Source organism: Lysobacter sp. M2-1 (assembly GCF_022662495.1).
Lineage (GTDB): Bacteria > Pseudomonadota > Gammaproteobacteria > Xanthomonadales > Xanthomonadaceae > JAKPBU01.
The window spans coordinates 1-115,343 of sequence record NZ_JAKPBU010000009.1; the positions used below are offsets into that span (position 1 = coordinate 1).

Genomic DNA, 115,343 nt, shown 5'->3' on the forward strand with positions numbered 1-115,343 from the left:
TTCCTTCGGGTGGGGGGGGCACCCCCCCTCTTTTGGGTTTATGGGGGGGGGGTTTCCCCCCCCCCCTACGTTACCCGCGCGATGCGAGCTGCGACAGACGCTGCACCGCCACCGACGCGGTCGGGTAATCCAGCGCCTTCTGCGCCGCGACCTCATTGAGCATCGACAGGGTGAAGCGCAGGGTCGGATCGTCGCGCTGCAGCCATGCCTGGACCTTGGCATCGGGCGTGGCGCCCGGCATCGACAGCACCTGGTCGGTCAGCTTGCGCAGCTGTTCGGCCAGTTCGTCGCGCAGCACGCCGCGGGCGACCGCATGCCAGCGGCCTTCCACCATCAACGCCTCGATCTGCTCCTGCAGCCAATGCGCGCGCACCGCTTCGCCGACCCGGAAATACACTTTCGCGACCTCCACAGGCCTGGACTTGCGCTCACGCGCGAGTTCGATGATGTCGGCGCTCGGTTCCAGGTACGGAATCGCCGCGAGCTGACCGCCCAGGTCGGCCGGCATGCCCTTGTCCTTCCACCGGCGCAGCGAGGTCTCGTAGTCCGGCCGCAGCGAATCGGGCAGGATTCCCTCGCCGCGACGGATGTCGCGGATGCCGTCGTGGTAGCGGTCGACCGCGGTCCGGATGTCCGGGATCGTCCCCGGGCGCGACAGCAGCCAGCGGGTGAACGAGCGCTGCATCTGCCAGATCACCAGCAGAGCATCGATCTGCACCGACTCGGCGACCGCGCCATCGAGCGCATCGATCTGCGTCCACAGCTCGCGTGCATCCAGCGTTTCGCGGGTAATGGTGAACGCCTTGGCCACTTCGCCCGGGGTACGCCCGCTGTCTTCCTGCATGCGCAGCAGGAAGGTGGCACCCATGCGGTTGATGGTGGAATTGGTGACCGCGGTGGCGATGATTTCCCGCTTCAGGCGATGGCCTTCCATCGCCTTGGCGTATTTCTTCTGCAGCGGCTCGGGGAAGTAGCGCACCAGTTCCTTGGACAGGTACGGGTCTTCCGGGACATCGGACTCGAGCATCTGCTGGAACGCGACCAGTTTGGAATACGACAGCAGCACCGACAGTTCCGGTCGGGTCAGGCCCTGGCCCCGCGCCTTGCGTTCGGCGATCTCGGCGTCGGAAGGCAGGAACTCGATCTGGCGGTCGAGCAGGCCCTGTGCCTCGAGCGTGCGGATGAAGTGCTGCTTGGAGCCCAGCCGGGTCAGGCTCATGCGTTCCATCAGGCTGAGCGCCTGGTTCTGGCGATAGTTGTCGTGGAGCACCAGGGCCCCCACCTCGTCGGTCATCGCCGCGAGCAGCTTGTTGCGCGCATCCAGCGCCAGCTTCTTCTGCTGTACCTGGCTGTTGAGCAGGATCTTGATGTTGACCTCGTGATCCGAGGTATCCACGCCAGCCGAGTTGTCGATGAAGTCGGTGTTGAGCAGCACGCCGTGCAGCGCTGCCTCGACGCGGCCCAGCTGGGTCAGGCCCAGGTTGCCGCCCTCGCCCACCACCTTGCAGCGCAACTCGCTGCCGTTGACGCGCAGCGCGTTGTTGGCGCGGTCGCCGACGTCGGCATTGGTTTCGCGGCCGGCCTTGACGTAGGTGCCGATGCCACCGTTCCACAGCAGGTCTACCGGCGCCTTGAGGATCGCGCTCATCAGTTCCGCCGGGCTCATCGCGCTGGCGCCGCCGTCGATGCCGAGCGCGGCGCGGGCCTCGGCCGAGATCGGAATCGACTTGGCCGAGCGCGGCCATATGCCGCCGCCCTTGCTGATCAGCTTGGCGTTGTAGTCCTCCCAGCTCGAACGCGGAAGCTTGAACATGCGCGCACGTTCCTTGAACGACGCGGCGACCTCCGGATTGGGGTCGATGAAGATGTGCCGATGGTCGAACGCCGCGAGCAGGCGGATGTGCCTGGACAGCAGCATGCCGTTGCCGAACACGTCGCCGGACATGTCGCCGATGCCCACGCAGCTGAAATCCTGGCTCTGGCAGTCGCGGCCCATCGCACGGAAATGGCGCTTGACCGATTCCCACGCACCCCTGGCCGTGATGCCCATACCCTTGTGGTCGTAGCCGACCGAACCACCGGAGGCGAAGGCATCGTCGAGCCAGAAGCCGTGCGCCTGGGCGATCCCGTTGGCGATGTCCGAGAACGTCGCCGTTCCCTTGTCGGCGGCCACCACCAGGTACGGATCGTCCGCATCGTGGCGGACCACGTTGGCCGGATGCGCCACCTTGCCGTCGACCAGGTTGTCGGTGATGTCGAGCAGTGCGTTGATGAAGCGCTTGTAGCAGGCCACCCCTTCGTTGAACCACGCATCCCGGTCGACCGATGGATCGGGCAGCTGCTTGCAGAAGAAGCCGCCCTTCGAACCCACCGGCACGATCACGGTGTTCTTCACCATCTGCGCCTTGACCAGGCCCAGCACCTCGGTGCGGAAGTCCTCGCGGCGGTCGGACCAGCGCAGCCCGCCGCGCGCTACCGGGCCGAAGCGCAGGTGCACGCCTTCAAGGCGCGGCCCGTATACGAAGATCTCGCGATAGGGCCTGGGCTTGGGCAGGTCGGGCACGCGCGCCGAATCGAGTTTGAAGCTGATGTAATCGGCCGGGCCGCCGTCCGCGCGTTTCCCGTCGCGGTACTGGATGTAGTAGCTGGTGCGCAGGGTGGCATCGATCACGCCGATGAAGCTGCGCAGAATGCGGTCCTCGTCCAAGCTCGACACGCTGCTGTCGAGCAGCGCCTTGATCGCGGCGCGCACTGCCTCGTAGCGTTCTGCCCGATCCGGATGCGTCCCTTCCGTGACCGGCTTGAGCAGCTTGTCCATCGCAGCATCGCCGGCGGTGATCCGCACGAGCTGCTCGCCCATGCGTGCTTCGGCCGCGCGTTGGGCCTGCTTGCCTTCGCCGGCGGGATCGAAGCGACTCTCGAACAGCTCCACCATCAGCCGCGCGATCAGCGGGTGGCGGGCGAATGTCTCCTCCACATAGGCCTGGGAGAACGGCACGCCCAGCTGCTGCAGGTATTTGCTGTAACCGCGCAGCATCGCCACCTGGCGCCAGTTCAATCCGGCAGCGAGGATCAGGCGGTTGAATCCGTCGTTTTCGGCCAGGCCGCGCCAGACCTGCAGGAACGCATCCTCGAACTGCGCATCGATCGCGTCGATGTCGATTTCGCTGCGCGCGCCCTTGGCCGGTGCGAGCTCGACCTCGAAATCCTGGATGTAAACCGGCTCGGTCGCCCCGCCCTCGCCCGGCAGCTCGATCCGGTAGGGGTGTTCGGAAAGCACTCGCAGGCCCATGTTCTCGATCATCGGCAGGGCGTCCGACAGCGGAATGTCATCGAGCTGACGGTAGAACTTGAAGCGCAGTCCGCCGACGCCGCGGTGGCTGCGATGCAGGCTCAGCGCGAGATCCTCTGGCGAGCGCAGCGAATCCAGGTGACGGATGTCGGCGGCGACCAGCGCCGGCGAGACCTCCTGGATGTAGCCCGCCGGCAGGGCGCGGCCGTAGCGGCTGGCCAGTTCCAGCCCGCGTTCCTCGCCGTGTTCGGCCACCAGGCGTTCGCGCAGATCGTCCTGCCAGTTGCGCACGATGCTGGCCAGGTCGGCTTCCAGCTTGGCCACGTCGACCTTCGCCGTCTCGCCGGGTCGCGGGCGCACGATGACATGCAGCTGCGCCAGCGGCGAGTCGCCCACCTGCACGGTGCTGTCGACGCGGTCCGCATGCAGCGAATCGCGCAACAGGTGCTCGATGGCCAGGCGCACATCGGTGTTGTAGCGCTCGCGCGGCAGGTACACCAGCGCCGACCAGAAACGGCCATAGCGGTCCTGGCGCAGGAACAGCTTGCTGCGCACCCGTTCCTGCAGGCCCAGGATGCCGGTGGCGAGCCGGTAGAGTTCGGCTTCGTTGGCCTGGAACAGCTCGTCGCGCGGCAGCGATTCGAGGATGTGCCGAAGCGCCTTGCCGCTGTGGCCGCCGGCCTTGAACCCGGACTGGCGCATTACGTGCTCGAAGCGTTCGCGCACGATCGGGATATCCCAAGGTCGCCGGTTGTAGGCGCTGGACGTGTACAAGCCGATGAAGCGCTCCTCGGCGATCGGCCTGCCCCTGGCGTCGAAGCTGAGCACGCCGATGTAGTCCATATAGCCGGGCCGATGCACGCTGGCGCGCGAATTGGTCTTGGTCAGGATCAGCGCATCGACCGAGCCGGACTGCGGCATGTGATGCGCGGCCAGCGACTTCAGCGGTCGCGGCTTGCCCGGTTCGGCGCCGCGCAGCAGGCCCAGGCCGCTGCCCTCCACCGCGCGCAGCACCTCGACCTTGTCCTTCTTGACCACTTCGTACTCCCGGTAACCGAGGAAGGTGAAGTGATCGTCGGCCGCCCAACGCAGGAATTCCTGGGCCTCGCGTCGCCCTTCATCGGAGACCGGCAGGTGGCGCTCGATGATGTCGTCGGCCACTTCGATCATCCGCTCGCGCATCGCCGGCCAGTCCTCGACGATCGCGCGCACGTTCGCGAGCACGCTGCGCAGCCCGGCCTCGAGCCACCTGGCATCGTCCGCGGATTGGCGATCGATCTCCAGGTGCATCAGCGATTCGGGCGACCCGCTGCCGATCGCGGTCATCCTGCCCGCCCTGTCGCGCGCGATCTGCAGCACAGGATGGCCCAGCACATGCACGCCAATGCCCTGCTCGGCCAGCGCCATGGTCACCGAATCCACCAGGAACGGCATGTCGTCGTTGACGATCTGCACCACCGTGTGCGGCGTTTCCCAACCGTGCTGCTTGAGGGTGGGATTGAACAGGCGCACGGCGGGCGACCCGGGCTTGCGGTTGCGCGCGAATTCCAGGAAGTCGTTGGCCAGCGCGGCCCAGCCTTCCGGCGTATGCAGCGGAAGCTCATCCTCGCCCATCCGGTGGTAGAAGGCCTGCGCGAACGCGGCGGCATCCTCCTGGCGGGTCTTGCCAGCCAGTTTGCGGATCGCAGCGAAGACGGGGTCGAGCAGCAGCGGCTTCTCCGGCTCTTTCCTTTCAACCTTGCGACGCACGGCGGAAGTCTTGGCAATCATGTTCGGAGACCTGGGAGAAGGGTTGGAGCTGCCTTTTATTTCAAGCTGGATGCGTGCAGCGTTTGAAGCGGAAAACCCGCGGGGGGGGGGGGCGGGGGGGCCCCCCCCCCCCGGGGGCACGGGCAGCATAAGCGACAGGCGGAAATGGGGGACGACACCCCGGCGGCGGCCTTGGAGGACCGCCGCCCCGCGGATGCTCGGACTGCATCTGCTACTGGCGAAATGGGCGAAGACACGCCGTTGAGTAGGGCCTCAGCGCAATCCCGTTTCATGTCGTGCGATCACCAGCCGCTGGATCTCGCTGGTGCCCTCGTAGATCTCGGTGATCTTGGCATCGCGGAAGTAACGCTCGATCGGCATTTCCTTGCTGTAGCCCATGCCGGCGTGGATCTGCACGGCCTGGTGCGCGATCCACATCGCCGCCTCGGACGCGGTCAGCTTCGCAACCGCGGCTTCGGTGGTGAAACGCTCGCCGCGACCCTTCTTCCAGGCCGCACGCAGCGTCAGCAGCAGGGCCGCGTCGAGCTTGCACTTCATGTCGGCGATCTTGGCCTGGGTCATCTGGAAAGCGCCGATCGGCTGGCCGAAGGCCTTGCGCTCGCGCACATAGGCTAGCGTCGCGTCGTAGGCGGCTCGGCCGATGCCGATGGCCTGGCTGGCGATCCCGATACGGCCGGCATCCAGCACGCCCATGGCGATCTTGAAGCCATGACCTTCCTCGCCCAGCACCTCCTCGGGTTGGGCGACATAGTCGGCGAACTCGATCTCGCAGGTCGCCGAGGCGCGAATCCCGAGCTTGGGCTCGGTCTTGCCGCGATGCAGACCGGCGCGATCGCCGTCCACCAGGAACGCGGTGATGCCGCGCGCCGCCTTGTCCGGATCGGTCATCGCGAACAGCACGAAATACTTGGCGACCGGACCGGAGGTGATCCAGCTCTTCTTGCCATTGATCAGGTAGGTTCCGTCGGCCTGCCTGGTGGCGCGGCATTTCATCGCGGTCGCATCGGATCCCGATTGCGGTTCGGTCAGGGCGAAGGCGCCGATCTCGGCCCCTTCGGCGATGGCGCGCACGTACTTCTGCTTCTGTTCCTCGGTCCCGTGGGTCAGGATTCCGTTGCAGAACAGCGAGTTGTTCACCGACATGATGGTCGAATGCGCCGCGTCGCCGGCCGCGATCTCGATCATGGCCAGCACGTATGCGATCGGGTCCATCCCGGCGCCGCCGTATTCGGTCGGCACCTCGATGCCCATCAGGCCGTTTTCGCCCAGTAGCTGGATGTTCTCCAGCGGGAACTCGCCAGTCCGGTCGAAATGCTCGGCGGCCGGTGCGATCTTCTCCCGGGCGATGCGCCGGGCCACGTCCTGGATCATCAGTTGCTCTTCGCTGTAACCGAAATCCATGAACGCTCCGCCAACCATTGCTGCAGGGCCGCACATTTTAGGGGCCCGCGCCCTGAAACGGTAATTGGCCCTTTGCGCGCGCCTGGCGTGTGCCCTGCTCCGGCCCTTTCTTGACGCTCGCGCCGCACCGGCATAGCATTCATCCTTATATCGCGATAGGAAGATATCTATGGACCTGGAGGGCTGGTCGGGGGTGCTCAAGACCTTCGCCGACGCGACCCGGGTGCGGTTGCTCGCGCTGCTGGAGGGGGAGGAGCTGACCGTCGCCGAACTGTCGGCGATCACCCGGCTGGCGCAGCCGCGGGTATCGACCCATCTGGCCCGGCTGAAGGAAGCCGGGCTGGTGCGCGACCGGCGTTCCGGCGTCTCCGCCTATTACCGCTTCGACGAAGCGGCGCTCGACCCCGCCCAGCGTGCGCTCTGGCAGGCCCTGAGCGTAGGCAGCGACGATCCACTACTGCGCCAGGACGCCGAGCGCGTGCCGGCGGTGCTGGCCGCGCGCGCCGCGGACGCCAACTGGGCCGACAGCGTGGCCGGCGACATGGAGCGGCACTATTCCCCCGGCCGCACCTGGGAGGCGCTCGCGCGTACCGCCCTGCCCCTGCTCGAACCGGGCGATGTCCTGGATATCGCATCGGGCGATGGCGTGCTGGCCGAGCTGCTGGCCCCGCATTCGGGACGTTATGTCTGCGTCGATACCAGCGCGCGCGTGGTCGCCGCCGCCAGCGAGCGTCTGCGCGGGCATCGCAATGTCGAGGTGCGCGAGGGGGACATGCATGCCCTGCCCTTCGAGGCAGCCAGTTTCGACCTGGTCGTGCTGATGCACGCGTTGACCTACGCGGCGCGGCCCGCCCAGGCCGTCTCCGAAGCGGCGCGCGTGTTGCGGCCTGGCGGCCGGCTGCTCCTGAGCAGCCTGGCCCGGCACGAACACAAGGTTGTGGTGCAGGCCTATGGCCATGTGAATCTTGGATTCACGCCCAAGGAGATGCGGCGCTTCATGGAGAAAAGCGGCCTGCGCGTGGCCTCATGCGAGACCGTCACTCGCGAAAAACGCCCACCGCATTTCGAAGTGATCTCGCTGATCGGAGTCAAACCATGAAACAGCTTCCCTGGCTCCATCCCGAACGCGTCGCCAAGCTCGAGGCTGCCCTCGCCCAGCGCATCCTGGTCATCGACGGCGCCATGGGCACCATGATCCAGCGCCACGAGCTGCAGGAAGCCGATTACCGGGGCGAGCGCTTCGCCCGCGGCTACGATGCCTTATTCGCCGCCGACGGCCATGCCCACGGCGACGGCTGCGGTTGCGAAGCGCACGACCAGCGCGGCAACAACGACCTGCTCACCCTGACCCGCCCCGACATCATCCGCAGCATCCATGCGGACTACCTCCAGGCCGGCGCCGACCTGATCGAAACCAATACCTTCAATTCGACCTCGATCTCGCTTGCGGACTATCGCCTGCAACACCTGGTGTATGAGTTGAACCGGGAAGGCGCGGCGCTCGCGCGCGCGGCCTGCGACGAAGCCGAGGCGAAGGACCCGGCTAAGCCGCGGTTCGTGATCGGCGTGCTGGGCCCGACCAGCCGCACCGCGTCGCTCAGCCCGGACGTGAACCGCCCCGGATTCCGCGCCACCAGCTTCGACGAACTGGCCGAAGCCTACCGCGAGGCCACGCGCGGTCTGATCGACGGCGGCAGCGACGTGCTGATGGTCGAAACCATCTTCGACACCCTCAATGCCAAGGCCGCGCTGTTCGCGATCGAAGAAGAGTTCGACGCCCGCGGTGCGCGCCTGCCGGTCCTGATTTCCGGGACCATCACCGATGCCTCCGGGCGCACGCTGTCGGGCCAGACCGCGGAGGCGTTCTGGTACTCGCTGCGGCACGCGCGCCCGCTATCGATCGGGCTCAACTGCGCGCTCGGCGCCAAGGACCTGCGCGCGCATGTGGATGTGCTCGCGCAGGTAGCCGATACCTATGTCAGCACCCATCCCAACGCAGGCCTGCCCAATGCCTTCGGCGGCTACGACGAGACGCCCGAGGACATGGCGGAGGTACTGCAGGAATTCGCCGAGGCCGGATTGCTCAATCTGGTCGGCGGCTGCTGCGGCACCACGCCCGACCACATCCGCGCGATCGCCGAGGCGGTGCGGGGCGTCCCTCCGCGGCAGTTGCCGCAACTGGAAGCCGCCGCCTGATTCCCTCTCAGGTGCCCGCTGATGTCGTTCGTCCTGAGCGTATGCGCGCAGCGCAGAAGTCGAAGGACGCCCTTCGCGAAACACGCCCTTCGACTCCGGCCGTTCGGCCCTACGCCCAGGACGAATGGAACCCAACGCTGAAATGACCGCACTCCCCCGCCAGACCCGCCTCTCCGGCCTGGAACCGCTGCAGATTACGCCGGAATCCAACTTCATCAACATCGGTGAGCGCACCAACGTCACCGGCAGCGCGCAATTCAAGAAGCTGATCCTGGAGGGTCGCTTCGACGAGGCCATCGTGGTCGCGCGCCAGCAGGTGGAGAACGGCGCCCAGGTGCTCGACGTCAACATGGACGAGGGCATGCTCGATTCGGAACGGGCGATGGTCGATTACCTGAACCTGATCGCCGCCGAACCCGACATCGCCCGTATCCCGGTGATGGTGGATTCCTCGAAGTGGAGCGTGATCGAAGCCGGCCTGAAGTGCCTGCAGGGCAAGGGCATCGTCAATTCGATCTCGATGAAGGAAGGCGAAGCCGAGTTCCTGCGCCAGGCGCGGCTGGTGCGCCGCTATGGCGCGGCGGTGGTGGTGATGGCATTCGACGAAGCCGGCCAGGCGGACACGGTCGAGCGCAAGGTCGAGATCTGCTCGCGCGCCTACCGGCTGCTCACCGGCGAAATCGGCTTCCCGCCCGAGGACATCATCTTCGATCCCAACGTGTTCGCGATCGCCACCGGCATCGAGGAGCACGACGATTACGCGGTGGCGTTCATCGAGGCGACCCGGGAGCTCAAGCGCCGCTTCCCCTACAGCCACGTTTCTGGCGGCGTGTCGAATGTGAGCTTCTCGTTCCGGGGCAACGAACCAGTCCGGCAGGCGATCCATGTGGTGTTCCTGTACCACGCCATCCGGGCGGGCATGGACATGGGCATCGTCAACGCCGGCGCGCTGCCGCTGTACGACGACCTGGATCCCGAGCTGCGCGAGCGGGTCGAGGATGTGGTGCTCAACCGGCGCAAGGACGGGACCGAACGGCTGCTGGAGATCGCCGACAGGTTCAAGGGGAAAAAGGGCGAGAAGCGGGTCGAGGATCTCGCCTGGCGCGAGAAGCCGGTGCGCGAGCGGCTCTCGCACTCGCTGGTGCACGGCATCGACCAGTACATCGACGCCGACACCGAGGAGGCGCGCGCGCAGGCGACCCGCCCCCTGGACGTGATCGAAGGCCCGTTGATGGACGGGATGAACGTGGTCGGCGATCTGTTCGGCGCCGGCAAGATGTTCCTGCCGCAGGTGGTCAAGTCCGCGCGGGTGATGAAGAAGGCGGTGGCCTACCTGCTGCCCTTCATCGAAGCCGAGAAGCTGCGTACCGGCGACACCGCCAAGAACAACGGCCGGATCGTCATGGCGACGGTCAAGGGCGACGTGCACGATATCGGCAAGAACATCGTCGGCGTGGTGCTGGCGTGCAACAACTTCGAGGTGATCGATCTCGGCGTGATGGTCCCGGCGCAGACCATTCTGGACAAGGCCAGGGAAGTCTCGGCCGACATCATCGGCCTGTCCGGGCTGATCACGCCCTCGCTGGAGGAGATGAGCCATGTCGCGCGCGAGATGAAGCGGCAGGGCTTCTCGCAACCGCTGCTGATCGGCGGCGCGACCACGTCGCGCGCGCATACCGCGCTGAAGATCTCGCCGCACTACTCATCGCCGACCGTGTGGGTCAAGGACGCCTCGCGCGCGGTCGGCGTGGCGCAGTCGCTGGTGAGCGTGGACATGCGCGGCAAGTTTGTCGCCGCCAACGAGGCCGATTACGCCGAGATCCGCGAGCGGCACAGGAATCGCGGCGAAGGCAAGCGGCTGGTCAGTCTGGAGAAGGCGCGCAACCAACGCTTCGACGGCGGCTGGGACGACTACGTCCCGCCGGTACCGAACCAGCCCGGACTGCATGTGTTCGATGACTATCCGCTGGACGAACTGCGTCCGTACATCGACTGGTCGCCTTTCTTCAATGCCTGGGAACTGGCCGGGAAATACCCGGCGATCCTGGACGATGCGGTCGTCGGGCCGCAGGCCCGGGAGTTGTTCGACGATGCCAAGGCGATGCTCGACCGGATCATCGCGGAACGATGGCTGCGGGCGAAGGCGGTGTTCGGCCTGTGGCCGGCGCACAGCGTCGGCGACGACGTCGTGTTGTCGTCCGGCGACGGAGAAACCACGACCCTGCATTTCCTGCGCCAGCAGGTCGACAAACCCGCCGACCGGCCGGACTTCTGTCTCGCGGATTTCATCGCCCCGCAAACGTCCGGCACGCAGGACTGGATCGGCGGGTTTGCGGTGACCGCCGGAATCGGCATCGACGCCCACGTCGCACGTTTCGAAGCCGACCACGACGACTACAACGCGATCCTGCTCAAGGCGCTGGCCGACCGCCTGGCCGAAGCGCTGGCCGAGCGCCTGCACCAGCGCGTGCGCAAGGAGTTCTGGGGCTATGCCGTGGACGAAACGCTGGACAACGAGGCCCTGATCGCAGAGAGGTATGCCGGGATCCGCCCCGCCCCGGGTTATCCGGCCTGCCCCGAACACAGCGAGAAGGCCACGCTGTTCCGACTGCTCGATGCCGGCGGCAATGCAGGCATGACGTTAACCGAAAGCTTCGCCATGCTGCCCACGGCTGCCGTCTCGGGCTACTACTTCAGTCACCCGCAGAGCCAGTACTTCGTGGTCGGCCGGGTCTCGAAGGAGCAGGTCGAGGACTACGCACGGCGCAAGGGCGTGCCGGTCGCCAAGGCCGAGCGCTGGCTGGCGTCGAACCTGGATTACGACCCGGAATAAGGACAGCTGGCAGTTGCAGCCCCGTAGCGCGCTGCGGCGCGTTGGGCAATGCGGTGAGCGGGAGGCGATCGCGGCGCGATCAACGTGATTCCGCGATAAGGCGCCGGCGCGCGCCGGCCTCCGATGCCCTCACCACACCAGGTCGTCGGGTACCTGGTATTTCGGGTTGGCATACGGATCGTCGGATGCTGGAGCGTCCGGATCGACCCGCAGCGCCACCGCTGCCGGAAGGATCGTTTCGGCCTGGGCCAGGACTTCCGCGGTCACCAGCAGATAACGACCGTCGAGTTGCAGCACCCCCAGTTCACCGGCATTGAGCCGGATGAGCTGTTCCGGGGTCACGTACACCCGCTTGATCTTGCCGCCGTAGGGAAAATGGCGCGCGATCTCGGCTTCGGCCACGTTCAGCGCCTTGTCCTTCAGCAGCTCGGCCAGGCGCGCCTTGGCTTCGCGACGCAGGCGCGCAGCTTCCTGCTTCTGGCGCTCGGCCTCGATGCGTTCCTGCTTCTCCTGCTGCGCACGGATCGCGTAGGCCTTGGCCAAGTCCATCTCGCTGGTTTTCGCCGGCGCTCGCGGCTTTCCCGCGGACGTGCCTGCGGAATTCGGCTTGCCCGGCTTTCCCTGGCGCCGCCTGTCCTCGTCACGCGGGTGCTTTGGCCCAGGCCTGGATGCAGGTTTCGCAGGTTTGGGGGCAGGCTTGAAGCCGAGCCCGAGCAGTTGATCGCGCAGCGAGTCGCTCATCGTGGTGCCGGCGTCGTCAGATCAGTAATGAGGAGGCGGGGGTTCATCGGCGGGGTCGCCGCCCACCCCACCACGCCCGTGAGCCAGTTCCGACAGCACCCTGCGCAGCAGCGACGCGCTGTGCTCGGCTTCGCTGCGCGCCACCGCCAGCGCATCGCTCAGCTCCTGCAGTGCCTGTTCCTGGAACGCGAGCCGCGTTTCCAGTTCGGTGATCCGTGTTTCCAGATCCGTTGTCATGCTCAAGCGATCGCGATGGACCGACCGCGGCCGATGCCCCAATAGGCGAGGCCCGCGGCTTCGACTTCGGCCGGATCGTAAAGATTGCGTCCGTCGAAAATCGCCGCGTCGGCGAGCCGCGTCTTCAGCGCCAGGAAATCGGGACTGCGGAACTGCTTCCATTCCGTCACCACCAGCAGCGCATCGGCGCCGTCCAGCGCCTCGGATCCGCTCTTGCACAGGGCCAGGTCGCTGCGCTCGCCGTAGATGCGCGTGGTCTCGTGCATCGCTTCCGGATCGAAGGCGCGCACCGTTGCGCCGGCGGCCCATAGCTGCTCCAGCAGCCGGCGGCTGGAAGCCTCGCGCATGTCGTCGGTGTTCGGCTTGAATGCCAGGCCCCAGAGCGCGAAGGTCTTGCCTCTCAGGGCCGCCTCGCCGCCGTAGTGCCGGACCATCAGCTCGAACAGGTGGCTCTTCTGCCGATCGTTGACCGCTTCCACCGCGTCGAGCAGTTCGGCGCGGTAGCCGTTCTGCTGCGCGGTGCGCGCCAGCGCCTGCACGTCCTTGGGGAAGCACGAGCCGCCGTAGCCCGCGCCGGGATAGATGAAATGCCAGCCGATGCGCGGATCCGAACCGATGCCATGGCGCACATGCTCGATGTCCGCACCGACCTTCTCGGCGATGTTCGCGATCTCGTTCATGAAACTGATCTTGGTCGCAAGCATTGCATTGGCCGCGTACTTGGTCAGCTCGGCCGAGCGCACGTCCATCACCACGATCCGATCGTGATTGCGGTTGAACGGGGCATACAGGCGCTTGAGCTGCTCGACCGCGCGCGGGCTGTCGGCGCCGATGACGATCCGGTCCGGACGCATGCAGTCTTCGACCGCGGCGCCTTCCTTGAGGAATTCGGGATTGGACACGACGTCGAAACCTACCTGCACGCCGCGCCGTTGCAGGACGCCCGCGATCTGCGCGCGCACCTTGTCCGCGGTCCCCACCGGCACCGTGGATTTGTCGACCACCACCGCATGGCGTTCGAGGTGTTCGCCGATGGTTTGCGCCACCGCGAGTACGTACTGCAGGTCCGCGCTGCCGTCTTCGTCGGGCGGCGTGCCGACTGCGATGAAGATGGTCTCCGCATAGGCGACGGCAGCGGGCGCGTCGGTCGTGAAACGCAATTTGCCCGTGGCATGGTTGGACTTGACCAGCGGTTCCAGCCCAGGCTCATAGATCGGCAGGATCCCGCGGTTGAGGCCGTCCACCTTCGCCTGGTCGATGTCGACGCACACGACATCGTGTCCCACTTCCGCAAGGCAGGTGCCGGTGACCAGACCGACATAGCCGGTGCCGAAGATAGTGACTCGCATCTGCATCTTTCCTCAAAACGAGGCGCCGGACGGAACCGGCGCCGGAACGCACTGGATCTTCCGGATCGCTTACTGCGCCGCCGAAGGCGGCTGCTTGACGATGTCGAGCAGTTCCACTTCGAACGCGAGCGTCGCGTTCGGGCCGAACGGCGCGCCCGGCGGCGGGTTCTCTCCGTAGCCCAGCTTGGACGGAATCCATAGCTTGTACTTGCTGCCAACCGGCATCAGCAGAATGCCCTCGCGCCAGCCCGGGACCACCTGCGCCAACGGAATCATGGCCGGTTCGCCGCGATCGTAGGAGCTGTCGAAGACCTTGCCGTCGAGCTCGGTGCCCTTGTACTGCACGCTCACCACGTCGCTTTCCTTCGGCTTGGCGCCCTTGCCTTCGGTGATGACCTGGTACTGCAGGCCCGAAGCCGTGGTCTTCACCCCCGGCTTCTTCGCATTCTCGGCCAGGAACTTCGTTCCGGCCTCTGCGTTCTTGCGACCCTTGGCCATCATTTCGGCGATCTGCTTGGCGCGCATCTTCTCGCCGAAGGCGATCTCGACCTGGCTGGCCTGCTCCTCGGTCATCAGCAGCTTTTCACCGGCCAGCGAGGACTTGATCGCGCGGGCGATGGTGTCGACGCTGACGTCGTCCTTGAGCGGCTCGAGCTGCTTGGCCATCCGCATGCCGATCATGTAGCTGGCCTGCTCCTTGTCCGTGGGCAGGCCGGCAATCTTGAGCGCCCCGTCGTCCTTTCCGTCGGCAGCCTGTGCCTTGTCGGCGGCGGGCTCGGCCGGCTTGTCGGCCGCCTTGTTGCAGGCCGCCAGGAAGGCGAACGTGGCGAGCGCCAGAATGGCGGTACGCATGCGCAGTGGTGAATTCATCGCGATATTGACTCCGGTTGGCGGCCGCCAGGGCCGCAGAATCGCAGGGTGCAGGCGGGCCGCTGAACGCGGCCCTGCGCAGGGGTGGGCGTTACAGAATGCCCATGAGTTCCACGTCGAACACGAGCACGGCGTTCGGGCCGATCGGACCACCGGGCGATCCCTGTGCACCATAGCCCAGCTCGCCGGGGATCCAGAAACGGTACTTCGCGCCGACGGGCATCAACGCCAGGCCTTCCTGCCAGCCCGCGATCACCCCGCCGAGCGGAAATTCCGCCGGCTGGCCGCGATCGTAGGAACTGTCGAACACGGTGCCGTCCAGCAGCGTGCCGCGATAGTTCACGCGCACGTTGTCGCCGGGCTTGGGCCGTGGGCCGGTGCCCTGGCGCAGCACCATGTACTGCAGACCCGAAGGCGTGGTGAAAACGCCCTTGACGGCCTTGTTCCCGGTCAGGAACGTCGTGCCTTCGGCCTTGTTCTTCTCGCCCAGCGCCGCGGCCTGGGCCTGCAGCTTGCCCTGGATCCGCTGCGAGAACGCCGCACGGGTCGCATTGGCCTCCTCGTCGCCAAGCAGCGGCTTGCCGCCGGCCAAAGTCGAGCGCAGCGCCTGCATGAAGACCGCGAAATCGATCTCGTCGGCGATCGGTGCCAGCGAGCGTCCGACGTCCGCGCCCACCAGCAGGCCGACCTTGTCCTTGGCCGGCGCGGCCACCGGGGTGCCGGGCGCCTGACCGGGCGGCGTCTGTCCGCGCCGCGCGGCAATCGTCTGCATCAGCGCCTGCCCCACCTGACGGGTCTGGGCCTCGTCGAGCAGCGGTTTGCCGCCATCGAACGCGTTGCGCACCGCACGCTCGAACGCCGTCAGGTCGATGTCGCCCTTGACCGGCTCGATCGAACGCCCGACATCCATTCCGACCATGTAGCTCACCTTGTCGCGTTCGCTGGCGAGTTCGGCCTTGTCCCCCGGTCGAGCCGGTGCCGGGCTTTGCGCCGCAGCGCCGAACGCCGCGGCCAGGCCCATCGCGAGCGCAACCAGACCGCGCATGTATGACTTCATCGACAACTCCATAAAGGTGTGGCGCATCGCACGAGGCGACGCGATCAGCTGCGTATTCTCGCGGCTGCAGGTTGCAGCGGCAATCTCCGCCTCAGCGGGCCGGAGCTGGTGCCTGCGGATGTGGCGCCTGCAGCGCAGCTTCGATTGCGGCCACCAGCGCGGGATCGTCCGGCGCGGTCTTGCTGCCGTAGCCGGCGATCAACCGTCCGTCGCGGCCGATCAGATACTTGTGGAAGTTCCACTGCGGCTCCTGTCCGCTGGCCTCGGCGAGATCGCGATACAGCGGCGTGGCCTGTTTGCCCACCACATGCACCTTCTCGAACATCGGGAATTTGACCCCGTAGGTGAGCGTGCAGAACTGCTGGATCTGTTTCTCGTCCTCGAACTCCTGGCTCTTGAAGTCGCCGGACGGGAAACCGAGCACGGCGAATCCCTTGCCACCGTACTTCGCATGCAGCGCCTCGAGACCCTCGAACTGCGGCGTGAAGCCGCATTTGCTCGCGGTATTGACCACCAGCAGCACGTTGCCGGCGTAGGTCTGGCGCAGATTGACCGGCGCTTTCCCCGCGAGCGGCCGGAAATCGTGATCCAGCAACGCCTCGCCAGCCAGGGCGGGCAGCGCCGCCAAGCTCATCAATGCGACGCAAATCATTGATTTAAAATGCATTTCTTCCCGTATCAGTCAACTATAAGGCAAGTATGACTTTAGTTGGGCGGAATTGTTCACCGCCCCGCTTGACTGCCTGTGTTTTGGTGTTATAGTTTAATACAACACCAGTCAAGGAACACGCCATGAACGCCCTGGCCCGTACCCGGCACAAGCTTCACAACAGCCTCATGGGCTTGTTGGCTGTCGCCACCGTCACGGCGTTCGGCCTGATGGCCGTCCGTCCCCTGCCCTCCGCTCCGGCTGGTGTAGTCCGGACCCAAGTGGAGGCGACCACGGCCACCGTGCCCGGGACCGAGGTGGCGGTCCAGGCAACCGGGGATGCCCTCGAAATCACGGTGGAGTCGGCGGTCAAGGACCTCGAAGCCGGCGCCGCCGCCGAACCGCGCAAACCGCTCAAGCCAACCCGCCGCAGCCGCCAGACCCTGGCGATGCCCTATTTCTCGTTCGCAGCGCGGAGCTGACCTCATGACCGCGATCCAATGGAGCGATGGCGCTCCGATCTACCGCCAGCTGAAGGAGCGCGTCATCGCGATGATGCTCGATGGCGTGCTCAAGCCCGGCGACGCCCTGCCGTCCGTGCGCCAGGTGGCCGCCGAATATCAGCTCAATCCGATCACCGTCTCGCGCGCCTATCAGGAGCTCGCGGACGAAGCACTCGTCGAAAAACGTAGGGGACTGGGGATGTACGTAACCGATGAAGCATCGAAGAAGCTGCTCGGCAACGAGCGCGAACGCTTCCTGCGCGAGGAATGGCCGCTGGTGCTCGAGCGCATCTCGCGCCTGGGCCTGAGCCCGGCCGAACTTCTGGATCCGAACAGCAAGTGGAGCACGAAATGAGCATGCCCATGAACGGCGGCGCCATCGTCACCGCCAGCGGCCTGCGCAAGGCCTACAAGAACAAGCTTGCACTGGATTCGACCCGGTTCACCATCCAGCCCGGGCGCATCGTCGGCCTGATCGGCCCCAACGGCGCGGGCAAGACCACAGCGCTCAAGGCGATCCTCGGCCTGATCCCGTTCGAGGGCGAACTCAACGTCCTCGGCCGCGATCCGCGGACCCAGCGCGACGAGCTGATGAACGATGTCTGCTTCATCGCCGACGTGGCGGTGCTGCCGCGCTGGATCCGGGTGCGTGAGGCGATCGAGTTCGTCGCAGGGGTGCATCCGCGCTTCGACCACGCCCGCTGCGACCGCTTCCTGGCCAATACCCAGCTCAAGCCGCAGATGCGCGTACGCGAACTGTCCAAGGGCATGATCGTGCAGCTGCATCTTGCCCTGGTGATGGCGATCGACGCCAAGCTGCTGGTGCTGGACGAACCGACCCTGGGACTGGACATCCTCTACCGCAAGCAGTTCTACCAGCGTTTGCTGGAGGACTATTTCGACGACCAGAAGACCATTCTCATCACCACCCACCAGGTGGAAGAGGTCGAGCACATCCTCACCGATGTGATGTTCATCCGCGACGGCAAGGTAGTGCTGGATGCGCCGATGGAAGTGGTCGGCGAGCGCTTCACCGAGGTCCTGGTGGAGGGCGCCCATCTGGATGCCGCGCGCGCGCTCAAGCCGATCGACGAGCGCGCCCTGCCCTTCGGCAAGACCGTGATGCTGTTCGACGGCCCGCCACAGTCGCAGCTCTCCGCCTACGGCGAAACCCGCACACCCGGCCTGGCCGACCTGTTCGTCGCCACGATGAAGGGAACCTACGCATGAACGCCACGATCCGAAACGAAATGGGCGCGGCCGACGGCATGCCCGATGACGGCGCGCCGCGGGCGACCTTCGCACCCGCACACCGCACCCACGTGTTCAAGCGCCTGCTGCAACGCGAGTTCTGGGAGCACAAGGGCGGCTTCTTCTGGGCGCCGCTGGTGGCCGGAGGCATCTTCCTGCTGCTGGCGCTGATGGGTATCGCCGTGGGGGAGGTGGCCAAAAGCCGGATTCCCGACCACGCCGAGGTCAATCTCGACGGCGGCAGCTTCCAGATCGCCGGCCTCGACCTGGGGCAGATGACGGACAAGATGTCGCCCAAGGACCTGGCCGAACTGGGCAAAGGCCTGGATCTCGCGCTGTTCATGGCCACGAGCTGGCCCCTGATCGTGCTCGCCTTCGTGGTGTTCTTCTACTGCCTGGGCGCGCTCTATGACGATCGCAAGGATCGCAGCGTGCTGTTCTGGAAATCGCTGCCAGTGTCCGACCGCGACACCGTGCTGTCCAAGGTGGCGAGTGCCGCGGTGGTCGCGCCGCTGCTGGCGATCGTCGCCGGGCTGATCACGATGTTCGGTTTCCTGGTGGTCTTGAGCGGCGTGGTCCTGGTGCACGGCGGCAATCCGGTCACGCTGGTGTGGGGACCGGCCAGCCCGCTCAAGCTCGCTGCGCAGCTGGCCGCCACCCTACCCGTGTATGCGGTCTGGGCGCTGCCGACGATCGGCTGGCTGCTGCTGTGCTCGGCCTGGGCCCGCAGCAAGCCATTCCTGTGGGCGGTGATGATCCCGCTGTTCGCGAGCATCTTCGTCTCCTGGTTCGACCTGATGCGATTGTTCAACCTGGACACGGGCTGGTTCTGGAAGCACGTGTTCGGCCGCCTGCTGTTCAGCGTGGTCCCCGGCAGCGACCTGTTCTACCGCGGCGACACCTTGGAGTTCTCTAACGATGGCATGGAAAACATCGACCAGATGCTGTCGGTGCAGACCGCGTACGCCGCCTTCCTGCGACCGGAAATCTGGGTGGGCGTGGCCGCCGCCGCGGTCATGATCTTCGCCGCCATCCGCCTGCGCCGCTGGCGCGACGAGGGGTGAGGGAGCGCGACCAGCGGATGCCGTGAATGGCGTCTGCTGCGCCCGGCCAGGGACGGTTGGGCCGGATCCGAAACGAATGTGGCTCGCCATGGATGACAGCGAAGAGCCGTGGAAGTGGCGACCTTCAAACGACCGGACACCCATCAATTGAACAGGGAAGACAGAACCGAAATGATGCGATCAGTCCTCCAGACGATACTCGCCGCGATCGCGCTCACGGCAGCCTCCACGGCCCTTGCTGCGGAGGCCGCTCCCGATGCCGAATTCCTGTTCGTCGGCAGCTATCACATGGGCAACCCGGGCCAGGACGTGCACAACATGCAGGCCGACGACGTGACCTCGGAACGGCGGCAGGGCGAAATCCGCGAGGTGGCCCGCATGCTCGAAGCCTACAAACCGACCAAGGTAATGGTCGAGGTGGACACCGCGAAGCAAGGCGAGCTGCAGCAGCGATTCGACCAGTCATGCGGCGGATCTCGCGCGCTGACCCGCAACGAAGTCGAGCAGCTGGGGTTCCGGATCGCCTGCGACATGCGGCTGGCGGGTGTTGTCGCCGTCGACTGGAATGACCTGGGGCCGATCAGGGACGAAGACAGCATCAACTATCTCAAGGCGGTCGAACGGCACGGACAGCAGCAGACGTACCAGGAACATCTCGCCATCGGCGCGGCGACCAATGCCCAGGACCAGCGGACGCTGGAACAGGGGACCGTGCTGGACATGCTTGAGCGCCTGAACTCGCCGACCTGGCTTGAAGCCAACGGCCGCGCCTATTACCGGATCGGGATGCTCGGCACGCCGCAGGACCCGATCGGCGCCAACTGGGTGCAGCTCTGGTACGGCCGCAACCTGATGATCTTCAACAACATCGCACGCCGGACCGAGCCGGGCGACCGCATCCTGGTCATCTACGGTGCCGGACACGGAAACCACCTGCGCCAACTGGCCGCGGATTCTGGCGTCTACCGGGTCCACGACCCATTGGCCTGGCTTTCCGGCGATCCTGCAGACAGCACAACGCACACCAGCTCACGGAGCCTGCCATGAAAGCATTCGCCATCGTCGCCTTCGCCGCCGCCCTGCCCCTGCTCGGCGCCTGCGACGAACGCAGCAGCACGCCACCACCGGCACCCTCGGCCAATGCGGCGAAGCCGGTACCCGAAACGGTGATCGGCCGCAGCGTGGAAAAGGCCATGGACAAGGCGCGCGCCAAGCTGGCGACCGAGAACATCAGCCTTACCGACTTCCATGTCTCCGGCCACCACAATGGCATCACCGTCACCACCGACGAGGATCCGAACGACGGCCGCCCCAAAGCGGAGATCACGCCGCAGGGCGACCTGCTGATCGATGGCCGCAGGATCGAGGCGAATGCGCAACAGCACGCCTTGCTGCTGGAGTACCGCAAGCAGATAGAAGCTGTCGCCGGGGCCGGCATGGATATTGGCGTCCAGGGCGCCGAACTCGGCGTCAAGGCCGCGACCGAGGCGATCAAGGGGATCTTCAGCGGCAATCCGGAAGACGTGGAACAGCGGGTCGAGGCCGAGGCGGAGCAGATCAAACTGTCCGCGAGGAAGCTGTGCGACCAGCTGCCGGCGATGCTCGAGACCCAGACCGCGCTGGCGGCGGAGATGCCGGAATTCAGGCCGTACGCGACCATGGATCAGGACGACATCGACGACTGCTACGACGACGAAGACACCAACATCGCGCAGGCGCGCACACAGGTCCAGCGCCAGACCCGCGAGGAAATCCGCACCCGCATACGCGAGTCGATCCAGGCCGCTGCCCAGGGGTCCGGCGCGGTCAGGGACGATACCGGGATGGATGCAGCCGCCGAAGCCGAGGAAGCGTCCATCGAGAACGAAACCCGGCAGTAACCGCGACGAACCGATCCCGCAAGCCGTCGAGCGCCGCCAGTTCTACCCCGCGCCGCCCGCCGGTTTGCCGTGAATGCCGCCGCGGGTCAATGCGGCCGGATCGAGCAGCTTGCGCAGTTCCGCTGCAGTCAGGCCGCTGTCCTCGAGCGCCACGTCGAAAACCGGGCGCGCTTCCTTGTAGGCACGCTTGGCGATGGCCGCAGCCTTCTCGTAACCGATCACCGGATTGAGCGCCGTCACCAGGATCGGATTTCGATCGAGCGCGGCCAGCACTACGTCGTTGCGCAATCGCAGGCCTGCGATCGCCGAGTCCGCCAGCAGGCGCATCACGTTCGACAGCAGGCCGATCGAATCCAGCAGGTTGGCGGCGATCAGCGGTAGCATCACGTTGAGCTGGAAATTTCCGCTCTGGCCGGCGATGGAGATGGCCTGGTGGTGGCCCATGACCTGGGCACAGACCATGCAGGTCGCCTCGGGAATGACCGGATTGACCTTGCCCGGCATGATCGAGCTGCCGGGCTGCAACGCCGGCAGCTCGATCTCGCCCAGACCTGCCAGCGGCCCTGAGTTCATCCAGCGCAGGTCGTTCGCGATCTTCATCAACGCCACTGCGAGCGCGTTCAACTGCCCCGACAGTTCGACCAGATCATCCTGCGCGGCCAGGCCCTCGAACTTGTCGGCGGCGGACTCGAACCGGGTTTTGGTCAGGGTGGTGAGCGCTTTCGACATCGCATTTCCGAATCGCCGGTCGGCATTGATGCCGGTGCCGATGGCAGTCCCGCCGATCGGCAGCCTCCGCACACGCTTGAGGGTGTCGGACAGCCGGGCGTCCGCCGAGGCCAGTTGCGACGACCACGCACCCAGCTCCTGCGCAAAGGTCAGCGGCATCGCGTCCATCAGATGAGTGCGGCCGGTCTTGACCGCGCGGGTGAATCCACGGGCGCGACCGTCGATGGTCCTGCGCAGGTGCCGCAGCGCAGGCGCCAGATCCTCGAGCACGCCCAATTGCGCCGATACCCGGATCGCGGTGGGCACCACGTCGTTGGAACTCTGGCCCATGTTGACGTGATCGTTGGGATGCACGCCCTTGCCCGCGCGCGACGCCAGCGCTGCGATCACCTCGTTGGCGTTCATGTTGCTCGAGGTGCCGGAGCCGGTCTGGTAGATGTCGATCGGGAACTGCGCGTCGTGGCGGCCTTCGGCCACTTCCAGGGCAGCGGCGCGGATGGACGCGGCGCGGCCTTTCGGCAGATGGCCGAGCTGCGCGTTGACCTGTGCCGCCGCGGCCTTGACCAGGCCCAGCGCCCGGATGAAGCCGCGCGGCATCGGGCGCCCGGAAATCGGGAAGTTCTGCACCGCACGCTGGGTCTGCGCGCCCCACAGCGCGTCGCCGGGCACGCGCAGTTCGCCCATGCTGTCGTGCTCGACCCTGTCGTCGGGAATTCGGGACGAGCTGGCCTGGGAAGACCGGGCCTTGGAAGATCGGGGCTTGCGCTGCGCCATCGATACGCTTCCTGGAGGACGACCACGCCAGCATACGCCGGTAGAATTGCCGCTTCCGCCTCGCAATCCCTGCCATGCCCGCCGATATCGAAACCCAACTGCTCGCCCTGTCCCCGCTCGACGGCCGTTATGCGGGCAAGGTCGACGCGCTGCGTCCGATCTTCTCCGAGTACGGGCTGATCGCCGCGCGCGTACGCGTGGAGATCGAATGGCTGCTGGCGCTGGCGGAAGAGGCCGGAATCGCCGAGCTCGCGCCGCTCACCGGTGCGCAGGCAGCGCGGCTGCGCGAGTTGGCCGGGACCTTCTCGGTCGCCGACGCGGCGCGCGTGAAGGCGATCGAGCGCACCACCAACCATGACGTCAAGGCGGTCGAATACTTCATCAAGGAACGCCTGGCCGACGATGCCGAACTCGGCCCGTCGCTGGAATTCGTGCATTTCGCCTGCACCAGCGAGGACATCAACAACCTCAGCTACGCGCTGATGCTGGCGCGGGCGCGCGCGGACGTGCTGCTGCCCGCGATCGACGGCCTGGTCGCGAAACTGCGCGAGATGGCGCATGCGCACGCGGATCTGCCGATGCTGGCCCGCACCCATGGTCAGACGGCCTCGCCGACCACCGTCGGCAAGGAGCTGGCGAACGTCGTCGCGCGCCTGGCACGACAGCGCGAGGTGCTGGCCAGGCTGCCGATGCCGGGCAAGATCAACGGCGCTGTCGGCAACTACAACGCACACGTCGCCGCTTATCCGGAAATCGACTGGCCGGCATTTTCACGGCGATTTGTCGAATCGCTGGGCCTGTCCTGGCAGCCGTACACCACCCAGATCGAACCGCACGACGGCATCGCCGAGACCTGCGACGCGATGAAACGCATCTCCACGATCTGCATCGACCTGTGCCGCGACGTCTGGGGCTACATTTCGCTCGGCTATTTCAGGCAGGCGGTCAAGGCCGGCGAAGTCGGCAGCTCGACCATGCCGCACAAGGTCAACCCGATAGATTTCGAGAACGCGGAAGGCAATTTCGGCGTCGGCAATGCGCTGTTCGAACATTTCGCCGCCAAGCTGCCGGTCAGCCGCTGGCAGCGCGATCTCACCGACTCCACCGTGTTGCGCGCGCTCGGCACCGCGTTCGGCCATGCGCTGATCGGCTTCGATGCATTGATGCGCGGCCTGGACAAGCTCAGCGTCAACCCCGAGCGCCTGGCCGCCGACCTCGACGCCAGCTGGGAAGTGCTGGCCGAGGCGGTGCAGACGGTGATGCGCCGTTATGGCCTGCCCAGCCCGTACGAGCAGCTCAAGGCCCTGACCCGCGGGCAAGGCATCGACGAGGCATCGATGCGCGCGTTCATCGGCTCGCTGGATCTGCCGGCCGATGCGAAACAGCGCCTGCTCGACATGACGCCAGGCAGCTACACCGGCCTGGCCGGGCGGCTGGCGGGCGGCATCTGAGCACGCCATGCAGCTGCTGCTCAACATCGACGTACCCGACATCGCCACGGCGGAAACGTTCTACTGCGCCGCCTTCGCGCTGACGGTGGGCCGCCGCTTCGGCGACGATGCGGTCGAACTGCTCGGCGGCACCGCGCCGGTCTACCTGCTGCACAAGCCCGCCGGTTCGACCGGTGCCGCGGACGCACAGCGCGACTACGCCCGCCACTGGACGCCGGTGCACGGCGACGTGGTGGTCGAAGACCTGGACGACGCCCTCGCCCGCGCGATCGCCGCGGGCGCGCTGCAGGAAGGCGCCACCCGCGAAGCAGGCTGGGGGCGCATCGTGCAACTGGCGGATCCGTTCGGCCACGGCTGGTGTCTGATCGAATTCAGCGACGTCGGTTACGACGCCATCGCGACATGAGCAGACGCTCCGCCAGCGTGGGGCCGCGTGCGGGAAAAACGGTCGGGTCGGCGGATCGGGAAGGCCCATCGCACGCCTCCCGCGTCGACGTGCCGATCGAAGTCCAGGGATCCCATGCATCGCCGCTCGGCATGCCAGCGGCGGATTTCCTGCGCGAGTACTGGCAGAAGCGACCGTTGCTGATCCGCAACGCTTTCCCGGGCTTTGAATCCCCGCTCTCCCCGGAAGACCTGGCAGGGCTGGCCTGCGAGGACGGCGTGCTGGCGCGGATCGTGGCCCACGAGCCCGAACACGACAAATGGATGCTGCGACACGGGCCGTTCCCGGAGGAAATGTTCCCGGCCATGCCGCACCACGACTGGACCCTGCTGGTGCAGGACGTGGACAAATGGGATGCCGACGTGCGCGCCTTGCTCGACCGCTTCGACTTCCTGCCGCGCTGGCGCATCGACGACGTCATGATCAGCTTCGCCGCACCGGGCGGATCGGTGGGGGCCCATGTCGACCAGTACGACGTGTTCCTGCTGCAGGGCCTGGGGCATCGCCGTTGGCAGATCGACAACCGTGCAGCAACGACTGGAATCGCACCGCCGGTGCATTTCCGCCTCGACGTGGAGCTCAGGCTGCTGCAGCGCTTTACCCCCGACCACGAATGGGTGCTCGGCCCGGGCGACATGCTGTACCTGCCGCCTGGCGTGCCGCATCACGGCGTGGCCGAGGACGCCTGCCTCACCTATTCCATCGGCATGCGGGCGCCGAGCGCGGCGGAATTGCTGGGCGATTTCGTGGACACGTTGGCCGGCGAGGCCGACGAGGCGCAGCGCTATCGCGATCCTGACCTCGCGCCGCCAAAGGACACGAACGAGATCGATGCCGCGGCGATGGAGCGCGCGATCGAAGCCCTGAATGTGTTGCGCATGAACGACCCCGAGCGCCTGGGCGACTGGTTCGGCCGGTTCATCACCCTCTACCGGAGCGCAGGCGAGGCCGCGCCGCCGCAGGAGACGCGTTCGCGCATCGAAATCGAATGGGACCTGCAGCAAGGGGCCGTCCTGCATCGGCACCCATGGACGCGGATGGCCTGGCGACGCAGCGGCAAGCAGGCGCGCCTGTACGCCGCCGGACAGGACTTCGCGCTGCCGGTGCGCGACGCGCAGCGGATCGCCGCTGCCGATTCACTGGACCGCGACACGTACACCGCGCTGTCGGATGCCGGCTGCGACGTGGTCCAGGCGCTGCTGGGCGAAGGCCACTACGCCCTGGTGCTGCCCGAGGCCGACTGAGCACCGATTGGACCTGTAGCTGCGCCTCCCCGGACGCAACCGGATTTGATCCACTTGTCGCGCCTGAGAGGCGCTCCTACAGTGGGGGCATGCGCGATTTCAGCGTCGAAGCCGTGGACTACGCGAGCGCGGGCCCCGACCTGCATGCGGTACGCGAGGCGGTGTTCGTGCGCGAACAGGCGGTGCCTCCCGAACTCGAACGCGATCGCGCCGATCCCGCCTGCCTGCACGTCCTGGCCCGCGATGTCGAGGGCATCCCGATCGGCGCCGCCCGCCTGGTCCCGCCGTTCGTCGCGGTGGGCAGCGGCGATGAAGCCGATGCCGAAGCCATGACAGCATCGCTGGATCCGGCGCCGCGGATCGGTCGCATGGCGGTACTCGCGGCGTGGCGAGGCCGTGGTGTCGGCGAGGCCATGCTCGAGGCGCTGACCGGACTCGCGCGCGAACGCGGCTGGCTCGAGCTCAGCCTCAACGCGCAGGCGTCGGCGATCACGTTCTACAGCCGCCTTGGATACCTGCCGGTGGGCGCGCGTTTCATGGAAGCCGGGATCGAACACCAGCCAATGCGCCGCAAGCTGGACGGCGCCAGCGCCATCGCAACCCGCGACGCGGCGGTGGCCATCGTCACAGCCCTGGCCCATCGGGCGCACCGGCGGCTATGCATCTACACCCGGGCCCTGGATCCCGGGCTGTTCGACGCGATCGAGGTGGTCGGGGCCTTGCGCAGCCTTGCAACGCGCGGCGGTGGGATCGAAGTGCGGATCCTGCTGCAGGACGCCGCCACGCCCCAGCGCGCGCATGCACCCCTGCTCGGCCTGGCCCAGCGCCTGTCCAGCGTGGTGCTGCTGCGCGAGGTGGACGATCCCGTCGACCGCGCGTACGCCTCGGCCTTCGTCGCCAACGATGGCGGCGGCTACTACTTCCGCGGCCTTGGCCACCGCTTCGACGGCGAGGCCGATCTGGATGCGCCCGGCCGTGCGCGTCAGCTGCGCGAGGAATTCGGCCGTGTCTGGGAGCGTGCACGTCCCTGTTCCGAACTGCGCGCGCTGGGCCTGTAGCCGCTCGCCCATCGATCTGCAGGCCGACCGGGCGCCCGGACTTGCGCCAGCGCCACGACGGCCGCACGTACATCACAACAATGATGCGCTGCGACAAGGCCTCCGGGTATAATTTCGAACCTTGCGCGTCGTCGTTTGCGCGACCGCAATAATCCCGTCGAATCAACTACTTGCATTCGACCGCCTCCCCGCCGCACGCCGACCAAGCCGCAAAGTGGACAACCTCCTGCAGCAGTTCTCCCAATCCTCGCAACTCGGCGCCAACGCCGCCTACATCGAGGACCTGTACGAGCAGTACCTGGTCAATCCCGACAGCGTCGGGCCGAAATGGAAGAGCTATTTCGACGGTTTCAAGGGTCGTGAGGCGGGCGACGTACCGCATTCGGCGGTCATCGACGCCGTGGCCGCCGCCGGTCGTGCCGCGACGAAGGGCGCTGGCATCGCAGCCGTCCAGACGGGACCCGGCGACGAGCGCGAGCGTGGTGTCGGCAAGCTGATCACCGCCTACCGTTCGCGCGGACACCTGGCTGCGAAGCTCGACCCGCTCGGGATGCTGGCCGAATCCGAGGCGCCCGACCTGGCGCTGGGTTTTCACCGGCTGTCCGAAGGCGACCTGGACGGCGAGTTCAGCACCGGGGGCGTGGCCGGACGCGAGCGGATGAAGCTGCGCGACCTGCTCGCCCTGCTCAAGGCCACCTACACCGGCTCGATCGGCGCCGAGTTCATGCACATTTCCGACGCCGAACAGCGGCGCTGGATGTACGAGCGGCTCGAAGCCGCCGGCGGGGATTTCGCGCGTACGGACGAGGACAGGCGACGGATCCTCGAACGCCTGACCGCGGCCGAGGGCCTGGAGCGCTACCTGCACACCAAGTACGTCGGCCAGAAGCGCTTCTCGCTGGAAGGCGGCGACGCCCTGATCCCGCTGCTCGACAATCTGGTACGCCGCGCCGGCAGCGACGGGGTCAAGGACATCGTGATCGGCATGGCCCACCGCGGCCGCCTCAACGTGCTGATCAATACCCTGGGCAAGTCGCCGCGCAAGCTGTTCGACGAGTTCGAGGGCAAGTTCGAGCACAGCAACGACGATCGCGCGCATACCGGCGATGTGAAGTACCACATGGGCTTCTCCGCCGACGTCCAGACCCCGGGCGGCCCGGTCCATCTCGCGCTCGCCTTCAACCCCTCGCATCTGGAAATCGTCGACCCGGTCGTCGCGGGCAGCGTGCGCTCGCGCCAGCAGCGCCGCGGCGACAAGGCGCGCAGGCTGGTGCTGCCGGTGCTGCTGCACGGCGACGCCGCCTTCGCCGGCCAGGGCGTGGTGATGGAACTGTTCCAGATGTCACAGGCGCGCGGCTTCGCGGTCGGCGGCACCGTACACATCGTGATCAACAACCAAGTTGGCTTCACCACCAGCGACCGCCAGGACGCGCGCAGCACCCTGTACTGCACCGACGTGGCCAAGATGGTCGGCGCGCCGGTGCTGCACGTGAACGGCGACGACCCAGAGGCGGTGGTGTTCTGCGCCGAACTGGCCTTCGACTTCCGCCAGCGCTTCGGCAAGGACGTGGTGATCGACCTGGTCTGCTATCGCCGCCACGGCCATAACGAGGCCGACGAACCGGCCGCGACCCAGCCGCTGATGTACCAGACCATCCGCGCGCACAAGACCCCGCGCGAGCTCTACGCCGACCGGCTGGCCGCTGCGAATACGCTGAAGGACGGGGAAGCGCAGGCCGTGGTTGACGGCTACCGCGACAAGCTCGATGCGGGCGAAGTCACCACCGAAGTCGCCACGGTCAAGCCCGACGAGTTCACCATCGACTGGTCGAAGTACCTGTCGGGCAAGCTCTCCGATCCGGTCGATACCCGGGTCGCTCGCGGCAAGCTCGATGCCCTGGCCAATGCGATCAACACCATTCCGGCCGAAATTGTGCTGCATCCGCGCGTGGCCAAGATCTACGACGACCGCCGCAAGATGGCGGCCGGCGAGCTGCCGGGCGACTGGGGCTTCGCCGAGAACCTGGCCTACGCCACCCTGCTCGACGAAGGCGGCAAGCTGCGCCTGGTCGGCCAGGACAGCGGCCGTGGCACCTTCTTCCACCGCCATGCGGTCCTGCACGACCAGAAGACCGACCGGTATTACCTGCCGCTGCGCGAACTGGTGAAGAACCCAGAGGACGCGACGATCATCGATTCGCTGCTCAGCGAAGAGGCGGTGATGGCGTTCGAATACGGCTTCTCCACCGCTGATCCGTCCACGCTCGACATCTGGGAAGCGCAGTTCGGCGATTTCGCCAATGGCGCGCAGGTGGTGATCGACCAGTTCATCAGCTCGGGCGAAGCCAAGTGGAACCGCCTATGCGGCCTGGTGCTGCTGTTGCCGCACGGCTACGAAGGCCAGGGCCCCGAACACAGTTCCGCCCGGCTGGAGCGCTTCCTGCAGCTGTGCGCGCTGGAGAACATGCTGGTTTGCGTGCCGACCACACCGGCGCAGGCCTTCCACATGATCCGCCGGCAGATGCGCATGGCCACCCGCAAGCCGCTGGTGGTCATGACGCCCAAATCGCTGCTGCGCCACAAGCTGGCCGTGTCCTCGCTGGACGAGCTGGCCAACGGCAGCTTCCAGCTGCTGATTCCCGATGCCAGCGCCGACGCCAAGACGGTCAAGCGCGTGGTGCTGTGTTCCGGCAAGGTCTATTACGACCTGCTGGAAGAAGCGCAGAAGCGCCAGCTCAAGGACGTTGCGATCCTGCGCGTGGAACAGCTGTATCCGTTCCCGCGCAAGGAACTCGCGGCCGAACTCGGGCGCTACGCCAAAGCGACCGACGTGGTCTGGTGCCAGGAAGAGCCGCAGAACCAGGGCGCCTGGTACCAGATCCAGCACCATCTGCAGGCCTGTCTGCAGTCGAAGCAGGCGCTGCACTACAGCGGCCGTGCGCGTTCGCCGGCGCCGGCTGTCGGCCATTTCAGCGACCACGTCGCCGAGCAGCAGCAGCTGGTCGCCGACGCGCTGGTCAATCCGCTCAACGGCAAGCAGTTCGTCGCCGAATAAGCCTTCGCCCAATTCCGCATCCCCCGAATCGATCTTCCAGGACGCCCCCATGGCCACCGAAATCAAAGTCCCCGTCCTCCCCGAGTCGGTTTCCGACGCCACCATCGCCGCCTGGCACAAGCAGGTCGGCGACGCGGTCAAGCGCGACGAAAACCTGGTGGACCTGGAAACCGACAAGGTCGTGCTGGAAGTGCCTTCGACGGTCGACGGCGTGCTCAAGGAAATCAAGTTCGAGGCCGGCGCCACCGTCACCAGCCAACAGGTCATCGCGGTGATCGAGGAAGGCGCGACCGCCGCTGCGGATGCGTCGAAGTCCGAGGCGCCCAAGGCCGATGCCGCCGCCAAGGCCGAACAGGGTCCCGCCGCGGGCGCGCAGGAAGTGCAGGCCAAGCCGACAGCCGCCAAGGCGGAGGCCGCCGCCCCTGCTTCGACCAGGCCCGCGCCGGCCGCCGCCAGCGATCTGCCGCCGGGCGCCAAGTTCACCGCGACCAAGGAGGGCGTCGACCCGGCCCAGGTCGAGGGCACCGGCCGCCGCGGCGCGGTGACCAAGGAAGACATCGTCAACTACGCCAGCGGCAAAACCGCCGGTGTCGGCGGTGGTGCCCGTCCGGAAGAACGCGTGCCGATGACCCGGATCCGCAAGCGCATCGCCGAGCGCCTGATGCAGTCGAAGAACTCGATCGCCATGCTGACCTCGTTCAACGAGGTCAACCTGGGCAAGGTCATGGCCATGCGCAAGGAGCTGGGCGAGCAGTTCGAGAAGGACAATGGCGTCAAGCTCGGCTTCATGAGCTTCTTCGCCAAAGCCGCCGCCAACGCCTTGCAGAAGTACCCGGTGGTCAACGCCTCGGTCGACGGCGAGGACATCATCTACCACGGCTACGCCGACATCAGCATCGCGGTCAGCACCGACAAGGGGCTGGTGACGCCGGTGCTGCGCAACGTCGAGCGCATGGGCTTCGCCGAGATCGAGAAGGCGATCGGCGCCTACGCCAAGGCCGCGCGCGAGGGCGGGCTCAAGCTCGAGGACCTGCAGGGCGGCACCTTTACCATCACCAACGGCGGCACCTTCGGCTCGCTGATGTCGACCCCGATCGTGAATCCGCCGCAGAGCGCGATCCTGGGCATGCACGCGATCAAGGAACGCGCCATCGTCGAAGGCGGGGCAGTGGTCGCCGCGCCGATGATGTACATCGCCCTGTCGTACGACCATCGCATCATCGACGGCAAGGATGCGGTGCTGTTCCTGGTGGACATCAAGAACCAGCTCGAGAACCCGAGCCGGATGCTGCTGGGGATGTGAATCCCTGAGCCCTTCTCCCACCGGGAGAGGGGTTGGGGTGAGGGTACGGCGAAGCGACGCATCCTCAAGATCCCTGCTTCATTCGTCGGCTCGAAATCGTCGCTTCGCCGAACCCTAATCCGGCGCTACGCGCCACCTTCTCCCGGAGGGAGAAGGAAACAGCAGGAAACCGCGCAATGAGCGAGCAACAGCAATTCGACGTCATCGTCATCGGCGCCGGCCCGGCCGGCTACCACGCCGCGATCCGCGCCGCGCAGCTGGGCATGAAGACCGCCTGCATCGACGCCGCGCTGGGTAAGGACGGCAAGCCGGCGCTCGGCGGCACCTGCCTGCGCGTCGGCTGCATCCCGTCCAAAGCGCTGCTCGATTCCTCGCGCCAGTTCTGGAACCTCGGCCACATCTTCGGCGAGCACGGCATTACGACCAAGGACGCGAAGATCGACGTCGGCACCATGATCGGCCGCAAGGACAAGATCGTGAAGCAGTTCACCGGCGGCATCGCGATGCTGTTCAAGGCGAACAAGGTGACGGCGTTCTACGGTTATGGCGTGCTGCAACCGGGCAACATCGTCAAGGTGAAGCAACACGACGGCAGCGAGGTCGAGCTCAAGGGCACGAATGTCGTGCTGGCCGCCGGTTCGGACTCGATCGAACTGCCTTTTGCAAAGTTTGGCGAGCACATCGTCGACAATGTCGGTGCGCTCGATTTCACCGAGGTGCCCAAGCGCCTGGGCGTGATCGGCGCGGGGGTGATCGGACTGGAGCTGGGCAGCGTCTGGAACCGCCTCGGATCGCAGGTCACCGTGCTTGAAGCCCTGCCCGACTTCCTGGCCACCGCCGACAAGGAAGCGGCGAAGACCGCGGCCCGGGAATTCAAGAAGCAAGGCCTGGACATCCGGCTCGGCGCCAAGGTCAGCAAGGCCGAGGTCGTGCCTGTCAAGGGCGCGAAGAAGGGCAAGGCCGAGGAAGTGCACGTCACCTATAGCGATGGCTCCGGCGAGCAGACCATCGTGGTCGACAAGCTGCTGGTCGCGGTCGGTCGTCGCGCCGCGTCAAAGGGCCTGCTCGCCGACGGCGTCGGCGTGAAGCTCGACCAGCGCGGCGTGATCGAAGTCGACGAGCACTGCCACACCGGCGTCGATGGCGTCTGGGCGGTGGGCGACTGCGTGCGCGGCCCGATGCTGGCGCACAAGGGCTTCGAGGAAGGGATCATGGTCGCCGAGCTGATCGCCGGCCTGCCCGGCCATGTCAATTACGACACCATCCCCTGGGTGATCTACACCGAGCCGGAGATCGCCTGGGTCGGCAAGACCGAGGAGCAGCTCAAGGCCGACGGCATCCCGTACAAGGCCGGCAGCTTCCCGTTCGCCGCGGTCGGCCGTGCCGTGGCGATGGCCGAGCCGGCCGGCTTCGTGAAGGTCCTGGCGCACGCGGAAACTGACCGCGTCCTCGGCATGCACCTGGTCGGCGCCAACGTTTCCGAGCTGGTGCACGAAGGTGTACTGACGATGGAGTTCAGCGGCGCGGCCGACGATCTGGCCCGCATCGTGCATGCGCACCCGAGCCTGTCCGAGGCCGTGCACGATGCCGCGATGGCGGTGGACAAGCGCGCGATCCACAAGGCGAACTGAGGTTCGCCTTGCCCCCATGATTCGCTGTGCGAATCATGGGCTCCGAAACGTACATTCCATACCCGCCCTTTCGTGCATTCGGCGCGAACCGCCCCTGACTCAGGGGCTAGGCCAGGCACCGAACGAACGATCCGCGTCGTCGTAGAGCGCATTTATTTTTCGCCCGGGGAGTTCACAGATGGACAGCTCAAATCCCATCCGTAACGTCTCCGACACGGCGCTGTGGGTCGCGATCTATCGCGCGATGGAGAGCGAACGCGCCGACGCGATCTTCCACGACCCGTACGCCCGACGTCTGGGCGGCGAACGCGGCCAGGCCATCGTCGATGCGATGCCCAGGGGCGCGGCCATGAGCTGGCCGATGGTGGTGCGCACCGCCGTGATGGACGAGATCGTCACACGCTGCATCGGCCAGGGCGCGGCGACGGTGTTGAACCTGGCGGCAGGCCTGGATGCCCGCCCCTATCGCCTGGAACTGCCGGAAAGCCTGCGTTGGCTGCACGTCGACCTGCCGGACATGGTCGACTACTTCCGGACACAGATGGCGGGTGAGCAACCGCGCTGCGAATTGGAGTTCATCGCCGCCGACATGCGCGATGCCCAGGCCCGCCGTGAAGTCTTCGCGCACGCCGCCAGCCGGGGTCCTGTCCTGGTGCTCACCGAAGGTCTGCTGATCTACCTAGAAGCTAAGGATGTCGCAGCGCTCGCCCGCGATCTGCACCAGATCGCCCGGGCCCGCTGGTGGCTGTCCGACCTCGCCTCGCCGATGCTGCTCAAGTTCCTGGAACGCTCCTGGTCGCCGAAGCTGCGCGAAGGCCGCGCGCCCTTCCGCTTCGGCCCGGCCGAGGGTACTGCCTTCTTCGCACCGTATGGCTGGCGGGAAGCGGAATTCCGCTCCAGCTGGGACGAGGCGCTGCGCCTCGACCGGACAATGCCGCGAATCTGGCTGTGGAAACTCCTCGACCGCCTGCAACCCAAAGCCAGGCGCGCGGCGATGCGCCGCATGTCCGGCATCGTGCTTCTGGAAGCCACGTGATGCCCCTACGCTCGATCTGTGTCTACTGCGGCTCCAACACCGGGGCAAGGCCGGCCTACGCCGAACGTGCGATGGCCCTGGGCGACCGGATCGCAAAGCAGGGCCTGAGCCTGGTCTACGGCGGCGGCAACGTCGGCCTGATGGGCGTAGTGGCCGATGCGGTACTGCAGGCCGGCGGCGAAGTCATCGGCGTGATCCCGAAGCAGCTGGTCGACTGGGAAGTCGCGCATCGCGGCGTCACCCGGCTGGAGGTCGTCGGCTCGATGCACGAACGCAAGGCGCGCATGTTCGACCTGTCGGATGCCTTCGTCGCACTGCCCGGCGGCTTCGGTACGCTGGACGAGATGTTCGAGATGCTGACCTGGCGCCAGCTCGGCCTGGGCGACAAGCCCTGCGCCTTCCTCGATGTCGACGGCTACTACGAGCCGCTGATCGCGATGCTGGACCACATGGTCGCCGAACGCTTCCTGCATGCCGAGCAGCGGCGCGACCTGTGGCACGGCGAGGACATCGATGCGTTGTTCGCCTGGATGCGCGCCTACACGCCCGCGCAAGCGGACAAATGGCTGGACGAGAAGCGGCGCAAGGAATTGCGCTGAGCCGCTCGCAACCCGGATACGCCCATGACCATATCCACCACCTTCAACGCCTTCCGCATCCATAATGACGCTGACGGCTACCACAGCGGCATCGAGCGGGTTTCGTTGGACGATCTCAATCCCGGCGAAGTCGTCATCAAGGCCGTGTATTCCTCGGTCAATTTCAAGGACGCACTGGCCGGCACCGGCCAGGGGAAAATCCTGCGCTGGTTCCCGCTGGTCGGCGGCATCGACGTGGCCGGGCATGTGGTGGCATCGACCGACGCGAGCTTTTGCGAAGGAGATCCGGTGCTGGTGACCGGGTCGGGCCTGAGCGAGACCCGCGACGGTGGCTACGCGCAATACGCCAGGCTCGAGTCCAAGTGGGTCATTCCCCTGCCCGCGGGCCTGGACCTGCGCGAGAGCATGATCCTGGGCACGGCCGGTTTCACTGCCGCATTGGCCCTGTTCCGCATGTCCGAGAACCGGCAGACGCCGGCGATGGGGCCGCTGGCGGTGACGGGCGCAAGCGGCGGGGTCGGATCGCTGGCCGTGGACATCTTCAGCAGCGCCGGCTACCAGGTGCACGCGATCAGCGGCAAGGCCGCGCAGACGGCCTACCTCAGGGCCATCGGCGCCAGCGAGGTGCTCGGCCGCGACGCGCTGCAGCCTGCGCGGCCGATGGAGAGCGTTCGCTTCGGCGGCGGGCTGGACAACGTGGGCGGGCCGATGCTTGCAAGCCTGTTGGCACAGACCGCGCCCTACGGCAACGTCGCCAGCGCCGGGCTCGCAGCGTCGCACGACCTGGCTACGACGGTCATGCCTTTCATCATCCGCGGCGTGTCGCTGCTGGGCGTGGCCTCGGCCGGCACCGCGCGGGATATCCGCGGCGAAATCTGGCAGCGCCTGGCCACGGACTGGAAACCGCGCCACCTGGACCGGATCTGCACCCGCGAGGCGACGCTGGAGCAGCTGCCGGAGGTTTTCGCCAACATGCTCGCGGGCGGATCGCTGGGGCGCACGATCGTCCGGCTGTGACCGGCGCGCTTGCGGCGACCACCGCGCCCGCTAGAATCGACCCGGAACCCGGGGAAAGCTCATGGCACGCATCCTGATCGTCGACGATTCGCCGTCGCAGCTGATGGGCATCCGCCGCATCGTCGAAAAACTTGGGCACGAGGCGATCACCGCCGAAGACGGCGCCGAAGGCGTGGACAAGGCGCGCAGCGAACAGCCCGATCTGGTGCTGATGGACGTGGTGATGCCCAACCTCAACGGATTCCAGGCCACGCGCGCCATCACCCGCGACGCCGCCACCCGGCACATCCCGGTCATCATGGTCACCACCAAGGACCAGGAAACCGATCGCGTCTGGGGCATGCGTCAGGGGGCCAGGGCCTATCTGAGCAAGCCTTTCAGCGAGAGCGAACTGGCCGAGATGATCGCCAAGGTGCTGGATCCGGCACCCACGCCAGCGGCGTGACGGAGCAAGGTCAGGCGCGCCGCCAGTCGTCGCCGAAGGCCTGCTGCAGGGTGCGATAGGCCTGGCGCTCGGATTCGCTGTTGGCCTTCGGCGCCAGCACCTCCAACTCGACGATCTGGTCGCCCGCCGCGGCCGAAGCGCTACCGGGAAGGCCGCGACCGCGCAGGCGCAGCTTGCGTCCGGCTTCCGAATCGGCCGGAATTTTCAGCTCCACCGGACCGCCGAGCGTGGGCACGCTGACGGTTGCGCCCAGTGCCGCCTCCCACGGGGCGACCGGCAGCATGTGGATGATGTTGCGCCCGTCGACCTCGAACTGCGGATGCGCTGCGTACTCGATCTCCAGCAACAGGTCGCCACGCGCCCCGGGATGCCCGTCGGCGCGGCCCGAGCCGCCCTGGCCGGCCAGGCGGATGACCTGCCCAGGCCGGATGCCTTTCGGAATGCGCACATCCAGCGACTTGCCGTTGATGCCGATGCGCACGCTGCTGCCGTGGTAGACCGCATCCAGCGGCACCGACAGCTTGGCGCGCGTATCCCCGCGCGGCTGCGGGCCGCGGCCGGGAGCCGATGGACCGGGCCCGCCGCGACGCCGACCGAACAGTTCCTCGAAGAAGTCGCTGAACCCGCCGCCCGCGCCGCCGCCGGCAAAGATTTCCTCGAAATCGAAGCCGTCGGCCTGGCCCTGGAAACCGCCCTGCGGCGGATGCACCTCGTCGCCGGGCCGGTAGCCGCGCGAGCGCAGCTGGTCGTAGGCGGCGCGCTTCTCGGGATCGCGCAGCGCCTCGTAGGCCTCGTTGACCGCCTTGAAGCGTTCCTCGGCACCGGCCTCCTTGCTGACGTCCGGGTGGTATTTGCGCGCCAGCCGGCGATAGGCGGTCTTGATCTCACCCTCGCCCGCACCCGGCTCGATCCCGAGGATCTGGTAGTAGTCCTTGAATTGCATGCGCTGTCCGGTTGCCGTTCACCCGATGCCCACGGAAGCGGTGAGCCTCCGTGGGCACGAGATTAACGCGTTGTCCGGTGGGACTGCTCCGGCCGCGGATCGATCAGTGAGAAGTCGTCCCCGACCCGCTGGCCGATTGTCCTGGCTGGTCCTCGAAGCGCCCTACCTGGATCCGGCGCGGGGCCGACTCCGGACGCTTCGGAATGGTGATCTCCAGCACGCCGTGCCGGCCGCTCGCCCGGATGCCTTCCGGATCTGCGCTGTCCGGCAGCGCGAAGCGGCGGTGGAAACTGCCGTAACGGCGCTCGACGCGCGAGAAGCGTTCGGTTTCGCTCGAAGTTTCGCTGCTGCGCTCGCCCTTGATCGTGAGCATGCCCTTGTCCATCGAGACCTCGATGTCCTGAGGATCGATGCCCGGCAGATCGGCATACAGGACGAAGCGGTCGTTCTCCTCGCGTACGTCGACGCTCGGCACCCACTGGCTGGTCACGACCGAACTGTCGTCGGCGCCGGTCTGGTCGAACGGACCGCCTTCGAACAGGCGATCGAACGCCTGCCGGATTTCGTTCTGGAGCGACGCCTGTCCCGGCCATTGGCGGTAACGGACAATGTTCATCGCATTCACCTCCATTCGGTTTGTGTTGAGAAAGGGTTCGACGGCTGCGCCGTCACGCCCCACATAGGTGCTCGCGGCCGGCTTTCAAGCGGCCGCGTGCACGTTTGCGTCAGCCCCGGGGGCGGAGGCCGCGGCCACCGGAATGCGCCGCGAAACGGTGGCCGGCTTCTTCGGGATCGCGACTTCCAGCACGCCGTTGTGGCTGCGGGCGACGATGCCCCCGGCGTCGGCGCCGTCGGGCAGCGCGAACTGCCTGTGGAAGCGGCCGTGGCGGCGTTCGGCGTGCGCATAGCGCCCCGCCACATCGCTGCCGGTGCCGGCGCGTTCGCCCCGGATCGAGAGGATGCCCTCGTGCATCTGCACTTCGATCGCCTGCGGGTCTACACCGGGCAGGTCGGCGTAGATCACGAAGCGGCCCTCCTCCTCCTTGATGTCGACGCGCGGCGCCCATGCGATGGCGGCAGTACCCGCCTGGCCGGACTGGTCGGATTCGCCGGCATCGAAGAACCGGCCGAAGGCGTGCTGTTGGAAAGCCCTGTGGACGCTAGGCCGGTGGCGATGGCGCTGGGTGCTCATGTGGTGGTCCTGTTCGGGGCGGCGCGATGCGGCCGCGATGCCGGCTAGATGGCCATTGCGATCACGGTTTCAACCCCTTGACGCGGCCTTACCCTCGTCCCCATAGACTCCCCTTCACCGCGTTTTTCCCTTTCCTCTCTAGGAGTGCGTAGATGACCATCCAGGCCGGCGACAGGCTGCCCGAAACCACCCTCAACAAGATCGGCGACGGCGTGGAAATCGTCGACACGCGCAGCCTGTTCGACGGCAAGAGGGTGGTGCTCTTCGCGGTGCCCGGCGCCTTCACTCCCACCTGTTCGGAACGCCACCTGCCCGGGTTCGTCGAACGCTTCGAGGACTTCCGCGCCAAAGGCGTCGACGTGGCCTGCGTGTCGGTCAACGATCCGTTCGTGATGCAGGCCTGGGGCCAGAGCCAGAACGTGCCGGAGGGATTGCTGATGCTGGCCGACGGCAACGGCGACTTCACCCGCGCGCTGGGGCTGGAGATGGACGCCAGCGCGTATGGCATGGGCACGCGCAGCAAGCGCTTCGCGCTGTATGCCGAAGACGGCGTGGTCAAGCAGTTGCACGTGGAGGCGCCGGGCGAATTCCGCGTCTCGTCGGCCGATTACGTGCTCGAACACCTGCCTTCCTGATCATAGCCACCGGAGCGCCAGCATGGCCAAGCAAGCCAACCGGAAAAGCAGCAACGCGATGATTCCGACCGGCACAACCGCTGCACTGACCGACGTGGCCACACTGCGCGCACGCGCACGCAAGAGCATCGACAAGGGCGCGATCACCGAGACCTATACCGCGGACCGCAAAGAGGTCATCCGCCTGCTCAACGACGCCCTGGCCACCGAATGGGTCTGCGTCCTGCGTTACCTGCGGCATTACCACATGGCCTCCGGCATGCTCGCCGACGCGGTGAAGGGCGAATTCCTGGAGCATGCGCAGCAGGAGCAGGAGCATGCGAGCAAGATCGCAGAGCGCATCGTGCAGCTGGGCGGAGAACCGGATCTGGATCCCGATACGCTGACCCGCCGTGCGCATGCCGAGTACAAGGTCGGCAAGGACCTGCGCGACATGGTCAAGGAAGATCTGATCGCCGAGCGGATCGCGATCGACAGCTATCGCGAAATGATCAACTACATCGGCGATCGCGATACCACCACCAAGCGCATCCTGGAAAGCATCCTGGCCCAGGAGGAGGAGCACGCCGACGAGTTCGCCGACCTGCTCAACGGGTGGATCGGCAAATAGCCGCAGCGACGTTGCAGGAGCGACGTCGGTCGCGAGCTTTTTCGATCGCCCGGCAGGCAAATAGAAGGCGGCCCTCGGCCGCCTTCTTCATAAGAACTCGCGACTGACGTCGCTCCTGCAGATGAATCAACCCAGCGGCGCGCTCTGCACTGCCTCGCTTTCGGCAACGGCGGGTTCGCCATCCTCGTCCAGCGACGCATCCACGCGCTCGATCGCCTGCAGGCTCTCGTCCGCACCGACCCGCATCAGGGTCACGCCCTGGGTATTGCGGCCGACCTGGGCGATCTCGGCGGCGCGCGTGCGCACGAGCGTGCCGCCGTCGGAGATCAGCAGGACTTCGTGGTGGTCGGACAGCTGGATCGCGCCGACCAGCTTGCCGTTGCGCGTCGTGGTCTGCAGCGCGATCACGCCCTGGGTGCCGCGACCCTTCTTGGGATAGTCGGCCACCGGAGTGCGCTTGCCGTAACCGCGCTCGCTGGCGGTGAGGATGTCGCCATCGCCATCCACCACGATCAGGCTCACCACTTCCTCGCCAGGCGCCAGGCGCATGCCGCGCACGCCGGTGGCGGTGCGGCCCATGGCGCGCACGCTGGCCTCGTCGAAGCGCACGGCCTTGCCGTTGCTGGCGAACAGCATGATATCGCGCTCGCCATTGGTCAGCTCGGCTCCGACCAGGGCATCGCCTTCGTCCAGATTGATCGCGATCTTGCCGCGCTGCAGTCGGAATGCGTATTCGGGCAGCGGGGTTTTCTTGACCGTGCCGTTGCGCGTGGCGAAGAACACGTACTGGCCCTCGGCGTACTCGCGCACCGGCAGCACGGCCTGGACCTTCTCGCCTTCCTCCAGCGGGATCCAGTTGATGATCGGGCGGCCGCGCGCATTCGGGCCCGCATCGGGCAGCTGGTGCACCGACAGCCAGAACACGCGTCCGGCACTGGTGAAGGTCAGCAGCGTGTCGTGGGTATTCACCAGCCACAGCTGATCAATGAAATCCTCTTCCTTGGTGGCCGCCGCATTGCGGCCGCGTCCGCCGCGGCGCTGTGCGCGATAAGCGCTGGCCGGCTGCCGCTTGGCGTAACCGGCATGGGAGAGCGTCACCACCACGTCTTCCGGAGCGATCAGATCGAGGATGTCGAGATCCTCCTCACTGGCGCGGATTTCGCTGCGGCGAGCGTCGCCGAACTCTTCCTTCAGGTTCTCCAGCTCTTCCCGGATCACGCGCATCAGCACGTCCGGATGCTCGAGGATTTCGATCAGGCCACGAATGGTCTCCAGCAGCTGGCGATATTCCTCGGTGAGCTTGTCCTGCTCCAGGCCGGTGAGGCGGTGCAGGCGCATTTCCAGGATCTGCTGCGCCTGGATTTCTGTGAGCTGGTACCTGCCCTCGACCAGGCCCACGCCTGGCGGCAGGTCCTCGGGCCGCGAGGCGTCGCTGCCCGCGGACGCCAGCAGCGCGGCGACCAGGCCCGGATCCCAGGTCCGCGCCAGCATCTTCGTGCGCGCTTCTTCCGGATTGGCCGAGGTCTTGATCAGCTCGATCATCTCGTCGATGTTGGCGAGCGCGACGGTCAGGCCTTCCAGGATGTGGGCGCGCGCCCGCGCCTTGCGCAGGTCGAAGATGGTGCGGCGGGTGACCACCTCGCGGCGGTGGCGGACGAAGGCCTCCAGCATCTGCTTCAGGTTCAGCAGCTGCGGGCGCCCGTCGACCAGCGCCACCATGTTGATGCCGAACACCGATTCCATCGGCGTCTGCGAATACAGGTTGTTGAGCACGACTTCGGCCGAATCGCCGCGCTTGATCTCGATGTAGATGCGCATGCCGTCCTTGTCGGACTCGTCGCGCAGCTCGCTGATCCCGTCGAGCTTCTTCTCCTTGACCAGCTCGGCGATCTTCTCGATCAGCCGCGCCTTGTTCACCTGGTACGGGATCTCGGTGACGATGATCGCTTCGCGACCGTTGTCCATCACTTCCACGTCCGCACGCGCGCGCATGCGCACGCGGCCGCGACCGGTGCGGTAGGCCAGGTGGATGCCGCCGACGCCGTTGATGATGCCGGCGGTGGGGAAATCCGGCCCCGGCACGTGCTCCATCAGGCCCTCGATGTCGATCTGCGGGTTGTCGATCAGCGCCATCGTCGCAGCGATGATCTCGGTCAAGTTGTGCGGCGGGATGTTGGTCGCCATGCCCACCGCAATGCCCGCCGAGCCGTTGACCAGCAGGTTCGGGAACCGGGTCGGCATGACCGTGGGTTCCTGCTCCTTCTCGTCGTAATTAGGCTGGAAGTCGACGGTTTCCTTGTCGATATCGGCCAGCAGCTCGTGGGTGAGCCGCGCCATGCGCGCCTCGGTATAGCGCATCGCCGCGGCGGCGTCGCCGTCGACGGAACCGAAGTTGCCCTGCCCGTCGACCAGCAGATAGCGCAGCGAGAACGGCTGCGCCATGCGCACCAGGGTGTCGTACACCGACTGGTCGCCATGCGGGTGGAACTTGCCGATCACGTCGCCGACGATGCGCGCCGACTTGTAATAGGGCTTGTTGCTGTGCGCGCCGAGCTCGTGCATGGCGAACAGCACGCGGCGATGCACCGGCTTGAGCCCGTCGCGCACGTCCGGTAACGCGCGCCCCACGATCACGCTCATGGCGTAGTCGAGGTAGCTGCGGCGCATCTCGTCTTCGAGATTGACCGGGATGATTTCCTTGGCGAGTTCAGCCATGCGGCGTGGGTTTCCTGGAGACGGCTTGAGGGAATTTCCCCGGCACGCGCGCCAGCCTCACGGGAGGGTTCGCGAGGACCGGAACAGACGGGGTTCAACGACCTGAAATTCTAGCATTTCGGGGCGTCGAAAGCACCCGTAATTTCCATATGGAAACAATAAGTTAGGTGGTTTCTCGGGGCGCTCGGAACGTCGCAACCTGGCGATCATCCCCACAGCCCGAAAACGCGTCCGTGGGAGCGGCCCTGGCCGCGAATGCCTTGGACCTTTCCGGGCGACCGACCGAAAGGCGCTCGCGGCCAAGGCCGCTCCCACAGGGATGCCGCGCGGCTGGAAGTTGCGCCAGCGCTAGCCGAACAGCGCCCGCATCCGCTCTTCGTCCGGTCGCTCCACGACGCCCTTCTCGGTGACGATCGCATCGATCAGATCGTGCGGGGTGACATCGAACACCGGATTCCAGGCGGCGATGCCCTCGGCCACGGTACGCGTGCCGCCGACGCCGTGCAGTTCGCCGGCTTCTCGCTCTTCGATCTCGATCAGGTCCCCGCTGGCGGTAGCCATGTCTACTGTCGAGGAAGGTGCGACGACCATGAACTTCACCCCGTGATGGCGCGCGGCGATCGCCAGCTGATAGGTCCCGATCTTGTTGGCGACATCGCCATTGGCACAGATCCGATCGGCGCCAACCACCACCCACTGCACTTTTCCTGCCTTCATCAGATGCGATGCCGCCGCGTCCGCGATCAGGGTGGCGTCGATGCCGTCCTGCTGCAGTTCCCACACGGTCAGGCGCGCACCCTGCAGCCATGGGCGGGTTTCGCCTGCGAATACGGCATCGATCCGACCCTGGGCCACGCCGGCGCGGATCACCCCCAGCGCAGTGCCGAAGCCGGCAGTAGCCAACGAGCCGGTGTTGCAATGGGTCAGCACGCCGCTGCCCTGCGGGATCAGCGCCGCGCCGAGCGCACCCATGTGGCGATTGGCGGCCAGGTCCTCGGTTTCGATGGCGCGGGCTTCGGCTTCCAGCGCCTCGCGCCAATCCCCCGTCGCGCGCAGCAAAGCCGCGCGCATGCGCGCCAGCGCCCAGGCCAGATTGACCGCCGTGGGTCTGGCGGCGTTCAACCGCTGCAGCGCGGGTTCCAGCTGCACGGCCGCCTGGTCAGGCTCCGAAGCGTCGATCTCGCGTGCCGCGAGCACCACGCCCCACGCCGCGGCAATGCCGATCGCCGGTGCGCCGCGCACCGCCAACGCGTGGATGGCCACGGCGACTTCGTCGCTGTTGCGACAGGTGAGATATTCCGTAGCGAAGGGCAGCTTGCGCTGGTCGAGCAGTTCCAGGGCGTCGCCGGTCCAGCGGATCGGACGGATGCGGTCGTAGCGTGCGTAGTCGATATCGCTCATCCGTACAGTTTAACGGCCACGCATGCGACGGGCCGGCACGTTGCCGCGCCGACCCGCCGATCCACGCTTATGAATTCCATTCTCAGCGTACGCTGAACTCGCCACGACAACCGCGCGAAACCCAGATACCCCTGGCATCCCAGCCCCAGTTCTGTCCCTGGATGCAGCGCGTATCGGAGAGCTGGCGCACGAGCTGCACGCCGCGGTTGACACGGACATCGCAGCGACGCGTGCGATTGTCTTTGGATTCACAGCGCACGGTCTGTCCGTAGCCGCCGCTCCAGCCGCCACCGCCGGTCCACTCGAATTCGCCGCGGCATCCGTTCGAGACCCACACGCCATTGCCGTCGCTGCCCCAGGTGCGCCCCTGGATGCAGGGCGCATCCGAAAGCTGCCGCACGAGGCGGGCGCGGCCCTGCCCGCCCGCGCCGCAATGCTGGGTGCGGTTGTCGCGCGACTCGCAGCGGAACCTGCCGCCGTATCCGGCGCCCGAACCGTAGCCCGGATCGCCATAACCCGGCGAGTAGCCGCTGCTGACGAACTCCGCCCGGCATCCATTCGACACCCAGACGCCGCTACGCGTGTAGCCCCAGCTGCGACCTTGCACGCACGGCGCATCGGACAACTGCCGGACCAGGCGCACGGCAGTTCCGCCAGTCGCACATTCGCGGGTCCGTCCATCGTTGGATTCGCAGCGGAAGACGCCGCGATCGGAACCGTAACCTCCCGGGTATCCGGCCGAACCGCCGTACCTGTCTCCGTAATAGCCGCCCGACGAATAGCCGCCGGGGTAACCGTAGCCAACGCAGCCCGACAGCAGCAGCGCCAGCGGCGCAATGCACCACACGAACCTGTTCATGGCGTCCTCCTCTGTATTACCCGCCTGCCAGCCTGCGTTCCGTGCGGTCGATGCCCATGATCCGCGGGCCTCCCACTCGCACTGCGTCATGCGTTGCGAACGGGAGCATGCCCGTGCCGATGTCCAGATCGCGTGTCGTTCGGAAGCTTCGTTCAGGGCCCGGTATGGTTGGGCCGCGCCGCAGCCGCCATCTCCCCCGGCTTTCGCACGAGCGCTTTGCGGTGCGGGCTCGGGACGCTGCTGCCCGCTGCGCGGCTGTGGCCACACCGTCCAGGCCGCCTACATCTACCGGATTCCACCGGAACGGATACGTGGGCGTTTTGAATGGCCTGGCCGACGAGGCGCTTTACCGCACCAGGCACGAAGACCGCAGGCCGGTCGCCGTGCATCGACCAGGACACCCGCTCAGCCGCGAGCGAAGTCGAAAGCCAGCACGTCGGCGATGCGCGGCGTGCCGAGCATGGCCATCAGCAGCCGGTCCACGCCCAGCGCCACGCCGGCGCAGGCGGGTAAGCCTTGCGTCAAAGCCGCGAGCAGGTGCGCATCGACCGGCGGCTGTTCCGAACCGCGTGCGGCCCTTCGATCCAGATCGCGCGCGAAGCGCGCCTGCTGCTCGGCTGCATCGGTGAGCTCGTGGTAGCCGTTGGCGAGTTCCACCGGGCCGAGGTAAAGCTCGAAACGTTCGGCGACCGGGCTTTCCGTCTGTGCGGGGTCGTGGCGGATCTTCGCCAGCGCGCACTGCGAAGCGGGATAGTCGTAGACCGCGAGGAGCGTGTCCGGATCGAAGCGTGGCTGCAGGCGATGGGTCATCAGCAGGTCGAGCCAGTCGTCGCGCTCCAGGCCTTCCGGCTCGATCTGCACATCGCCCAACGCGCTGCGCAGGCTTGCATCGTCGTCGCGCAGCGGATCGACGCCGAGTTCGCGTCGGTACAAGTCGCGGTAGGCGATGCGCTCAAGGCGCGCGGCACGTCCCACCAGGGCCAGCGCGCGGTTGACCACGGCCGCTGCCTCATCGATGAGTCGATGGTGATCCCAGCCCAGGCGATACCACTCGAGCATGGTGAATTCGGGATTGTGGCGTCCGCCGACCTCGCCGTCGCGGAACACGCGACCCAGCTCGTAGCAATCGCCAACACCAGCGGCGAGCAGGCGCTTGAGTGCATATTCGGGCGACGTGCGCAGCCAGCGCGTGCGCGGCCCGCCTTCGGTCCGGCCGGAGAATCCGAGCGAGAACGAGGCGATGTTCGGATCGGTGTTGCCTGCCTGCGAGAGCACCGGCGTCTCGACTTCGAGCACGCCTTGTTCAGCGAAATAGGCACGAAGCTCGGCGTTCAGGCGGGCGCGCAGGCGGATAGCTTCGGGCAGGGCCGACGGCTGCCACCCCGTCATGGCGATCCGGAGCCTGTGGGAGCGGCGTCAGCCGCGAGCTTTTCCTTTTCCCCTTCAAGGGGAAGGCTGGAATGTGGATGGATTTCGTGCGAGATGCGGCAGGTCGAGATCGGCCCCGTCCACACCCGGGCTCTCCGCTTGAAGCGGAGGGCTTCAGAGATCGCGACTGACGTCGCTGCTACTTGGGCGATCACTCGTGTTCCTGCAGGAATTCGAGCAGGGCCGCCTCGTCCCAGATCTCGACGCCCAGTTCCTGCGCCTTGGTGAGTTTGCTGCCCGCCGCTTCGCCGGCGACCACCAGCGAGGTTTTCTTCGACACGCTGCCCGAGATCTTGGCGCCGAGCGCCTCGAGCCGGTCTCCCGCCTCGTCGCGGGACATCGACTCCAGGCCACCGGTGAGCACGACCGTCTTGCCGGCAAGCGGACCCTCCGCCGAGCGCTTGGGCGCACCTTCGGTCCAGTGGACTCCAGCCTCGCGCAAGGCTGCGATCACTTCACGGTTGTGCGGCTGGGCGAAGAAGTGGGCGATCCGCGCAGCCACGATCGGGCCGATGTCCGGCACCTGGCGCAGGGTTTCCTCGTCCGCGTCCATCAGCGGCTGCAGCGCGCCGAAGTGCCGTGCGAGGGTCTTGGCGGTGGACTCGCCCACATCGCGGATGCCCAGCGCGTAGAGCACCCGCTCCAGGGTGGATTCCTTGCTGGCCTGGATCGCAGCGAGCAGATTCTCGGCCCATTTGGTCGCGATCTTGCCGGCCTTGACTGTTTCGGGGATCACGCCATCGCGCTCATCCGCACGCCGTTTCATCTCGACGAAGTCGTCCACGCCCAACCGATAGAGGTCGGCGACGGTGCGTACGTAGTCGAACTCCACCAGCGCCATGATCAGGCGCTCGCCCAGCCCCTCGATATCCATCGCCCGGCGCGACGCGAAATGGAACAGCGCCTGCACCCGCTGCGCGGGGCAGAACAGCCCGCCGGTGCAACGCGCGACCACTTCGCCTTCCTCGCGTTCGACCGCAGAGCCGCAGTCGGGGCAGATCTCGGGCAGCTTGTAGGGCGGATGCAGCGGCCTGCCCTTCTTGTCCAGCGGTCTGCGTTCCTCGACCACGCGCACCACTTCGGGGATCACGTCGCCGGCGCGTCGCACGATGATGGTGTCGCCCACGCGCACGTCCAGACGCGCGACCTGGTCGGCGTTGTGCAGGGTGGCCCGGGTCACGGTCACGCCGCCCACGTGGACCGGCGCCATCAGCACCCAGGGCGTGACCGCACCGGTGCGGCCGACGTTGACCTCGATCGATTCCACCGTGGTGGCTTCTTCCTGCGCAGGAAACTTGTGCGCAAGCGCCCAGCGCGGCGCACGTGAGACGAAGCCCATCGCTCGCTGCTGGTCGTAGCGGTCGAGCTTGTAGACCACGCCGTCGATGTCGAACGGCAGCGCGTCGCGCTTGCCGCCGATGCGTGCGTAGTACGTCAGCAGGCCTTCGACGCCGCGCACGGTTTCGACCTCGGCGCTGACCGGAAAACCGAGTTCGCGCAGCCAGACCAGGGTCTGCGAATGGGTGCCGGGCAACTTGCCGCCCGTGTTCTTGCCGAAGTCCACTTCGCCCAGCGCATAGGCATAGAACGCCAGAGGGCGCTGCGCGGTCACCCGCGGGTCGAGCTGGCGCAACGAACCGGCCGCGCCGTTGCGCGGATTGGCCATCGGCTTGTCGCCGCGCTCGCGCGCGGCCTGGTTGAAACGCTCGAACGCCGCCTTGGGCATGTACACCTCGCCGCGAACTTCGAGCACTGCCGGCGGTTTTCCGCGCAGACGCAGCGGCACCGAACGCACGGTGCGCAGATTGGCGGTCACGTCCTCGCCGCTGGCGCCGTCACCGCGGGTCGCGCCGCGGACGAAACGTCCGCGTTCGTAGCGCAGGCTGATCGCAAGACCGTCCAGTTTGGGCTCTGCGGAAAACGCGGGCTCGGCGTCGCCGGTTTCCTTGCTGATGCGCGCAACGAAATCCGTCACTTCCCCGTCGTCGAACGCGTTGGAGAGCGAAAGCATCGGGATGGAATGACGCACCACCGCGAACTTTCCCGAGGGCAGGTTCCCCACCCTCTGAGTCGGGGAATCCGGGTCGGCCAGGTCAGGGTGTTGGGCTTCGAGCGCCTCGAGCTCGCGCATGAGCCGGTCGTATTCGGCGTCGGGAATCGAGGGCTCGTCCAGGACGTAGTAGCGGTGGTTGGCGTCGTCGATCCGGCGACGCAGGTCTTCGATGCGGTGGGCGGGTGTGGTCTTCGCCATGCTCAGGCCATGTCCTTCGACTTCGCGCCTTCGGCGCTACGCTCAGGACGAACGGAGAGTGTCAAACCCGAGGATTCCGTTCGCCCTGAGCGTAGCGTAGCGGAGTCGAAGGGCGCCCCTCGCGAAGACGCGCCGGTGTGGCCTACCAGCGCGCCGGCTTGCCGGGTGCGACCTCGCGCTGGCGGTCGTAGGCGCGCATTTCCTCGCGCAGGTGCTGCACGCGCTGGCGACCCAGGGGATTGCGCTGCTCGTCGAGCACCACGCCCTCGAGCAGTTCGGCCATCCGTTCGGCGGCCGGCTGCATCATTTCCCAGGCATCCAGCGCCGCCACCGGCGCCGGCAGGGTCAGGAAGAAGGCGATCGCCGGCGTTTCCAGGCTCTGGATCTCCGCCATTTCGAAGCTGCCGGGCTTCTTCACGTTGGCGACGCTGAAGACCGGGCCCTGCTCGGGATGGCCCTGCACCAGCCGGTGGAAGACATTCATGTGGCCGTAGGTCAGGCCGGCCTTTTCCGCCGCCACCACGATGTCCGGGCCGCGCAGGGTATGCCCCGCCCGCGCCGCGATATAGAGCGTGATGATCTTGTCGAAGTCCTCGCTGACCCGCTTGCCGAGCTCGCTGTTGGGCTGCACCGCGCCGATCGCGTCGTCGAGCAGGTCCATTTCCGACTGCACCAGCGCTTCGTCGCCGTAGCCCGTTCCGGCCGCGAGCTGCTGCTCGAGCTGCGCGCCCAGGGTCGGTTCCATGCGCTCGCCGTCCCGGCCGCGCGCCTCGACCCGGGTGCCCTGCGGGGTCCTGCGCGGGCGTCCGAAAAACCAGATCGCCAGCATCAGCAGAAGGCCCGCAACGACGATCCCGATGCGCAGCAGCCAGATGTCGGACATTGCTTCCTCCGGAAGGGAATGCGGAATGGGGAATCGGGAATCGGAAAAAAGCAAAGCGAAACGTCAGACCTCTGCGACTCCCGATTCCCCTTTACCGATTCCCGGCTCTTAAGCGGCTCCGGCCAGGCGTGCGGCCTCGGCCAGGTCGACCGAGACCAGACGGCTCACGCCCGGCTCACGCATGGTAACGCCGGAGAGCTGCTGTGCGGCCTCCATGGTCGCCTTGTTGTGGGTGACGAACAGGAACTGGACCTGCTCGCTCATCTCGCCGACCAGGCTGGTGAAGCGACCCACGTTGGCTTCGTCCAGCGGCGCGTCGACCTCGTCGAGCAGGCAGAACGGCGCCGGGTTGAGGCGGAAGATCGCGAACACCAGCGCCACAGCCGTCATCGCCTTCTCGCCGCCGGAAAGCAGCGAAATGTTGGACACGCGCTTGCCGGGCGGCCGCGCCATGATCGCCACACCGGTGTCGAGCAGATCCTCTCCAGTGAGTTCGAGGTAGGCGTGACCGCCGCCGAACAGCCGCGGATAGATCTCCTGCACGCCCGAGTTGACCCGGTCGAAGGTGTCCTTGAAGCGGCCGCGGGTTTCGCGATCGATCTTGCGGATCGCGTCTTCCAGGGTGTCCAGCGCCGTGGTCAGGTCGGTGTGCTGGGAATCGAGGTAGTCCTTGCGCTGCTCGGCTTCGGCGTGCTCGGAGATCGCGGCCAGGTTGACCGGCTCGAGCCGGCGCAGCTTGGCGTCGAAGTCGGTGACGATCTTTTCCCACGCGGCCAGGTCGGCGTCTTCCGGCAGCGTGTTGATCACCTCGTCCAGGACGAAGCCGCCCTGCACCACGGCTTCGGACAGCTGTCCGGCCTTGATCGCGAGGGCCTGCTGATCGAGCTTGCGCTGGCTGATCCTTTCGCGCTGCACCAGCGCCTGCTCGTCGCGATGCTGGCGCGTCAGCTCGTATTCGCGCAGCTCGTGGTCGATCCCGTCGAGCGCGGCGCGCGCCTCGCCAAGCGCGCGTTCGGCCAGGACGCGCTGTTCCAGCGCAGCCTGGCGCTCGGCCTCCAGCGCATGCACCGGGGAATCGCCCTGGGCGAGCTGGCTGGCCAGTTCGCCCAGGCGGCTGTCGAGCTGGCCGCGCTGGCTGCCCATGCGGTCCAGCGATTGGGTCAGCGCAACGATCTGCGCGCGCTGCGATTCGAGCGTGAGCGCCAGGGCGTGCGCGGCATCGCGCGACTCGCGCGCGGCGTTGCGGGCCGAATCGCGGGCCTCGGCAAGGGCGGTGCGTTCGGATTCCAGCGCGCGGCGCGATTGCTCCAGTTCGGCCATGCGCGAAACGGCTGCTTCGAGCCTGGCGCGCGCTTCGCGCGCCTGCTGGGCGGCGGTGGCGATGGTCTCGCCGAGCTGCACGGTTTCGGCTTCGATCTTCGCGATCCGGCCGCGTGCGGAATCCAGCCGGCCCTGACCGCTCTGCAGCTGGCCGGCGAGTTCGGAGACACTGCGGTGGGCGAGGTACAACGCACGCTGTGCGTCCTCACGCTGCTGTTCGGCCACCAGGGCACGGTCGCGCCACGCGGACAGGCCGCGGTCGAGCTCCTGCTCGCGTTGTTGCAGCGCTTCGATCTCGCCGCGCAGGGTCTGGATGTCGCGCTCGCGCAGCAGGGCGCCCTGCTTGGCTGCGCCCGACCGCACGATGCGCACCCAGCCCGCACCTAGCCGTGCGCCGTCGCGGGTGATCACCGAATGGTCGGCATGCCCGTCCGCGGCCAGGCGCGACTGCAGCGCGCTGGCTTCCGGCAGGTTCTCCGCGAAATGCAGCTTGGCCAGCAGGCGGCGGATCGCGAGCGGCCCCTGCACTTTGGCCGCCAGCGAGGTCGGCGCGAAGGCGGGCTCACCGGCTTCGTTCGAGACCAGGGTGAGCCGGCCTTCGCCCAGATCGGCCAGCGCCTCGACCAGGGCCTCGGGCGAATCGACCAGCACGCCTTCGATCAGCTGGCCGAGGGCGGCTTCGACCGCCTGTTCCCAGCCCGCCTCGACCTGCAGCGATTCGCCCACACGGGCGGCCGAATCCAGCCCGCGCCGGCGCAGCCATTCCACCGCCGCGCCCTGCTCCTGGCCTAGCGCGGCGTGTTGCAGCGTCTCCAGCGAGGACAGCCGGCCGCGCTTTTCCTGCGCGGTCTTGCGCACATCGGCCAGTTCGGCCTGCGCTTTGCGGACGTCGTCCTGCAGCGCCAGCACGACCTGCTTGCGCGCATCGACATCGGCGGTGAGCGCATCGAGCGCGGATTTCTGCTCGTCGTGACTGGCCTGGACCTGGGTGAAGGCCGCGGCCAGCGCGTCCAGGTCGAGCCCAGCGCGTTCATTGGCCAGCGCCTCGCGGCGGCGGTCAGCGTCGAGCGACTGGCGGTCGAGGTAATCGACCCGGGTGCGTTCGACATCGCCGGCGCGGGCGGCTTCGTTCTGCTCGCGGCTGTGCGCGTCCCAGCGCTGCTGCCAGTCGGCCAGCGCGGCTTCGGCGTCGCGGAGGGCGGCCTGGCGCGCCTCGTCTTCCGACTGCAGGCGGGACAGCTCCGGCTCGGCCGCGGCGATCGTCTCGCGCAGGCTCGCCAGCCGCGCCTCGTCGCCGCTGATGTGCGAACCCAGTTCCGCCAGCGCGGTCTGCGTCTCGTCGCGAGCCTGCTGCAGGCGGGTGGACAGATCGCGCTGGTGGGCGATCTGCTGCTCGATGCGGGCCAGAGTGCCGCCGACCTCGTAGCTGGAAGCCTGGGCCTTGTTGAGGGCTTCGCTCGCTTCCTCGCGGCGGACCCGGCTGGTTTCGATCTTGGCTTCGGCCTCGCGCTGTTCGGCGATCAGCTGCTGCAGGCGGGTTTCCTCCTGCGCCAGCTTCTCGCGCAGGCCCTGCAGCTGCGCGTCCAGGCCGCGGAACTCCAGCGCCTTCCACTCGGCGTCGCGCACCTTGCGCTCGGCCTGGATGGCAGTGTACTGCTCGGCCTGCCGGGCCTGGCGGGCCAGGTGCTGCAACTGCTTGCCGACCTCGTCGCGCAGGTCGTTGAGCCGGTCGAGGTTCTCGCGGGTGTGACGGATCCGGGTCTCGGTTTCCTTGCGCCGCTCCTTGTACTTGGAGATGCCGGCGGCTTCCTCCAGGTACACGCGCAGGTCCTCGGGCCGGGCCTCGATGATCTGGCTGATCATGCCCTGCTCGATGATCGAGTAGCTGCGCGGCCCCAACCCCGTGCCGAGGAACAGGTCGGTGATGTCGCGCCGGCGGCACTTGCCGCCGTTGAGGTAGTAGTTGCTCTGCCCGTCGCGGCCGACGCTGCGCTTGACCGAGATCTCGTTGAACGCCGCGTACTCGCCGGTGATGGCGTGGTCGGAGTTGTCGAAGATCAGTTCCACCGTGGCCTGCGAGACCGGCTTGCGCGCGGTGGAGCCGGAGAAGATCACGTCGGTGGCGCTGTCGCCGCGCAGACGACTGGCCGTGCTTTCGCCCATCACCCAGCGCACCGCGTCGATGATGTTGGACTTGCCGCAGCCATTGGGCCCGACCACGCCGGTCATGTTGGTCGGCAGGTGCAGGGTGGTAGGGTCGACGAAGGATTTGAAACCGGACAGCTTGATCGTGGACAGGCGCATGCGGCGTCGGAGTACTCGTCTGCGCCCGGGCCAGTGGCTGGCCTGCGCGTGCTTGGGTCAGGAAAGGCTTTCGGAACCGCCTCCAAGCAACTGATTTGCCTAGGGACGGGCCGGCGCGAACGCCGGACAATCGGTGGAGTATAGCGACGCTGGTCGCAGCCGCGTGCCGGCCGGCGGTTGGCCGCGGTGGGCTGGCGTGCTATCAACCGTGCAACGGATTCGTATGCAAACGGAGATTTGCGATGAGCGGAACCTCCGCCGACCCCATCCTGCCGGACGATCCCAACCACCGGCACTACCCGCTGTACCGTCACCTCCTGCAGGGCGTCGCAGCCGCGCAGCCTGGCAGCGGCCCGGAACAACGCGCCAATCTCGCAGCCGGCCTGACCGACGCCTACCTGCAAACCTTGCCCCAGAGCGACCGCGGTCTGCGGCTCGACGAAACCACGGTCCGCGGCCTGGGTGTGGTGGCCGGACGTGCGGACGCGCCCACGCCCTCGCTGTTCGTCGTCGCCGGCAGGCCCGGCGAAGGTGCCCCGCTGATCTCCACCCCTCTGGCGACCGCGGAGATCGCCGCCAGCCGCATCCTGGCGCCCTATGCGCAACAGCGCACGATCGGCGCCGACGGCTACCTGACCGATCCGGAGATCACCCGCACCGCCATTCCGGCGCTGGAACGCGGCGCGTTGCCGGCGGTCAACGCGATCGTGCTGCATCGCACGATGGGCAGCACGGCCGCCGGCACGCTCGGCCATTGGCGCGGTGAGTCGCAACCTTACGGCACCCACTTCCTGATCGACCGCGACGGGACCATCCACCAGACGGCTAGTCTCAACCAGCACACCGCCCACGTCGGCAGGATCAGGTCGCGTGGCGAAGTCGAAGGCAGTCTCTCGCCCGAGGAACAGCGTCAACTGGACGAAGCGCGCCAAGCGCCCGGCAGCGACTACGCTGCCGTGCACCGGATCGAATCGGGCAAGCCCTACCCCCGGCGTTATCCCGGCAATGGCGACAGCGTCGGCATCGAGGTCGTGGCGACTTACGACGAACAGACGCGCACATGGCAGGCCCCCACCGAGCAGCAAACCGCTTCGATCCGCCGATTGGTCGGCATCCTGCAGAACAATTACGGACTGGATGACCATGACATCTACCAGCACGACGCGATTTCGTACAAGACACAGGGCGAAGGTGCTGGCCTGTACCAGCCTGCTGTGCGCAACGTCGACGATCCTGGCCTGCAGCAATCCACCGGCCCCACGCGCTGAAACACCGCTCGCCGGCGGCGCTCCGGAAATCCTCGAAATCTCGGCACCGGTCTACGACCCGACTGGCGCGCGCGGCGACGGGCCCAGACTCGAAGCCGAATGCAAGCGCTGGTCGCTGACGCGCGAGCAGGCCGGGACCTTCTTCCGCCTCAGTCAACCGATCACGGGCGAGCAGAAGCACCATGAGTTCTACTATCTGCCCTGTTCGATCAGGGGTCGGCTGCGGTCGGACGGCCACAGCTGGGACTTCGAGATCAACGCCGCCGCCACTGCGACCTGGAGCAGCGGCAACGAGGTCCGGACCTTCGGCTGCTCGGACCCGGCCTGCGAGCCGTTGGTGCTGATGATGCCGGAAGCCGGCGCGGACTGATCGGCCGCCGGCACAACCCTTCCATCAATCGCGCGTCTGCTCCGGATACAGCGCCAGCAACCGGCGCAGCACGCCGTTGGTCCAGCCGAAGCCGTCCTGCAGCGGGTACTCGCCACCACCGGCCTCGGCGTCGCCGGTGACGTCGTACTTCTCCACCAGCTTGCCGGTCGCGCGGTAGGTGGCGATATTGTGGGCGATCCAGCGCCTGGCGATGTCGTCGGCCAGCGCCTGCTGTCCGGTCTGGCGCAGGCCGTCGATGGCGATCCACTGCAGCGGTGCCCAGCCGTTGGGCAGATCCCACTGCTGGCCGGTGCGCGTGGCCGTGGCAGCGAGCCCGTGCGGTTGCAGCAAATCCTGGCGCAGGCGCTGGGCGACGCGATCGGCGCGCGCGGTATCGGCGATGCCGAAGTACAGCGGATACGCGGTCGCGCCGCTGACGTGGCCGGTGCTGCGGCCATCCTTCCAGCTCACGTCGGCATACATGCCTTTACTCTCGTCCCAGAGCAGGCGGTTGATCGCGGTCTTGCGCGCCTCGGCCTTGCGTTCGAAGTCGCGCGCCCTGTCGGGCTGCGATGCGGCGCGATACGCCTCGGCCAGGGTCAGTTCGAGCCGGTACAGCAGGCTGTTGAGATCCGGCGGCACGATGTCCACGGTGCGGATCGTGGCGAGGGTCTTGCCGTCGTCCAGCCAGCGCGAACTGAAGTCCCAGCCGCTTTCCGCCGCGGCGCGCAGGTTGCGGTAGACCTCGGGCGACGGACGCTTCGACTGCGAGGCCGTCTCCACGTCCTGCCGGTAGCTCTCCGCGCGCGGCGTATCGCAGTCGTCCCAATAGCGGTTGAGCAGAGTGCCGTCCGCCATCTTCACGACGCGCCGATGCGCCTGGCCGGGTGCCAGCTTGTCCGCGCCCTCCATCCAGAACGCATATTCAGCAGCCAGCTGCGGCAGATAGGTTGCGCGCGTCGCAGGACCATCGCGCGCGGCCAGCAGCTCCACCATCGCCGCGAAGAACGGCGGCTGCGAGCGGCTGAGATAGTAGGTGCGGTTGCCATTCGGGATGTGGCCGTAATGGTCGATCAACCAGGCGAAGTTCCTGACCATGTCCACGGCCAGGTCGTGCCGGCCGCTTTCTTCCAGGCCGAGCATGGTGAAGTAGGAATCCCAGTAGTAGATCTCGTTGAAGCGTCCGCCCGGCACCACATAACGATGCGGCAGCGGCAGCAGCGTGCTGCGCGCGTCGCCCGGCGCGGGCTTGCGTTCGAGCACGGGCCAGAGCGCGTCGATATGCGCACGCACGTCCTGGCCGGGGTCGCTGCGATAGGCGTCGTTGGCTGCGCGCGGGAATGCAAAGCGCTCGGTGACGAAGCTGCGCAGATCGAAGCCCGGCCTCGTGCGCGCATGTTCGTATTCGGCGACGATCGCGGCAGGCGGCTGGTTCGCGATCGCATCGACAAGCGATTTGCCGTCAGGGAGCACCGCCTGCGCGTCTTCGAACAGCTCGCCGTACAGCTGCGGCTGACCGGGTACGCAGACCTGGGCCCAGGCCGGAGGGGCCAGCAGACATAGGCTCAGAAGCCAAGTCCGGACGGGTAAGCGCATCGGAAACCTCCTGGACGGCGTGCGCGACTCAACACGGGCTCTTTAGCATAGGCGCCATCCGGGGATTGAGCCCGGACGGAGAGTCCGGCACACTCCGCGCGAGCTTTCGACCCTGCCATTGCTGCAGATCCACGGTCGGACAGCGACAGGGGGCTTTACTGCGCGCCATCCATCCGGCTGGCGTCATGTCGGCTCGGCTTTCCGAGCCAGGGAGGCCTAAGAATGACGTTTTCACGACCCTTCGTCCGGCGAGCGCTGACTGCCGCCATCCTCGTCGCACTACCGACGCTCGCCGTCGCCCAGGATCCACCGCCCGTGGAACAGGCGCCTGCTACGCCAGCGCAGCCGCCCACGGGCAGCGAAGCCACCACGCTCGACACCATCGTCGTCACCGGCAGCGCGACTGGTGGGGTGAAGAAGCTCGAAGCCAGCTACAACATCGTCACCGCCAACGAAGAGCAGATCAAACAGGCCAACCCCAAGAGCACGGCCGACCTGCTGAAGATTTCGCCCGGGATGTGGCCCGAATCCAGCGGCGGCCAGACCGGCGCCAACATCGAGATCGCCGGCTTCCCCGGCGGCGGCGACGCGCCCTACTTCACCACCATGCTGATGGGCTCGCCGTTGTACGGCATGCCGACGCTGTCGTTCTTCGAAACCACCACGATCTTCCGCCTAGACGACACCGTGTCGACGGTGGAAATCCTGCAGGGTGGGCCGTCGGCGGTGTTCGCCGGCGGGCAGATGGGCGCCACCGCCAACTTCTTCCTCAAGACCGGCAGCGATACGCCCTACGGCAGCGTCGGCCTGACCTATGGCGACGAGGGCCTGTGGCGGCTGGATGCGTTCTCGGGATTCCCGGTCGGTAAAAGCGGCTGGTACGGCAGCATCGGCGGGTTCTGGCGCACGTCCGACGGCGTGCGTGACCCCGAATTCACGGCCGACGAAGGCGGCCAGCTCACCGGCACGCTCTCGCGCGATTTCGGCGATCGCGGCAACCTGACGCTGTACGCGCGCTATCTCAACGACAAGAACCAGTTCATCACCCCGATTCCGCTGATCCAGGAAGGTAAGGACAGCTTCCGCGAGTACCCGGGCTTCGATCCGCTTACCGACACCTATTACAGCAAGGCGATCCAGAAAGTGTTTCTGCCCACCTATCCGGGCGGGGGCAAGAATGCGGATCTGGCCGACGGCCGCGGCGCCAAGTTCTTCTTCTTCGGCGGCAACTTCGATTACGCCTTCGACAACGGCTGGTCGATCAGCGACAAGTTCCTGTTCGACGAGGGCGATGCCGATACCAACGCACTGTTTTCGGGCAACAACCCCGCCACGCTCGAAGACATGCTCTATACCGCGGGCACGCCGGGTGGCTTCGTGCTTCCGGCCGGGTCGGCCACGGCGACCTACGTCGGCGGCGGCGCGGTACCGCTGGACCAGAGCGTGATCCAACAGGGCTGGTGGTCGATCCACAAGCACCTGAAGAGCATCAGCAACGACTTCCGCCTGAGCAAGGAGCTGTTCGAGGGCAACACCCTCACCGTCGGCCTGTACGTCAACCACTACACCATGGACGACAAGTGGTCGCTGGGTAACCAGATGCTGATGACCAACGAGCCCAATGCCACGCCGATCACGGTCAGCTATGTCGGTACCGACGGCGTCGTCAGGCAGCGTACCGACAGCCAGGGCTTCGCCGATTTCGGCGGCTTCCATATCGCCCAGCACGGCAGCGCCACCAATACCGCGCTGTACCTGTCCGACTCCTGGCGGATCGGCAAGTGGCTGCTGGACCTGTCCGGGCGTCTGGAAAACCAGGACGCCACCAACAACGTCTGCAACCTGGCCAATGTCGACCTGGACGGCAATCCCAACACGATCTACGACAACAACACCCCGGTCTGTGACGGGACCTACTCGCGCATCCATTACGACAAGACCCACCCCACCTGGACCGCGGGTGCGAACTATGCGTTTACCGACCGCATGTCGGTCTATGGCCGGGCCAACACCGGCGGCCACTTCCTGGACTTCGACAACGGCATCCGCGGAACGACCAACGAAAACTTCCCGCCGATGCAGAAGATCCGCAACTACGAGGTCGGCTTCAAGTACCAGTCCGATCTGTTGTATGCCGATCTCAGCGCCTATCGACGTCGCTTCAAGGGCCTGCTGTACCAGCCCACCGATGGCGCCGGTACGCCGGTCGGCAGTCCGCTGACCTACGGTTCGGACTCGTGGGGCGTGAACTTCATCGGCACCCTGACTCCGGTCGAGAACCTGCGGCTGCAGCTGGTCGCGAATTACCTCGACGGCGAGTACAGCGATTTCGACGCCTGCTTCCCCTACGTCGACATCAACGGCCAGCAGCAGTGCCAGGAAATCGAAGGCCAGCAGCTGCAACGCCAGCCCAAGCTGCGCTTCATGTTCACGCCCAGCTACGAGTTCGTCTTCGACTGGGGCGACATCACGCCGTACATCACCTACACCCACGTCGGCGACCATACCCAGGACCAGTCCGGGCTGCAGCAGCTGGGCTCCTACCACACGCTGGATTTCGGCGTGACCTCCAACGTCGGGCAGCACTGGCAGTTCAATCTGCGTGGGACCAACATGACCAACGAGCTCGGCCTGACCGAGAGCAACTCGCGCATCTTCGGCAGCGCCGTCTCGGGCGCCGACAACGTGCTGCTGGCGCGGCCGATCGAGGGCCGCGAGGTCAACCTGCAGGCGAAGTACAGCTGGTGACCGCGGCGACCACGTGGTCCGGGGACAGCCACGGATGAAGCCGTGGCTGCACCTGTCGTGCGCGCTCGCACTGCTGGCGTCCGTACCTTCGGCCGCTGCTGCGGACGATGCCACACCGCTGCAGTTCCGGATCGAGGAAGGCCGCACGCTCAATGCCTTCTACCGCAAGGACGCAGTGGCGGCGCATCTGCTGCTCAGTTCCGGGGAGCGCCCGCGCGTGCTGGTCGCCTTCCCTGCCGGCAACAGCGGCGTCGGGCTGTGGTTCGAAGACGCCGCGGCCCCGGTGCGATGGGACCTGCGCGAAGTGCACGGCAGCCAGCGGCCGGACCGTTCCGGCCGGCCGTTGCACGGCATCGTGGCGGAGACCAGCGTCGATGCGTCGCGGCTGGTGGTGCGCGATGCCGTGCTGGGCAGCGTGCGCGTGCTGCGCGATTTCCAGCTCGGCGTCGCCTACCCGGCCGAGGTCGCCACCCGTCCGCGGCTGGGAGCGCGCCGCGTGCAATGGTCGCGCCCGCGCCTGGATGGCGGACCTGGGTACGAACTCTCGCTGGAACTGCTCGACGGACACGTCAGCGGCGGCGGTGGCGCACCGCTGGTGCTCAACGCAGATCGCGAAGGCGCACCGCTGCGGATCAGGATCACCGCCCTCACCGGGGAACAACCGCTCGTCCCGCTGCGGGCCGACGCGCTGTTCTCCACCGCTGCCGGCAGCGATCAGCGCAGCCGCGAGGTGCTCGAATTCCTCAGCTACCGGGAGAAATTCCTGGCCGGCTCCTGGCGCTTCGACACCTATTTCGGCCGCGATACGCTGATGTCGTTGCGCCTGCTGATGCCCGCATTGCAGCCGGCCGCCATCGAAGCCGGACTTGCTTCGGTACTGGAGCGCCTGGATCCAAACGGCGAAGTGGCGCACGAGGAAGACATCGGCGAGTTCGCGGTGCTGCGCCATCGCAAGGAAGGCACGATCGGCGACGATCCCGCCGCGCCGATCTACGACTACAAGATGATCGACGACGATCTGATGCTGGCGCCCGTCGCGGCGGCATGGCTGCTGGACACCCCGGAAGGCCACGCCCGGGCCAGCGCCTTTCTTGTGCGCAAGACCACGGCCGGCGAGCCGCTGGGCGCGGCGCTGGCCCGCAACCTGGCCTTCGTCGTCGGCATGGCGCAGCCGTTCGCGCGCGAACCTGCCGCCCGCAACCTGGTCGCGCTCAAGCCGGGCCACAAGGTCGGCCAATGGCGCGACAGTGAAACCGGACTGGGCGGCGGCCGCATTCCCTACGACGTCAACGCGGTGTTCGTCCCGGCGGCACTCGAGGCCATCGCCCGCTTCAACGATGCGCAGATCCTGCAGGGGCATGCGAACGCCGAGCAGCAGCGGGCGCTTGCGGCGGCGCGCGGGCTGGCCGAGATCTGGTCGACCCAGGCGCCGCCGTTGTTCCTTTTCAACGTCGACGCAGGCACGGCGCGCGCGGCGGTGGCGCGCTACGCCAGGACACAGGGCATCGATCCGGCGCCGGCGCTGGCCAGCGTGCCGGAAACCGGCCTGCGCTTCCCCGCGCTCGCCCTGGATGCGGACGGCAGGCCGATCCCGGTGCTGCATTCCGATGGCGGGTTCGCGCTGATGTTCCGTAATCCCGAACCGCAGGAGCTCGACGCGCTGGTCGAAGCGATGCTGCGGCCGTTCCCCGCCGGCCTGATGACCGACGCAGGCCTGCTTGTGGCCAACCCCGCCTACGCCAATTCCGGACTCGGCGCCGAGTTCGGCCGTACCGCCTATCACGGCACCGTGGTCTGGTCCTGGCAGCAGGCGCTGTTGGCGGCCGGGCTGGCACGTCAGCTGCAGCGCAACGACCTTCCAGACACCACCCGCACGCACCTGCGCGACGCACAGCGACGGCTGTGGCAGGCCATCGACGCCACCGGCACGATGCGCACCTCGGAACTGTGGTCTTGGGCGTACGAGGACGGCCGTTATCGCGCGGTGCCGTTCGGTCAGAGCAGCGGCGATGCGGACGAATCGAACGCCGCGCAGCTATGGAGCACGGTTTATCTGGCGATCCCGCCGCCGGCCGATTCGGACGCCGAAGTACGCCGCACAGAGGCGCCTGCACCTTCTCCCTGAAACCACACTGCACGGGCGCCCTCTGCGGAACGTCGCACTGCAGACCGGGCCGATCCGCCTGCCCGGCTAGAGCCGCTCGCCGCTGGCCCCATCGAACACGTGCAGCCGCCCAGGCGAGACCCGCAGCGACAGCGACGCGCCGGGTTGCGGCAAGTCGTCTGCAGCGACGCGGGCGATGAGGCCGTGCGCGCCATGGCGCAGGTTGACGTAGGCCTCGCTGCCGACCGGTTCGACAACTTCGACCTGTGCGTCGAAGCCTGCCCCGTTGCCGGCCGGCAGCAGATGCTCGGGGCGAATGCCGACGCGCACCTCGCGTCCGATCCAATCGCGCGGGATGTCGGCGCCGTCCAGCGGCAGCCGCGCGCCGTCGCCCAGGTGCAGCGCAGGCCCGTCCTCGCCCACCAGTGTCCCGGCCAGCAGGTTCATCGCCGGGCTGCCCAGGAAGCTGGCGACGAATACATTGGCCGGTTTCGCATACAGCGCCATCGGCGTGTCGATCTGCTGGATGCGGCCATCCTTCAGCACCACGATCCGCTGGCCCAGGGTCATCGCCTCGACCTGGTCATGGGTGACATAGACCATGGTCGCGCCGAGCTTGCGGTGCAGGCGCGCGATCTCCACCCGCATGCCGGCGCGCAGCTTGGCGTCGAGGTTGGAAAGGGGCTCGTCCAGCAGGAACGCCTGCGGGTGCCGCACCAGCGCCCGCCCAAGGGCCACGCGCTGGCGCTGGCCGCCCGAGAGCTGGGCCGGCTTGCGATCGAGCACGGTATCGAGCTCCAGCATCGCAGCGGCTGCCCGCACGCGGGCCTCGACCTGCGCCCGGGTCTGTCCGCGCAGCTTCAATGCGAAAGCCAGGTTCTCCGCCACGGTCATGTGCGGGTACAACGCGTAGCTCTGGAACACCATCGCGACGTCGCGATCCTTCGGCGCGACATCGTTGACGACCCGGTCGCCGATGCGCAGCGTGCCGGAAGTGATCGTCTCGAGGCCGGCGATCATCCGCAGCAGACTGGACTTGCCGCAGCCCGACGGTCCCACCAGCACCAGCAGCTCGCCATCTGCCACCTGGAACGTTGCGTCTTCCACGGCGACGAAGCCGTTGGAATAGACCTTGCGCACGTTTTCCAGGGCGACATTCGCCATACGGCCTCCACCGGGGCTGTGCGGGCTGCAATCGCGCAGCCGCTGGGCTATTCTGGCATGTAATCGTTTACACGACGCCGCCCGCGAGACGCACGGAAGATTGATGAATCCAACGCCGAAATTCCCGGACGGATTTCTCTGGGGCACCGCCACTGCCGCCCATCAGATCGAAGGCTCTCCCCTGGCCGATGGTGCCGGGCCGAGCATCTGGACCCGCTTCGCCCACACGCCCGGCATGACCGTCAACGGCGATACCGGCGATATCGCCTGCGACCACTATCGGCGCTGGAAGGACGACGTTGCTTTGATGCGCGAGCTGGGCATGCAGGCCTACCGGTTCAGCGTGTCGTGGTCGCGGGTGTTGCCCGAGGGCGTTGGCCGCATCAACCAGAAGGGTCTCGATTTCTACTCGCGCCTGGTCGACGAACTGCTCGCCAACGGCATCGAGCCGCTGCTCACCCTGTACCACTGGGACCTGCCCGCGGCGCTCGACGACCGCGGCGGCTGGCTCAACCGTGACTGCGCCGACTGGTTCGCCGAGTACGGCAGCGTGCTGTACCGCGCGCTCGACGGACGCGTGAAGAAATGGGTGACGCTCAACGAGCCGTGGGTGATCACCGACGGCGGTTACCTGCACGGAGCGCTCGCGCCCGGGCATCGCAGCAAGTACGAGGCACCCATCGCAAGCCACAACCTGATGCGCGCGCATGGCGCCGCCGTGCAGGCCTACCGCGCCATCGGTGCGCACCAGATCGGCCTGGTCGTGAACATCGAACCCAAGTACCCGGCGAGCGATCTGGCCGATGACGCCGCCGCGGTGGCCCGGGCGCACGCCTACATGAACGAGCAGTACCTGCACCCTGCCCTGCTCGGCCGCTATCCGGGTGAATTGCAGGAGGTCTTCGGCCACGCATGGCCGGAATGGCCGGTCGGCGATTTCGACCTGATCCGCCAGCCGCTGGATTTCGTCGGAATCAATTACTACACGCGCAGCGTGACCCGGGCAGCAGAGACCTACCCGCTCAACGCCGAAGCGGTCAGGCAGGACGATGCGCTCTACACCGAGACCGGCTGGGAAGTGTTTCCCCAGGGGCTTACCGACACCCTGCTGTGGTTCAAGCGCACCTATGGCGACCTGCCGGTCTATGTCACCGAGAACGGCGCGGCGTTCCCCGATCCGGAGCGCGTCGAGAATGGCGTGGTGCACGACCCGCTGCGCGTCGAGTACCTGCGCTCGCACCTGCGTGCGGTGCATGCCGCGATCGAAGCGGGCGTGGATGTCCGCGGCTACATGCTCTGGTCGCTGATGGACAACATGGAATGGTCGCTGGGCTACTCCAAACGCTTCGGGATCGTGCATGTCGACTACGACACGCTCGAGCGCACGCCGAAGGACAGCGCCAGGTTCTACAGCCGCGTGGTGTCCAGTCACGGAGCGGCCCTTGCCGGCGGCGATGGCGATGCCGAAGGCACAACGCGAACCATCCTGGCGCTGCCTGGGCAATAATCGACGGTTCCGGCGGCCCTGCATGGGCCGGACCTCCCCCCGCTTCCTGCCCAGGTACGTAGCGACCCATGATCGACACCCTGCTGCTGTTCGGTGCCACCGGCGATCTCGCCCAGCGCTATCTGTTTCCGTCGCTGGCGCACCTGCTGCGCGACCGCCTGCTGCCCGATGATTTCCGCGTGGTCGCCATTGGCCGCACCCAGCACGACGACACCGGCTTCGCCAACTGGCTGCGCAGCAGGATCCGTGGGGAACGCGAGCAGGCCGGCCTGGAAGCCCTGCTGCGCCGTACCCGCTACCACGCGCTCGACCTCAACGATCCGGAAGGGATGACCGCTGCGCTCGCGCAGTACGCCGACCGCCCCTGCGTGAGCTATCTGTCCACGCCACCGGACCTGTTCGCCGGCGCCTGCCGCGGGCTGAAGGCCGCGGGCCTGCTGGAACCGCCATCGCGGCTGGTGCTGGAAAAGCCCATCGGCCACGACCTGGACTCTGCGCGCGCCATCGACGCCACGCTCAAGGCCAACCTGGACGAATCGCGGATCTTCCGCATCGACCACTACCTGGGCAAGGCGCCAGTGCAGAACCTGCTGGCGCTGCGCTTCGGCAACACCCTGCTCGAGGCGGTGTGGCACAACCGCTGGATCGAGTCGGTGCATATCCTGGTGGGCGAGACCGCCGGCGTGGACGGGCGCGAGGGCTATTACGCCAACTATGGCGCCCTGCGCGACATGGTCCAGAACCACATGCTGCAGCTGCTGGCGCTGATCGCGATGGAGCCACCGAGCGCACTGGATGCCGACAGCATCCGCGACGAGAAGCGCAAGGTACTGCGCGCGCTGCGGCCGATGCAGCCCGGCGAGGTCGAAATCGACAGCGTTCGCGGCCGCTACGATGCGGGCGTGGTCGAGGGTCACGCGGTGCCGGGGTTCAAGTTCGAAGGCGAGGTGGAAACCTTCGTCGCGCTGCGCGCCTGGATCGACAACTGGCGTTGGGCCGGCGTGCCGTTCCACCTGGTCACCGGCAAGCGGATGGCGGCGCGCAACACCGAGGTCGTGGTGACGTTCAAGCCGGTGACGCACTGGCTGTTCGATCGCCCGCACCGCGACGGCGCCGCGCCGAACCGGCTGTCGATGCGGCTGCAGCCGGAAGAGACCATCGAACTGGACCTGATGGGCAGCCTGGCGGCCCCCGAATTCGGTGGTATGGAGCTGCAACCGCTAGAGCTGGATCTGTCGATGGCGCAGCCGCAGCGGCGCATCGCGTACGAGCGCCTGCTGCTGGACGCCCTGCACGGCAACCAGACCCTGTTCGTGCGCGACGACGAAGTGGAAGCCGCGTGGCGCTGGATCGACAGCATCAGCGATGCCTGGGGACAGGCATCGACGAGCGTGCGACGTTATCCTGCCGGCTCGTGGGGGCCGGAACAGGCCAATGGCTTCCTGCCCCCCGATATCGCCAACGGAACCTGACGCATGAGTGCAGCGCTCGTCCTGCTCGCGGATATCGGCGGTACCAATGCCCGCTTTGCCCTGGCAGACGTGACCGCACCGTCACCGCTGCTGGCCGACAGCGTGCGCGTATACGAAGTCGACGACTTCCCCTCGCTGCCCGATGCCGCCGCGCGCTATCTGCAGGACACCGGAGCACAGGTGAAGCGGGCGGTGATCGCGGTCGCCGGTCGCGTCGATGGCGACGAGGCGCGCATCACCAACTTCCCGTGGGTGATCTCGATCCCGCGCACCTGTCAGGCGCTGCAGCTCGATGGCATGCGCCTGGTCAACGATTTCACCGCGCAGTCGATGGCGGTGCTGGCGCTGCAGCCGAAGGATGTCATCGCCATCGGCGGCACCCCCTGGCCGGCCAATCGTGGCGAACACGGCAACGACCGCACCTTCGCCGTGATCGGACCCGGCACCGGTCTCGGCGTCGGCGGGCTGCTGATCCGAGGGCGCCGCCCGTTCCCGCTGTCGACCGAAGGTGGCCACGTCGACTTCGCGCCCGGCAATCCCGAGGAAATCGCGATCCTGCAGCAGCTGTCGCAGGAGTACGGACGGGTGTCGATCGAACGCCTGATCAGCGGCATGGGGCTGGTCAACCTGCACCGCGCCCTGAGCCGCATCGCCGGGGTGGATCCAGGCCCGATGGAACCGCGCGACGTCACCGAGGGCGCGAAGCGGGGCGATCCACGCTGCATGCGTGCGGTGGACGTGTTCTGCGCCGTGTTCGGCGCGGCTGCCGGCGACCTGGTGCTCACGATCGGCGCCTGGGACGGCGTGTTCCTGGCCGGCGGACTGGTGCCGAAGCTGATCGACACGCTGCAACACTCGGCCTTCCGCGCTCGCTTCGAACACAAGGGCCGGTTCTCGCCGACCATGGCCACGATCCCCACCCTGGCGGTCATGCACCCGCAGCCCGGGCTGCTGGGTGCAGCGGTCATCGCCATCGAGAGCGCCGCGATCGAAGGCGCGGCCCGGGAAGCGGCACGATGACCACGCCAGCGACACCGCGACGCGGCCGCGTGCAGTTTCGTGAGCATGCAAACGCGGAAGTCTGGGCGCGCTCGGCTGCAATCGCCATCGGCCATGCGTTGGGCGAAACGTTGCGCGAACGCGAGCGCACGAGGCTCCTGCTTTCAGGCGGTAGCACGCCTGCTCCTGTCTATGCCGAGCTGGCGCAGCTGGACCTGGACTGGAAACGCGTGGATGCGGCGCTGGTGGACGAACGCTGGCTGCAACCCGACGACCCGGACAGCAATGGGCGCCTGATACGCGAAACCCTGCTGCACGGCCCAGCCGCCGCCGCGCACTTCGAAGGCCTCACCCGCACCGGCCAGACGATCGAGGAGGCAGTCCGCGTGGCCAACCTGCACGCTCACCAGTCCGCCGACGTGGTGGTGCTCGGCATGGGCGACGATGGACACACCGCATCGCTGTTTCCGCGCATGCGCGGACTCGACGAAGCGCTCGCTTCTGAACAGGCCTATGTCGCCGTCGACACGGCCGGCTGTCCCGGCGCGGGCCGCTTCGCCCGACGCATCAGCCTCACACCCGCCGGCCTGGCGCCGTCGCATGCGCGCTTCCTGCTGATCCGTGGCGCAGCGAAGCGGGCCCTGTTCGAGCGCGCCGTGGACGGCGACAACGTGCGCGAACTGCCGATCCGCCTGGCCTTCACCACGCCGGGTGCAAGCTTGCAGGTGCATTGGGCACCGTAGGGGAGGAACTAGTGGGGAAGAACTAGAAACTAGTGTCCTGCCCCGCCCTCACCCGCAGCCTGCTCTTCGCCACTCTCTCGTTTCTAGTTTCTAGTTCCTACTCCAAAGTGCCTACTCACCATGCCTCTTGACCCCCGCATCGCCGCCATCACTGATCGCATCCGCGAGCGAAGCCGCGCCACGCGCGCCGCATATCTGGAAGTCGTGCAGGCGACCGCCGCGCGCGGTCCCAATCGAGCCCACCTGAGCTGCGGCAACCTGGCGCACGTGACGGCCGCGGCGGGCGCAGACAAGGAACGGCTCAAGCGCGACGCCACGCCCAACCTGGCCATCGTCAGCGCCTACAACGACATGCTTTCGGCGCACCAGCCTTACGAGGGCTATCCTGAATTCATCCGCCAGCACGCGCGCGCGCTCGGGGCCAGTGCGCAGGTCGCTGGCGGCGTCCCGGCGATGTGCGACGGCGTGACCCAGGGCCGCCCCGGCATGGAGCTTTCGCTTTTCTCCCGCGACGTGATCGCACAGGCCACCGCCGTGTCGCTGAGTCACGACGCGTTCGACAGCGCCGTGTACCTGGGCATCTGCGACAAGATCGTGCCGGGCCTGCTGATCGGTGCGCTCGCCTTCGGGCACCTGCCGGCCGTGTTCGTGCCGGGCGGGCCGATGCCGTCGGGCATCTCCAACAAACAGAAGGCGGCCGTGCGCGAACGTTATGCCGCGGGCGAAGCCACGCGCGAAGAACTGCTCGAAGCCGAATCCGGCAGCTACCACGCGCCAGGTACCTGCACCTTCTACGGCACCGCCAACTCCAACCAGGTGTTGCTGGAAGCGATGGGCCTGCAGCTGCCCGGCTCGTCCTTCGTGCAGCCAGGCACGGAACTGCGGGCCGCCTGCACGCGCGCCGCGGTCGAACGCGCGCTGCGCATCACCGCGCTCGGCGCGGACCCGCGGCCGATCGGGCGTCTGGTCGACGAGCGCACGATGGTCAACGCGATCGCCGCGCTGGTCGCGACCGGTGGCTCCACCAACCACACCATCCATTTCGTGGCGGTCGCGCGCGCGGCGGGCATCGTGCTGACCTGGGAGGACATCGACGCCATCGCCCAGGCGGTGCCGTTGCTGGCGCGGGTGTACCCCAACGGGGACGCCGATGTGAACCGCTTCAACGAGGTTGGCGGCACCGCGTTCGTGATCCGCGAACTGCTCGATGCCGGACTGATGCACGACGACATCCCCACGATCGTGCCAGGCGGCATGCGCGCCTATGCCGACGCCCCGCAGCTCGACGGCAGCGAGGGCGAAGGCCGGCTCACCTACGCACCGGTCCCCGCGATCTCGGGCGACGACAGCGTGCTGCGTACCGTCGCCACGGCCTTCGAAGCCCAGGGCGGGCTGCGCCTGGTCAACGGCAACCTGGGCCGCGGCCTAATCAAGCTGTCGGCGATCAAGCCCGAATACCGCAGCATCACCGCGCCGGCGGTGGTGGTGGACAATCCGCAGGCCCTCAACAAACTGCATGCCGCAGGCGCGCTGCCGCAGGATTTCATCGCGGTGGTCCGCTTCCAGGGCCCGCATGCCAACGGCATGCCGGAAATGCATTCGCTCACCCCGCTGCTGGGCATGCTCCAGAACCAGGGGCGGCGGGTGGCATTGGTCACCGATGGCCGCCTGTCCGGCGCGTCAGGGAAGATCCCATCAGCCATCCATGTCACCCCCGAGGCCAAGCGCGGCGGCGCGCTCGCCAAGCTGCGTGAAGGCGACATGATCCGCCTCGACGGCGAAGCCGGCGTGCTTGAAGTGCTGGTCGATGCCGCCGAATGGAACATGCGCACACCCGCTCGCGATTCCACCCCGCCGGCCTGGGACCTGGGCCGAAACCTGTTCGCGATCAACCGCCAGGTGGCCACGCCCGCCGACGAAGGTGCACTGTCGATCTCGTGCGGCGCCCCGGTGCACGATGAAGGACACGCGCCCGAATACGACGCCGAATACCAGCTCGGCGAATCCGCTGCCGCTGCGGACGCTCCGCACGAAGCCAAGGACGCCTGACCATGCCGCACACGCACGTTGAATCCGCCGCACTCGAGCAGCGTCAGCAGCTCGCCGAAACGATGCTGCGGGAAGCCGGCGTCATGCCGGTTTTGACCGTCGTCAGCGTCGCCCAGGGCCTGGACACCGTACGCGCCCTGGTGGCCGGCGGACTGCGCACGATCGAACTGGTGCTGCGCACCCCGGCCGCGCTGGATGCGCTGGCGGCGATCAAGGATGCGTTTCCCGACTGCAAGGTCGGCGCCGGCACCGTGCTCGAACCAGCGCAGGTGGATGCGGTCGAGGAACTCGGTGCCGACTTCATCGTCACGCCCGGTGTTTCGCCGCATCTGCTCGATGCCTTGGTGCAATCCTCGCTGCCGGTGGTGCCGGGCGCAGCCACCCCCAGCGAGCTGTTGGCCCTGCAGGAACGCGGCATCCGGGTCGCCAAGCTGTTTCCGGTCGCGGCGCTAGGGGGTATCCCGCTGCTCCGGGCCGTGGCGGGCCCGCTGCCGAAAATGAAGCTGTGCGCCAACGGGGGCGTTGATGAAGCCAGCGCCGCCGCCTACCTGGCCGAACCGAATGTGCTGTGCGTGGGTGGCTCGTGGATGGTGCCCCAAGGCTGGATTGCGGCGGGCGACTGGGACAGGGTCGAAGCCAGCGCGCGCAAGGCCGCCGCCATCGCGTCGAACCGCTGACGCCCCGGGGAGCAGCTTTGCAGCTGCAGCCCGTGGGAGCGGCCTCGGCCGTGAATGCTCTTGTCTTTTCGCGTGACCGGCTCGCGAAGAGCAATCGCGGCCAAGGCCGCTCCTACATCCGGCTAGCGATCAATCCTTTTCCTTGCCGATCACCTTGCCGGTCCTGGGATCGAGCTTGAGTTCCACGTCCTTGCCGGCAGGATCGTCGGCCTCGGCATTCCAGATGCCGTCCTCGTAATCCACGTCGTGGACGTTGGTGTAGCCCTGCGCCGCGAGTGCCGCGTGCACGTCTCTTTCGCTCAGCTGCGCCACCTGTTCGTCCGGGTAAACCTCGCCGGTCGCCGGATCCAGGCGCACGTCGACCCGGTTGCCGTCGGCGCTGCGCGCATCCGCCTTCCACACGCCGTCGCCGAACTTGATGTCATTGATCTCGGTGTAACCCTTGGCCTCGAGCGTCGCACGCACCTGTGCCTCGGTCATCGCGACGGTCTGCTGCGCCCAGGCGGGCGCGGCGACGCCAGTGCAAAGAATGAATGCGACAACCAGCGGCGCGAATCGGGTCGCGTCGGTACGGAGCTTGTTCATGCTGCCTCCTGCGCTTCACGGGCGGACGAGTCTCGCCGCGGAAACACGAACCTGCAGTGAACCGCGGCCCGCGCGCAGTACCGGGTTCTGAACGGTATGCGTTGGCGACGGGTTTCCGGGTTCCAGCGCAGGCGTCGTTAACGCCTATCCCTTGACGCTGCCCAGCAGCAATCCCTGGATGTAGTAGCGCTGCAGCAGCAGGAACAGCAGCAACACCGGCAGTACGGTCACGACCGCGCCGGCCATCATCATTTCCACGTCCATGTAATGCTCGCGCGACAATGCCGCCAGCGCGACGGGGAGCGTGTAGTGTTCATGGTCGGTCAGCACGATCAGCGGCCACATGAAGTCGTTCCACGCTGCCATGAAGGTAAAGATGGCCAGAGTCACCAGCACCGGCTTGAGCATCGGCAGCACGATCCGGAAGAAGATCCGCAGCTCACCCGCTCCGTCGATGCGAGCCGCCTCGATCAGCTCGTCGGGGATGCTGCGCGTGTACTGTCGGACCAGGAAGATGCCGAACACGGTCGCCAGCGCCGGGATGACCACACCGGCATAGCTGTTGACCAATCCCAGCTGCTTCATCAGCAGGAACAGCGGCAGCATCGCCACCTGCGCCGGGATCACCAGCGCCGCCAGCAGCAGCCGGAACAGCTGCTCGCGGCCGCGGAAGCGCAGCTTTGCGAAGGCATAGCCGGCCATGGTGTTCACCAACAGCGACAGCGCCGTGATCGACAGCGACACCAGCAGGCTGTTGGCGAAATAGCGACCCATGCCCATGCGCTCGAACAACGCGCGATACGCCTGGACGCCGGGTGTGTCGGGCAGCAACGGCGGTGGGAAACTGTTGGCCTCGCCTGGCGACATGAAGGAAACCGAGATCATCCACGCCAGCGGCGCCAGGCTCAGAATCGCCAGCACGGCCAGCGCGCCATTGACGAGCACGGCATGCAACCGCGAATCGCCGATGTTGCGCGAGACGCTCAAGAGACCGCTCCCCGGGTTGTTCGCGCGCAAGTCACTACACCAGCTCCTTCCTGCGCCCGAACCTCAGCAACACCGCCGTAATCGCCAGGATGATCAGGAACAGCAGGAACGCCACCGCCGAGGCACGGCCCAGCGTCCACCACTTGAAGCCTTCCTCGAACATGAAATACAGCACGCTCACCGTGCTCTGCAGCGGATCGCCGCGGGTCATGACGTAGGGCTCGGCGAACAGCTGGAAGTAACCGGAGATGGTGATCACGCCCACCACCAGCAGCACCGGCCCGAGCTGCGGCAGGGTGATGTGCCAGAACTGCTGCCAACGGGACGCGCCATCGATGCGCGCCGCCTCGTACAGGTCCTGCGGGATCGCCTGCAGGCCGGCCAGGAAGATGACCATGTTGTAGCCGAAGTTCTTCCACACGGCGAACAGGATGATCGTGGGCATCGCCCAGCGCGGATCGCCGAACCAGTCGACGGCTCCGATGCCCAGCTGGCCCAGCGCCCAGTTCACCAGGCCGTACTGGGTGTGGAACAGATAGCGCCAGATCACCGCCACCGCGACGAGGGTCGTCACCACCGGCGCGAACAGCGCGGTGCGGAACAGCGGCTTGAAGCGCGCGACCCTGGCATTGAGCAGCAACGCGGCGCCGAGCGAGACCGCGATCGATAGCGGCACGCCCGCGAGCACGAAGTAGGTCGTGTTCCACAGGGCCTTCCAGAAAATCGGTGTCTGCAGCAGATCGAGGTAATTGCCCAGCGCGACGAAGCGCAGGTTGCGCATGTCGGCCAGGGCGTACAGGTCGAAGTCGGTGAGGCTCAGGGCCAGGGCCGCCATCACCGGCAGGAAGAAGAACACGCCCAACACCACCAACGCGGGTGCCGCGAACGCCCAGCCGGCGAGCGAAGCGCGGTTCACGGCAATCGCCTCTGCTGCGGAAGAGACACTTTTGCTGCCAGCTTTCGTGGCAACAGCTTTGGCGAGAGCGGCCTTGGCCGCGATTGCTTTCGGTGTCGCGCCTGAAAAGGACAAATGCATTCGCGGCCAAGGCCGCTCCCACACAGGCCGCTCTTACGCAGACCGTTCCCACAGGGGCCGTTCCCACGCTGTTGGAGGCTCATTGTCGCTGCCTCCGCTGTTCGATCCAGCGCCGCTTTTCCAGTATCTGGTCGACCCTAGCATCGAGTTCGCGCACGGCCTGGTCCTGCGACAGGCCGCCGCGCACCACGCGTTCGGTGATCAGGCGCATTTCCTGCACGATCCGCTCCCACTCCAGCACCTTCGGCGTGGGTTTCACCCGCTCGAGCTGGTCGCGAAACGCCTGCGCCAGCGGATCGTTCGCCAGTGCCGGATGCTCCCAGGTGCTGCGCCGCGGCGGCAGGTCGCCGATCAAGGCATAGAAGCGCTGCTGGATATCGGGGCGCGAAAGGAACTCGATCAGCTTCCACGCAGCCTGCCTGCGCTGCGGATCCTCCCGCTCGCCGCCACTGAACAACACCAGGCTGGTTCCGCCGGCGATGCCGGCACCGGGGCCATCGGGACCGGGCAGCGCCATCGTGCCCCACTCGTCCTTCAGCCCTTCCGGCGCCACCTTGCGGAACTCGCGGATATTCCACGGGCCCGAGAGATAGAACGCGAACTCGCCCTTGAAGAACTCCTCCCACATGTTCGAAACCTGGGTTTCCGATACCGGCGGCGCCCAGCCTTTCGCGAACATCTCAGCGTACAGGGCCAGTGCATCGCGGAAACCCGGCGCGCTGAAGTTGCCGTAGTCGTCGCCGTCGCGCAGCAGCGGATCGTCTCCCTGCAGGCCCAGCGACAGCTGGGTCTCGAACTCGTTGAGCAGCAGCAGGATCGCGTACCGATCCGGACCGACGCTGCGCTTCACCGCGGCCAGCGTGCCGCGCCATTCGTCCCACGTCCTGGGCGGCTGGGTCACGCCGGCATCGCGCAGCATGTCCTTGCGGTAGAACAGCAGCCGCGTATCCACGTACCACGGTACGCCGACGAGCCGGCCATCGATCAGGTTGGTATTCCAGATGCCGGGAAAATAATCCGCCGGGCGCACCACCTGCGAAGCGTCGACATAAGGCTGCAGCGGCGTGAGCACGCCCAGGATCGCGAATTCCGGAATCCAGGTGTTGCCGAGCTGGCAGATGTCCGGCAGGCCGTCGGCCGCGAACGCGGTCAGGAGTTTCTCGTGCGCGGCATTCCAGGGGATCGCCTGCACCTGCACGCGCACGCCCGGGTTCTCGCGTTCGAAATCGCGCACCAGTTCGGCCACGACTTCGGCTTCCCGGCCCATCGCCCAGAAACGGACGACCGTTTCCTGCTCGCGCCGCGCACATGCGGCGCCAAGCAGCGCCAGCAGCAAAAGTCCCAGCCAGCGCGTGCGTCCACCCATGCCCTGCATGCTACATCGGCGGGTCGGACGCATGCGGCTGCGCGGGCGTGGCCTCTTCGGCCGCGTTAGCGCGGGACTGCGCCGCGGTGTCCTGCGCAGCTGCCGCTTCGGGGTCCGGCGGACCCGAGGTCTTGGGCTCGCCCGGCCCGGCCAGCCACCCGCCGGTGAAGCCCGCCCGCTCCAGCCCCGTGCGGATGTACTTGTTGCGCTTCATCACCTTCCACACGAATTCGCTGCGGTAGTTGGCGATCATCGTCAGGATCGGTCCCTGGTCGATGCCCAGGTAATCGCTCGCGACCCAGCCGCCGCCGGGCACCAGTCGCCCCGTCTTCAGTGGGACGTCCTCGTAAGCGAAGCTCGGATTGAACGAATCCAGGAATCCATAGCTGGAATAGATGTACTCCCCGTAGCGCTCGAACATGGCCTCGGTGGCCGGAATCACGATCTCGGGCGCGAAAGGCAGCGAGGCCAGGACCGCGGTCGGTGCGATCGTGCCGTCGTCGAACGCATCGGTCAGGCCCGCGCCGCGCGCGCTGTACTGGGCGAACTGGCGCTGCTCGCCGCGATAATCCTGCACTGTGTGCTGCGGCCCGTCGCTGGCAGTAAGGCCCCAGATGTCCTCGCCATAATCCTTCCACTTCATCGGGTTCTCGATCGCATAGCCGCGCTGCGCGTAGGTCGCGCGGCGGCTGTTCTCGAAGTAGTCGATGCCGCGGTTCTTCATGTACTCGTCGCGGATGCCGCGGAAATCGATCCAGACATGGCTGTACTGGTGCCCGAACTGCGGGCCGAAGGACAGGTATTCCTGCCCCTGAAAAACGCCCCAGCTCTGCTCGTAGGTGCGGGTCCACGCGTTCCAGGCTTCAGGTTCCAGCGGATGCGTGGGCGAACCCAGGGCCAGCACGTACAGCAGCATCGCCTCGTTGTAGCCCTTCCAGTCGCTGGCGATGAAGCCGGTTTCCGGATGCCAGCCCATCGACAGCAGCGGCTTGTTCTGCTGCGCCCAGGTCCAGTCCACGCGCTTGTAGATCTCATCGGCCAGCTCGCGGATCTGCTGCTCGCGCGGATCGTCGCGATCGTAATAGCTCTGCGCGAACAGCACCCCGCCCAGCAGCAACGTGGTGTCCACGGTCGACAGCTCCACCCAGCTGCCCCAGCGGGCGCCGGTCTGCATGTCGAGGAAGTGATAGAAGAAACCCTTGTATCCGCTCCTGCCTTCCGCTTGCCGGCCCTGCTTCGCGTCGTGGAAGAACTTCAACGTCACCAGGGTCCGGTCGACCGCCTGCTTGCGGCTGACCCAGCCGTTCTCCACGCCGATCGGATAGGCGGTCAGCGCGAAGCCCACCGAGGCGATGCTGGCGAACGGCCGCGACGGGTAGCGGTCGGGCGTCAGGCCGTTGAGCTCATTGGTCGTGTCCCAGAAGAACTGGAACGTCCGCTTCTCGATGTCGCGGAACAGCGGCGGCAGCTTGGGCGGGCCCTTGGCTTCGGGCTTCGGGGCGGGCGGAGGAACCTGCGCGATCGGACCCGGCTTGGGCGGTTCCACCTGGGGTGGCGGCGGTGCGCGCTCGCACGCACCCAGGCATAGCGCCGCGAGCAGCGCCACAAGCGCCCATCTGGTACCGCGCGCGCTGCGTGCCGTGTCGCGTTTGCTTCCTATCATTTCGGCTCCAGAGTGGGGAATGGGGCTGGCAACGCCACGCCCCACGCGTCGAAATCGGTCAGCGGTTGGCCGGCGACTAGCGCCCCGGGCGGACGCTGTGCGGCCATTGCCAGACCACCCAGCAACCGGCCTGCCGCGAGCACCGCACAGGCGAGGGCGCCCGTACGCCTTCCATGTTTCGCCAAGCGACTCATGCGAATTGCGGCACCGGTCGCGCGGCGCAATAGCGATCGATGAACTGCTGGTGGGTTGGCATTACGTCGACACAGGCCGAGATGGTATTGCCGATACTGGCAAGGAACTTGCGCAGCTCCTCTTCCGGCAGCCGATCGACCATCGGATGGTAGTCCTGCGGCAGGATGCCCTGCCCCACCATCACTTGGATCCAGCTGATTTCCGCAAACATCTCGTTACCGTTGCGGAAGAACCGGCCGCTATCGCGGAACAGGTCGATATTGGCTTGCAGCTCTGCCGGAATCGACATGTTCCGGCACTGGCGCCAGAACGGCGTATCGTCGCGTTCGACGGCGTTGTAGTGCAGCACCAGGAAATCCCGGATGCGGTCGAATTCGAACGCCAACTGGTCGTTGTAGCGCTGCACCAGCACTTCGCTGAATCCCTGGTCCGGGAACAACTCCATCAGCTTGGAAATCCCCGACTGGATCAGGTGGATGCTGGTCGATTCGAGCGGCTCCATGAAGCCACTGGCCAGGCCGAGCGCCACGACGTTCCTGTTCCAGCACTTCCTGCGTCGCCCGGTGGTGAAGCGCAGCGGACGCGGGTCTGCGAGCGCCTTTCCGTCCAAGTTGGCGAGCAGGGTGGCAGCCGCCTCATCGTCGCTGATATGCGCGCTCGAATAGACGTACCCGTTGCCGGTGCGGTGCTGCAGCGGGATCCGCCACTGCCAGCCGGCCTCGCGCGCGGTCGAGCGCGTGTACGGCGTGGGTTCGCCGACGTTTTCGCACGGCACCGCCAGTGCGCGGTCGCATGGCAACCAATGGGTGAAGTCCTCATAACCGGTATGAAGCGCCTGCTCGATCAGCAACCCGCGAAAGCCCGAGCAGTCGATGAACAGGTCGCCTCCGATCGTTTCGCCGGAACGCAATCGCACGGATTCGACGAAGCCCGTTTCCGGGTGCAGATCGACATGCTCGACCATGCCTTCGATCCGTTGCACGCCGTACCGTTCGGAGTAGATGCGAAGATAGCGCGCATAGAGCGAGGCATCGAAGTGGTAGGCATAGGCGATGTTGGCCAGCGGAGAGGTCGCGGGCACGTCGGTCGCCGAGACCATGAACTTGCCGTGCGTTGCGGCGACGGTATTGAGGGTATAGGCACCCAACGGTTGCGCCTGCCCGGCGCGCATCGCCTTGATCCAGTACTGGTGGAACGGCAACAGGCCTAGCGGATGACCGATTTCGGTGCCGAAGCCGTGAATGTAGGTTTCGCCCTTGCGTAGCCAGTCGACGAACTGAATGCCGAGCTTGAACGTACCCTGTGTATTGCGGACGAAGTCCGCCTCGTCGATTCGCAGCAGCTGGTTGAAGGCCTTGATGTGCGGAACGGTAGCTTCGCCGACGCCGACGATGCCGATCTCGTCTGATTCCAGCAGCCGAATGCGGTATTGCTCGCCCAGCGTGCGTGAGAGCGCAGCCGCCGCCATCCAGCCAGCCGTGCCGCCACCGACGATTACGATGTCCTTGATGTGCGATTGATTCATGGCGTCGATGACGGTGAGAATGATTTCAGGTGGAACTCTTCCGCTGCTCCCGCAAAAGCGAACGGGGCCCCAGGGCCCCGTTCGTATCCCGTCGGCGCCAGGGAGCGGGCGCCGAACCGGCCGTCTAGAACTTCAAGCCGAGTTCGAACGTCAGCGTGCGCGGTACGTAGCGGATATCGCCGTACTTGTTGACCGAGATGTCCGGATCGTAGATCCCGCCGGAACCGAAGCTGTCGTAATTGAACGAACTGTAGTTCTTGAAGTTGAAGGCATTCAGCAGGTTGACCCGGGCGGTCATTGCAACATGGTCACCGAACTTGAACTCCTTGGTCGCCTGTAGATCCACGGTGCGATAGCCCCAGATGTCGCCACCAATGAGGAATTTGCCCGTCGCCGGTACGTAGAAGCCTACCGGCGTACAGGTCGAGCCATCCGGATTGCTTTGCCCCCAGCAGGAGATGTTGTTCTTCGCCTCTGGCGTTTCGAGCACGATCTTGGCGCCGAAGGTGATGCCCCAGAAGCCGTCGATCGATCCCGCGGCCACCAGGCGGTGCCTCGGAACGGCATCGGACTTGATGAAGGGGTACTCCTCGATCGTGGGCTTGTCGAAGGCGTACGCCTCGTTCAGGCTGCGGTTGTGCCGCGCGTGGCTCTGCGTGTAGGCAACGCTCAGGCCCCAACCGGATTCCTTGGTGTACGGCTTGTCGGCCGACAGCAGCAATTGCGTGTTGCGCGTCTCGATGCCATTGCTGCCGAGGATGGTGTTGGCGTAGCCCGGGACCGGTTCGCCCCAAGGCTGGCTGCCGTTCTGGTAGAACGAGCCGTCCGGATAGCGGTTGATCAGCGTGAACACCAGTCCGTCGTGGCTGAGAATGTGCTGCAGCGTCACGTCGGTGAGCCACTCGCCGACCTGGTTCGACATGCCCAAGCTGAACTGGTCGCTGTATGGCGTCTTGAAGTCGTTGCGGAGCATGAACAGCTCCTTGCTGCCGGTGGTCACCGGCAGTCCCGTCAGCGCATCCGGACCGGTCAGGTAGACCGGATCCCAATCGACGCAGGGCCTGCCATTGTCGGGGCGGTAGCACAATCCGGTAGCGGGATCCCGGAAGTTGACCTCCACCGGCGACAGCGCGGCCTTGCTGACCTCGAGCGACAGTTGCTCGAAAAGGTTGCGATCGTACGAACGGCCCATACCGCCATGGATCACATGCTGTTCGTCCGCGTTCAGATCGTACGAGAAGCCGAAGCGAGGCGCCCAGCCGTCCTTGAAATCCTTGCGATTATTGCCGGTACTGATGTAGTCCGCCGCGTCGAGGCCGCTGGCCAGCAGTCTGTTCGCCCACGGTTGCTCGCCGGGCAGATCGGGATCATCCGCGTACAGGGCATCGACGAAATCCTGTGAGGTCACGAAGTCGGTGTACGACGGGTTCTTCTCGTAATCCCACCGGATGCCGATGTTCAGGACCAGCTTCTCGTTCACTTCCCAGTCGTCCTGGATGTAGAACCCGTACTGCTTCGCGTCCGACACCACCGTGTTCGTCTGACCCGGAACGTCGAACGGGGCGAGGAAGTTGACCTTGAACGGAGTGGCGGCCACGCCATCGGGCGTGACGTTGTAGCTGAACTGCGGATTGATCGCGCCCGCGTCCTGCGACGTGAGTTCGATCGACTTGTAGCTGACGCCCACCTTGATCGTATGGTCGCCATGCCAGGTCAGATTGCTGAAGGTCAGGTTGTCGGCGATCGACCATCCCTTCTGCGCCTTGCTCTGTGCGTCGAAACCGCTCGAGGGCCCGGTTTCCAGCAGCGTTTCCTCGCTATCGGGCCGGACCTGGTCGACTACCTTGTAGATGATTCCGTTGCCCAGGCCCATCGGAGTTGGGTTGTATTCGGAGTCCTCCGTCGTCGCGAGCAGCTCGTTCGTCCAGATATCCGAGAAGTGCAGCCAGCGAAGGGTCGAACGCTCGTCCTTGTTGACGAAGTTGCGGCCGTGGTCGGCGGCACGCTGGCCGCCGATCGAATCCACCTGGGTCTCGTCGCGCACCTGCGCGCTCAGTTCTACGCGATCGCTGTCGCTGATGTCCCAATCGATCTTGCCGAAATACAGGTCTTCGTCGAACGGCTGACTGACTGGACCGATCAGGGCCTGCACGTCGGACGGGAGGTACTGCGCCCAGTTGGCCGCCGCAGAACCCGGAACCACCGTCCGCGGAACGACATTCTCTTTGCCTTCGTACGCAAGGAAGAAATGCATGCGATCGCGGATGATGGGGCCGCCGAACGCCACGCCGAACTCCTTGGTCTGCGAATCGGACTTCTCTTCGCCCGGTGCCTCCTCGCTCGCGGTCTTCTCGCGCATCCGCTCATTGGTGAAGCGGTAGAAAGCTTCGCCCTCAAAGTCGTTCGTGCCCGAACGCGTCGCCGCGGTCACCGCGGCACCGGTGATCTGGCCGTACTCGGCCTTGTAGTTCGAGGTGATGACCTTGTACTCGCCGATCGCCAACTGCGGGAAGGGATTGCCCTGAGTATCGCTCTGGCCGGCGATGCCGCCGCTCTTGACGTAGCTCTTCTGGCCGACGCCGTCGATGTACAGATTGCCGGAAGAGCTGTTGGTGGCACCGCCTCGCAGGGTTGTATGGCCCTGGGCGTCCATTTCGAAAGCCATACCCGGCACGGTGTCCGCGAACTCCAGGAAGTTGCGCGTCGCCTGTGGCAACTGCTGAATCTGACGCAAGGAGACGGTGTTTCCCACTTCCGATGTCTTGACGTCCTTGAGCAGTGGCGCGGAAACGACTACCGCGCCTATGTCGGTGATCGGGCCTTCTGCAGGCGTCTCGGCGACACCGGTGTCGGCACTGAGGTTCAGGGTCGAAGTGGATGCAACCGAAAGCGTCACAGTCTGTTCGGTGCCCCCGGACCGGACGGTGTATGTCCCCGGCGGCAGTCCAACCAGAGAGTAGCTACCGTTCGCCGTGGTTTGGGTCGTGCGCGACGAGCCGGTAGCCACGTTTGTGGCTGTCACCTGCGTGCCAGCGGATGCGCCCGCCACGGTTCCACGCAAGGTGGCCGTTGCGGTCTGCGCAAAAGCGGGGGTGGTCAGGGCCATGCAGCTCACCAGCGCCGTGGCCAGTAACGAGCGTTGAAGCTGGGTATTGCCGGACTTGTTGCGCTTCATGGACTTCCCTCCCGGGGGATGTTCTACAAGTGAAGAAGCTGATCGTGAGCGTATGGTTTAAGAACAGATGACGAGGGATGGCACGCTTTATCCAGATTGGGAAACCGCCCGCGCCGGCACGGCTGTGGTGGACTGGCGGACGATCAAATTCGCTTGCAGAGTCTCGGACGTGCCAGGTTGATCGGGCGCGTCGCCCAGATGCTGCAGCAGCATGCGCATGGCCTGCGCGCCGATGCCGGCGATGTCCACGCGCATGGTGGTCAGCGACGGGTGGGTGTAACGCGCCAGCGGGATATCGTCGAAACCGGCGACTGCGATCTCGCCCGGCACGTCCATGCCCGCCTGCTGACAGGCAAACAGGAAGCCCAGCGCCATCATGTCGTTCGCGGCGAACACGGCGTCGGGTCGCGGCGAGCCGATCAGCAGTTGTCGGGCCGCGCTGTGGCCGGTGGCTTCGCTGAAGTCGCCCTGCACCACCCACGGTTCGGCACCGGGAACCGACTCGGCCAGCGCATCGCAATACCCGCGCAGGCGATCGCGTGCGTCGAAGTTGTCGGCTGGACCGGCGATGAAGGCGATTCGCCGGCGCCCGCCGGCGACCAGGTGTCTGACCATTTCCCCGGCAGCGCGGTAATTGTCGATCGACAGCGAGGGGACGCCCGTGCCCAGCGTCTGGCTGTTGATCAGCACCGCCGGCTGCGATGGAGAGAGGTTTTCGGCCAGGTGACTGGCATCGCTGGCATAGGGCGACAACACCAGCAACCCGTCGACACGCCCACGCATGGTGCGCAGGGCTTCCGCTTGCTCCTGGGGGTTGCCGTGGTAGCTGGACACGAGCAGGTGCTGGCGGTGGTCGCGCGCGACCTGGTCGATGCCGCGCATTAGCTCGGAGAAGAATTCGCCGTAAAGGTCGGGCAGGACCACACCGATGGTGTTGGTGCGCCGGCTGCTCAGGCTGCGGGCGGCATGGTGCGGGCTGTAGCGCAGTTCCTTGGCGACAGCGAGCACCCGGGTGCGTACCGCGTCGGCCACGTTCTCGTGCCCGTTGAGCGCACGCGAAACGGTTGCGACCGATACGTTCGCCTGGCGCGCGACATCCTTGATGGTGACGCTCAAGCCCAAGTTCCCTCCGCCGTGACCAGTTCGCGGCGGAATGTAAACGTTTTCAGCGCGACATGTAAACCATTCGTTATCCCGAACCGCCGAACCGCTAAAACATGCGAAATTTCACGGAAAACGCATGTTGCGCTGCAGCGAAAACCGGTCGTTTCGTTCTGCAGTGCAGCATGAATCAGCTGGCTGCAAGCTCAGACGGGGCGCGTGCAACGATGGAAAGCGCATGGATGTCGGTGCGCATCATCTCGCCCAGCGCGGCATACACCGCGCGGTGCCGCGCCAGCGGCGACAGGCCGGCGAACGCGGGGCTGACGATCTCGACATGGAAATGTCCGCGCCCATCCTGCGCGCCGGCATGCCCGGCATGGCGGTGGCTGTCATCGCGCACGTCGAGCCGCTCCGGCGCAAATGCCGCTGTCAGGGCGCTGCGGATCTTTTCGACCCGTTCCCCACTCATGGCAGGACCGGGCGGAACGGACGGATCTCGACGCGTTCGTAGACGCCGGCTGCCACGTAGGGGTCCGCTTCGGCCCAGGCGCGCGCCGCATCGAGCGCTTCGAACTCCGCAATGACGATGCTGCCGGTGAAGCCGGCGGGGCCGGGGTCTTCCGCATCGATGGCAGGACACGGACCAGCCAGCAGCAGGCGACCTGCATCGCGCAGCGCATGCAGGCGTGCGATGTGTTCCGGGCGAGCGGCCATGCGCGCTGCCAGCGTTCCGCTGCGGTCATAGCCCTCGATCGCGTACCACATGTTGGGGTCTCCTTTCGGGCGACGCATTCCGACGCGTATTGACGCGTCGCAACGTGCGCCGCGCACCAGTATGCCCAGAATGCCAGGCCGCCGGACCCACGCGCACGCCGGCGGGATGGATACGCGCGCTTACGGGAGTCGTCGATGAAGCAGCGGATTGCGGTGAGTGTGTTGCTGGCTGGAATTTCACTGGCGATGGGCGCCCAGGCGGCCGAACGAACCCTGGTCAAGGGGCTGGCTGCCCAGGCGAGCAGCGCCAACCAGCGCGTGCTGGAAAGGATTCTGGACAATCCGTCGACACGCCTTGTACGCGTGGTGCGGATCGATGCCGCCAGCGTGGCCGGCGACACCGACCGATTGCAGCTCGACCTGCCGGGCCGGAGCGTAGCTGCCAACCGCACCAAGGTGGAGCACGCGCAGGCGGGCAACCTGATCTGGTCGGGTTCGCTCAGTGGCGCGAAGGCGACGCGCAGCGGCATCGATCCGCTCAACTCCGCCACCCTGGTACGCAGCGCGATGGGCGTCACCGGTTCGGTCCGCGTCGATGGCACGCTGTTCCGGATCCGGCCGCTGCCAAATGGCGACCACGCGGTGATCCAGGTCGACGAGCGCGCGATGCCCGCCGATCACCCCGAAGATGCCTATGCGCGCATCCTGCAGGAAGCGGCGATGAAGGCGGCCGGTCCCACGCCCAATGCCAAACCCTGCAACCCGCGCAAGGAAAACTGCGGCGGGGGTGGCGGCACGCCGGTCGACCCCGGTCCTACGGCGACGATCCGGGTGATGGTGGTCGCCACCAACGACGCCATCGCCGCCTACGGTGGCGACATGCAGGCGCTCAGCCAGCTGGCCGTGGCCGAATCCAACCAGGGCTACGCCAACTCCAACGTCGGCATCGACCTGGTGCTGGCCAGCTATTCGACGACGACCTACGCCACCGCCGGAATGAGCACGGACCTGTCCCGGTTCCGCGGCACCGGCGATGGATACATGGACAACATCCATGGCGTCCGCGACGGCGCGGCGGCGGACGTGGGCGTGCTGGTGGCGAATGACGCCTCGGCCTGCGGCCTGGCTTCCGGCATTGGATCCACCGCCGCGACCGCGTTCGCGACCGCCTACTGGGACTGCATCACCGGCTACTACAGCTTCGCCCACGAGATCGGCCACCTGCAGTCGGCCAGACACGATCCGGCCACCGATCCGAGCACATCGCCGTATGCCTATGGCCACGGCTATCGCGAACCCAACGGCGCCTGGCGCACGGTCATGGCCTACGACTGCACGCGCGGCTGCCCGCGCCTGAACTACTGGTCCAACCCGGCCGTCCTGTACGGCGGCGTGCCCATGGGCACTTACGACAAGAGCCACAACCAGCGCGTGCTCGTCGGCACCAAGGCGACGATCGCGGCGTTCCGCTGACCGTCGTGGCCGGGCGCACAGCGCCGGGCTGAACGATCCTGCTGGCCCCGTGCTGGACACGGCCGGGGCCAGCCCTTACCCTGAGTGGGAATTCGAGGCCGGCTGCAGCGGCCGTGGGGATCCGGCCAGTGCCGGTACACGGTTCCGCCCTGGCTCCCGGGCGCAAGCCGCTTTCCCGACCCTCGCATAGAACCCGTAGACGAACCGCGTCCCGCTGTCCGCCGTCGCCCCCGCGACGCGTTGCGCCGATGCGGTTCCACGATCCGCACCGGCCCGCCATCCCGCAGGGCATGCCGTGTGTGGCGCAGACGGCCTGCGGTGTCCGCATGCCCCACCCCAGCAGTGACGGCGCCCGCGCCGACCCGATGACCCAGAACAGCGTGCCTAACGTGCCCGACGCGCACACCGCTCAAGCCGCGTCCAACCGTCCGCAGCAGCAGGCGCCGCAGCAGCATGAGATTCCGCTGGCGATGGTGCTGGGCCAGCCGGTACTGCAGATCCCGCAGGACCTGTACATCCCGCCGGACGCGCTGGAAATCATCCTCGAGGCGTTCGAAGGTCCGCTCGACCTGCTGCTTTATCTGATCCGCCGCCAGAACCTGGACATCCTCGACATTCCGGTGGCGGAGATCACCCGCCAGTACGTCGACTACATCCAGGCTATGCACGAGCTGCGGTTCGAGCTGGCCGCCGAGTACCTGGTGATGGCCGCGATCCTGGCCGAGATCAAATCGCGGATGCTGCTGCCGCGCTCGGCGGAGGTCGAAGGCCTCGAGGATGACCCGCGAGCCGACCTGGTGCGGCGGCTGCAGGAATACGAGCGTTTCAAGCAGGCGGCCGAGGACGTGGACGCCCTGCCGCGCATGGATCGCGACACCAGCCCGGCCAGCGCCTTCGTGCCCGACCGGGCTTCGGTGAAGCTGCCGCCCGCGGTGGACCTGCGTGAGATGCTGCTGGCGCTGCACGACGTGCTCAAGCGCGCCGAGCTGTTCACCGGCCACGCGATCAAGCGCGACGCGCTGAGCGTGCGCCAGCGCATGGGCGAGCTGCTCACGCGCCTGGCCGACGGCAGCTTCCACCGCTTCGAATCGCTGTTCGAGGCGCGCGAAGGCAAGCTCGGCGTGGTGGTCACGTTCCTCTCGATCCTGGAACTGGCCAAGGAGCGCCTGCTCGACGTGGTGCAGGAGCAAGTCGCTGACGCTCGCCAAGGCGAGCGTCGCCCGCCCGCGCCGATCTACGTCAAGTCGCTGGCCACCGGTGGCGATTCGGCGCTCGACCTAACCAGCGAGTTCGACGAGGACGCCGAGGCGGCCAACGACTCCTGAACCCTACCGTTCGTCCTGGGTGCCCTTCGACTCGGCGCTTCGCGCCTACGCTCAGGACCAACTAGAAAACCACCGCTCATCCTGAGCGCAGCGGGCACAGCCCGCGAAGTCGAAGGACGCTCGGGACCAACGGCATTCACTGGCGCCGAAAAAAGCATGGACCAAACCTTTATCACCCGTATCGTCGAAGCCGCGCTGCTCGCGGCCAACCAGCCGCTGACCCTGGCGCAATTGCACGGCCTGTTCCCGCTGGACGAGCCCGCACCGCAAGGCAGCGTCGAACAGGCGCTGGAAACCCTGCGCGAGCAGTCCGCCGACCGTGGCGTCGAGCTGGTCGAGGTCGCCTCCGGCTTCCGTTACCAGGTGCAGGCGGACGTGCATGCGTGGGTGGCGCGCCTGTGGAGCGAACGCCAGACCAAGTACACCCGCGCCACCCTGGAAACGCTGGCCCTGATCGCCTATCGCCAGCCGATCACGCGTGGCGAGATCGAACAGATCCGCGGCGTGGCGGTGAACAGCAACATCATCAAGGCGCTGGAAGAGCGCGAGTGGATCCGGGTCGTCGGCCACCGCGACATGCCCGGCAAGCCTGAGCTGCTCGGAACCACCCGGGCGTTTCTCGATTACTTCGGCCTCCAGCGCCTGGACCAGCTGCCGCCGCTGTCGGAACTGAAGGACTTCGGCGAACTCGAACCGCAACTGCAGTTCGACCCCGACCCGATCGTGGTCGACAACATCTCCGACCTGGGTCGCACCGACATGGCCGAAGCCGGCAGGGACGCCGAAGCGGGAGAAAGCGCCGCCGCAACGGCAGAAGACGACGCCCATGACGTATCGGCGGAAGTTCCCGTCGCCGACGAAGCCACCGCCGAACCCGAACACGACACCCTGCGCGAGGAACGCGCCGACAGCGATCCCGCGATCGCCGAGGCGGACGCCCAGTCGCAGCCCGCCATCGAAAACGACGACGAAATTCAACCTGCCCTCGCCGAAGAAGGCGACAGCACCGGAGCAAGACATGAGTGAAGAAACCAACGGCAGCCGCAAACTGTCTCTGAAGCGCAGCAATGCCGCACCAGATCCCGCCGCCGCGCCGAAGCTGGAGGAGCGCCTGCACAAGGTGCTCGCCCAGGCCGGCCTGGGCTCGCGGCGCGCGCTCGAACAGCGCATCGCCGAAGGCATGGTCAAGGTCAACGGCGAGGTCGCGCAGACCGGCATGAGCGTGCGTGGCGGCGACCGGATCGAGATCGACGGCAAGGTGTTCGTGGCCAGCGCGCTGACCGACCCGTCGCGCGTGCTGATCTACAACAAGCCCGAGGGCGAGGTCACCACCCGCGAGGACCCCGAAGGCCGCCCGACCATTTTCGAAGCCCTGCCCGCGCTCAAGGGCGCGCGCTGGATCGCCATCGGGCGCCTGGACATCAACACCACCGGCCTGCTGCTGCTCACCACCGACGGCGAACTGGCCAACGCGATGATGCATCCCTCGTTCGAGGTCGAGCGCGAATACGTTTGCCGCGTGCGCGCACCCGAAGGCGAGGACACGGTGTCGGACAAGCTCGTCGACCGCCTGCGCCGCGGCGTCGCGCTGGAAGACGGTCCGGCGAAGTTCGACGAGATCGAGCGGATCGGTGGCACTGATTCGCACGACTGGTTCCGGGTCCTGCTCAAGGAAGGCCGCAACCGCGAAGTACGCCGGCTCTGGGAATCGCAAGGCTGCCAGGTGTCGCGCCTGAAGCGGGTCCGCTACGGATCCATCACCCTGCCGCAACCGCTGTTGCGCGGGCAGTCGCAGGAGCTCTCCGACGAGAAGGTCGCCGCGCTGCGCGCCGAGCTCAAGCTCGAAGACGGTCCGCCGCCCGCGCTCACCCTGCAGCCGGTAATCGGCCAGCGCAAAGCCGCCAAGTCGACCGTACACGTCGGCAGCGACAAGCGCTCGCACGGCTACGTGGGCGGACACAACACCGCCGACGAAGGCCGCGAGCTGCGCCGCTTCGACCATGTGCGCGAGGACCGTGGACGCGGGCGCGGCGGTCCGCGCAAGCCACACGGCGGCCTGACGGTGAGCGGCGAAGCCGCCGCCAAGCAGTCGCAGAAGCCGTTCAAGCAGCGCAAGGACAAGCATTCGCGGGCGTTGCCCGAAGGCAATCCCGCGGCGTTCCGCTCCTGGTACGTGCCCGAAGGCGTCGACACAGGGCCCAGCGGCCATCGCAATCCCGATGGCCATGCCCCACGCAAGCCCTACGCCAAGAAGCCCGGCGGCGGGCGCCCTGCAGGCAATCGCCCGCCGCGTGCCGGCGGTGGATTCCAGGGCGGCGGCCGCGGCGAAGGCGGCTTCGGTGCCGACCAGCCGCGCGGTCCGCGCGGGGCCGGCCAGGGCCAGGGCCGCGCGCCCAAGCCCTACGGCCACCCCGGCAACGCACCGAGCTTCCCGTCGGACCATGCCAATCCCGGACGCTTCAATCCCTACGGCGATCGTCCCGCCAGCCCGCGTCCACCGGGCAACCGCCCGGGCGGCCCGCGTGGGCCACGTCCAGGCGCACCGCGTCCGGGGGCCCCGCGCCCGGGTGGCAACCGGCCCGGCGGCAACCGCGGGCCGCGGGGTAGCGGCAACCGTTAGGGCTCTGCGCAGCCGGACCCAGCGTTACGGCCGGGAGGTCAGGGACCGAAACCGTGGGCGCATGCGTAGGAGCGACGTCAGTCGCGGGCCCCCGGCCGGCCGGCATGCAGCGGGAAGCTCGCGGCTTACGCCGCTCCTGCAATTGACAGCCGCGATCCGTGAGATCGCTTTCGACCGCTGGATTCACAAGGCGTCTCCGCCGCGACCGGGCGCAGCTGCAGCCAGCCGGTCCAGCATCGGCTGGATCAGGTCCATCGGCAGCGGGAATACGATCGTCGAGCTCTTTTCGCCAGCGATCTCGGTGAGGGTCTGCAGGTAGCGCAGCTGGATGGCGCGCGGATCGGCGGCGAGCAGCTTGGCCGCTACAACGAGCTTTTCGGCGGCCTGCGCTTCGCCGTCGGCATGGATCACCTTGGCGCGGCGCACGCGCTCGGCCTCGGCCTGCTTGGCGATGGCGCGCACCATGGTCTCGTTGAGGTCGACATGCTTGATCTCGACATTGGCGACCTTGATCCCCCAGGCGTCGGTCTGCGCGTCGAGGATGGTGCGAATATCGTCGTTGAGCTTGTCGCGCTCGGCCAGTATCTCGTCGAGTTCGTGCTTGCCCAGCACCGAGCGCAGGGTGGTCTGGGCGAGCTGGCTGGTGGCCTCGTAGTAGTGCTCGACGTTGATGATCGCCTTCTGCGGGTCGACCACGCGGAAGTAGACGACGGCGTTGACCTTGACCGAAACGTTGTCGCGCGAGATCACGTCCTGTGTCGGCACATCCATGACGATGGTGCGCAGGTCCACGCGCACCATCTGCTGCACGATCGGGATCAGGATGATCAGGCCCGGACCTTTGACCTTCCAGAAGCGGCCCAGCTGGAACACCACGCCGCGTTCGTATTCGCGCAGGATCTTGATGGCGCTGAACACCAGGATGGCGACCAGCGCCACCAGCGGGAAATAGACGATCAGGTTCATGGATCACCTCCTTGCGGCTGCGCCGTGCGCATGCAACGGCGATCGTGCGACTCGCGGACGGACAGGGCGCAAACCAGGCGCGCCTAGTCCGGCGATGCCACCTGCAATACCAGGCCCTGTACCGCCACCACCCGCACCACCTCGCCGCGGCGCAGCGGCCTGTCGCTGCGGGCCTGCCAGATTTCGCCACGGATCAGGACCCGGCCGACACCGTCGAAATCCGCGACCACCGTCGCCAGCTGACCGCGCATGTCGCCGACGCCGCTGCTGACCGGTTGCCTTCGCGCGCGCATGGCCAGCCAGGCCAGGGCCGCGAACGCCACCGCACTGGCCAGGCCGATGCCGGCGATCAGGCGGCCGGAGACGCCGTAGCCGGGCACCTCGGTATCGAACATGATCAGGGAGCCCGCGATCAGCGCGACCACGCCGCCGATCCCGAGCACCCCAAAACTGGGCATGGCGAACTCGACCGCGATCAGGATCACTCCCAACACGATCAACGCCACCCCTGCATAGTTGACCGGCAATACCTGCAGCGCATACAGCGCGAGCAGCAGCGAAATGGCGCCGACCACGCCCGGTAGCACAGCGCCGGGGCTGTAGCCTTCCAGGATCAACCCGTACAGACCGATCAGCAGCAGCAGATAGGCGACGGTGGGCTCGGTGAGCACCGCCAGGATCCGGTTGCGCCAATCCGGTGCGTACGAGGCAACGTTGGCACCGCGGGTGGCCAGGGTGACGCGGCGGTCGCGCAGGGCGACCTCACGACCGTCGGCCTGGCGCAGCAGGTCGTCGATGTCGCTGGCGATGATTTCGACCACATCGCGAGCCAGTGCCTGGCGCGCGGTGAGCGTAGCGGCATCGCGCACCGCGGCGGCTGCAAACCGGGCATCGCGCCCGCGTAGCTCCGCCAGCGTGAGCAGGTAGGCGACGGCGTCGTTGACGGCCTTCTCCTCGCCTGCGCTGTGGCGCCGGACAGTGGTGTCGGGCCGCTGCGGGACGTCGTCCTTGGCCCCTTTCCCATCGCCCGCGGGCCCGGCCTCCGGCTGGTCGGGTTCCGGACGCCCGCCAGGGAATCCCCCGCCGCCCAGCGCCACCGGCGTGGCCGCCCCAAGCGAGGTGGCCGGCGCCATCGCTGCCAGGTGGCTGGCGTACACGATGTAGGTGCCGGCACTGGCGGCGCGCGCGCCCTCCGGCGCCACCCAGGCGATCACCGGCACCTGTGCGGCGAGGATGTCGCGATTGATGTCTCGGGTCGCGGCGTCCAGCCCGCCGGGCGTATCGATCCGCAGTACGACCGCAGCGGCCTTGTCCGCGGCTGCGCGTTCCAGGCCACGGCGCACGTAATCGCGGGTGGCCGGGCCGATGCCGCCCTTGATGTCCAGTAGCAACACGCCATCGGACATCGCTACGGGCTTCTGCGCCGCCAGCCCCCCCGCCCCCATGGCCAGGGCGGCAATCAGACACAACAAGCGCAGCGACCGTTTCATCGTGCCCCGCCTGGAACTCGAGGGCCGGTTCGCAGTTAACAACACCGGGCGTTAAGGAAAATGCAGGGCACGCGGCGCTGCAGTCCGCCTGCCCCCGAACTGTTAGTCCTCCCTCACATGGGCTTCTCGCCGCGTTATGAATCGCGGGACTAGCCTGACGCCGGGCCAACGCAAACGGAGGCACGGGCATGGGCATCCCGGCAAGACTCGCTTCCACCGTTTGCGGCGCCATCCTCGCTGCAGCCACGGCCACCTCGGCCGCCGACGGCGGCTTGGTCGAATACCCCTTCGATCCCGCCGATTTCAGCACACCGCTGACCATCGACAATCCGTACTGGCCGCTCGCGCCGGGTACGCGCGTCGTCTATTCGGAAGTGAGCGAGGACGAGTGCGTGATCAACGAGTTCCTCGTCACCGACGCCAGCAAGAGCGATTTCACCGGCGCTTATGCGGGCTTGAGCGCACGCGTGATCGCCGACCGCGAGTGGCTGGATGAAGACTGCGACGGCGGCCGCGACCTGTTGCTGGAAGACACGTTCGACTGGTATGCGCAGGACGACGCCGGCAACATCTGGTACTTCGGCGAAGACACGACCGAATTCCTCTACGACGAGGACGGCAATCCAACCGGCAGCAGCAAGGAAGGCTCATGGCAGGCTGGCCTCGATGGCGCGGTGGCCGGACTGATCATGCTGGCCGAGCCGAGCCCTGGCGCGTTCTACCAGCAGGAGTACTACGAGGATGTCGCCGAAGACATGGGCAAAGTGATCGGTGTGGATCGGCCCGTTTCGATCGGTCTCGGCGAATTCGACGGCTGCCTGGTCACCAAGGAGTGGAGCCCGCTGGAAGTTGGGGCGGTGGAGCACAAGCACTATTGCCCGCCGTTCGGCCTGGTGATGATCGAGGGAATGGGCGGCGGTCGGCGCACTTCGACGGAAGCCATCGAAATCGATCTGCCATGACCCCGGTCGCATGACCCAGACCACATGACCAATGGCGCGCGCCGTTGGTGCGCGCCATTGCCTGGGGAACCGCTGGACGCGGCGGCAGGCTCTACGAGAACGTGAACCGGTCTGCGTCGAGCATCGCTGGAAACCGCTCGCGATGCGCGGCCAGTTCGGCGGCGAGCAGCGTGGTGGTGGCCACCACCTCTTCGTCGGTGCATTCGCTGACCGGGTGGCCGAGGAAGTCGATCACCGCACTGTCGCCGGAATACTGCAGGCCGTTGCCGTCGGTGCCGACACGATTGAGGCCGGCGACGTAGCACAGATTCTCGATCGCGCGCGCGCGCAGCAGGGTCTTCCACGGGTACGCGCGGGCCGCGGGCCAGTTGGCCACGTATAGCAGCAGGTCGTAATCGAGCATCCCCGGGCGTTCCACGTCGTAGCGGTTGCGCGAGAACACCGGGAAGCGCAGGTCGTAGCAGACCAGCGGGCAGATCCGCCACCCTTTCCACTCGACGGTCAGGCGCTCGCTGCCGCCGGCGTAGCGCTCATGCTCCTTCGCATAGCGGAACAGGTGGCGCTTGTCGTAGTGCTGCAGGTTTCCATCCGGAGTGACGAACAGCAGCCGGTTGAACACGCGGTCCTTGCGCGGTCCATCGGTTTGGCGGATCTGCACGCTGCCGCAGATCGCGGCGTCCAGCCGACGGGCCTGCTCGCGCATCCACGCCACGGTGGGTCCGTCCATGGTTTCGGCCTGGGCGATGGCCTCGTTGGAAAAGCCGCTGGTGAAGGTTTCCGGCAACAGCACCAGGTCGGTGATGCCGTGCAGCGATTCGATGAGATCGCCGTAGTAATCGCGGTTGCCGGCAGGATCGTGCCAGCGGGTTTCGCCCTGGACCAGTGAGACGCGGAGGTTGTTCATGGGCAGATGATACGGGGGCGACGCCCTGTGGGAGCGCGCTTGCGCGCGATTGCTCTCGACGGGCTGGTTGAGAGGCTGATTGAGGGACTGTCCGAAAGGCATTCGCGCGCAAGCGCGCTCCCACATGGGATCTAAAGCTTTTGCAGGCGTTCGATGGCGGCGTCGAGCGTGGCTTCGTTCTTGGCGAAGCACAGCCGTGCCAGGCGCTGATCGGGGGGCGGGGTTTCGTAGAATGGCGACAAGGGAATCGCAGCGACGCCCTGCTCGGCCGTCAGCCAACGGCAGAAGGCGACATCGTCCAGGTCGCTGACCCCGGAATAATCCACCAGCTGGAAATATCCGCCCGGCACCGGCAGTGGCGCGAGCCTGGTGGTCAGCAGGTGCTCGCGAAAGCGGTCGCGCTTGGCCTGGTAGAAGGCGCCCAGTTGCTCATAGTGCTCAGGCTCGGCATCGAGCATGGCGGCGAACGCGTGCTGGGCCGGGTTGAAGGTGCAGAACACGTTGTACTGGTGCACCTTGCGGAATTCCGCACTGAGGGCCGGCGCTGCGATGCAGTAGCCGATCTTCCAGCCGGTGCAGTGGTAGGTCTTGCCGAAGCTGGAGATCACGAACGCGCGCGCGCGCAACTCCGGATAACGCAGCACCGACTCATGGCGCGCGCCGTCGAAGACGATGTGTTCGTACACCTCGTCCGACAGCAGGAAGATCTCCGTGTCGCGCAGCAGATCCGCGACCGTGCGCATGTCCGCCTCGGACAACATCGCGCCGGACGGATTGTGCGGGCTGTTGATCATCAGCATCCGCGTTTTCGAAGTGATCGCCGCGCGCACCGCAGCCCAGTCCGGTGCGAACGTGCGCGGGTCCAGCGCGACGTGCACCGCCTTGCCACCGGCCAGGTCGATCGCGGGCTCGTAGCAGTCGTAGCAGGGATCGAGCACGATGACCTCGTCGCCCGGGCGCACGACCGCGGCGATGGCGTTGAAGATCGCCTCGGTCGCGCCGCTGGTCACCGTGATCTCGCGGTCCGCGTCGGGTTCGACCCCGTAGACGCGCATGGTCTTGCGCGCGATCGCCTGGCGCAGCGCGGGCACGCCGGTCATCATCGCGTACTGGTTATGGCCCGCGCGCATCGCCTTGTCGAGCTCGTCGACCAGACGCGCCGGAACGGCGAAGTCGGGAAACCCCTGTCCCAGGTTGACCGCGCCGTGCTCGACCGCCAGCTGCGACATCACCGTGAAAATGGTGGTACCGACCTTGGGCAGCTTGGTATCGACCCGCATGGGGCTGTCCGGCATCGCATCCATCCGTCGTTGCGTTCGTCAAGAGTTTACGGTTCGGGTGCGATCGGATAAACCTGTCGGATGCATGTCCTCACACCAGCCCGCGTCGCCGAACTGCTCGATGCCTACCTGCTCGCCGACTACCGCTGGGAGCTGGACGGCGAATGGCGCTGGATCCGGATCGGCGAGCGCGCCCCGGAAGTCGAGGCCGCTTTTCCCGGCGCGCACTGCTTCGCGCTGCTTTCTGCCTGGGATCCGTACTCGGTGCCGCGCGAAAAGGCGGTCAACCGGCGCGAGGACGCCGAACTGCACCGGCTGATCGCCGAGAGCGCGTACAACAGCCGGGCGGCGTTCTCGTCGGCAACCGACCGCAGCTGGCGCGAACCCAGCTGGCTGGTGATCGACCTGCCGACCCAGGAACTCGATGCGCTGGGCCGCCGCTTCGGTCAGCTGGGCACGGTGGCATGGGACCGGGGCCGCGCGGTGCGGCTGCGCATGGATGCCGCGCCACCGCCGGGCTACGAAGCCTTTCCCTGCGTCGACTGGCTAAAATAAGCGTACAAGCCGCGTCTGACGCTTGGGACCGTCCTGTTTCGTGAAATCATCGCTGCCATCCATGGCGCCGCTTTTCCGGCTCCGGATCGTCCGGCCCGGCCATCCCTGGCCAGGCGTTCGGAGCTGCGGCCGATGCCGATAGGGCATCGGCCTAACGCAGCTCCTCACCCACTCCTCGCTGCGCGCGGCCTCATGTTCGCCCGCAACGAAACGCCGGTGTTCGGGCCGCTATCGTTCTCGGTCGACGCCGGCGAGGCGCTGCTGGTGCGCGGCGACAACGGCGCCGGCAAGACCACGGTGCTGCGGGTGCTGGCCGGGCTGCTGCAGGCCGACAGCGGCGAGGTGGAGATCGACGGCGTGATCGCCGGGCACGCCGAGCGCAGCCATCGCATCGCCTATCTTGGTCACCTGCCGGCGTTGAAGGCAGACCTGACGGTGCTGGAAAACCTGCGCTTCCTGTGCGGGCTGCACGGGCGCAGGCCCGAGCGCAGCATCGCCGCCGCGCTGGACCTGGTCGGCCTGGCCGGCTACGACGACGCGCTGGCGCGGCAACTGTCCGCCGGACAGCGCAAGCGCGCCTCGCTCGCACGCCTGTGGCTGTCGCCTGCACCGCTGTGGCTAATGGACGAGCCCTACGCGAATCTCGACCTGCAGGGCATCGAACTGGTCAACGCCCTGGTCCAGGGACACCTGGACGACGGTGGCGCTTCGCTGGTCACCACCCATGGCGCCTACGCGGCGCCGCCGGTGCGGACCCGCGAACTGCGGCTCGGTGGCGCGGCATGATGCTGGCCGCAGCCCGCGCGCTGGTGGCCCGCGACCTGCGCCTGCTGTGGCGCCGGCGCGGCGATGCCCTGCAGCCGCTGCTGTTCGCGGTGCTGGTGGTGGTGCTGTTCGCGCTGGCGCTGGGTGCCGAGCGGCAGGCCCTGGCCAAGCTCGGCCCGGCGGTGCTCTGGGTCGCGGCGCTGCTGGCGGGCCTGCTGGCGCTGGACACCCTGTTCCGTGGCGATGCCGAGGACGGCTCGCTGGAGCAATGGCTGCTGGCGCCGGTACCGCTGGCCTGGCTGGTGCTGGTGCGCACCCTGGTGCACTGGGCCACGACGGCCCTGCCGCTGGTGCTGGCCACGCCGCTGCTGGGCGAACTGCTGTACCTGCCGCATGCGCAGTTGCCGGTCCTGATGGCCTCGCTGCTGCTGGGCACGCCGTTGCTCGCGCTGCTGGGCGCAGTGATCGCCGCGCTGACCGTGGGCATGCGCCGCTCCGGTATCCTAGTGGCCCTGCTCGCCCTGCCCCTGTACGTGCCGGTGCTGGTGTTCGGCGCCGGCAGCGTCACCGCGGCTGCGCAAGGCCTGGAGTTCGCGGGAGCCCTGCTGCTGCTGGGCGCAGGCCTGGCGCTGGCGCTGGTGCTGGCGCCGCTGGCCGCCGCCGCCGCGATCCGGATTTCACTGAGCTAGGCCGCGTGAATTGAAGTTTCGATGAATCCTCTGCTCCGCTGGTTCCACCAACTCGGCTCGCCGCCGACCTTCGACCGCTTCGCCGCGCGCTGGGCGCCGTGGGCGTATGCGCTGGGTGCGGCGCTGATGGCGGTCGGCATGTACATGGCCCTGTTCGTGGTGCCCGCGGATTACCAGCAGGGCGACAGCTTCCGCATCCTGTACGTGCACGTGCCCAGCGCATGGATGAGCATGGCGATCTTCGCGCTGATGGCGCTGTACGCGGCCATCGCGCTGATCTGGCGGATCAAGCTGTGCGAGATCCTGGCGATGGCCTGCGCGCCCAGCGGTGCGGCCTTCACCCTGATCACCCTGGTCACCGGTTCGATCTGGGGCAAGCCGATGTGGGGCACTTGGTGGGACTGGGATCCGCGCCTGACCACGGAACTGGTCCTGCTGTTCCTGTACCTGGGCGTGATGGGCCTGTACGGCGCCATCGACGACCGCCGCAACGCCGCGCGCGCGGCCGGTCTGCTGGCCATCGTCGGCGTGGTGCTGCTGCCGGTGATCCGCTATTCGGTGGTGTGGTGGAACTCGCTGCACCAGGGCCAGACCATCCGCCTGCTGGGCGAATCGAGCATGGATCCGAGCATGCTCCAGCCGCTGATCTGGATGATCATCGGCACCAAGCTGTGGTTCATCGGCGCGCTGCTGCAGCGCGCGCGCGCCGACAACCTGCGGCGCGAAGCGGGCAAGGACTGGGTCGCGCAGCTCGCCGGAGCGCGCGCATGAGCTACCAGAACTATGTGATCGCCGCCTATGCGGTGTTCGTGGCGGGGATACTGTGGGACTGGCTCTCGCCGAAGCTGCAGATCCGGCAGCAGCTGCGCGCGGCGAAGCTGCGGACGGCGCGGGCCACCACTGAACTCATCAAATCCAAGGATCGTCATCCCGGCGAAAGCCGGGATCCAGTTTGATTTGTCTCGGAAGCCTGTCCTCTGTCCCAGCAAGATCAAAATGGATTCCAGCTTGCGCTGGAATGACGAGAAGAAACCCTTTCATGCACCCCACCCGTAAACGCCGCTTGCTGTTGATCCTGGCCCTGCTGCTCGCCGCCGCGGTGGCGGCGACGTTGGTCGCCTTCGCCCTGCAGCGCAACGTGGCCTATCTGTACACGCCCAACGAAGTGCTCAGCGGCAGCGCCGGCGAAGCGGTGTCGTCGGGCAAGGCCAGGTTCCGCCTCGGCGGGATGGTGCAGGCCGGTTCGCTGCAGCGCACCTCCGGTACCCTGGAAGCGCGCTTCCGCGTCGACGATGGCGATGCGACCCTGCCCGTCGTTTACACCGGCATCCTGCCCGACCTGTTCCGCGAGAAGCAGGCGGTGGTCGCGACCGGGCGCATGCAGGGCGACACCTTCGTCGCCGAGCAGGTGCTCGCCAAGCACGACGAGACCTACATGCCCAAGGAAGTGGCGGACAAGATGGGCAAGGCGCATGTGAAGCACGACGTGCAGGTGCCAAGCACCGGGACATCGCCCTGATGGCGGCAGTGGCCAGGCGCCGCCTTATGGGGGCGGGCTTGCCCGCGATTGCCGTCCCCGCATCTGCTCACGGCAGCCCGAACAAGGGCATTCGCGCGCGAGCGCGCTCCCACATGTACTGTCGGAGGCAAGCTCATGCTGCCTGAACTCGGCCAGATCGCGCTGATCCTCGCCCTGCTGGTCGGCATCCTGCAGGCCGGGCTGCCGCTGGCCGGCGCGCAGCGCGGTGTCGAGGCCTGGATGCGCGTCGCGCGCCCGGCCGCGTATGCGCAGCTGGTGCTGGTGGCGCTCGCCTTCGGCCTGCTCACCGCGGGTTTCGTCGCGCGCGATTTCTCGCTGCGCTACGTCGCCGAGAATTCCAACTCGCTGCTGCCGGTGGTCTACCGATACACCGCAGTGTGGGGCGCGCACGAAGGTTCGCTGCTGCTATGGACGCTGATCCTGGCGCTATGGACCGCCGCGGTCGCCCGCTTCTCGCGTGCGTTGCCGATGCGCGTGAGCGCGCGCGTACTCGGCGTGATGGGCGTGGTCGGCGTGGGCTTCCTGGCCTTCCTGATCTTCACCAGCAATCCGTTCGAGCGCCTGCTCCCGGCCGCGGCCGAAGGGCGCGACCTCAATCCGCTGCTGCAGGATCCGGGGATGATCATTCATCCGCCGATGCTGTACCTGGGCTACGTGGGCTTCTCGGTGCCGTTCGCGTTCGCGATCGCGGCGCTGCTGGATGCTGCAGCGCTGCGGCAGGGCCAGGGCGAACGCGAGTGGCGCGACTGGCTGCGCTGGACCCGGCCGTGGACCAATGTCGCCTGGGGTTTTCTTACCCTCGGTATCGCGCTCGGCTCGTGGTGGGCCTATTACGAGCTGGGCTGGGGCGGCTGGTGGTTCTGGGATCCGGTCGAGAACGCCAGCTTCATGCCCTGGTTGGCCGGCACGGCGCTGCTGCATTCGCAAGCGGTCACCGAGAAGCGCGGCAGCTTCGCCGGCTGGACCCTGCTGCTGGCGATCGCTGCGTTCTCGCTGTCCCTGCTCGGCACCTTCCTGGTGCGCTCGGGCGTGCTGACCAGCGTGCACGCCTTCGCCGCGGATCCGACCCGCGGATTGTTCGTGCTGATCTTCCTCGGCATCGTGATCGGCGGCTCGCTGCTGCTGTACGCGCTGCGCAGCCCTGACGGCGGCGACGGCAAGCCATTCGCACCCGCATCGCGCGAGACCCTGCTGCTGCTCAACAACCTGCTGCTCACCGCCGCCTGCGCAATGGTGCTGCTCGGCACGCTCTATCCGATGCTGGCCGACGCGCTGGAACTGGGCAAGATTTCGGTCGGGCCACCGTATTTCGCACTGCTGTTCACCGTGCTGATGGCGCCGATGGTGCTGTTGCTACCGTTCGGTCCGCTGACCCGCTGGCAGCGCGACGAGATGGCCAAGCCGCTGCGCCTGCTGGTGCCGTGGCTGGGCCTGGCGGTGGGGGTCGGCATCGCGGCTTTCTTCCTGGCGCCGCAGGGCAAATGGAAAACCGCTGCAGGCCTGGCCGGTGCGACCTGGATCGCGGCGGGTACGCTGCGCTTCGTCTGGGCCCGCGTGCGCGGCAACGGCTCGCGCTTCACCGCCGAAATGCTTGGCATGACGCTGGCGCACCTGGGCGTTGCCGTGTTCCTGATCGGCGCGCTGCTGGTGGAAGGCCTGAGCGCACAGCGCGAATTGGCGGTAATGCCAGGCCAGTCGGTGCAGCTGGGCGGCTACGACTTCCGCTTCGACGGCGTGCAACAGCGCGTCGGCCCCAACTTCACGGCCGACTACGGCAGCGTGCAGGTCATGCGCGGCACCGCCAGCATCGATACCCTGCATCCGGAAAAGCGCAGCTATGCCGCCGGTGGACAGGTGATGACCGAGGCCGCGCTGCAGCCCGGATTCACCCGCGACCTGTACGTCGCGCTGGGCGAGCCGCTCGGCGGGGGCGCGTGGGCGCTGCGCGTGCACGTCAAGCCGTTCGTGCGCTGGATCTGGCTCGGCGCGATCCTGATGGCCCTCGGCGGCTTCGTGACCGCCACCGACCGGCGCTTTCGCATGCAAAACCTTGTGCGCGAACCTGCCGATCCGTATGCGCGTGATCCTGCCACCGCATGGGAACCCTCAATCGGCGTCATGATCGCTCGCGACCACCAACGGCCTGATGATTCATTCGGAGACGGAGACCCATGAAGACCTCCCGTTGGCTTCCACTTCTCGTTTTCGCCGCGCTCGCTGTATTGCTCGCCGCAGGTGTGTGGATGAGCCGCCGCGCAGACCGCGATGCCCTGCCCTCGCCGCTGATCGGCAAGCCGGCGCCGGACTTCGCGCTGCCCTCGCTGCACGAGCCCGAGCGCATCGTGACCCTGAAGGACCTGCGCGGCGCGCCGTTCCTGCTCAACGTCTGGGGCAGCTGGTGTGCGGCGTGCCGGATCGAGCATCCGGTGCTGACGCGGTTCGCCGAGCGCAAGCGCGTGCGCGTGGTCGGCTACAACTGGAAGGACGAACGCGCCGATGCCCTGCGCTGGCTCGAACAGTTCGGCAATCCCTTCTGGCTGGTGGTGACCGATGTCGAAGGCGGCAACGCGATCGACTGGGGCATCTACGGCGCGCCGGAAACCTTCCTGGTCGATGCCAATGGCGTGATCCGCTGGAAGCACGTCGGGCCGATCAGCGACGAGGTCGTGCGCAAGGAAATCATGCCCATGCTGCAGCAGATCGAAGGCTCGCGCAGGTGAAGCGCCTGCCCTGGCATCGCATCGCGGCATTGGCGCCACTGCTGCTGGCGTCGCTGCTGATCGCATTGCCGGCGCCGGCCCAGGTGCGGTCCGATCCCGCGCCGCTGCAATTCCAGGACCCCGCGGAAGAAGCCCGCTTCCACGCGCTCGCAGCCGAGCTGCGCTGCGTGATGTGCCAGAACCAGTCGCTGGCCGATTCCAACGCCCAGATCGCCTACGATCTGCGCGCCGAAGTGCTGCAGCTGATGCGCGAAGGCCGCACCGATGCGCAGATCAAGCAATTCCTGGTGCAGCGCTACGGCGAGTTCGTGCTCTACCGTCCGCAGGTCGAGTCCGGCACCTGGCTGCTGTGGTTCGGCCCGGCGCTGCTGGTGCTGGTGGGCGGCGTGGTCGTCGCGCGCATCGTGCGCCGACGCGCACGCACGCCCGTGGCCGCCGACGATTCGCAAGAGTGGTGATGGCCGTCTTCGTCGCCCTCGCCGCGCTCTTGGTCCTGGCCACGTTCGCCTGGGTGCTGCATCCGCTGTGGCGCCAGCGCCCCCTGCCGGCGTTAGCAGCGATAGCAGCGCTGGCCATCGCCACCGGCCTGCTTTATCGGCTGGTCGGCACGCCCGCCGCGCTGGATCCGGCGCAGCGCGAAATGCCCAAAACGATGGACGAAGCCATCACCCGCCTGGAAGCCGAACTGCAGCGCGACCCCAACCAGGTCGACGGCCTGCGCCTGCTGGCCCGCGCCTACCTGCAGCAGGAACAACCGGCCAAGGCGCGCGATACCTACGCGCGCGCCGTGAAGCTGGCGCCGGACGACGCTGATCTCCTCACCGAAGCCGCCGAAGCCTCCGCCCTGGCCGATGCCGACCGTCGCTTCGACGACGGAGCCGTCGCCATGCTCCGCAACGCGCTGCGCGTGCAGCCGATGCACCAGCGCGCCCGCTGGTTCCTGGGCGTCGCCCTGCGCCAGCGCGGCGAGCACGCGCAGGCCGCCAGCACCTGGGAACCGCTGCTCGCCAGCGTCGACCCGAAAGCCGCCGCCGCCCTGCGCCCGCAAATCGAGGCAGCGCGCAAGGACGCGGGACTTCCGCCCCTGCCCGCGCAGGCGCCGGCGCCGGCGCCCGCCGGCGCGCTGAGCGTGTCGCTGAAGATCGACCCGAGTCTGTCCGCGCGCATGCCCAACGCCAGCGTCTTCATCATCGCCCGCGTCCCGGGCGGCCCGCCCATGCCGGTCGCGGCCGAGAAACATGCGCTGCGCGATGTGCCGGCCACGATCACCCTGGACGACAGCGACAGCCCCATGCCCACGCAGAAGCTGTCGGCATTGAAGGAAGTCGAGGTGTTCGCGCGGCTGTCGGCCAGCGGCGACGCCACGCGCCAGCAAGGCGATCTCGAATCGAAACCCGTGCGCGTCGCCCTGCCAGCGAGTCAGGCCGTCGAACTCGTACTGGGCCAGCCCTGACTCATCCGCACTTGTGGGAGCGGCTTTGTGGGAGCGGCTTTGTGGGAGCGGCTTCAGCCGCGATCTGCCAATCCCCGCCGCCTCGCTAAACTCCCCCGCATGACTGAATTCATCCCGCCCGGCACGCGCTTCCTCGACCTGCCCTCTCCGTTCCCGATGAAGCGCGGCGGCGCGCTGCACGGCGCGCGTATCGCCTACGAGACCTGGGGCGAACCCAACGCAGCGCGCGACAACGCGGTGCTGATCGTCACCGGCCTGTCGCCGGACGCGCATGCCGCCTCGAACGCGGGCAATGCCGACCCCGGCTGGTGGGAATCCATGATCGGCCCCGGCAAGCCGATCGACACCGGGCGCTGGTACGTGATCTGCGTGAACTCGCTCGGCAGCTGCAAGGGCTCCACCGGCCCGGCATCGATCAACCCGGACACGGGCGACACCTACCGCCTCGATTTCCCCGAGCTTTCGGTCGAGGACGGCGCCGACGCCGCGCACCATGTCGCCCGCGCGCTGGGGATCGAACGCCTCGCCTGCCTGATCGGCAATTCCATGGGCGGCATGACCGCCCTGTCCTACCTGTCGCGGCATCCGGGGTCGGCACGCACCCACATCAACATCTCGGGCGCGGCGCGCGCGTTGCCGTTTTCGATCGCGATCCGCTCGCTGCAGCGCGAGGCGATCCGGCTCGACCCCAAGTGGAACGAAGGCCGTTACGACGAGACCAGCTATCCCGAATCGGGCATGCGCATGGCCCGCAAGCTCGGCGTCATCACCTACCGCTCGGCGCTGGAATGGGACGGCCGCTTCGGCCGCGTGCGGCTGGAGTCCGACCGCCGCGACGACGAGGATCCGTTCGGGCTCGAATTCGAGGTCGAGAGCTACCTGGAAGGCCATGCGCGCCGCTTCGTCCGCCGCTTCGACCCCAACTGCTATCTCTACCTCAGCCGATCGATGGACTGGTTCGACCTGGGCGAAGGCCACGACGGCGACGTGATGAGCGGCCTGGCCGCGATCCGAGTCGACAAGGCCTTGGCCATCGGCGTGCGCACCGACATCCTGTTCCCGCTGCAGCAGCAGCAGGAGATCGCCGACGGCCTGCGCGCGGGCGGCTGCGACGCCGCCTTCCTGCCGCTGCCCTCGCCGCAGGGCCACGACGCCTTCCTGGTCGACATCGAGCGCTTCGGCCCGGCGGTCCGTGGCTTCCTCGACAGCCTGTAGGTCGGGCCTACGCCCCCGACGCACGCGCGGGCGTCCACCCACGACGCCGGCCACGTAGGGCCGGCCTACCGTTCCGCCGGCCAGACGCTGCCCCTCTCCGGGTACCCAGCGGCGAAGCGTTAGAATCCGCCCCATGAACGCCGAAGCCTGCTGTCCCGACGTCGATTTCCCCGGCCACGACAAGCTGGTCGCCGCCATCGACGCGGCCGTCGCCAGCGGCGACGAACACGCGGTCACCGCGGCCCTGCGCAACGCCCTGTGCCGCATGATCCGCGACCGCGACGTGCGCCTGCCCGCCTGCGTGCACGAGCCGATCGCCGACCATTACGCGCGGCGCGAGATCTACCGCAGCGCCAAGCACGGCTACAGCGTGGTCGCGATGACGTGGGGCCCCGGCCAGGGCACGCCGGTGCACGACCATTCCGGCCTGTGGTGCGTGGAAGGCGTGTGGGACGGCGAGCTGGAGATCGTGCAGTACGAACTGCTCGAACACGACGGCGAACGCTACCGCTTCCGCGCCGCGGGCGGCATGCACGCCGGTCCCGGCAGCGCCGGCAGCCTGATCCCGCCGCACGAATATCACACCATCGCCAACGCCAGCCCCGACCGGGTGGCGATCTCGCTGCACATCTACAAGGCGCCAATGGAATGCTGCGCCAAGTTCGTTCCGCAGCCGAGCGACCGGTCCGGCGAATGGTTCGTGCGCCAGGACGCGACGCTGGTGACCGACGAGGCCGCGTAATTCGGTTTTCGGTTTCCTTCTCCCGCGTGCGGGAGAAGAGCCTGCCCCGGACCTGATCCGGGGTGCCCAAGGCGGATGAGGGCGCACTTTCCCAAAGGATCCACATGCTCAAGGACTTCATCCTCGCCTCCCTCCACCACCTGCTCGCCTTCGGCCTGGTGGCGATGCTGGTCACCCAGTCGGTCCTGCTCAGCCGCAGCGTCGACGGCGCCGCGCTCAAGCGCCTGGCTGGCGTGGACCGCGGCTACGGCATGGTGGCCACCCTGCTGCTGGTGGTCGGCCTGATGCGCGTGTTCCAGGGCATCAAGGGCGAAGACTTCTACCTACACAACCCCTGGTTCCACGCCAAGCTCGGCGCCTTCGTGCTCGCCGCGCTGCTGTCGGTCCTGCCGACACTGCGCTTCCTGCGCTGGCGCAAGGCGCTGAAGGCCGATTCGGGCTACCTGCCCCCGGCCACCGAAGTCGCCGCCCTGCGCCGCATCGTGCGCATCGAACTGCTGCTGATCGCCGTGATCCTGGTCGCCGCCGCCGGCATGGCCCGCTACGGCGGCCTGCACCTTTGAACCCGCTCGTCCCCGGATCGAGTCCGGGGCAGGCTCTGAGCGTAGCGCTGAAGGCGCAAATCCAACCCCGCTCGTCCTGAGCGTAGCGCCAACGGCGCGAAGTCGAAGGATCGTCCTAAGCGTAGCGCCGCAGGTGCGAAGTCGAAGGACCAGAACCCGAATCCCAAGCACGCCCGGCTATAATCCCCGCCCGCGCCGGAGTGGCGGAATCGGTAGACGCAGCGGACTCAAAATCCGCCGCCCTTAAAAGCGTGTGGGTTCGAGTCCCACCTCCGGCACCAGCGGCACCGCACACCAATTTACCCCTAGATAATCAATGCGTTACCGCATAGACGGGACCCCGCCGGCCTACCGATTGGGGAACCAAATTGGGGAACCAGCATCGCCGGCTGCAGAGTCAAGAAGTCCCGCTAGTGCAGGGCTCGATCTTGCTCACGTTTGGTCGCATCGGGCTGCCGTTAGTTGCATTCTTGCGGACGTATGGCGAATCAATCGGAGCGTTCGCGTGCACCGATGCGATGCCGCCCAGAGCGCCCGCACTTGAGGTGTGGCGCTCGCTGTTGAGGATGGTTTCTCCGTTACCCGCTTTCAGAACGAAGCGGGATTGGGTGCCGGATTTACTAAGGACATAGCGTGCAGCCATTTGAAGTTGCTCCTTGGGAAAGGTCATAGCAGGCCGTCCCCGGGCAACGTTCGTAGAAGAGTGAACCGCCCATCGAATCGCAATTGCAAATGCGATCCTCTAGAGAGCATGCAAGCGAAAAATAAGCCGCCCCCCCGAAGGGGTCTCTAGGTTCGCAGCCAATCGATACCATCCGCGTCGTCGCCCTCTCGCTACTTCGGCTCAAGAGGCGCGCGCTCACGTGCATTCCTATCGCGTTCCCATTGATGCCACCGCAGCCACCCGCGCCGCGCGTTCGGGGGAGTGACGTGGTTATTGACAACCGGCAGGGCCAAATCCGGGACAAGGATTGTCACGGCAAAGACCCCAACCTGCGCAGCGCTGATCCCAACCAAGCCACCCTCGGGCTATGCTTTGTCTAGGGCAAATCTGAGGGGGATCTGAAATGGCAAAAAAACCGTCGCGGCCCAGCAAGTCACAACCGACCAAGCCGAGTTCACCACCCAAACCCCACAACACTCCGTCACCCGGACAAAAGGGTGGCAATCGTGGCGGCGATACCGGCCCGAGGCGTCCTGGCAAATGAGTGCCGCTGTACAGCCCGATGTCTGCAATCCAGAGCCCTCTACAAAGGGGAAGAAGCTCTCTGAAGTCGACAAAACGAAGAATGACGCATATGGCAGGGCGAGCGATGTTGGACGCCAATTGGCTTATGCAGGGATAGCCACAGTCTGGCTGCTACGCGATGACGCTGCAGCGCGACCGCTTAGCAACATTCTTTTGCTTGCTCTCGTCTTTCTTTCAGCCGCGCTCATCGTGGACCTAATGCAGTACGTGCACTGCAGCCGGATATGGAAAAAATTCTACAACGAACAGTTCGACATTCATGGGTCGGACGAGGCACTTGTCGATATTCCGAAGTCGCTCACCGCTTCGATGTACAACTTCTTCTGGGCCAAGATTTGGCTACTTGGCCCGGGCTACGTCTTCCTGCTCGCTGGCGCGATCGTGAAACTGCGGATCTTCTAGGGCGCTGAACCGAGAATCGGAATTTTCTTAGTCCGCTTCGCGCCATTGGCTGACTATGGCCACAGGGGCCAGACGGCCACCTATACCAAACGGCAACGTCTGAGCCCTGTCACCTAGGAAGGCAGGGAATCCGGCGAGACGGGCCCCGCAGGGATGCATGGCTGCCGGCGTTTAACACGCCACCAGATTGCTAAGATGAACCGTTTATGAACGTGATTCTTGTCGCTCTTGTGGCGCAACCGCGCTCGTGATCAAATTAAACCTGAGAGGTTGAATTAGACAACCCCTCTGGCAGCACAAAGAAACCCAAAGAGACGAAAAGACCTAACACGACTAACACGACTAACACGACTAACACGACTAACACGACTAACACGACTAACACGACTAACACGACATGCAGCCATGAAAACCAATGAGGGTTTGACCACGTTCGGCAAAACCCTACGGAAGATTCGCATCGACCACGACCTAACTCTCGGAAAGTTGGCAGACCAAGTAGGAGTAAGTGCGGCATTTGTCTCCGCACTGGAAAGAGGAAAACCCGTTCCACCCGACTTCGTTGAGAAGGTAGGGCGACAGATGCACCTAGGGGCCACAGATATTTCAGCGCTGCACGATGCTGCGGCGCTTCAACAAAAGGAGGTGAAATTGTCCATGACAGATCGATCAGACCAAGCCAGGATGGCCGCCGTAGCTTTTGCTAGGCGCTTCGAGACGATGAGCGATAAGGAGCTGGCTGACCTCCTCAACGCAATCAACAGTCGGTGACAGAAAGATGAGCGGGTTGTGCTTTGAAGTACCTCCAACGAGCAGGACGAAAATCGAGGCGTTTGCAGTCTCGATCCGCGAGCATTTCAGAGTTACAGACCCGTTCTTCCCACTGTTGGATGTTGTCGAACTCTGGCTGCCCAGAGTGTGGCCAGAGTTCGTTTTCTCACTGGGCGAGCGGTATGAGATGGGAGAGGACCATGGACGGACGTTTCCGGGTCAACATCACATCCAACTTCGGGAAGATGTCTACGAAAACATTCGGCAGCACAGAGGTCGAGACCGATTCACCCTCGCACATGAACTCGGCCACCTGTTTATGCACGACGACCCTGCACTAACACGCAACATCCGGCGACGCGAAGAAATCCCAGCCTTCAGGAGCTCGGAGTGGCAAGCCAACTCATTCGCAGGCTCGCTTCTAATGCCGTTGAGTTTTCTTATGGCGGCCCGATCGGTATTTGATGTAGCAGACCAGTGCGGAGTAACAGTAGACGCGGCACGGGTACAGGTTAACGCGATGCGTAACGCGCGACTGCTGAGTAACCCAAACCTTGACTAACAACCAAAAAGAAAAGCGGATCCCAAGGGATCCGCCTTCGAAATTCAGTGGGACCGTGGCCACCACTGGAGCTTGCAGGTGTAACGGGCTTACCCGGGGACTCTATAACACCGGGCATACACCGTGCAAGTACCCAATCGGGCTTCAAAGGAGGTGTTATGCCTAGTGAGCAACGTAAAGCCAGCCCCTAAAGGGTTCCGCTGGGTGTTCTGTCGCTACCGTCGGGTGAGGAACTCGACCAAGGTGCTCGACGCCCACGACTACGGACGCGAAGCCTGGTGCTTCTTGGTCCGCTGCTGATGTAGCCCGGAGCGGCGGTTCGCCGCCGCTCCTTCTAAAACTGATATCGGAGTTCCCATGAAATCCAAGATGACGAGTCCCCGTGCAGCCAGTGCTGCGGCCAAGGTTCTGGCTTCCAACAGCACCGGCAAAGCCTCCCGCGTGGCAGCGGGCAGCGCATTGACCCAGAGCCGCACTCGCGGCGAGTCCACGTCTGCCCGTGCTGCCAGCGCGGCGTCGAAGGTGTTGCACGACGGTCGCACTTCTGCCGCGTCGAAGTCCGCGGCAGGGAGCGCCTTGTCGCAGCGCAAGAAGTAAGCAGTAATTCAGTAGCGTCACAACGGGGGCAGCTTAGCTGCCCCTACTTTCATGCCGCGGCGAACGAACCCACGCAGGAATGCTCGCCGTCACCGGCGATCGTTGGTGAACGACACGTTGACTTCTGTCGCCCACGCCACGCGGTGCACCCCGTACCGCATGGTTTCCAGTGCGTGGAGCGCCCCGCTGCTGTCCACGCCCTCCGGGCGCTTTGGGTGCCGGGCCACGTAGGGCGTCATTGAACCGATCGTCGCTGCGGTTCGTGGCGAGCTCGTCAACGGCCACAATGGAGCCGCGCGGGTAGAACCGACCGCCCGGGCCATCGCCGCCCGAGCTCTCGGCCAGCACGTAGATCACAGAGTGAGCGGCACTCCCAAAGCAATGGGCTAGCAAGGTCCACCAGCCGCGAGGAATCTCTGGCCACAGGTTGGTCGTAAGCGGTCTTCGTCCGGAACGCCTGCGAAGTACATGCCCGCGAGATCGCTGCGAACCGTTCACCGAGGGGACTTCAAGCTCGCCTTCGGTGTCGCCTCGGAAACTCTGGGGATCTCCCCGACGATCGCAGGGGCGCCAAGCTCGATGATGTCTTCTTACGTTGCGGAGCGTTGGGGCATTGCGCTTCTTTCTTGGTTTTCGCAAGTGATGGCCAGACGTGCCCGTCAGCGACCTCAAGAGGCGCCGCGAATCCGACGAACGGTAGTCAGGCGTTTTGCCTTGTTTTTAGCGATCGACTCGCTGCGGTTGCGGAAGTCGATCCGCTCCCGGATGCACCTGCACCGCGGGATGGATTCCCATGGTTCTATGGCGCTGCGGGAGTTGTTTCCGCTCACTGGAGGCTTTCATGCGAATTGACGTAACGACCGAGCAACTTCTCCCCGGAGAAACTGCAGACCGCTTCGCGCGCTCCCATGCTGCCGGCTACTGCAACTACGCATTAGCCCTCTTCAGGCGCCGTTGGATCGTCTCGCTTCGTACGCGTCAAGCTCGGTCCTGAACTCATCCAGCAGCAACCGGGAGCGTTCCTTGCGCTCCCGATGCCGCTCTTCCAGCTGGCGGCGCACCTCCGCCTTCCGCGCTTCATCCGCGGCATGCATGGCTTCGGCTCGGCCCCGTGCGTCAGTCCCCGCCGCTTCCGGCTCATCCCTGCGCCAGCCCGCCGGCCTAGCCTTGAGCGGCCATCCGTAGAACTGCCCGATTCCGAATGGTGCGCCTGGATCTCGTTCCGGTGGACGCGTCTTCACCAGCCGCGCGCAGCGTTCCCTACGCTCTGCCGTTCTGTCCCACCATTCCCGGGATAGCGCGCACGTCCCTGAGGCGTCGTGCTCAATTCGGCTTAGCACCTTGGCGGAAAAGTCGCTCCATGCCGATTGGGGGAAAGTCCAACTGAACTCAAACCGGCCGACCTTGTCGGCATGAATGTAAGCGAGCCGCTCGTCCCAGTCCTGAAGTCGCTCATCTACTCTGCGCAACCGCTCGCGCAGCTTCCGAAGCCGGTGGGTTTCTCCTTTCTCTGCCTCGGGCTTCTGAACGCCCATGTGGCTCTCCTCTGTGTTGGTCTGTAAGCCGCTATGCGCGGGGTAGAAGGCGCGCCCGAGTGTGACCCGTTAGGTGGAGACGAAAGCAGGTGCGCGCGGCCCTTGGATTCCCCACATAGCTGCTCACAGCGACACCTAGGGGCTAACCCCGGGGTGGCGTGTTGGTCCAGTGACCGGAGCCGGTCTTGATCCATCCTGCTGACTGCAGCTGTTCCGGCGTCAGACAGCGCCGCGTCCCTTTCCATTCGCTGGGACGGGCATGGCGCCCCGTGCGGTGCTTGTCGAACGAAGTGGTGCCGGTGAAGAACTCGCCGCACTGCGCGCACTGGCAAAGCGATGCGCCTATTCGAGGCGTGCTCATGGCCTGGCACCTGCCGGCTCAGGGCTACGCGCGCTGAAGGGATGCGTTTTCAGCATGTCGTCAAGCGCGGCGCCCAGCGGTACTGAACGCCCGGTTTCGTGAGACATGCACGCGCGGTACGCGCACAAGGCACGAAAGCCGGTGGAGGTGAAGCTCATTTCTCGCCACAGCAGCGGGTCTTCGGCGCGCACGTTGCGGAGCGGGCCGCGGAAAGAGACGGTGGTCATTGGGTTTCCTTTGCGTAGAAATGCGAACGGCCCCCGAAGGGGCCGCCGCGGTGGTCGTTCGTGGTCTTGAGGCCTATCGCTGGTTGCTTGCGCGGCGGGCGATCAATTTGGCCCGACGTTCGATCTCGGCCTCTTCGGCAAGCTCGACAGCTCGCGCCGCAGCCGCGGCATTGATTCGAACATCAGCGGCGGCGGCCTCCGCTTGCCGGCGCTTCTGGTACGCCTCGACGGTTCGGCGCTCTTCCCATGCCAGCTTCAGAGCATTCCTTCGAGTTCCCAATCGCATTTCAAGCAACTCTCGATCCCGGCCAGTGACGCGGTAGAGGGGCTTGCCGTCCCTGTCGTACCCAAGGATGTCGTTAAACGCTTCCTCGAAGCGCGCGATGTCTCGCTCCAAACCTTCAGTAAGAGAAGGCGGATATGTGTTGATCAGGAATTCTTCGCGGCGAGAAGCCCGCATGGTGGGGTCGCCCCCAATGTCGTCGCCGACTCGGACGCCAGTAACCGCCGACTTACCGTTGGGGAGTTCTACATCGGCCACATGCAGCGTGACGTTTCCGACGCGCTGTCCGGTTCCGGCGGATACGGACGTGCCGATACCCAGACCGGAGGGAGGCGGAACTACATTGCTCATTGCTTGTGTTTCCTTGGTTGGTTTTGCGTCTGTCAGTAAATGTGCAGGCGCTGACGCGGCGCGCGCACAGTGAAGCCGCCCAACGGTTTTGCCGTAGGCGAGCAGTGCTCTTAAGGCGTACTTCCGCCGCTCCGAGGAGCCTCGGGCGTTTACGGGGCTATAGCGGATGGTCCGCGAGGGCCGCCGCAAGGCCCTCCATGGGAGTCTGCTGCGCGATTCGATCACGCTCGACCATGCGCCAGAATTGCAGGCAGAACACGCCCAGCTTTTCGTTCAAGGTCCGCCCGACTGTCTCGCAAAGCATCCCCGGCAAATGTCGATGCACTCGCGTCCCGTCTTCTCTCGTGAATCCGCCTAGTCCCTTCGTGCGCAGGAACCTGTTCCCCACGTTGGCGAAGAACACGGCATCATCTAGCCCCAGCTTTCGGTTGGCATAGTGACTCGCGCCATAGACGGACAGGATCGCCGTCATTAGCTCCTGGCCTGTCGCCCCTTCTTGGAAAAGTCGGCGGTAGTGGGAGCGATACGGATCCGGAACTCGCTCATGCTCCCGGATGATGTACTCCACGATTTCGCACGCCTTGGCCCACGCAGGGTGATTTTCGACTCCGCAGCGCTTCAATGCGTACTCCGCAATGTCTTTGTATTGCTGGAGTTCCTTCTTCCGAAGCATCCGCCCGAGTGGACTTCGGGTTCGGTAAAGCTGTTGAGCGTGTCTCCAGCAGAACCGGGACATTGCTCGGGTTTGCCTTAAGCATCCCTCTACGGCGCAGTGGTGGCCCTTGTAGGGCTCCTTCCGGGGAGCCTTGGGGTTCAACCGCGCAAATTCTTTCTCGGCTCTGGCTGTCGGCATGTTCGTTTCCTTCATGGCGTGACTACGTCGGGCACGCGCAAGCGGCACCCGGAGCAAGTGCTCAGGGCGTAGCGGCCGGGAATGACGAGGAGATCCTGAGGTGATCCTCAGGTGTTAGTTCCTACTGGATACACCAGAGAAACAAACTGAGTAGGTAAAGCCTGAAGGGCCACCTAGGGAAAGCTGGAGTGGATCTTCAGGAGTAAGCCTCAGGTGTAAACCTAAGTGCTCTTACAGTTATAACCTTTAGGTTATTCCTTATCGCGCGTGGCCGCGCCGGTGCGCGCACGTACGCGTATCACTTCTAAATTCCTGGTCAATAGGTTGTTTGTGTCTTCGTTTTCTTCCGCTCAGCAGGTGTGTCTCGCATCAATGTGGATGCTTGAGGATGCGCAGTGGCAATGCCTCTGTGACCAGCTATGCGAGGGGTAGAAGACGCGTCTAGGGGTGACCCGGTAGGCGTGCCGCGGTGGGGCCTTAGGTGCGCCTCCTAGGTGCCGCATGAGTGCTCAGAGAATCAGCAGCACGAGAATCCCGACGCCATAGGCGAACAGGACCTCCGCCGCTGTGATGCGGGGAAGCTTGAAGGGGGACATGGGTGGGCCTTGGGTGCTGGGCCAAAAAAGACAGGCCGGGGCAGGTAAGCGGGCCGAAAAAGGGCAGGCCGGGGCGGGCATCGTGTCGCTAAAAGTTCGGCGAACTTGACTCTGGTTCTTCCGAAGGTGGGCACTAATTGAAACGTCGCCGAACGTGCGGCCATCGTGTTTCGGCGCCCCGCGTCCCCGATGGCGCTGACCAATGCTCCGAGGGTGGACCTCTAATCAGCGCATTGGTTCTCCGCGGGGCGGCAGTGATTAACAATCACGCGATAGGCGTCCCATTGTTCCAGTGCTAGAACGTCGGGAAGGTAACCCCACACGAGGGCGCCCAAACCGCGAGGCGGCTTCGGTTCTCCAAGGGTCAGGGCTATTTCCCTGCCCGCTTTACGGTCGCCAGTGAGCACCCCGCAGCCTTCGCCGTCTCCGCAATGGACATACCGGCCTGCCTCATGGACCTGATCCGGGTATGCAGCTGTGGGTCCGCCGGGCGCCCCCTGTACTTCCCTGCGGCCTTCGCAAGGGCGATCCCTTCGGCCTGTCTGCGGTGGCGCTCTTCGTAGTCATCGCGGGCTCCCTGCAGGGCCACCCTCAGGAGCATTTCCTGCACGCTCTTCAGGACCACCGCGGCGACCCCCGAGGCTCCCTCGACCACCTCGCTCAGGTCGACCACTCCGGGGATGACTAGCCGCGCGCCCTTGTCCTTGATCGCCTGTACCAGCCGCTCCGCTTCCTCCAGAGGTAGGCGCGTGAGCCGGTCTATCCTCTCAGCGATTACGGCCTCCCCCGGCTGCAGGTCGCCGACCATGCGCAGCAATTCGGGGCGGTCTGCACGGGCGCCGCTGGCCTTCTCGCGGTACACGCCCGCGACGTACCAGCCCTGCACCTTCGCATTGGCGATGATGGATTCCTGCCGTGCCAGGTCTTGGTCGTCAGCAGATACACGCAGGTACACACGACAGACTTTCATCGCTCGCTCCTTGGTCCAATTGGGTATGCCCTAGTGAGCCGAGAGTTGCACGAGGCGGCTCAGTGTGTCAATAGCAACCCATACGCGCCTAGCGCAAAGTTGCGGCCTTACTGAGCCAGATCCGCAGGCGGTCCCTTAGGAGGGGACAGGCGGGCTTACCGCTGATGCGGCTCCCGGGCCTCCTCAAGCATGGTCGTTCGGGCCGCCTCCACGTACCCGATCAACGCGCGGTGTTCCTCAAGCCACCCGCGGCATTCTTCGACGCCCCCTTCAGCGGCCTCTCGGATCTCCTGCAGGCGTCGCGGCAAGGAGTGGTAGTGGCCAGTGCTGGGCGGTGCGAAGCGAGAGGAAGCCGCGCGGGAGTGACGGTGCAGCAGATCGAGCGCCGCAGCCAGGTCAGGCGCGGTGGTGTGTTCGGTGGTCATGGGTGGTCCTTGGGTGTGTGGGCCCCTCCCCTCGTTGTTGCCTTGGGTGGACGGAGGTGGAATCACAGGGGGGTACGGGGGAATTGGGGCGCCGATGATCTATCGACCCACTTCGAATTTTTTCGTAGAAACGGCCCCACTCCGACGCGCTACAGTCCACCTCGGGGGAAACCCTGGGGAGCGCTGCATGATGTGGGTCTGTACCGATTGGGCTTACGACGCAGAGTCGTTCGCCGCGTGGGGAACGTGGGCGGCTGTGATGGTCGCATTGGGTGCGGGGCTGTGGTCCGGAATTGCGCGGTGGCGTCGCCGGCAACTTGACGGCAGGCTGACCGCAGCGCTCCTGTTTCACGACGTGTCGAATGCAGACGCGGTGCTTGAATCTGTCGCCACACGCGTTCCTTACTCGCAGAGCACAGGCGGCATTTGGGCAACGCTCCTCGCCGCGGACAAGGACGGACGCGTACAACTCGCCTCCGACATGCAGCGGGCAAGCCTGCCCTCAATTGAGCGCTGGCAGGAGCGTCTGTCCCTGTTGCCGCGCGCCGACGCGCTGGCCGTGGTGGAACTACATAGTCACCTGTCTTTCCTGCACTTGGCAGGTAGAGCGCTGGCAACCGGCCGCGAGCCGCCGGACGATTTCTATCCCGAGTTACAGGCGAATGTGATTGCCTGCATAGCTGCTGCGCAAAGGGCGCGCGTTCTGCTTGGAAACACCGGCTTTCCTGACGGTCGGCCGAAAGAGCCGTTCCAGTGAAAGTGATCAGAAGTGGCGGGGCGATGGATGATGCGTGGGCTCTAAGGAAACCTGAGTTCCTCATCCGATAGAGCCTCAGGAGAAAGCAAGTCCTCCCACGCTACCGATGTGTCCCGGTACTCCACCCCCTCTAGTTGCACAGCCGGCCTGCGAGGTTTCCACCGAGCCCGCCACTGCTTGTTTGCCCAGAATCGCGCCGCCTGCTCAGGAGTTAAGCCATAGTTGGTTCGCGCCTGAATGAGCCTCTCCGCGAACCTCATTCCCTGCTCAATGCTCCTGCACGGACCCTTCACCTCGCGGAAAGGCCCGTCCGCCAGGATCTTCACTTCGTTGGCAGTGACGGTTGCCTCCGCTCCGTAACGGTGGTGAAGCGTTGCCCCGCCGGTGTCGTGAGCCCACCAGTAAGAATCGGGAAGGTAGATCGGGGCTCTGCGTCTCTGCATACCGAGATGGTAGCTCCGGGCGTCTCACCCTGCGGGACTGGCGGCGGTATGCTGGCCTCATGTGCTACTCCGCCATGGTCTACGCAGAAGTTCGCAGCCTCGAGCGCCGGCTAGGTGCCCGAGTGGATCTGAAGTGGTACGTGAAAACCTTCTGGATTGATCGGGGCAAGAACCCGCTCCGGAAGCGCCCCAAGGCGCCGCGGTCCATGGAGCGGGAGTTGCTTACCAATGGCCCCCCGGAGTTGGCGGAAGCTGTCCGGGAAGCGGACGAGCTGGAGATGGCCGCGCTAGAGCAAGAGTTGTTCAAGCAACGAAAACGAATTGCCGATGCGGAGCGCGCGCTGCTGACTAAGGAAACCAAGAAGGCCCGTGAAGAGGCACGCATTGGGCGCAACAAAGTTGAGGCAGCATTAGAGCGCTTGGAGGAGCTCAAGAGTTCTGGAAGCGGCTCCGGCCTTGGACGCATCTACCCCGGCTCCTACTGCCCCGTGGTGGTCATGGAGAACGGTGAGCGCGTCATCCGTCCCATGCGCTATCGCTGCCGCCTGCCGGGATGGACTGAGGTTGTGGAGAGGAAGTATCCAGGTACCTACAACGCCCGAAGGGACAAGCTGGAAGAGTCTTGGGGAAAGGTGTTCGGCTACAACCATGGAGTTGTGCTGGCCACGGCCTTTTATGAGCACGTCGACCGCGAGGGGAAGGACACAATTCTTGAGTTCAAGCCGCAGGCAAGCGAGGGCTTAATTGCCGCCTGCCTCTGGACCCATACCGTGGACGCGGACGGTGGCGACTTGCTCTCGTTCGCGCTGGTCACGGATGACCCACCGCCCGAGGTCGCGGCGGCTGGGCATGATCGCTGCATCATTCCGCTGAAGCCGGAAAACGTGAACGCGTGGCTACAGCCCGATCCCAAGAACCTCGCCGCTCTGTATGCGATTTTAGATGACCGGGAACGCCCCTACTACGAGCACCGGGAGGCGGCTTAGTTATCTTCGGAGCCCCCGACAGTCTCCAAAATCGGGTATTCGATGTTACGCACCGTAGAGTCCATTCCTTCCGGTGGCGGCCGGTTACTGTAATTCCTGACTCCGTTAGCGTCGGTGTAGGCATACACTCTGCTTGAACCCTTGCGAACAAACTTGTACGCCCTGCATGCAGAGGCGCCTCTGTCGGGTTTCAGCAAAAAGACGCTCTTTTTCCCCTCCAACATACATTCGTAGACGATGCTCCCCGGCTTCGCGTCCCGGAGGGCGGAGTAATCAGGAGCACTCTCCTTATCTCTTGCCTCCGCAACATCGGCGGCATACGACGCTGCGTCGGCCGAGGCCTGGGACACGTCAACGTCCTCGGCCACCTCCACATCTGGAAACATGGACCGGCACGCTTTAGTCACGACGCCCACGGCCGCGTTCGTGAGGTTCGGCTTTACGTTTTTGAGGACGCATTCCTCAAAGGATTTTGGCTCCGGCGTGCATGCGGTCGCCGCCACGAGGAGAACCAAGATTGTGAATTGCGCGCGCATCGCGTTGGCCTCCCAAGCCTTCCCAAGCCTTCAGTATGCCGCCAGGCGAGTAAGAATCGCACCAAACAAAAAGCCCCGGATCTCTCCGGGGCCTGTCGCTCATGGTCTTTATGGCGGGGTCTCCCTTCCGCCGGCCCCCTTCAGGGCACCACCTGACCTGCGGGAGAGACTGCAAGCCGGTTAGGTGTTGATCCCATCTGATTACGCATCCTGCGGGTGCAATGCCCCGGGCGACGTGGATAGGTTGCCCCTCTTCGCCGGCCGCGGCCATCGGTCTCAGCCTGACTATTGGGTAGGAAAAATCTGATTTGGGCGTCTCAACGCCGGGACGCGTCGGAGTATTCTGCCGCCATGGCCAAGCACATCATGGCAATACGTCATATTTGGGAGTTACTGAAATGAATTCGCAGCCTGAGAAGGATGACGCGACCGCGCGCGCGTATGCGGAAGTCACAGCGCTATTGCGAGAAGGACCTCAGGAAATAGGGCGTGGAGTCCTCCGCCCTCAAGACCACGAATGGATCGCGCGCGCTCGACTAGCGCTCAGGCCCACAAGCGGGCCCACAAATGTCGGAGCCATAACTCGGGAGTTCGACGGAATAGCCATTCCTCTCACGCGCAGGGAGAACTTCACTCGTGTGCTTATGCGCTTGTACGCACTCAAGGCTAGTCTCGAAGAACAGCTGCCAGGCGACGCAAGGGGCGCCTT

General features: G+C 66.3%; 98 protein-coding genes, 1 tRNA gene and 1 pseudogene (1 of these 100 running past the window's edge). 57 read left to right on the forward strand and 43 right to left on the reverse strand.

Annotated features, from left to right (window positions below; all coding sequences use genetic code 11):
* Positions 1 to 70 precede the first annotated feature (70 nt).
* Positions 71 to 5,041 (reverse strand): NAD-glutamate dehydrogenase domain-containing protein, encoded by a 4,971-nt coding sequence (locus MC375_RS14250; RefSeq protein WP_242104069.1) that lies wholly within the window; start codon positions 5,039 to 5,041, stop codon positions 71 to 73.
* Positions 5,042 to 5,314: 273 nt separating this feature from the next.
* A complete protein-coding gene (locus tag MC375_RS14255) occupies positions 5,315 to 6,463 on the reverse strand; it encodes an acyl-CoA dehydrogenase family protein (protein ID WP_242104070.1) in 1,149 nt (382 codons plus the stop codon).
* 169 nt (positions 6,464 to 6,632) lie between these two features.
* Here MC375_RS14255 and MC375_RS14260 point away from each other — a divergent pair, with 169 nt between their 5' ends.
* The 3 genes from MC375_RS14260 to metH all read left to right on the forward strand — a co-directional run bounded on the left by MC375_RS14260 (position 6,633) and on the right by metH (position 11,492).
* Positions 6,633 to 7,562: a metalloregulator ArsR/SmtB family transcription factor gene (locus tag MC375_RS14260; RefSeq protein ID WP_242104071.1), complete on the forward strand. Its 930-nt coding sequence runs from the start codon at positions 6,633 to 6,635 to the stop codon at positions 7,560 to 7,562.
* Positions 7,559 to 8,659, forward strand: coding sequence for a homocysteine S-methyltransferase family protein (locus tag MC375_RS14265; RefSeq protein WP_242104072.1), 1,101 nt, complete (start codon positions 7,559 to 7,561; stop codon positions 8,657 to 8,659). The genes MC375_RS14260 and MC375_RS14265 overlap by 4 nt, the downstream gene beginning before the upstream one ends.
* Before the next feature lie 142 nt (positions 8,660 to 8,801).
* On the forward strand, positions 8,802 to 11,492 hold the full coding sequence (gene metH, locus MC375_RS14270; RefSeq protein WP_242104073.1) for a methionine synthase: 2,691 nt from the start codon (positions 8,802 to 8,804) through the stop codon (positions 11,490 to 11,492).
* Positions 11,493 to 11,621: 129 nt separating this feature from the next.
* On the opposite strand, the gene MC375_RS14275 is transcribed toward metH, so the two are convergent.
* From MC375_RS14275 to MC375_RS14300, 6 genes are all read right to left on the reverse strand, one after another.
* The gene (locus tag MC375_RS14275; protein ID WP_242104074.1) at positions 11,622 to 12,233 is read right to left on the reverse strand and encodes a DUF2058 family protein; all 612 of its coding nucleotides are present in this window, start codon (positions 12,231 to 12,233) and stop codon (positions 11,622 to 11,624) included.
* 21 nt (positions 12,234 to 12,254) lie between these two features.
* Complete coding sequence (locus MC375_RS14280; protein ID WP_242104075.1) at positions 12,255 to 12,470, reverse strand: SlyX family protein; 216 nt, start codon at positions 12,468 to 12,470, stop codon at positions 12,255 to 12,257.
* A gap of 2 nt (positions 12,471 to 12,472) precedes the next feature.
* Positions 12,473 to 13,819, reverse strand: coding sequence for a UDP-glucose/GDP-mannose dehydrogenase family protein (locus MC375_RS14285; RefSeq protein WP_242104076.1), 1,347 nt, complete (start codon positions 13,817 to 13,819; stop codon positions 12,473 to 12,475).
* A gap of 69 nt (positions 13,820 to 13,888) precedes the next feature.
* A complete protein-coding gene (locus tag MC375_RS14290; RefSeq protein ID WP_242104077.1) occupies positions 13,889 to 14,689 on the reverse strand; it encodes an FKBP-type peptidyl-prolyl cis-trans isomerase in 801 nt (266 codons plus the stop codon).
* Between the two features lie 91 nt (positions 14,690 to 14,780).
* Positions 14,781 to 15,746 carry an FKBP-type peptidyl-prolyl cis-trans isomerase gene (locus MC375_RS14295; RefSeq protein WP_242104078.1) on the reverse strand — a complete coding sequence of 322 codons (966 nt, stop codon included), beginning with the start codon at positions 15,744 to 15,746 and terminating at the stop codon, positions 14,781 to 14,783.
* A gap of 91 nt (positions 15,747 to 15,837) precedes the next feature.
* The gene (locus tag MC375_RS14300; RefSeq protein ID WP_242104079.1) at positions 15,838 to 16,380 is read right to left on the reverse strand and encodes a glutathione peroxidase; all 543 of its coding nucleotides are present in this window, start codon (positions 16,378 to 16,380) and stop codon (positions 15,838 to 15,840) included.
* Positions 16,381 to 16,538: 158 nt separating this feature from the next.
* Here MC375_RS14300 and MC375_RS14305 point away from each other — a divergent pair, with 158 nt between their 5' ends.
* The 6 genes from MC375_RS14305 to MC375_RS14330 all read left to right on the forward strand — a co-directional run bounded on the left by MC375_RS14305 (position 16,539) and on the right by MC375_RS14330 (position 21,093).
* Positions 16,539 to 16,877, forward strand: a complete 339-nt coding sequence (locus MC375_RS14305; protein WP_242104080.1) for a hypothetical protein — start codon at positions 16,539 to 16,541, stop codon at positions 16,875 to 16,877.
* A 4-nt stretch (positions 16,878 to 16,881) separates the two neighbouring features.
* The gene (locus MC375_RS14310) at positions 16,882 to 17,253 is read left to right on the forward strand and encodes a GntR family transcriptional regulator (RefSeq protein WP_242104081.1); all 372 of its coding nucleotides are present in this window, start codon (positions 16,882 to 16,884) and stop codon (positions 17,251 to 17,253) included.
* A gap of 8 nt (positions 17,254 to 17,261) precedes the next feature.
* On the forward strand, positions 17,262 to 18,128 hold the full coding sequence (locus MC375_RS14315) for an ABC transporter ATP-binding protein (protein ID WP_242104173.1): 867 nt from the start codon (positions 17,262 to 17,264) through the stop codon (positions 18,126 to 18,128).
* The gene (locus MC375_RS14320; RefSeq protein ID WP_242104082.1) at positions 18,125 to 19,213 is read left to right on the forward strand and encodes an ABC-2 transporter permease; all 1,089 of its coding nucleotides are present in this window, start codon (positions 18,125 to 18,127) and stop codon (positions 19,211 to 19,213) included. The genes MC375_RS14315 and MC375_RS14320 overlap by 4 nt, the downstream gene beginning before the upstream one ends.
* 174 nt (positions 19,214 to 19,387) lie before the next feature.
* The gene (locus MC375_RS14325) at positions 19,388 to 20,260 is read left to right on the forward strand and encodes a DUF5694 domain-containing protein (protein WP_242104083.1); all 873 of its coding nucleotides are present in this window, start codon (positions 19,388 to 19,390) and stop codon (positions 20,258 to 20,260) included.
* The gene (locus MC375_RS14330; protein WP_242104084.1) at positions 20,257 to 21,093 is read left to right on the forward strand and encodes a YggN family protein; all 837 of its coding nucleotides are present in this window, start codon (positions 20,257 to 20,259) and stop codon (positions 21,091 to 21,093) included. The genes MC375_RS14325 and MC375_RS14330 overlap by 4 nt, the downstream gene beginning before the upstream one ends.
* A gap of 42 nt (positions 21,094 to 21,135) precedes the next feature.
* Here the strand turns inward: MC375_RS14330 and MC375_RS14335 are convergent, their stop codons facing one another.
* Positions 21,136 to 22,506 carry a class II fumarate hydratase gene (locus MC375_RS14335; protein WP_242104174.1) on the reverse strand — a complete coding sequence of 457 codons (1,371 nt, stop codon included), beginning with the start codon at positions 22,504 to 22,506 and terminating at the stop codon, positions 21,136 to 21,138.
* A gap of 164 nt (positions 22,507 to 22,670) precedes the next feature.
* On the opposite strand from MC375_RS14335, the gene purB reads away from it, so the two are divergent.
* From purB to pilH, 11 genes are all read left to right on the forward strand, one after another.
* On the forward strand, positions 22,671 to 24,047 hold the full coding sequence (gene purB, locus MC375_RS14340) for an adenylosuccinate lyase (RefSeq protein WP_242104085.1): 1,377 nt from the start codon (positions 22,671 to 22,673) through the stop codon (positions 24,045 to 24,047).
* Between the two features lie 7 nt (positions 24,048 to 24,054).
* Complete coding sequence (locus MC375_RS14345; RefSeq protein WP_242104086.1) at positions 24,055 to 24,453, forward strand: VOC family protein; 399 nt, start codon at positions 24,055 to 24,057, stop codon at positions 24,451 to 24,453.
* A gap of 131 nt (positions 24,454 to 24,584) precedes the next feature.
* On the forward strand, positions 24,585 to 25,736 hold the full coding sequence (locus MC375_RS14350) for a cupin domain-containing protein (RefSeq protein WP_345779293.1): 1,152 nt from the start codon (positions 24,585 to 24,587) through the stop codon (positions 25,734 to 25,736).
* Between the two features lie 89 nt (positions 25,737 to 25,825).
* Positions 25,826 to 26,794, forward strand: a complete 969-nt coding sequence (locus MC375_RS14355) for a GNAT family N-acetyltransferase (RefSeq protein ID WP_242104087.1) — start codon at positions 25,826 to 25,828, stop codon at positions 26,792 to 26,794.
* Between the two features lie 214 nt (positions 26,795 to 27,008).
* Positions 27,009 to 29,849, forward strand: a complete 2,841-nt coding sequence (locus MC375_RS14360; RefSeq protein ID WP_242104088.1) for a 2-oxoglutarate dehydrogenase E1 component — start codon at positions 27,009 to 27,011, stop codon at positions 29,847 to 29,849.
* A gap of 49 nt (positions 29,850 to 29,898) precedes the next feature.
* Positions 29,899 to 31,152, forward strand: a complete 1,254-nt coding sequence (gene sucB / locus MC375_RS14365; protein WP_242104089.1) for a dihydrolipoyllysine-residue succinyltransferase — start codon at positions 29,899 to 29,901, stop codon at positions 31,150 to 31,152.
* A 176-nt stretch (positions 31,153 to 31,328) separates the two neighbouring features.
* Positions 31,329 to 32,783 carry a dihydrolipoyl dehydrogenase gene (gene lpdA / locus MC375_RS14370; RefSeq protein WP_242104090.1) on the forward strand — a complete coding sequence of 485 codons (1,455 nt, stop codon included), beginning with the start codon at positions 31,329 to 31,331 and terminating at the stop codon, positions 32,781 to 32,783.
* A gap of 178 nt (positions 32,784 to 32,961) precedes the next feature.
* Positions 32,962 to 33,819, forward strand: coding sequence for an SAM-dependent methyltransferase (locus MC375_RS14375; RefSeq protein ID WP_242104091.1), 858 nt, complete (start codon positions 32,962 to 32,964; stop codon positions 33,817 to 33,819).
* Positions 33,819 to 34,418, forward strand: a complete 600-nt coding sequence (locus MC375_RS14380; protein WP_242104092.1) for a TIGR00730 family Rossman fold protein — start codon at positions 33,819 to 33,821, stop codon at positions 34,416 to 34,418. Before MC375_RS14375 ends, MC375_RS14380 begins: the two co-directional genes overlap by 1 nt.
* Positions 34,419 to 34,442: 24 nt before the next feature.
* Positions 34,443 to 35,435 carry a YhdH/YhfP family quinone oxidoreductase gene (locus MC375_RS14385; RefSeq protein ID WP_242104093.1) on the forward strand — a complete coding sequence of 331 codons (993 nt, stop codon included), beginning with the start codon at positions 34,443 to 34,445 and terminating at the stop codon, positions 35,433 to 35,435.
* Between the two features lie 61 nt (positions 35,436 to 35,496).
* A complete protein-coding gene (gene pilH, locus MC375_RS14390) occupies positions 35,497 to 35,880 on the forward strand; it encodes a twitching motility response regulator PilH (protein WP_242104094.1) in 384 nt (127 codons plus the stop codon).
* Between the two features lie 10 nt (positions 35,881 to 35,890).
* Here pilH and MC375_RS14395 read toward each other — a convergent pair whose 3' ends face one another.
* From MC375_RS14395 to MC375_RS14405, 3 genes are all read right to left on the reverse strand, one after another.
* Positions 35,891 to 36,823, reverse strand: coding sequence for a DnaJ C-terminal domain-containing protein (locus MC375_RS14395; RefSeq protein WP_242104095.1), 933 nt, complete (start codon positions 36,821 to 36,823; stop codon positions 35,891 to 35,893).
* A 103-nt stretch (positions 36,824 to 36,926) separates the two neighbouring features.
* Complete coding sequence (locus MC375_RS14400) at positions 36,927 to 37,439, reverse strand: Hsp20/alpha crystallin family protein (protein WP_242104096.1); 513 nt, start codon at positions 37,437 to 37,439, stop codon at positions 36,927 to 36,929.
* A gap of 84 nt (positions 37,440 to 37,523) precedes the next feature.
* Positions 37,524 to 38,015, reverse strand: coding sequence for an Hsp20/alpha crystallin family protein (locus MC375_RS14405; RefSeq protein WP_242104097.1), 492 nt, complete (start codon positions 38,013 to 38,015; stop codon positions 37,524 to 37,526).
* A gap of 152 nt (positions 38,016 to 38,167) precedes the next feature.
* Here MC375_RS14405 and MC375_RS14410 point away from each other — a divergent pair, with 152 nt between their 5' ends.
* Both MC375_RS14410 and MC375_RS14415 read left to right on the forward strand, forming a co-directional pair.
* Complete coding sequence (locus tag MC375_RS14410; RefSeq protein WP_242104098.1) at positions 38,168 to 38,650, forward strand: peroxiredoxin; 483 nt, start codon at positions 38,168 to 38,170, stop codon at positions 38,648 to 38,650.
* A 58-nt stretch (positions 38,651 to 38,708) separates the two neighbouring features.
* Positions 38,709 to 39,260, forward strand: coding sequence for a ferritin-like domain-containing protein (locus tag MC375_RS14415; RefSeq protein ID WP_242104176.1), 552 nt, complete (start codon positions 38,709 to 38,711; stop codon positions 39,258 to 39,260).
* 126 nt (positions 39,261 to 39,386) lie between these two features.
* Here MC375_RS14415 and gyrA read toward each other — a convergent pair whose 3' ends face one another.
* The 7 genes from gyrA to smc all read right to left on the reverse strand — a co-directional run bounded on the left by gyrA (position 39,387) and on the right by smc (position 52,421).
* Positions 39,387 to 41,975: a DNA gyrase subunit A gene (gene gyrA, locus MC375_RS14420; RefSeq protein WP_242104099.1), complete on the reverse strand. Its 2,589-nt coding sequence runs from the start codon at positions 41,973 to 41,975 to the stop codon at positions 39,387 to 39,389.
* A gap of 348 nt (positions 41,976 to 42,323) precedes the next feature.
* Entirely contained in the window at positions 42,324 to 43,376 is a 1,053-nt protein-coding gene (gene mtnA, locus MC375_RS14425) for an S-methyl-5-thioribose-1-phosphate isomerase (protein WP_242104100.1), read from the reverse strand.
* Positions 43,377 to 43,458: 82 nt separating this feature from the next.
* Positions 43,459 to 44,235 (reverse strand): DUF3011 domain-containing protein, encoded by a 777-nt coding sequence (locus MC375_RS14430; RefSeq protein WP_242104101.1) that lies wholly within the window; start codon positions 44,233 to 44,235, stop codon positions 43,459 to 43,461.
* A 405-nt stretch (positions 44,236 to 44,640) separates the two neighbouring features.
* Positions 44,641 to 45,624, reverse strand: a complete 984-nt coding sequence (epmA, locus tag MC375_RS14435; protein WP_242104102.1) for an EF-P lysine aminoacylase EpmA — start codon at positions 45,622 to 45,624, stop codon at positions 44,641 to 44,643.
* Positions 45,625 to 45,814: 190 nt separating this feature from the next.
* On the reverse strand, positions 45,815 to 47,914 hold the full coding sequence (ligA, locus tag MC375_RS14440) for an NAD-dependent DNA ligase LigA (RefSeq protein WP_242104103.1): 2,100 nt from the start codon (positions 47,912 to 47,914) through the stop codon (positions 45,815 to 45,817).
* A gap of 142 nt (positions 47,915 to 48,056) precedes the next feature.
* The gene (gene zipA, locus MC375_RS14445; RefSeq protein ID WP_242104104.1) at positions 48,057 to 48,797 is read right to left on the reverse strand and encodes a cell division protein ZipA; all 741 of its coding nucleotides are present in this window, start codon (positions 48,795 to 48,797) and stop codon (positions 48,057 to 48,059) included.
* Positions 48,798 to 48,905: 108 nt separating this feature from the next.
* Positions 48,906 to 52,421, reverse strand: a complete 3,516-nt coding sequence (gene smc, locus MC375_RS14450) for a chromosome segregation protein SMC (protein ID WP_242104105.1) — start codon at positions 52,419 to 52,421, stop codon at positions 48,906 to 48,908.
* Positions 52,422 to 52,663: 242 nt separating this feature from the next.
* On the opposite strand from smc, the gene MC375_RS14455 reads away from it, so the two are divergent.
* Both MC375_RS14455 and MC375_RS14460 read left to right on the forward strand, forming a co-directional pair.
* Positions 52,664 to 53,689 carry a peptidoglycan recognition family protein gene (locus MC375_RS14455; protein WP_242104106.1) on the forward strand — a complete coding sequence of 342 codons (1,026 nt, stop codon included), beginning with the start codon at positions 52,664 to 52,666 and terminating at the stop codon, positions 53,687 to 53,689.
* Positions 53,613 to 54,059: a hypothetical protein gene (locus tag MC375_RS14460; RefSeq protein ID WP_242104107.1), complete on the forward strand. Its 447-nt coding sequence runs from the start codon at positions 53,613 to 53,615 to the stop codon at positions 54,057 to 54,059. The genes MC375_RS14455 and MC375_RS14460 overlap by 77 nt, the downstream gene beginning before the upstream one ends.
* A gap of 24 nt (positions 54,060 to 54,083) precedes the next feature.
* On the opposite strand, the gene treF is transcribed toward MC375_RS14460, so the two are convergent.
* Entirely contained in the window at positions 54,084 to 55,655 is a 1,572-nt protein-coding gene (gene treF / locus MC375_RS14465; protein ID WP_242104108.1) for an alpha,alpha-trehalase TreF, read from the reverse strand.
* A 222-nt stretch (positions 55,656 to 55,877) separates the two neighbouring features.
* Here treF and MC375_RS14470 point away from each other — a divergent pair, with 222 nt between their 5' ends.
* Both MC375_RS14470 and MC375_RS14475 read left to right on the forward strand, forming a co-directional pair.
* Complete coding sequence (locus MC375_RS14470; RefSeq protein WP_242104109.1) at positions 55,878 to 58,403, forward strand: TonB-dependent receptor; 2,526 nt, start codon at positions 55,878 to 55,880, stop codon at positions 58,401 to 58,403.
* Positions 58,404 to 58,437: 34 nt separating this feature from the next.
* Complete coding sequence (locus tag MC375_RS14475) at positions 58,438 to 60,528, forward strand: hypothetical protein (protein ID WP_242104110.1); 2,091 nt, start codon at positions 58,438 to 58,440, stop codon at positions 60,526 to 60,528.
* A gap of 66 nt (positions 60,529 to 60,594) precedes the next feature.
* Here the strand turns inward: MC375_RS14475 and ugpC are convergent, their stop codons facing one another.
* Entirely contained in the window at positions 60,595 to 61,671 is a 1,077-nt protein-coding gene (ugpC, locus tag MC375_RS14480) for a sn-glycerol-3-phosphate ABC transporter ATP-binding protein UgpC (RefSeq protein ID WP_242104111.1), read from the reverse strand.
* A gap of 103 nt (positions 61,672 to 61,774) precedes the next feature.
* Here ugpC and MC375_RS14485 point away from each other — a divergent pair, with 103 nt between their 5' ends.
* The 6 genes from MC375_RS14485 (at position 61,775) to eda (ending at position 69,118) form a co-directional block, all read left to right on the forward strand.
* Entirely contained in the window at positions 61,775 to 63,178 is a 1,404-nt protein-coding gene (locus MC375_RS14485) for a GH1 family beta-glucosidase (protein ID WP_242104112.1), read from the forward strand.
* 68 nt (positions 63,179 to 63,246) lie between these two features.
* Complete coding sequence (zwf, locus tag MC375_RS14490) at positions 63,247 to 64,650, forward strand: glucose-6-phosphate dehydrogenase (protein WP_242104113.1); 1,404 nt, start codon at positions 63,247 to 63,249, stop codon at positions 64,648 to 64,650.
* A gap of 3 nt (positions 64,651 to 64,653) precedes the next feature.
* Positions 64,654 to 65,670, forward strand: a complete 1,017-nt coding sequence (gene glk / locus MC375_RS14495; protein ID WP_242104114.1) for a glucokinase — start codon at positions 64,654 to 64,656, stop codon at positions 65,668 to 65,670.
* Complete coding sequence (pgl, locus tag MC375_RS14500; protein ID WP_242104115.1) at positions 65,667 to 66,392, forward strand: 6-phosphogluconolactonase; 726 nt, start codon at positions 65,667 to 65,669, stop codon at positions 66,390 to 66,392. The genes glk and pgl overlap by 4 nt, the downstream gene beginning before the upstream one ends.
* A 120-nt stretch (positions 66,393 to 66,512) precedes the next feature.
* Positions 66,513 to 68,441, forward strand: coding sequence for a phosphogluconate dehydratase (gene edd, locus MC375_RS14505; protein ID WP_242104116.1), 1,929 nt, complete (start codon positions 66,513 to 66,515; stop codon positions 68,439 to 68,441).
* Positions 68,442 to 68,443: 2 nt separating this feature from the next.
* Positions 68,444 to 69,118: a bifunctional 4-hydroxy-2-oxoglutarate aldolase/2-dehydro-3-deoxy-phosphogluconate aldolase gene (eda, locus tag MC375_RS14510; RefSeq protein WP_242104117.1), complete on the forward strand. Its 675-nt coding sequence runs from the start codon at positions 68,444 to 68,446 to the stop codon at positions 69,116 to 69,118.
* Positions 69,119 to 69,247: 129 nt separating this feature from the next.
* Here the strand turns inward: eda and MC375_RS14515 are convergent, their stop codons facing one another.
* The 10 genes from MC375_RS14515 to MC375_RS14560 form a co-directional block, all read right to left on the reverse strand.
* Positions 69,248 to 69,703 carry a PepSY domain-containing protein gene (locus tag MC375_RS14515; protein ID WP_242104118.1) on the reverse strand — a complete coding sequence of 152 codons (456 nt, stop codon included), beginning with the start codon at positions 69,701 to 69,703 and terminating at the stop codon, positions 69,248 to 69,250.
* Positions 69,704 to 69,847: 144 nt separating this feature from the next.
* Positions 69,848 to 70,690, reverse strand: a complete 843-nt coding sequence (locus tag MC375_RS14520) for a carbohydrate ABC transporter permease (protein ID WP_242104119.1) — start codon at positions 70,688 to 70,690, stop codon at positions 69,848 to 69,850.
* Positions 70,691 to 70,724: 34 nt separating this feature from the next.
* Complete coding sequence (locus MC375_RS14525) at positions 70,725 to 71,606, reverse strand: sugar ABC transporter permease (protein WP_242104120.1); 882 nt, start codon at positions 71,604 to 71,606, stop codon at positions 70,725 to 70,727.
* A gap of 199 nt (positions 71,607 to 71,805) precedes the next feature.
* Complete coding sequence (locus tag MC375_RS14530; protein WP_242104121.1) at positions 71,806 to 73,092, reverse strand: sugar ABC transporter substrate-binding protein; 1,287 nt, start codon at positions 73,090 to 73,092, stop codon at positions 71,806 to 71,808.
* A gap of 10 nt (positions 73,093 to 73,102) precedes the next feature.
* On the reverse strand, positions 73,103 to 74,755 hold the full coding sequence (locus MC375_RS14535; protein ID WP_242104122.1) for a glucoamylase family protein: 1,653 nt from the start codon (positions 74,753 to 74,755) through the stop codon (positions 73,103 to 73,105).
* Positions 74,756 to 74,945: 190 nt separating this feature from the next.
* Positions 74,946 to 76,475, reverse strand: coding sequence for a tryptophan halogenase family protein (locus tag MC375_RS14540; protein ID WP_242104123.1), 1,530 nt, complete (start codon positions 76,473 to 76,475; stop codon positions 74,946 to 74,948).
* A 124-nt stretch (positions 76,476 to 76,599) separates the two neighbouring features.
* Entirely contained in the window at positions 76,600 to 79,650 is a 3,051-nt protein-coding gene (locus MC375_RS14545; RefSeq protein WP_242104124.1) for a TonB-dependent receptor, read from the reverse strand.
* Between the two features lie 87 nt (positions 79,651 to 79,737).
* On the reverse strand, positions 79,738 to 80,766 hold the full coding sequence (locus MC375_RS14550; RefSeq protein WP_242104125.1) for a LacI family DNA-binding transcriptional regulator: 1,029 nt from the start codon (positions 80,764 to 80,766) through the stop codon (positions 79,738 to 79,740).
* Positions 80,767 to 80,941: 175 nt separating this feature from the next.
* Positions 80,942 to 81,223: a BolA family protein gene (locus MC375_RS14555; protein ID WP_242104126.1), complete on the reverse strand. Its 282-nt coding sequence runs from the start codon at positions 81,221 to 81,223 to the stop codon at positions 80,942 to 80,944.
* Positions 81,220 to 81,519 carry a YciI family protein gene (locus MC375_RS14560; RefSeq protein WP_242104127.1) on the reverse strand — a complete coding sequence of 100 codons (300 nt, stop codon included), beginning with the start codon at positions 81,517 to 81,519 and terminating at the stop codon, positions 81,220 to 81,222. The genes MC375_RS14555 and MC375_RS14560 overlap by 4 nt, the downstream gene beginning before the upstream one ends.
* 195 nt (positions 81,520 to 81,714) lie before the next feature.
* On the opposite strand from MC375_RS14560, the gene MC375_RS14565 reads away from it, so the two are divergent.
* From MC375_RS14565 to MC375_RS14580, 4 genes are all read left to right on the forward strand, one after another.
* The gene (locus MC375_RS14565) at positions 81,715 to 82,941 is read left to right on the forward strand and encodes a M12 family metallo-peptidase (protein WP_343223524.1); all 1,227 of its coding nucleotides are present in this window, start codon (positions 81,715 to 81,717) and stop codon (positions 82,939 to 82,941) included.
* Positions 82,942 to 83,306: 365 nt separating this feature from the next.
* A complete protein-coding gene (locus MC375_RS14570) occupies positions 83,307 to 84,266 on the forward strand; it encodes a segregation/condensation protein A (protein WP_242104200.1) in 960 nt (319 codons plus the stop codon).
* A 156-nt stretch (positions 84,267 to 84,422) separates the two neighbouring features.
* A complete protein-coding gene (scpB, locus tag MC375_RS14575) occupies positions 84,423 to 85,292 on the forward strand; it encodes an SMC-Scp complex subunit ScpB (RefSeq protein WP_343223519.1) in 870 nt (289 codons plus the stop codon).
* The gene (locus MC375_RS14580) at positions 85,285 to 86,886 is read left to right on the forward strand and encodes a pseudouridine synthase (RefSeq protein WP_242104129.1); all 1,602 of its coding nucleotides are present in this window, start codon (positions 85,285 to 85,287) and stop codon (positions 86,884 to 86,886) included. The genes scpB and MC375_RS14580 overlap by 8 nt, the downstream gene beginning before the upstream one ends.
* A 183-nt stretch (positions 86,887 to 87,069) precedes the next feature.
* On the opposite strand, the gene MC375_RS14585 is transcribed toward MC375_RS14580, so the two are convergent.
* Together MC375_RS14585 and MC375_RS14590 are read right to left on the reverse strand one after the other, a co-directional pair.
* Entirely contained in the window at positions 87,070 to 87,852 is a 783-nt protein-coding gene (locus MC375_RS14585; protein ID WP_242104130.1) for a slipin family protein, read from the reverse strand.
* Between the two features lie 83 nt (positions 87,853 to 87,935).
* Positions 87,936 to 89,342, reverse strand: coding sequence for a nodulation protein NfeD (locus tag MC375_RS14590; protein ID WP_242104131.1), 1,407 nt, complete (start codon positions 89,340 to 89,342; stop codon positions 87,936 to 87,938).
* Positions 89,343 to 89,530: 188 nt separating this feature from the next.
* Between MC375_RS14590 and MC375_RS14595 the strand changes: the two genes are divergently transcribed.
* Complete coding sequence (locus MC375_RS14595; protein ID WP_242104132.1) at positions 89,531 to 90,304, forward strand: hypothetical protein; 774 nt, start codon at positions 89,531 to 89,533, stop codon at positions 90,302 to 90,304.
* A 91-nt stretch (positions 90,305 to 90,395) separates the two neighbouring features.
* Here the strand turns inward: MC375_RS14595 and MC375_RS14600 are convergent, their stop codons facing one another.
* Together MC375_RS14600 and MC375_RS14605 are read right to left on the reverse strand one after the other, a co-directional pair.
* A complete protein-coding gene (locus MC375_RS14600; protein ID WP_242104133.1) occupies positions 90,396 to 91,208 on the reverse strand; it encodes an amidohydrolase in 813 nt (270 codons plus the stop codon).
* Positions 91,209 to 91,339: 131 nt separating this feature from the next.
* The gene (locus tag MC375_RS14605) at positions 91,340 to 92,488 is read right to left on the reverse strand and encodes a pyridoxal phosphate-dependent aminotransferase (RefSeq protein WP_242104201.1); all 1,149 of its coding nucleotides are present in this window, start codon (positions 92,486 to 92,488) and stop codon (positions 91,340 to 91,342) included.
* Between the two features lie 81 nt (positions 92,489 to 92,569).
* Here MC375_RS14605 and MC375_RS14610 point away from each other — a divergent pair, with 81 nt between their 5' ends.
* The 14 genes and pseudogenes from MC375_RS14610 (at position 92,570) to MC375_RS14675 (ending at position 103,011) form a co-directional block, all read left to right on the forward strand.
* Entirely contained in the window at positions 92,570 to 93,043 is a 474-nt protein-coding gene (locus MC375_RS14610; RefSeq protein WP_242104134.1) for a DUF3293 domain-containing protein, read from the forward strand.
* Positions 93,044 to 93,175: 132 nt separating this feature from the next.
* Positions 93,176 to 93,829, forward strand: a complete 654-nt coding sequence (ccmA, locus tag MC375_RS14615) for a heme ABC exporter ATP-binding protein CcmA (RefSeq protein ID WP_242104135.1) — start codon at positions 93,176 to 93,178, stop codon at positions 93,827 to 93,829.
* Positions 93,826 to 94,497, forward strand: a complete 672-nt coding sequence (gene ccmB / locus MC375_RS14620) for a heme exporter protein CcmB (protein WP_242104136.1) — start codon at positions 93,826 to 93,828, stop codon at positions 94,495 to 94,497. The genes ccmA and ccmB overlap by 4 nt, the downstream gene beginning before the upstream one ends.
* 21 nt (positions 94,498 to 94,518) lie before the next feature.
* Positions 94,519 to 95,268, forward strand: coding sequence for a heme ABC transporter permease (locus tag MC375_RS14625; RefSeq protein WP_242104137.1), 750 nt, complete (start codon positions 94,519 to 94,521; stop codon positions 95,266 to 95,268).
* Positions 95,265 to 95,453, forward strand: a complete 189-nt coding sequence (locus MC375_RS14630) for a heme exporter protein CcmD (RefSeq protein ID WP_242104138.1) — start codon at positions 95,265 to 95,267, stop codon at positions 95,451 to 95,453. The genes MC375_RS14625 and MC375_RS14630 overlap by 4 nt, the downstream gene beginning before the upstream one ends.
* Positions 95,454 to 95,536: 83 nt before the next feature.
* Positions 95,537 to 96,016, forward strand: coding sequence for a cytochrome c maturation protein CcmE (gene ccmE / locus MC375_RS14635; RefSeq protein ID WP_242104139.1), 480 nt, complete (start codon positions 95,537 to 95,539; stop codon positions 96,014 to 96,016).
* Positions 96,017 to 96,151: 135 nt separating this feature from the next.
* Positions 96,152 to 98,077 (forward strand): annotated as a pseudogene (locus MC375_RS14640) (heme lyase CcmF/NrfE family subunit); the annotation flags it as partial.
* A gap of 131 nt (positions 98,078 to 98,208) precedes the next feature.
* Positions 98,209 to 98,757 carry a DsbE family thiol:disulfide interchange protein gene (locus MC375_RS14645; RefSeq protein WP_277929511.1) on the forward strand — a complete coding sequence of 183 codons (549 nt, stop codon included), beginning with the start codon at positions 98,209 to 98,211 and terminating at the stop codon, positions 98,755 to 98,757.
* 38 nt (positions 98,758 to 98,795) lie between these two features.
* Complete coding sequence (locus MC375_RS14650) at positions 98,796 to 99,215, forward strand: cytochrome c-type biogenesis protein (protein WP_242104202.1); 420 nt, start codon at positions 98,796 to 98,798, stop codon at positions 99,213 to 99,215.
* A complete protein-coding gene (locus tag MC375_RS14655; protein ID WP_242104141.1) occupies positions 99,215 to 100,210 on the forward strand; it encodes a tetratricopeptide repeat protein in 996 nt (331 codons plus the stop codon). Before MC375_RS14650 ends, MC375_RS14655 begins: the two co-directional genes overlap by 1 nt.
* A 99-nt stretch (positions 100,211 to 100,309) precedes the next feature.
* Entirely contained in the window at positions 100,310 to 101,425 is a 1,116-nt protein-coding gene (locus MC375_RS14660) for a homoserine O-acetyltransferase (RefSeq protein WP_242104142.1), read from the forward strand.
* Positions 101,426 to 101,558: 133 nt separating this feature from the next.
* Positions 101,559 to 102,167: a cysteine dioxygenase family protein gene (locus MC375_RS14665; protein ID WP_242104143.1), complete on the forward strand. Its 609-nt coding sequence runs from the start codon at positions 101,559 to 101,561 to the stop codon at positions 102,165 to 102,167.
* Between the two features lie 104 nt (positions 102,168 to 102,271).
* Positions 102,272 to 102,730, forward strand: coding sequence for a DUF2214 family protein (locus MC375_RS14670; RefSeq protein ID WP_242104144.1), 459 nt, complete (start codon positions 102,272 to 102,274; stop codon positions 102,728 to 102,730).
* A gap of 194 nt (positions 102,731 to 102,924) precedes the next feature.
* Positions 102,925 to 103,011: transfer RNA gene (locus MC375_RS14675), tRNA-Leu, on the forward strand.
* Between the two features lie 116 nt (positions 103,012 to 103,127).
* Here MC375_RS14675 and MC375_RS14680 read toward each other — a convergent pair.
* On the reverse strand, positions 103,128 to 103,373 hold the full coding sequence (locus tag MC375_RS14680; RefSeq protein ID WP_242104145.1) for a DUF1508 domain-containing protein: 246 nt from the start codon (positions 103,371 to 103,373) through the stop codon (positions 103,128 to 103,130).
* A gap of 561 nt (positions 103,374 to 103,934) precedes the next feature.
* Here MC375_RS14680 and MC375_RS14685 point away from each other — a divergent pair.
* The 3 genes from MC375_RS14685 to MC375_RS14695 all read left to right on the forward strand — a co-directional run bounded on the left by MC375_RS14685 (position 103,935) and on the right by MC375_RS14695 (position 106,311).
* On the forward strand, positions 103,935 to 104,381 hold the full coding sequence (locus MC375_RS14685) for a hypothetical protein (protein WP_242104146.1): 447 nt from the start codon (positions 103,935 to 103,937) through the stop codon (positions 104,379 to 104,381).
* A 405-nt stretch (positions 104,382 to 104,786) separates the two neighbouring features.
* On the forward strand, positions 104,787 to 105,152 hold the full coding sequence (locus MC375_RS14690; protein ID WP_242104147.1) for a helix-turn-helix transcriptional regulator: 366 nt from the start codon (positions 104,787 to 104,789) through the stop codon (positions 105,150 to 105,152).
* A 919-nt stretch (positions 105,153 to 106,071) separates the two neighbouring features.
* A complete protein-coding gene (locus MC375_RS14695; protein ID WP_242104148.1) occupies positions 106,072 to 106,311 on the forward strand; it encodes a hypothetical protein in 240 nt (79 codons plus the stop codon).
* A 944-nt stretch (positions 106,312 to 107,255) separates the two neighbouring features.
* Here MC375_RS14695 and MC375_RS14700 read toward each other — a convergent pair.
* The 6 genes from MC375_RS14700 to MC375_RS14725 all read right to left on the reverse strand — a co-directional run bounded on the left by MC375_RS14700 (position 107,256) and on the right by MC375_RS14725 (position 111,912).
* The gene (locus MC375_RS14700; RefSeq protein ID WP_242104149.1) at positions 107,256 to 107,846 is read right to left on the reverse strand and encodes a hypothetical protein; all 591 of its coding nucleotides are present in this window, start codon (positions 107,844 to 107,846) and stop codon (positions 107,256 to 107,258) included.
* A gap of 357 nt (positions 107,847 to 108,203) precedes the next feature.
* The gene (locus MC375_RS14705) at positions 108,204 to 108,434 is read right to left on the reverse strand and encodes a hypothetical protein (RefSeq protein ID WP_242104150.1); all 231 of its coding nucleotides are present in this window, start codon (positions 108,432 to 108,434) and stop codon (positions 108,204 to 108,206) included.
* Positions 108,435 to 108,507: 73 nt separating this feature from the next.
* Positions 108,508 to 109,068, reverse strand: coding sequence for a hypothetical protein (locus tag MC375_RS14710; protein WP_242104151.1), 561 nt, complete (start codon positions 109,066 to 109,068; stop codon positions 108,508 to 108,510).
* A gap of 157 nt (positions 109,069 to 109,225) precedes the next feature.
* Positions 109,226 to 109,636 carry a hypothetical protein gene (locus MC375_RS14715; protein ID WP_242104152.1) on the reverse strand — a complete coding sequence of 137 codons (411 nt, stop codon included), beginning with the start codon at positions 109,634 to 109,636 and terminating at the stop codon, positions 109,226 to 109,228.
* Between the two features lie 1,251 nt (positions 109,637 to 110,887).
* Entirely contained in the window at positions 110,888 to 111,487 is a 600-nt protein-coding gene (locus tag MC375_RS14720) for a recombinase family protein (protein WP_242104153.1), read from the reverse strand.
* Positions 111,488 to 111,642: 155 nt separating this feature from the next.
* Positions 111,643 to 111,912: a hypothetical protein gene (locus MC375_RS14725; protein WP_242104154.1), complete on the reverse strand. Its 270-nt coding sequence runs from the start codon at positions 111,910 to 111,912 to the stop codon at positions 111,643 to 111,645.
* A 187-nt stretch (positions 111,913 to 112,099) separates the two neighbouring features.
* Between MC375_RS14725 and MC375_RS14730 the strand changes: the two genes are divergently transcribed.
* Both MC375_RS14730 and MC375_RS14735 read left to right on the forward strand, forming a co-directional pair.
* Positions 112,100 to 112,669, forward strand: coding sequence for a hypothetical protein (locus tag MC375_RS14730; protein WP_242104155.1), 570 nt, complete (start codon positions 112,100 to 112,102; stop codon positions 112,667 to 112,669).
* A 583-nt stretch (positions 112,670 to 113,252) separates the two neighbouring features.
* Positions 113,253 to 114,098, forward strand: a complete 846-nt coding sequence (locus MC375_RS14735; RefSeq protein ID WP_345779291.1) for an SOS response-associated peptidase family protein — start codon at positions 113,253 to 113,255, stop codon at positions 114,096 to 114,098.
* Here the strand turns inward: MC375_RS14735 and MC375_RS14740 are convergent.
* Positions 114,095 to 114,634: a DUF4124 domain-containing protein gene (locus MC375_RS14740; protein WP_242104157.1), complete on the reverse strand. Its 540-nt coding sequence runs from the start codon at positions 114,632 to 114,634 to the stop codon at positions 114,095 to 114,097. The genes MC375_RS14735 and MC375_RS14740 overlap by 4 nt on opposite strands.
* Before the next feature lie 650 nt (positions 114,635 to 115,284).
* Here MC375_RS14740 and MC375_RS14745 point away from each other — a divergent pair.
* Positions 115,285 to 115,343 carry the start of a hypothetical protein gene (locus MC375_RS14745; protein WP_242104158.1) on the forward strand. It continues 445 nt past the right edge of the window, so only the first 59 of its 504 coding nucleotides appear in the window; the start codon lies at positions 115,285 to 115,287; its stop codon lies off the right edge, out of view.

Coding starts and splice junctions, on each gene's coding strand:
- MC375_RS14430 (WP_242104101.1), bottom strand. CDS start 44,235: ATGAACAGGTTCGTGTGGTGCATTGCGCCGCTGGCGCTGCTGCTGTCG.
- ccmB (WP_242104136.1), top strand. CDS start 93,826: ATGATGCTGGCCGCAGCCCGCGCGCTGGTGGCCCGCGACCTGCGCCTG.
- MC375_RS14385 (WP_242104093.1), top strand. CDS start 34,443: ATGACCATATCCACCACCTTCAACGCCTTCCGCATCCATAATGACGCT.
- treF (WP_242104108.1), bottom strand. CDS start 55,655: ATGCGCTTACCCGTCCGGACTTGGCTTCTGAGCCTATGTCTGCTGGCC.
- MC375_RS14470 (WP_242104109.1), top strand. CDS start 55,878: ATGACGTTTTCACGACCCTTCGTCCGGCGAGCGCTGACTGCCGCCATC.
- ccmA (WP_242104135.1), top strand. CDS start 93,176: ATGCCGATAGGGCATCGGCCTAACGCAGCTCCTCACCCACTCCTCGCT.
- MC375_RS14280 (WP_242104075.1), bottom strand. CDS start 12,470: ATGACAACGGATCTGGAAACACGGATCACCGAACTGGAAACGCGGCTC.
- MC375_RS14585 (WP_242104130.1), bottom strand. CDS start 87,852: ATGAACCTGATCGTCTATTTCCCGCTGGTGGCGCTGGTCGCCATCCTG.
- MC375_RS14415 (WP_242104176.1), top strand. CDS start 38,709: ATGATTCCGACCGGCACAACCGCTGCACTGACCGACGTGGCCACACTG.
- MC375_RS14405 (WP_242104097.1), bottom strand. CDS start 38,015: ATGAGCACCCAGCGCCATCGCCACCGGCCTAGCGTCCACAGGGCTTTC.
- MC375_RS14265 (WP_242104072.1), top strand. CDS start 7,559: ATGAAACAGCTTCCCTGGCTCCATCCCGAACGCGTCGCCAAGCTCGAG.
- MC375_RS14260 (WP_242104071.1), top strand. CDS start 6,633: ATGGACCTGGAGGGCTGGTCGGGGGTGCTCAAGACCTTCGCCGACGCG.
- MC375_RS14285 (WP_242104076.1), bottom strand. CDS start 13,819: ATGCGAGTCACTATCTTCGGCACCGGCTATGTCGGTCTGGTCACCGGC.
- epmA (WP_242104102.1), bottom strand. CDS start 45,624: ATGACGGGGTGGCAGCCGTCGGCCCTGCCCGAAGCTATCCGCCTGCGC.
- MC375_RS14590 (WP_242104131.1), bottom strand. CDS start 89,342: ATGAAACGGTCGCTGCGCTTGTTGTGTCTGATTGCCGCCCTGGCCATG.
- MC375_RS14700 (WP_242104149.1), bottom strand. CDS start 107,846: ATGGGCGTTCAGAAGCCCGAGGCAGAGAAAGGAGAAACCCACCGGCTT.
- MC375_RS14315 (WP_242104173.1), top strand. CDS start 17,262: ATGAACGGCGGCGCCATCGTCACCGCCAGCGGCCTGCGCAAGGCCTAC.
- ugpC (WP_242104111.1), bottom strand. CDS start 61,671: ATGGCGAATGTCGCCCTGGAAAACGTGCGCAAGGTCTATTCCAACGGC.
- ligA (WP_242104103.1), bottom strand. CDS start 47,914: ATGGCGAAGACCACACCCGCCCACCGCATCGAAGACCTGCGTCGCCGG.
- MC375_RS14540 (WP_242104123.1), bottom strand. CDS start 76,475: ATGAATCAATCGCACATCAAGGACATCGTAATCGTCGGTGGCGGCACG.
- MC375_RS14530 (WP_242104121.1), bottom strand. CDS start 73,092: ATGGGTGGACGCACGCGCTGGCTGGGACTTTTGCTGCTGGCGCTGCTT.
- MC375_RS14655 (WP_242104141.1), top strand. CDS start 99,215: ATGGCCGTCTTCGTCGCCCTCGCCGCGCTCTTGGTCCTGGCCACGTTC.
- edd (WP_242104116.1), top strand. CDS start 66,513: ATGCCTCTTGACCCCCGCATCGCCGCCATCACTGATCGCATCCGCGAG.
- MC375_RS14350 (WP_345779293.1), top strand. CDS start 24,585: ATGCCAGCGGCGGATTTCCTGCGCGAGTACTGGCAGAAGCGACCGTTG.
- MC375_RS14400 (WP_242104096.1), bottom strand. CDS start 37,439: ATGAACATTGTCCGTTACCGCCAATGGCCGGGACAGGCGTCGCTCCAG.
- MC375_RS14345 (WP_242104086.1), top strand. CDS start 24,055: ATGCAGCTGCTGCTCAACATCGACGTACCCGACATCGCCACGGCGGAA.
- MC375_RS14305 (WP_242104080.1), top strand. CDS start 16,539: ATGAACGCCCTGGCCCGTACCCGGCACAAGCTTCACAACAGCCTCATG.
- MC375_RS14455 (WP_242104106.1), top strand. CDS start 52,664: ATGAGCGGAACCTCCGCCGACCCCATCCTGCCGGACGATCCCAACCAC.
- MC375_RS14605 (WP_242104201.1), bottom strand. CDS start 92,488: ATGCGGGTCGATACCAAGCTGCCCAAGGTCGGTACCACCATTTTCACG.
- scpB (WP_343223519.1), top strand. CDS start 84,423: ATGGACCAAACCTTTATCACCCGTATCGTCGAAGCCGCGCTGCTCGCG.
- MC375_RS14660 (WP_242104142.1), top strand. CDS start 100,310: ATGACTGAATTCATCCCGCCCGGCACGCGCTTCCTCGACCTGCCCTCT.
- MC375_RS14375 (WP_242104091.1), top strand. CDS start 32,962: ATGGACAGCTCAAATCCCATCCGTAACGTCTCCGACACGGCGCTGTGG.
- MC375_RS14295 (WP_242104078.1), bottom strand. CDS start 15,746: ATGAAGTCATACATGCGCGGTCTGGTTGCGCTCGCGATGGGCCTGGCC.
- MC375_RS14535 (WP_242104122.1), bottom strand. CDS start 74,755: ATGATAGGAAGCAAACGCGACACGGCACGCAGCGCGCGCGGTACCAGA.
- MC375_RS14690 (WP_242104147.1), top strand. CDS start 104,787: ATGAAAACCAATGAGGGTTTGACCACGTTCGGCAAAACCCTACGGAAG.
- MC375_RS14330 (WP_242104084.1), top strand. CDS start 20,257: ATGAAAGCATTCGCCATCGTCGCCTTCGCCGCCGCCCTGCCCCTGCTC.
- MC375_RS14355 (WP_242104087.1), top strand. CDS start 25,826: ATGCGCGATTTCAGCGTCGAAGCCGTGGACTACGCGAGCGCGGGCCCC.
- MC375_RS14565 (WP_343223524.1), top strand. CDS start 81,715: ATGGGCGCCCAGGCGGCCGAACGAACCCTGGTCAAGGGGCTGGCTGCC.
- zipA (WP_242104104.1), bottom strand. CDS start 48,797: ATGTCCGACATCTGGCTGCTGCGCATCGGGATCGTCGTTGCGGGCCTT.
- MC375_RS14665 (WP_242104143.1), top strand. CDS start 101,559: ATGAACGCCGAAGCCTGCTGTCCCGACGTCGATTTCCCCGGCCACGAC.
- MC375_RS14560 (WP_242104127.1), bottom strand. CDS start 81,519: ATGTGGTACGCGATCGAGGGCTATGACCGCAGCGGAACGCTGGCAGCG.
- metH (WP_242104073.1), top strand. CDS start 8,802: ATGACCGCACTCCCCCGCCAGACCCGCCTCTCCGGCCTGGAACCGCTG.
- mtnA (WP_242104100.1), bottom strand. CDS start 43,376: ATGAGCGATATCGACTACGCACGCTACGACCGCATCCGTCCGATCCGC.
- MC375_RS14710 (WP_242104151.1), bottom strand. CDS start 109,068: ATGAGCAATGTAGTTCCGCCTCCCTCCGGTCTGGGTATCGGCACGTCC.
- MC375_RS14630 (WP_242104138.1), top strand. CDS start 95,265: ATGAGCTACCAGAACTATGTGATCGCCGCCTATGCGGTGTTCGTGGCG.
- MC375_RS14335 (WP_242104174.1), bottom strand. CDS start 22,506: ATGGGCGAACTGCGCGTGCCCGGCGACGCGCTGTGGGGCGCGCAGACC.
- MC375_RS14685 (WP_242104146.1), top strand. CDS start 103,935: ATGAGTGCCGCTGTACAGCCCGATGTCTGCAATCCAGAGCCCTCTACA.
- glk (WP_242104114.1), top strand. CDS start 64,654: ATGAGTGCAGCGCTCGTCCTGCTCGCGGATATCGGCGGTACCAATGCC.
- eda (WP_242104117.1), top strand. CDS start 68,444: ATGCCGCACACGCACGTTGAATCCGCCGCACTCGAGCAGCGTCAGCAG.
- MC375_RS14600 (WP_242104133.1), bottom strand. CDS start 91,208: ATGAACAACCTCCGCGTCTCACTGGTCCAGGGCGAAACCCGCTGGCAC.
- MC375_RS14410 (WP_242104098.1), top strand. CDS start 38,168: ATGACCATCCAGGCCGGCGACAGGCTGCCCGAAACCACCCTCAACAAG.
- MC375_RS14300 (WP_242104079.1), bottom strand. CDS start 16,380: ATGAGCTTGGCGGCGCTGCCCGCCCTGGCTGGCGAGGCGTTGCTGGAT.
- MC375_RS14595 (WP_242104132.1), top strand. CDS start 89,531: ATGGGCATCCCGGCAAGACTCGCTTCCACCGTTTGCGGCGCCATCCTC.
- smc (WP_242104105.1), bottom strand. CDS start 52,421: ATGCGCCTGTCCACGATCAAGCTGTCCGGTTTCAAATCCTTCGTCGAC.
- pilH (WP_242104094.1), top strand. CDS start 35,497: ATGGCACGCATCCTGATCGTCGACGATTCGCCGTCGCAGCTGATGGGC.
- MC375_RS14730 (WP_242104155.1), top strand. CDS start 112,100: ATGATGTGGGTCTGTACCGATTGGGCTTACGACGCAGAGTCGTTCGCC.
- zwf (WP_242104113.1), top strand. CDS start 63,247: ATGATCGACACCCTGCTGCTGTTCGGTGCCACCGGCGATCTCGCCCAG.
- MC375_RS14705 (WP_242104150.1), bottom strand. CDS start 108,434: ATGACCACCGTCTCTTTCCGCGGCCCGCTCCGCAACGTGCGCGCCGAA.
- MC375_RS14380 (WP_242104092.1), top strand. CDS start 33,819: ATGCCCCTACGCTCGATCTGTGTCTACTGCGGCTCCAACACCGGGGCA.
- MC375_RS14725 (WP_242104154.1), bottom strand. CDS start 111,912: ATGACCACCGAACACACCACCGCGCCTGACCTGGCTGCGGCGCTCGAT.
- MC375_RS14610 (WP_242104134.1), top strand. CDS start 92,570: ATGCATGTCCTCACACCAGCCCGCGTCGCCGAACTGCTCGATGCCTAC.
- MC375_RS14475 (WP_242104110.1), top strand. CDS start 58,438: ATGAAGCCGTGGCTGCACCTGTCGTGCGCGCTCGCACTGCTGGCGTCC.
- MC375_RS14255 (WP_242104070.1), bottom strand. CDS start 6,463: ATGGATTTCGGTTACAGCGAAGAGCAACTGATGATCCAGGACGTGGCC.
- MC375_RS14275 (WP_242104074.1), bottom strand. CDS start 12,233: ATGAGCGACTCGCTGCGCGATCAACTGCTCGGGCTCGGCTTCAAGCCT.
- MC375_RS14310 (WP_242104081.1), top strand. CDS start 16,882: ATGACCGCGATCCAATGGAGCGATGGCGCTCCGATCTACCGCCAGCTG.
- MC375_RS14485 (WP_242104112.1), top strand. CDS start 61,775: ATGAATCCAACGCCGAAATTCCCGGACGGATTTCTCTGGGGCACCGCC.
- gyrA (WP_242104099.1), bottom strand. CDS start 41,975: ATGGCTGAACTCGCCAAGGAAATCATCCCGGTCAATCTCGAAGACGAG.
- MC375_RS14325 (WP_242104083.1), top strand. CDS start 19,388: ATGCGATCAGTCCTCCAGACGATACTCGCCGCGATCGCGCTCACGGCA.
- lpdA (WP_242104090.1), top strand. CDS start 31,329: ATGAGCGAGCAACAGCAATTCGACGTCATCGTCATCGGCGCCGGCCCG.
- ccmE (WP_242104139.1), top strand. CDS start 95,537: ATGCACCCCACCCGTAAACGCCGCTTGCTGTTGATCCTGGCCCTGCTG.
- MC375_RS14570 (WP_242104200.1), top strand. CDS start 83,307: ATGACCCAGAACAGCGTGCCTAACGTGCCCGACGCGCACACCGCTCAA.
- MC375_RS14395 (WP_242104095.1), bottom strand. CDS start 36,823: ATGCAATTCAAGGACTACTACCAGATCCTCGGGATCGAGCCGGGTGCG.
- purB (WP_242104085.1), top strand. CDS start 22,671: ATGCCCGCCGATATCGAAACCCAACTGCTCGCCCTGTCCCCGCTCGAC.
- MC375_RS14680 (WP_242104145.1), bottom strand. CDS start 103,373: ATGGCTGCACGCTATGTCCTTAGTAAATCCGGCACCCAATCCCGCTTC.
- MC375_RS14740 (WP_242104157.1), bottom strand. CDS start 114,634: ATGCGCGCGCAATTCACAATCTTGGTTCTCCTCGTGGCGGCGACCGCA.
- MC375_RS14290 (WP_242104077.1), bottom strand. CDS start 14,689: ATGAATTCACCACTGCGCATGCGTACCGCCATTCTGGCGCTCGCCACG.
- MC375_RS14670 (WP_242104144.1), top strand. CDS start 102,272: ATGCTCAAGGACTTCATCCTCGCCTCCCTCCACCACCTGCTCGCCTTC.
- MC375_RS14695 (WP_242104148.1), top strand. CDS start 106,072: ATGAAATCCAAGATGACGAGTCCCCGTGCAGCCAGTGCTGCGGCCAAG.
- MC375_RS14555 (WP_242104126.1), bottom strand. CDS start 81,223: ATGAGTGGGGAACGGGTCGAAAAGATCCGCAGCGCCCTGACAGCGGCA.
- MC375_RS14320 (WP_242104082.1), top strand. CDS start 18,125: ATGAACGCCACGATCCGAAACGAAATGGGCGCGGCCGACGGCATGCCC.
- MC375_RS14545 (WP_242104124.1), bottom strand. CDS start 79,650: ATGAAGCGCAACAAGTCCGGCAATACCCAGCTTCAACGCTCGTTACTG.
- MC375_RS14720 (WP_242104153.1), bottom strand. CDS start 111,487: ATGAAAGTCTGTCGTGTGTACCTGCGTGTATCTGCTGACGACCAAGAC.
- pgl (WP_242104115.1), top strand. CDS start 65,667: ATGACCACGCCAGCGACACCGCGACGCGGCCGCGTGCAGTTTCGTGAG.
- sucB (WP_242104089.1), top strand. CDS start 29,899: ATGGCCACCGAAATCAAAGTCCCCGTCCTCCCCGAGTCGGTTTCCGAC.
- MC375_RS14625 (WP_242104137.1), top strand. CDS start 94,519: ATGAATCCTCTGCTCCGCTGGTTCCACCAACTCGGCTCGCCGCCGACC.
- MC375_RS14645 (WP_277929511.1), top strand. CDS start 98,209: ATGAAGACCTCCCGTTGGCTTCCACTTCTCGTTTTCGCCGCGCTCGCT.
- MC375_RS14580 (WP_242104129.1), top strand. CDS start 85,285: ATGAGTGAAGAAACCAACGGCAGCCGCAAACTGTCTCTGAAGCGCAGC.
- MC375_RS14515 (WP_242104118.1), bottom strand. CDS start 69,703: ATGAACAAGCTCCGTACCGACGCGACCCGATTCGCGCCGCTGGTTGTC.